This window comes from Thalassomonas sp. RHCl1 (assembly GCF_947387555.1).
In the GTDB taxonomy this organism is placed as follows: domain Bacteria; phylum Pseudomonadota; class Gammaproteobacteria; order Enterobacterales; family Alteromonadaceae; genus Thalassomonas.
The window spans coordinates 114,984-230,326 of record NZ_CANDNZ010000007.1 but is presented as its reverse complement, the minus strand read 5'-3'; the positions used below and the strand labels follow the sequence as shown (position 1 = coordinate 230,326).

At 47.3% G+C, this 115,343-nt stretch carries 84 protein-coding genes, 1 tRNA gene and 2 riboswitches (2 of these 87 cut by a window edge); of the genes, 36 read left to right on the top strand and 49 right to left on the bottom strand.

All coding sequences use genetic code 11. The features are described 5' to 3' along the window. Both QL234_RS20030 and QL234_RS20025 read right to left on the bottom strand, forming a co-directional pair. Positions 1-840 carry the 5' portion of a hypothetical protein gene (locus QL234_RS20030; RefSeq protein ID WP_281559553.1) on the bottom strand. Its footprint begins 396 nt before the window's first position, so the window shows 840 of its 1,236 coding nt (coding positions 1-840); it begins with the start codon at positions 838-840; its stop codon lies off the left edge, out of view. Continuing rightward, entirely contained in the window at positions 830-1,105 is a 276-nt protein-coding gene (locus tag QL234_RS20025) for a hypothetical protein (protein WP_281559552.1), read from the bottom strand. The genes QL234_RS20030 and QL234_RS20025 overlap by 11 nt, the downstream gene beginning before the upstream one ends. 472 nt (positions 1,106-1,577) lie before the next feature. Between QL234_RS20025 and aroQ the strand changes: the two genes are divergently transcribed. From aroQ to QL234_RS20000, 5 genes are all read left to right on the top strand, one after another. Beyond that, positions 1,578-2,039, top strand: a complete 462-nt coding sequence (gene aroQ / locus QL234_RS20020; protein ID WP_281559551.1) for a type II 3-dehydroquinate dehydratase — start codon at positions 1,578-1,580, stop codon at positions 2,037-2,039. Between the two features lie 66 nt (positions 2,040-2,105). Further along, positions 2,106-2,561: an acetyl-CoA carboxylase biotin carboxyl carrier protein gene (gene accB / locus QL234_RS20015; protein WP_281559550.1), complete on the top strand. Its 456-nt coding sequence runs from the start codon at positions 2,106-2,108 to the stop codon at positions 2,559-2,561. Between the two features lie 23 nt (positions 2,562-2,584). After that, complete coding sequence (accC, locus tag QL234_RS20010) at positions 2,585-3,934, top strand: acetyl-CoA carboxylase biotin carboxylase subunit (RefSeq protein WP_281559549.1); 1,350 nt, start codon at positions 2,585-2,587, stop codon at positions 3,932-3,934. Between the two features lie 284 nt (positions 3,935-4,218). Continuing rightward, complete coding sequence (locus QL234_RS20005) at positions 4,219-5,244, top strand: diguanylate cyclase (protein WP_281559548.1); 1,026 nt, start codon at positions 4,219-4,221, stop codon at positions 5,242-5,244. A 100-nt stretch (positions 5,245-5,344) separates the two neighbouring features. Continuing rightward, the gene (locus QL234_RS20000) at positions 5,345-5,521 is read left to right on the top strand and encodes an oxidoreductase-like domain-containing protein (protein ID WP_281559547.1); all 177 of its coding nucleotides are present in this window, start codon (positions 5,345-5,347) and stop codon (positions 5,519-5,521) included. Positions 5,522-5,745: 224 nt separating this feature from the next. Here QL234_RS20000 and QL234_RS19995 read toward each other — a convergent pair whose 3' ends face one another. Next, entirely contained in the window at positions 5,746-6,885 is a 1,140-nt protein-coding gene (locus QL234_RS19995; RefSeq protein WP_281559546.1) for a DUF6607 family protein, read from the bottom strand. A gap of 147 nt (positions 6,886-7,032) precedes the next feature. On the opposite strand from QL234_RS19995, the gene QL234_RS19990 reads away from it, so the two are divergent. Further along, positions 7,033-7,677 (top strand): Crp/Fnr family transcriptional regulator, encoded by a 645-nt coding sequence (locus tag QL234_RS19990; RefSeq protein WP_281559545.1) that lies wholly within the window; start codon positions 7,033-7,035, stop codon positions 7,675-7,677. A gap of 71 nt (positions 7,678-7,748) precedes the next feature. Beyond that, positions 7,749-8,225 carry a GNAT family N-acetyltransferase gene (locus QL234_RS19985; protein WP_281559544.1) on the top strand — a complete coding sequence of 159 codons (477 nt, stop codon included), beginning with the start codon at positions 7,749-7,751 and terminating at the stop codon, positions 8,223-8,225. Positions 8,226-8,311: 86 nt separating this feature from the next. Here QL234_RS19985 and QL234_RS19980 read toward each other — a convergent pair whose 3' ends face one another. Both QL234_RS19980 and QL234_RS19975 read right to left on the bottom strand, forming a co-directional pair. Next, entirely contained in the window at positions 8,312-11,047 is a 2,736-nt protein-coding gene (locus QL234_RS19980) for a hypothetical protein (RefSeq protein ID WP_281559543.1), read from the bottom strand. A 566-nt stretch (positions 11,048-11,613) separates the two neighbouring features. Beyond that, positions 11,614-11,799 (bottom strand): hypothetical protein, encoded by a 186-nt coding sequence (locus QL234_RS19975; RefSeq protein WP_281559542.1) that lies wholly within the window; start codon positions 11,797-11,799, stop codon positions 11,614-11,616. A 138-nt stretch (positions 11,800-11,937) separates the two neighbouring features. After that, a riboswitch (cyclic di-GMP riboswitch) is annotated at positions 11,938-12,019 on the bottom strand. A gap of 234 nt (positions 12,020-12,253) precedes the next feature. On the opposite strand from QL234_RS19975, the gene QL234_RS19970 reads away from it, so the two are divergent. The 5 genes from QL234_RS19970 to QL234_RS19950 all read left to right on the top strand — a co-directional run bounded on the left by QL234_RS19970 (position 12,254) and on the right by QL234_RS19950 (position 15,948). Continuing rightward, positions 12,254-12,340, top strand: a tRNA-Leu gene (locus QL234_RS19970). 726 nt (positions 12,341-13,066) lie between these two features. After that, positions 13,067-13,828 (top strand): zinc-dependent metalloprotease family protein, encoded by a 762-nt coding sequence (locus tag QL234_RS19965; protein ID WP_281559541.1) that lies wholly within the window; start codon positions 13,067-13,069, stop codon positions 13,826-13,828. Positions 13,829-14,016: 188 nt separating this feature from the next. Further along, the gene (locus QL234_RS19960; RefSeq protein WP_281559540.1) at positions 14,017-14,745 is read left to right on the top strand and encodes a hypothetical protein; all 729 of its coding nucleotides are present in this window, start codon (positions 14,017-14,019) and stop codon (positions 14,743-14,745) included. Positions 14,746-14,971: 226 nt separating this feature from the next. Further along, positions 14,972-15,493: a hypothetical protein gene (locus QL234_RS19955; RefSeq protein WP_281559539.1), complete on the top strand. Its 522-nt coding sequence runs from the start codon at positions 14,972-14,974 to the stop codon at positions 15,491-15,493. A gap of 284 nt (positions 15,494-15,777) precedes the next feature. Beyond that, complete coding sequence (locus QL234_RS19950) at positions 15,778-15,948, top strand: hypothetical protein (RefSeq protein WP_281559538.1); 171 nt, start codon at positions 15,778-15,780, stop codon at positions 15,946-15,948. Between the two features lie 233 nt (positions 15,949-16,181). Here QL234_RS19950 and QL234_RS19945 read toward each other — a convergent pair whose 3' ends face one another. Next, positions 16,182-20,288, bottom strand: a complete 4,107-nt coding sequence (locus tag QL234_RS19945) for an RHS repeat-associated core domain-containing protein (RefSeq protein WP_281559537.1) — start codon at positions 20,286-20,288, stop codon at positions 16,182-16,184. Positions 20,289-20,403: 115 nt separating this feature from the next. After that, entirely contained in the window at positions 20,404-21,102 is a 699-nt protein-coding gene (locus QL234_RS19940; RefSeq protein WP_281559536.1) for a Fic family protein, read from the bottom strand. Positions 21,103-22,145: 1,043 nt separating this feature from the next. Here QL234_RS19940 and QL234_RS19935 point away from each other — a divergent pair. Next, complete coding sequence (locus tag QL234_RS19935) at positions 22,146-22,601, top strand: hypothetical protein (RefSeq protein WP_281559535.1); 456 nt, start codon at positions 22,146-22,148, stop codon at positions 22,599-22,601. A gap of 299 nt (positions 22,602-22,900) precedes the next feature. Here QL234_RS19935 and QL234_RS19930 read toward each other — a convergent pair whose 3' ends face one another. Then, complete coding sequence (locus tag QL234_RS19930) at positions 22,901-23,098, bottom strand: hypothetical protein (protein WP_281559534.1); 198 nt, start codon at positions 23,096-23,098, stop codon at positions 22,901-22,903. Between the two features lie 584 nt (positions 23,099-23,682). Between QL234_RS19930 and QL234_RS19925 the strand changes: the two genes are divergently transcribed. Next, a complete protein-coding gene (locus QL234_RS19925) occupies positions 23,683-23,967 on the top strand; it encodes a SymE family type I addiction module toxin (RefSeq protein ID WP_281559533.1) in 285 nt (94 codons plus the stop codon). A 182-nt stretch (positions 23,968-24,149) separates the two neighbouring features. Continuing rightward, positions 24,150-25,037, top strand: a complete 888-nt coding sequence (locus tag QL234_RS19920; RefSeq protein WP_281559532.1) for an integrase core domain-containing protein — start codon at positions 24,150-24,152, stop codon at positions 25,035-25,037. A 479-nt stretch (positions 25,038-25,516) separates the two neighbouring features. Here the strand turns inward: QL234_RS19920 and QL234_RS19915 are convergent, their stop codons facing one another. From QL234_RS19915 to QL234_RS19885, 7 genes are all read right to left on the bottom strand, one after another. Further along, positions 25,517-25,921: a hypothetical protein gene (locus QL234_RS19915; protein ID WP_281559531.1), complete on the bottom strand. Its 405-nt coding sequence runs from the start codon at positions 25,919-25,921 to the stop codon at positions 25,517-25,519. Beyond that, entirely contained in the window at positions 25,922-26,077 is a 156-nt protein-coding gene (locus QL234_RS19910; protein WP_281559530.1) for a hypothetical protein, read from the bottom strand. Positions 26,078-26,151: 74 nt separating this feature from the next. Beyond that, complete coding sequence (locus QL234_RS19905) at positions 26,152-26,553, bottom strand: IS30 family transposase (protein ID WP_281559673.1); 402 nt, start codon at positions 26,551-26,553, stop codon at positions 26,152-26,154. A 221-nt stretch (positions 26,554-26,774) separates the two neighbouring features. Beyond that, entirely contained in the window at positions 26,775-27,683 is a 909-nt protein-coding gene (locus QL234_RS19900) for a transposase (RefSeq protein ID WP_281559529.1), read from the bottom strand. 360 nt (positions 27,684-28,043) lie between these two features. Then, positions 28,044-28,394, bottom strand: coding sequence for a hypothetical protein (locus QL234_RS19895; protein ID WP_281559528.1), 351 nt, complete (start codon positions 28,392-28,394; stop codon positions 28,044-28,046). Between the two features lie 9 nt (positions 28,395-28,403). Then, on the bottom strand, positions 28,404-28,688 hold the full coding sequence (locus tag QL234_RS19890; protein WP_281559527.1) for a hypothetical protein: 285 nt from the start codon (positions 28,686-28,688) through the stop codon (positions 28,404-28,406). Beyond that, on the bottom strand, positions 28,681-28,920 hold the full coding sequence (locus QL234_RS19885) for a hypothetical protein (RefSeq protein WP_281559526.1): 240 nt from the start codon (positions 28,918-28,920) through the stop codon (positions 28,681-28,683). Before QL234_RS19885 ends, QL234_RS19890 begins: the two co-directional genes overlap by 8 nt. On the opposite strand from QL234_RS19885, the gene QL234_RS19880 reads away from it, so the two are divergent. From QL234_RS19880 to QL234_RS19865, 4 genes are all read left to right on the top strand, one after another. Beyond that, positions 28,910-29,197 carry a hypothetical protein gene (locus QL234_RS19880; protein ID WP_281559525.1) on the top strand — a complete coding sequence of 96 codons (288 nt, stop codon included), beginning with the start codon at positions 28,910-28,912 and terminating at the stop codon, positions 29,195-29,197. The genes QL234_RS19885 and QL234_RS19880 overlap by 11 nt on opposite strands. Positions 29,198-29,423: 226 nt before the next feature. After that, entirely contained in the window at positions 29,424-29,708 is a 285-nt protein-coding gene (locus tag QL234_RS19875; protein WP_281559524.1) for a SymE family type I addiction module toxin, read from the top strand. Positions 29,709-29,789: 81 nt separating this feature from the next. Beyond that, positions 29,790-29,951 carry a hypothetical protein gene (locus QL234_RS19870; protein WP_281559523.1) on the top strand — a complete coding sequence of 54 codons (162 nt, stop codon included), beginning with the start codon at positions 29,790-29,792 and terminating at the stop codon, positions 29,949-29,951. Positions 29,952-30,234: 283 nt separating this feature from the next. Further along, positions 30,235-30,738: an integrase core domain-containing protein gene (locus tag QL234_RS19865; protein WP_281559522.1), complete on the top strand. Its 504-nt coding sequence runs from the start codon at positions 30,235-30,237 to the stop codon at positions 30,736-30,738. A 339-nt stretch (positions 30,739-31,077) separates the two neighbouring features. On the opposite strand, the gene QL234_RS19860 is transcribed toward QL234_RS19865, so the two are convergent. The 3 genes from QL234_RS19860 to QL234_RS19850 are packed head-to-tail and all read right to left on the bottom strand — an operon-like array spanning position 31,078 to position 55,352. Continuing rightward, entirely contained in the window at positions 31,078-31,887 is an 810-nt protein-coding gene (locus QL234_RS19860) for an SMI1/KNR4 family protein (RefSeq protein WP_281559521.1), read from the bottom strand. 17 nt (positions 31,888-31,904) lie between these two features. Then, complete coding sequence (locus QL234_RS19855) at positions 31,905-53,597, bottom strand: filamentous hemagglutinin N-terminal domain-containing protein (RefSeq protein ID WP_281559520.1); 21,693 nt, start codon at positions 53,595-53,597, stop codon at positions 31,905-31,907. An 18-nt stretch (positions 53,598-53,615) separates the two neighbouring features. Continuing rightward, positions 53,616-55,352: a ShlB/FhaC/HecB family hemolysin secretion/activation protein gene (locus tag QL234_RS19850; protein ID WP_281559519.1), complete on the bottom strand. Its 1,737-nt coding sequence runs from the start codon at positions 55,350-55,352 to the stop codon at positions 53,616-53,618. A 387-nt stretch (positions 55,353-55,739) separates the two neighbouring features. After that, positions 55,740-55,823, bottom strand: a riboswitch (cyclic di-GMP riboswitch). A gap of 385 nt (positions 55,824-56,208) precedes the next feature. Here QL234_RS19850 and QL234_RS19845 point away from each other — a divergent pair. Then, entirely contained in the window at positions 56,209-60,213 is a 4,005-nt protein-coding gene (locus QL234_RS19845) for a hypothetical protein (protein WP_281559518.1), read from the top strand. Positions 60,214-60,378: 165 nt separating this feature from the next. Further along, entirely contained in the window at positions 60,379-63,336 is a 2,958-nt protein-coding gene (locus QL234_RS19840) for a TonB-dependent receptor (protein ID WP_281559517.1), read from the top strand. A 416-nt stretch (positions 63,337-63,752) separates the two neighbouring features. On the opposite strand, the gene QL234_RS19835 is transcribed toward QL234_RS19840, so the two are convergent. From QL234_RS19835 to QL234_RS19780, 12 genes are all read right to left on the bottom strand, one after another. Continuing rightward, positions 63,753-64,658: an alpha/beta hydrolase gene (locus QL234_RS19835; protein ID WP_281559516.1), complete on the bottom strand. Its 906-nt coding sequence runs from the start codon at positions 64,656-64,658 to the stop codon at positions 63,753-63,755. A gap of 445 nt (positions 64,659-65,103) precedes the next feature. Then, positions 65,104-65,478: a hypothetical protein gene (locus QL234_RS19830; RefSeq protein ID WP_281559515.1), complete on the bottom strand. Its 375-nt coding sequence runs from the start codon at positions 65,476-65,478 to the stop codon at positions 65,104-65,106. Positions 65,479-65,726: 248 nt separating this feature from the next. Continuing rightward, positions 65,727-66,263: a hypothetical protein gene (locus tag QL234_RS19825; RefSeq protein ID WP_281559514.1), complete on the bottom strand. Its 537-nt coding sequence runs from the start codon at positions 66,261-66,263 to the stop codon at positions 65,727-65,729. Between the two features lie 46 nt (positions 66,264-66,309). Continuing rightward, complete coding sequence (locus tag QL234_RS19820) at positions 66,310-66,471, bottom strand: hypothetical protein (protein ID WP_281559513.1); 162 nt, start codon at positions 66,469-66,471, stop codon at positions 66,310-66,312. Between the two features lie 205 nt (positions 66,472-66,676). Next, complete coding sequence (locus tag QL234_RS19815; RefSeq protein ID WP_281559512.1) at positions 66,677-67,249, bottom strand: hypothetical protein; 573 nt, start codon at positions 67,247-67,249, stop codon at positions 66,677-66,679. A gap of 321 nt (positions 67,250-67,570) precedes the next feature. Next, on the bottom strand, positions 67,571-68,449 hold the full coding sequence (locus QL234_RS19810; RefSeq protein ID WP_281559511.1) for a DUF5677 domain-containing protein: 879 nt from the start codon (positions 68,447-68,449) through the stop codon (positions 67,571-67,573). A 91-nt stretch (positions 68,450-68,540) separates the two neighbouring features. After that, positions 68,541-69,065 carry a hypothetical protein gene (locus QL234_RS19805; protein WP_281559510.1) on the bottom strand — a complete coding sequence of 175 codons (525 nt, stop codon included), beginning with the start codon at positions 69,063-69,065 and terminating at the stop codon, positions 68,541-68,543. 311 nt (positions 69,066-69,376) lie between these two features. Further along, the gene (locus QL234_RS19800) at positions 69,377-69,562 is read right to left on the bottom strand and encodes a hypothetical protein (RefSeq protein ID WP_281559509.1); all 186 of its coding nucleotides are present in this window, start codon (positions 69,560-69,562) and stop codon (positions 69,377-69,379) included. Further along, a complete protein-coding gene (locus tag QL234_RS19795; protein ID WP_281559508.1) occupies positions 69,549-69,743 on the bottom strand; it encodes a hypothetical protein in 195 nt (64 codons plus the stop codon). The genes QL234_RS19800 and QL234_RS19795 overlap by 14 nt, the downstream gene beginning before the upstream one ends. 537 nt (positions 69,744-70,280) lie before the next feature. Continuing rightward, a complete protein-coding gene (locus QL234_RS19790; protein WP_281559507.1) occupies positions 70,281-71,771 on the bottom strand; it encodes a beta-mannanase man5E in 1,491 nt (496 codons plus the stop codon). A gap of 27 nt (positions 71,772-71,798) precedes the next feature. After that, the gene (locus tag QL234_RS19785) at positions 71,799-73,085 is read right to left on the bottom strand and encodes an AGE family epimerase/isomerase (RefSeq protein ID WP_281559506.1); all 1,287 of its coding nucleotides are present in this window, start codon (positions 73,083-73,085) and stop codon (positions 71,799-71,801) included. After that, on the bottom strand, positions 73,082-74,266 hold the full coding sequence (locus QL234_RS19780) for a glycosidase (protein ID WP_281559505.1): 1,185 nt from the start codon (positions 74,264-74,266) through the stop codon (positions 73,082-73,084). The genes QL234_RS19785 and QL234_RS19780 overlap by 4 nt, the downstream gene beginning before the upstream one ends. Before the next feature lie 509 nt (positions 74,267-74,775). Here QL234_RS19780 and QL234_RS19775 point away from each other — a divergent pair. The 3 genes from QL234_RS19775 (at position 74,776) to QL234_RS19765 (ending at position 77,762) form a co-directional block, all read left to right on the top strand. Beyond that, positions 74,776-76,146, top strand: coding sequence for a phosphomannomutase (locus QL234_RS19775; RefSeq protein WP_281559504.1), 1,371 nt, complete (start codon positions 74,776-74,778; stop codon positions 76,144-76,146). A 15-nt stretch (positions 76,147-76,161) separates the two neighbouring features. Continuing rightward, entirely contained in the window at positions 76,162-77,250 is a 1,089-nt protein-coding gene (locus QL234_RS19770; RefSeq protein WP_281559503.1) for an electron transporter RnfD, read from the top strand. 251 nt (positions 77,251-77,501) lie between these two features. Beyond that, the gene (locus tag QL234_RS19765; RefSeq protein ID WP_281559502.1) at positions 77,502-77,762 is read left to right on the top strand and encodes a SymE family type I addiction module toxin; all 261 of its coding nucleotides are present in this window, start codon (positions 77,502-77,504) and stop codon (positions 77,760-77,762) included. A 131-nt stretch (positions 77,763-77,893) separates the two neighbouring features. Here the strand turns inward: QL234_RS19765 and QL234_RS19760 are convergent, their stop codons facing one another. From QL234_RS19760 to QL234_RS19745, 4 genes are all read right to left on the bottom strand, one after another. Beyond that, positions 77,894-78,790, bottom strand: a complete 897-nt coding sequence (locus QL234_RS19760; RefSeq protein ID WP_281559501.1) for a sugar phosphate isomerase/epimerase — start codon at positions 78,788-78,790, stop codon at positions 77,894-77,896. 2 nt (positions 78,791-78,792) lie between these two features. Then, positions 78,793-80,529 (bottom strand): GMC family oxidoreductase, encoded by a 1,737-nt coding sequence (locus tag QL234_RS19755; RefSeq protein ID WP_281559500.1) that lies wholly within the window; start codon positions 80,527-80,529, stop codon positions 78,793-78,795. A gap of 73 nt (positions 80,530-80,602) precedes the next feature. After that, positions 80,603-81,238, bottom strand: coding sequence for a gluconate 2-dehydrogenase subunit 3 family protein (locus tag QL234_RS19750; protein ID WP_281559499.1), 636 nt, complete (start codon positions 81,236-81,238; stop codon positions 80,603-80,605). A 41-nt stretch (positions 81,239-81,279) separates the two neighbouring features. Then, a complete protein-coding gene (locus tag QL234_RS19745; protein ID WP_281559498.1) occupies positions 81,280-83,166 on the bottom strand; it encodes a sodium:solute symporter family protein in 1,887 nt (628 codons plus the stop codon). 307 nt (positions 83,167-83,473) lie between these two features. Between QL234_RS19745 and QL234_RS19740 the strand changes: the two genes are divergently transcribed. The 3 genes from QL234_RS19740 (at position 83,474) to pgi (ending at position 87,628) form a co-directional block, all read left to right on the top strand. Next, positions 83,474-84,466 (top strand): LacI family DNA-binding transcriptional regulator, encoded by a 993-nt coding sequence (locus tag QL234_RS19740; protein WP_044831325.1) that lies wholly within the window; start codon positions 83,474-83,476, stop codon positions 84,464-84,466. 259 nt (positions 84,467-84,725) lie between these two features. After that, positions 84,726-85,880 (top strand): AGE family epimerase/isomerase, encoded by a 1,155-nt coding sequence (locus QL234_RS19735; RefSeq protein ID WP_281559497.1) that lies wholly within the window; start codon positions 84,726-84,728, stop codon positions 85,878-85,880. 95 nt (positions 85,881-85,975) lie between these two features. Then, positions 85,976-87,628 carry a glucose-6-phosphate isomerase gene (gene pgi / locus QL234_RS19730; protein ID WP_281559496.1) on the top strand — a complete coding sequence of 551 codons (1,653 nt, stop codon included), beginning with the start codon at positions 85,976-85,978 and terminating at the stop codon, positions 87,626-87,628. 70 nt (positions 87,629-87,698) lie between these two features. Here pgi and QL234_RS19725 read toward each other — a convergent pair whose 3' ends face one another. Further along, on the bottom strand, positions 87,699-88,097 hold the full coding sequence (locus QL234_RS19725) for a VOC family protein (RefSeq protein WP_281559495.1): 399 nt from the start codon (positions 88,095-88,097) through the stop codon (positions 87,699-87,701). A 374-nt stretch (positions 88,098-88,471) separates the two neighbouring features. Between QL234_RS19725 and QL234_RS19720 the strand changes: the two genes are divergently transcribed. Then, a complete protein-coding gene (locus tag QL234_RS19720) occupies positions 88,472-88,969 on the top strand; it encodes a DUF3718 domain-containing protein (RefSeq protein WP_281559494.1) in 498 nt (165 codons plus the stop codon). 159 nt (positions 88,970-89,128) lie between these two features. On the opposite strand, the gene QL234_RS19715 is transcribed toward QL234_RS19720, so the two are convergent. After that, positions 89,129-89,806: a DUF3334 family protein gene (locus QL234_RS19715; RefSeq protein WP_281559493.1), complete on the bottom strand. Its 678-nt coding sequence runs from the start codon at positions 89,804-89,806 to the stop codon at positions 89,129-89,131. 761 nt (positions 89,807-90,567) lie between these two features. Between QL234_RS19715 and QL234_RS19710 the strand changes: the two genes are divergently transcribed. Next, positions 90,568-90,735, top strand: a complete 168-nt coding sequence (locus tag QL234_RS19710) for a hypothetical protein (protein WP_160298236.1) — start codon at positions 90,568-90,570, stop codon at positions 90,733-90,735. Between the two features lie 70 nt (positions 90,736-90,805). Here QL234_RS19710 and elbB read toward each other — a convergent pair whose 3' ends face one another. Continuing rightward, on the bottom strand, positions 90,806-91,459 hold the full coding sequence (gene elbB / locus QL234_RS19705; protein ID WP_281559492.1) for an isoprenoid biosynthesis glyoxalase ElbB: 654 nt from the start codon (positions 91,457-91,459) through the stop codon (positions 90,806-90,808). Between the two features lie 85 nt (positions 91,460-91,544). Beyond that, positions 91,545-92,987, bottom strand: coding sequence for a PLP-dependent aminotransferase family protein (locus QL234_RS19700; protein ID WP_281559491.1), 1,443 nt, complete (start codon positions 92,985-92,987; stop codon positions 91,545-91,547). Positions 92,988-93,136: 149 nt separating this feature from the next. Between QL234_RS19700 and QL234_RS19695 the strand changes: the two genes are divergently transcribed. Together QL234_RS19695 and QL234_RS19690 are read left to right on the top strand one after the other, a co-directional pair. After that, positions 93,137-93,295 carry a hypothetical protein gene (locus QL234_RS19695; RefSeq protein WP_281559490.1) on the top strand — a complete coding sequence of 53 codons (159 nt, stop codon included), beginning with the start codon at positions 93,137-93,139 and terminating at the stop codon, positions 93,293-93,295. Positions 93,296-93,320: 25 nt separating this feature from the next. After that, the gene (locus QL234_RS19690; protein ID WP_281559489.1) at positions 93,321-94,286 is read left to right on the top strand and encodes a DMT family transporter; all 966 of its coding nucleotides are present in this window, start codon (positions 93,321-93,323) and stop codon (positions 94,284-94,286) included. A gap of 138 nt (positions 94,287-94,424) precedes the next feature. Here QL234_RS19690 and QL234_RS19685 read toward each other — a convergent pair whose 3' ends face one another. Further along, the gene (locus QL234_RS19685; protein WP_281559488.1) at positions 94,425-96,839 is read right to left on the bottom strand and encodes a zinc-dependent metalloprotease; all 2,415 of its coding nucleotides are present in this window, start codon (positions 96,837-96,839) and stop codon (positions 94,425-94,427) included. 153 nt (positions 96,840-96,992) lie between these two features. On the opposite strand from QL234_RS19685, the gene QL234_RS19680 reads away from it, so the two are divergent. The 3 genes from QL234_RS19680 to QL234_RS19670 all read left to right on the top strand — a co-directional run bounded on the left by QL234_RS19680 (position 96,993) and on the right by QL234_RS19670 (position 100,110). Beyond that, the gene (locus QL234_RS19680; RefSeq protein ID WP_281559487.1) at positions 96,993-97,961 is read left to right on the top strand and encodes a class 1 fructose-bisphosphatase; all 969 of its coding nucleotides are present in this window, start codon (positions 96,993-96,995) and stop codon (positions 97,959-97,961) included. A gap of 183 nt (positions 97,962-98,144) precedes the next feature. Next, positions 98,145-99,065: a manganese-dependent inorganic pyrophosphatase gene (locus QL234_RS19675; protein ID WP_281559486.1), complete on the top strand. Its 921-nt coding sequence runs from the start codon at positions 98,145-98,147 to the stop codon at positions 99,063-99,065. A gap of 409 nt (positions 99,066-99,474) precedes the next feature. After that, positions 99,475-100,110 carry a PEP-CTERM sorting domain-containing protein gene (locus tag QL234_RS19670; RefSeq protein WP_281559485.1) on the top strand — a complete coding sequence of 212 codons (636 nt, stop codon included), beginning with the start codon at positions 99,475-99,477 and terminating at the stop codon, positions 100,108-100,110. 339 nt (positions 100,111-100,449) lie between these two features. On the opposite strand, the gene fadA is transcribed toward QL234_RS19670, so the two are convergent. The 6 genes from fadA to ppa all read right to left on the bottom strand — a co-directional run bounded on the left by fadA (position 100,450) and on the right by ppa (position 107,084). Next, positions 100,450-101,613: an acetyl-CoA C-acyltransferase FadA gene (gene fadA / locus QL234_RS19665; RefSeq protein WP_281559672.1), complete on the bottom strand. Its 1,164-nt coding sequence runs from the start codon at positions 101,611-101,613 to the stop codon at positions 100,450-100,452. 15 nt (positions 101,614-101,628) lie between these two features. Then, entirely contained in the window at positions 101,629-103,797 is a 2,169-nt protein-coding gene (gene fadB, locus QL234_RS19660; RefSeq protein WP_281559484.1) for a fatty acid oxidation complex subunit alpha FadB, read from the bottom strand. A gap of 552 nt (positions 103,798-104,349) precedes the next feature. Beyond that, complete coding sequence (locus QL234_RS19655) at positions 104,350-104,529, bottom strand: hypothetical protein (protein ID WP_281559483.1); 180 nt, start codon at positions 104,527-104,529, stop codon at positions 104,350-104,352. Between the two features lie 141 nt (positions 104,530-104,670). Then, complete coding sequence (locus tag QL234_RS19650; protein ID WP_281559482.1) at positions 104,671-105,591, bottom strand: histone deacetylase family protein; 921 nt, start codon at positions 105,589-105,591, stop codon at positions 104,671-104,673. 197 nt (positions 105,592-105,788) lie between these two features. Further along, on the bottom strand, positions 105,789-106,016 hold the full coding sequence (locus tag QL234_RS19645; protein WP_281559481.1) for a cold shock domain-containing protein: 228 nt from the start codon (positions 106,014-106,016) through the stop codon (positions 105,789-105,791). Positions 106,017-106,544: 528 nt separating this feature from the next. Continuing rightward, positions 106,545-107,084 carry an inorganic diphosphatase gene (gene ppa / locus QL234_RS19640; RefSeq protein WP_281559480.1) on the bottom strand — a complete coding sequence of 180 codons (540 nt, stop codon included), beginning with the start codon at positions 107,082-107,084 and terminating at the stop codon, positions 106,545-106,547. 174 nt (positions 107,085-107,258) lie between these two features. Here ppa and QL234_RS19635 point away from each other — a divergent pair, with 174 nt between their 5' ends. Next, positions 107,259-108,449 (top strand): MFS transporter, encoded by a 1,191-nt coding sequence (locus QL234_RS19635; protein ID WP_281559479.1) that lies wholly within the window; start codon positions 107,259-107,261, stop codon positions 108,447-108,449. Positions 108,450-108,546: 97 nt separating this feature from the next. Here the strand turns inward: QL234_RS19635 and QL234_RS19630 are convergent, their stop codons facing one another. Further along, positions 108,547-110,772 carry an EAL domain-containing protein gene (locus QL234_RS19630; protein WP_281559478.1) on the bottom strand — a complete coding sequence of 742 codons (2,226 nt, stop codon included), beginning with the start codon at positions 110,770-110,772 and terminating at the stop codon, positions 108,547-108,549. A 356-nt stretch (positions 110,773-111,128) separates the two neighbouring features. Between QL234_RS19630 and QL234_RS19625 the strand changes: the two genes are divergently transcribed. Further along, entirely contained in the window at positions 111,129-112,034 is a 906-nt protein-coding gene (locus tag QL234_RS19625; protein WP_281559477.1) for a TIGR03899 family protein, read from the top strand. 67 nt (positions 112,035-112,101) lie between these two features. Here QL234_RS19625 and QL234_RS19620 read toward each other — a convergent pair whose 3' ends face one another. The 3 genes in view from QL234_RS19620 to QL234_RS19610 are tightly spaced (each overlapping or abutting the next) and all read right to left on the bottom strand, a layout consistent with a single transcriptional unit that may run on beyond the window. After that, the gene (locus tag QL234_RS19620; protein WP_281559476.1) at positions 112,102-112,842 is read right to left on the bottom strand and encodes a phosphoadenylyl-sulfate reductase; all 741 of its coding nucleotides are present in this window, start codon (positions 112,840-112,842) and stop codon (positions 112,102-112,104) included. Further along, on the bottom strand, positions 112,835-114,559 hold the full coding sequence (cysI, locus tag QL234_RS19615; RefSeq protein WP_281559475.1) for an assimilatory sulfite reductase (NADPH) hemoprotein subunit: 1,725 nt from the start codon (positions 114,557-114,559) through the stop codon (positions 112,835-112,837). The genes QL234_RS19620 and cysI overlap by 8 nt, the downstream gene beginning before the upstream one ends. Then, a protein-coding gene (locus QL234_RS19610; RefSeq protein ID WP_281559474.1) for an assimilatory sulfite reductase (NADPH) flavoprotein subunit crosses the window boundary here: on the bottom strand, positions 114,559-115,343 show its 3' portion. Its footprint extends 1,027 nt past the window's final position; only the last 785 of its 1,812 coding nucleotides appear in the window; its start codon lies off the right edge, out of view; it ends in the stop codon at positions 114,559-114,561. The genes cysI and QL234_RS19610 overlap by 1 nt, the downstream gene beginning before the upstream one ends.

Genomic DNA, 115,343 nt, shown 5'->3' with positions numbered 1-115,343 from the left:
TGCACTTAACTCCCAAAACTCTCCCTGATACAAGGCGTTCAGAAAATAACGCTGCAAGACAATATCAGCATCCAGAAAAGCATCCTGCTCGCCGCCATCATAGCTAAAATCGGAATCAAGCAAAGCCAGCCCAAAACGCCACGAGGAATAAAGCGGGCGCCAATATAAACTGGCCTGTATATCATAATCGTGTTTCAACCGGCCACCGGCTAACTTGCTTAAGATAATCTGGGTCTGGGCCTTTGAAATATCGGACGTACCGGCACTGAGGCCAAAGTCAAACTCTCCCAGCTCATCATCGCTGTAACTGACCTTGATATCCAAGCCTTCCCCGCCTTCGGCAATATCGCGAAAGCCGTCAAAATAAATGGACTGGGGTAAAATGATACTGGGCCGTGCCTGGGGCACATCCCGGATATTGGAATAGAGCCAGTGGTTATTTTTAAAACGGCCAAAATAAAAATTCACCAGCCAATTTTCCGTACTATAGGCAGACCAGTCCAGCAACAAATAATCCAGTCTTGCACCTTCATGGTAGCGATTACCGCCGTTAAGATAAACCGCCTGCCCGGTGACCCTGAAATCCCGGCTCAGCTGATAAGAGGCATTAATACCAATTTCCGTTAACCTGGCCGAGATATCACCGTCGTCAGTAACATAGTTACTGTGATCGACATCGATCACCCCCTGGGCAATAAAGCCATGCAGACGCCAGCGGGTATTATAGTTGTCATCGGCAAGCGCCTCTGCACAAAAACACCCCGACAGCAGGGAGAGTGGCAATAGCGCACAGCACAGCAGCCTTTTCAAAGCGCTAAAGAGCAAAATGTTAGTTAACATCAACTTCCCCCCCTGTTTTCGCTTCATCTGCCGCATATCCTATGGCTCCGGGTGTGGCTTTTACCGCTTCGAGCAAGTCTTGCGGGGTTTGCACCACGATCGGCGTTGCTCCCAGCCCGGAAAATGACAGTTTTTGCCAAATATTATCTAACTGATAGGGAAAAATGCCTAATTTTTCTTTACTGAAGCGCTGGTGCAGCGGATGCTGGCTCGGCAAAACAAAAACAGTAATGGCAACACCGTTTTGCCATCTTAATTGCCGCATAGAAAAAATACGCCTAAGCTGACTCGAGGGGATATCTGCCTGGCCCACCGAAGCATGGGTGATGATAGTGACGCTATATGCCCGCGGGCATATAACTAAACCGCACAGCATGATGAGGGTCAGCGTAAGACATTTGATAGTGTTCACCCTTAGTTATTTCATACCTGCCCTTCCCGGCCCTTCACCACGACAAAGCGGGTGATTCAAGAGCTAACCGCCGGGTAAAACACAGAAAAATGACTTGGCTTATTCTTCTTAGCTCATTTTCAGTGTAGTCAAAATTAGTTAAAGCACCAGTTTAGCAGCACCGCCAAGTGATTAGACCAGTATTTTGCTGCTAATTTCTTCGAAAACACTATAATAAGCATCAAATTGTAAAAAGTTGCGCTGTTTTGTTAATCGCATTTCCCAATGTTCAATTTTTATGCGATGATAACAGGACAATTAAATTTTCAAGGTGTTTTTACAACAGATGACTGCCAAGTTTAAAATTTTAGTGCTAAATGGCCCGAATTTAAATATGTTGGGAAAACGTGAACCGCAAATTTACGGTGCACAAACCTTAACAGATATTATCGAAGAACTTAGCAGTAAAGCCCAGGCTTTGGATATCAGCCTCAGCCTCAGCCATGTACAGTCAAATGCCGAGCACACCTTGATTGATGCTATCCACCAGGGATTTGGTGAAATCGACTTTATTATTATCAACCCTGCGGCTTTTACCCATACCAGTGTTGCCCTGCGTGACGCGTTATTATCTGTCGCCATCCCTTTTATCGAAGTGCATTTATCCAATGTCCATGCGAGAGAGAGCTTCAGGCATCATTCCTATTTCTCAGATATCGCCACCGGGGTTATTTGCGGCTTAGGGGCTAAGGGCTATGAGTATGCACTCGATGCGGCTCATCAACATTTAAAAGCCAAGAACAACTAAAGGCCGGCTAATGAAGGTTAACTGGCAATAAATTACTCAATTTCAAATTATTATTAAGGTACACACATGGATATCAGAAAAATAAAAAAACTCATTGAGCTTGTTGAAGAATCAAACATCAATGAATTAGAAATTTCCGAAGGTGAAGAGTCGGTACGTATCAGCTGCGGTAATGCCACTACCGCAACCGTAGTACAGGCAGCTCCAGCCATGATGCCGGCCGCGGCGCCTGCCCCTGTTGCCGCACCTGCAGCAGCACCTGCCGAGCAGGCAGCACCGGCCCTTAGCGGTCATGTCGTACGCTCACCTATGGTAGGTACTTTCTACTCGGCTTCTTCACCGGATGCCCCGGCGTTTGTAGAAGTAGGTCAACATGTCAATGCCGGCGATACCTTATGTATCGTTGAAGCAATGAAAATGATGAACCAGATCGAAGCCGATAAATCAGGTGTAATCAAAGAAATTCTGGCGCAAAACGAAGATGCTATCGAATTCGATCAACCGCTATTCATCATTGAATAAGCCCAGCCTAAAAGGGTAATTCCATGTTAGATAAAGTTGTTATCGCCAACCGTGGCGAAATTGCACTGAGAATATTGCGCGCTTGTAAAGAATTAGGCATCAAAACCGTTGCCATTCATTCTACCGCCGATAAAAATTTAAAGCATGTTTTGCTGGCAGATGAAACCATCTGTATCGGTAAAGCTTCTGCACTTGAAAGCTACCTGAACGTGCCGGCCATCATTACCGCTGCCGAAGTCACCAATGCGGTTGCTATTCACCCCGGCTATGGCTTTTTAGCCGAAAATGCCGATTTTGCCGAGCAGGTGGAAACCTCAGGTTTTACTTTTATCGGCCCGAAAGCAGACAGCATTCGCTTAATGGGTGATAAGGTATCGGCAATCAAGGCAATGAAATCTGCCGGCGTACCTTGTGTACCGGGTTCAGACGGCCCGTTAACCGACGATGAAGAAACCAACCTGGCCCATGCCAAACGCATAGGTTACCCGGTGATCATCAAGGCTTCCGGTGGTGGCGGCGGTCGCGGTATGCGCGTGGTCCGTGAAGAACAAGAGCTGATAGAAGCAATTGCTCTGACCAAATCAGAAGCCAGATCGACCTTTAATAACGATATGGTGTATATGGAAAAATTCCTGGAAAATCCACGTCACGTGGAAATTCAGGTTTTAGCCGACGGCCAGGGCGGCGCCATTCATTTAGGTGAGCGCGACTGCTCCATGCAGCGTCGCCACCAGAAAGTGGTAGAAGAAGCACCGGCCCCGGGTATTACTCCGGAAATGCGTAAGCAAATCGGTGAAAGATGCTGCCGCGCCTGTATCGAAATCAACTACCGCGGCGCCGGTACTTTTGAGTTCTTATATGAGAACGGCGAGTTCTATTTCATCGAAATGAACACCCGTATCCAGGTTGAGCACCCGGTAACCGAAATGATCACCGGCGTCGACCTGATCAAAGAGCAATTACGTATCGCTGCAGGCCAACCGCTATCCTACACCCAGGAAGATATCAAGGTCAGCGGCCACTCAATCGAATGCCGGATCAATGCAGAAGATCCCCGCAGCTTTATCCCTTCACCGGGTAAAATCACCCGCTTCCACCCGCCGGGTGGCTTAGGGGTGCGCTGGGATTCGCATATCTATGCCGACTACTCGGTACCGCCGCATTATGATTCCATGATCGGTAAGTTAATCACCTATGGTGATAACCGGGATGTTGCCATTGCCCGTATGCGCAATGCCTTGAATGAATTGGTGGTTGACGGTATCAAAACCAATATCGCCCTGCACCAGGATATCTTAAACGATCAGGGCTTTGTCAACGGTGGTGCCAATATTCACTACCTTGAAAAGAAACTGGCCGAGTCAGAATCCTGATAAGCGTATAAACAAAACACAGCAAAGCCCTGATATTTTTCAGGGCTTTTTTATTCCTGCCCCCTGTTCATCCTCCCCTGCCGCCGAAAGCATAAAGCAGTAAATTTTTATTTTTTTTCACTTTCCCTGAGGAAAATCAGCAAACTCTCGCCTATCCTGTTTAGGTGATTCAATCATTTTAAATAGGGAAATTTTTAATAATTCACATGAATGCCAAGGAGTTGTATCGGAAAAATACGGACATACCTCACTCACACGAAATGGATTTCGACTACAAGGTGCTTTTGCTTACACGTATCATGTGTATCGCAATCATCTTCAGTATCTTATTTGCCCTGATGTCTTCACTGGGCATTAATCAAATCGGCGAGCAAGCCACCAATATGGACTACGGCTACGCCCTGATCATACTTACCCTGCTCATCATTTTAAAAAAGAATCATAACCACTTTTCCCTGGTGCTGACGACCTTTTTGCTGGTCAGTTTCCTGGTCTGTCTTTCCGCCCTGGTCACGGTTTTCTTCGATGAATTTCGTGCCATCTGGTTTTACCTATTGATCCTGGTAGCCTTTATGCTTGGCGGACAAAAATCCGGGATATTCTTTACCTTATTATCCCTGCTGGCCATTATCGCCACCCATGTTTTCCTGGCACCTTTTGGCACCGCGACTTTAGCCAGCATAGTGGTCGGCCTGGTGGTCATGTCCCTGGTACTGGCCGCTTTTAGCAACCAGGTGAGCCGCTATCTGCAGCATATTGAAAAGCAAAATGCTGAGTTAAACTATTTGGCCAATAAAGACCCGCTGACCGAAGTACTGCACTCGAAAAACTACTGTCAGTTAACCAAAAAATATATTGAACGGGCACAAGAGCTCAATGAAAACCTCTCTATCTTATACGCCGGCCTGGACAACCTCGAACGCCTCAAGGAAAAGTACGGCAGCCAAATCCGTCACCTGGCGCTGCAACACGTCATTACCATCATCAAAGAACACCTCCACCACCAGGAATTGCTGACCCAGGTGGGAGAAGAGAAAATCTGTATCATTTTGCCGGAGCGGGACGCCATCGCCGCCCAGTCTTTAGCCATCAATATCAGAAATGCGGTCCGAGAGCGTTTATTTGACTACGGCAAAGACAAAATTCCCCTGACCCTGAGCATAGGCATTGCCGCCTTAAACGACAGCGACGAAGAAATCCGCTCTATTCAAATAAGGGCAGATAAAGGCTTGATAAAAGCTAAGTTTTGCGGCGGTGACGAAGTGAAAATCTGCCATTTTTTTGAAGAGTTATCCACGGAAAAACTCTAGCCGCTTCTGCAGGACTTTTGTCTATGGTAGGAAAAAGCGCCGTCCTTAGGTATACTGGCGGCCAGTTAGTATCAACCCGTTCAAAACCAAAAATAAGTTTATGTCTTCATTACTTGAAAAACCTATCCCGCCGGCAGACGACGATTGTTGTGGCGGCGGTGCCTGTAACCCCTGTGTCTGGGATCACTATTATGCCGAATTACAGCAATGGCGTATCGCTCAGGCCAAAGCCAATGAAGCTGCAGCCAATGAACAGAAAAAAGCGGATAGCCAATAACATTTTCGCGCTGCCCCCCCTCCCTGCTGGCAAAGCATACATACTATCACCAGGCCAAAACTTCTGTTGGTGATAAAGTCAGGGATAATGCCGTTTAGTCCAAATGGCCAAGCGCTTTTTCGAAAATAACGAGTCATATCCCGCTACAGCATAACCCCCTTGTCAGGGAGCAGCTCCGCAAACCCGGGCTACTCCAAAAACACCAAAGCGAAGCGTTATAACCTTTACCCTTTAATATATGGGCGCATGGCTTCATGAATGACTTTTCTTCTTTTCTCCGGGGCCATGGAAAGGATTTCATCATCTGCCGCCTGCTCAAAATGCATCATAAAGAGGGGCTTATTATTCACGGATTGTTTAACCGCAAATGCCCCTTGATGCTCAATTCCCTTCCATACCGCCCTGACATCCGCCCAATAACCCTTGGTTTTGGCCCAATATTCCAGACCCTGCTCATGTTTAAAATCTTTAATACGCCGGTAACTGTTATGGCCGACTTCCCTGGCCAACATCACCCCCGAAAACTCTCCCGAAGGCGAAAGCCCTCCCTGATGCTTAAAGTTTTTTTGCTCATGGAACCAGGCATGCGGCGTTAATACCAGGGTATCCTTGCCCATCAGGATTTGATAATCATCCCGGACCGAACTCTCCCGCCGGGGCAAAGGCCGCGACATATAATCGGTTTCGAAGGTGGAAAGCGAAGCAAAATGATCCCAGCGCCCTATACCCGAGTACCGGGGAGAATCATCAACCTGATAAACCGACCACACCCATTTCCCCCGGGTTTGTGCGGGATCGAGTTTTTTGCTTTGCCACTGGTTATCCCCCTGATATTCAAGGATGCTCTTGCCTTGCCAGCTCCAGTCGTGACGCCAGTGCTTCATCACATGAGGCCCCTGAACTTCCCCGCTGGCCTGGTCCCGGTAATACATCACCATGATTTGCTGAACCGAGATAAAATCACCGGTATCCTCAATCACCTTAACAAATTCCGTTCCCCATGAGGCATAGGGGGTATCGACTTCTTTATCGGCACCTAGGGTGAAAGTCTCCAGAAATTCGAATTTTGTTTCAAAAACCCCTTCCAGGGCATAAATAGCCCGGCGATCCCTTTCATAAGGGCTCAGTCCTTTGGCTTGCAATTGCTGCCATGAATCAGGAGACTTTTGATCATAAACCACCTTTTGCCCTAGCGATGATCCCCCGCGCGGCGGGGTGGTCAGCTTGCGTGTAAAGGTCCAGTTATAAAGTTTTTCCTCTTCTTTGCCTGCCTCAACAGTCGCTTGCTCATCCAAAAGCTTGGCACTAAAAGCCTGCGGGCAAACAATGCATAAGGTTAATATCAGGGAAATAGCCGTTTTCATCAATTTACGCCTCCATGGCAGAAAACACGGTTAGTATTAAATGGCAATCAATAGCACAGTTGCCCCTTTTCAAAGAAACACAATAACTTATGCCTGCCGTTCTTGTTATGCTCCAACTCCTTGTAAGTAGAGGTAAAGAAATGCAGAATGTCAATCTATGCCCGGTATTTTTTAAGCTTTCCCATACGCTGCACCATTGCCGGGCATAAGCATCATTTCGGGGGCACTATGAAACTTGGCTTTATCGACTTTTTACAGCAACACGGCTTTTCGCAGCAACAAGCCAATATGCTGCACCGGGACACAGAAACCATAGATTTACCTGCACGGACAATTTTCCTGCACCAGGCAGATAAACTTGCATACTTATACTTTGTCAGCGAAGGGTTATGCCAGGCCTGCTATCACACCGCAGACGGAAAGCGATTCAGTAAAGAATTCTACTGGAGCGGTGACTGTATCATTAACTTTCAAAGCCTGCTCAAGCAGCAAGCTTCCCCCTATTCACTGGAAACCTTGTCTGCCAGCTCCCTGGTTCGTTTGCCGATAAACCAGGTGCAAATATGGCGACAGACAAATCATGCCTGCTACCAGCACCTGCTTGAAACCCAGTTGCTTTACAAAGAAAATAAAGAGCGCTTTATGCTGCTGCACACGCCGCAAGAAAGATACCAGCTGTTTTCACAGCAATTCCCTGAGTTGGCATCATCTTTGACCGACTACCAGCTGGCCTCTTATATCGGCATTACCCCGATCAGTTTAAGCCGGATTAAAAAACGCCTGAGAAATTAACAAAGGTTAACGCCATCACGGACATTTCAGGGTAAAGTAAGCGGATATGCTGTTTACCGAAGAGAAAATTAATGAACTGGGAATGCCTGACTTTTTCACAACTTACCACAGAACAACTTTATCAACTGCTCAAACTCAGGGTGGATGTGTTTGTGGTAGAGCAAACCTGTCCTTATCCCGAGCTTGATGATAAAGACAGGGCACAGGACGTCTGCCATTTACTCGGTTATCAGGATGGCGAGCTGATTGCTTATGCCCGCCTGCTGCCCCCGGGCATTTCCTATGACAATGTCAGTTTCGGCCGAGTCGCCATCGCGCAATCTGCGCGGGGACAGGGCTTGGGACAAACCCTGGTTGCCACCATCTTAAGCCACTGCCAACAGCTTTGGCCGAACCGGGATATTGATATCGGCGCCCAGGAATACCTGTTGGACTTTTATCAAAGTTTTGGCTTTACCGCCATTTCGGATGTCTACCTGGAAGATGATATTCCCCACCTGGACATGCGCCTGACGCATGCCCAAAAGCCTGGCCCTGAGCAGCCGTAAACCATACTTTGCCCCCGGCGCCGCGCTTGCCTTTCAGGTGCTTGTTTTCTAGTGACCGTTTTCTGGTGACGGTTTTCTGGTGACAGTTATTGCGACGGCTCCAGCAATACCTGATCCCAGTTATCCGGCAGCTCCATCATAAATACTTCCCGGTGATCTAACATGCCCCCCCAGTTGGAAGACCAGTAGATGCGGTTGCCGGACAGGTTTATCGCCGCCGGGGCTTCATCCCGGTATTCACCGTCATAATGATTATAGGCAGGAGAAATGCGCCAGATTATGGGCTGCTCGGTTTCTGCTTTTAGCTGGATCATCATAAACTGGTTCGCCCCCCACAAGGCATTATCTTGTGAATACGAGTTATAAAATAACCAGCCGGGTTTGCTCAGCGGCATCTTGCCGTAGTGAAAACCCATGTTCCAGCCGAAATCCCCGTGACTGGCGACCATCAGGCGCTGATCATAACCTGAGTTTTCACCGCTGATCTTCACCGCATCCAGTTTATCGGTCCGGTTATTCTGGCTGATGAATGTTTCATTTTGCTGGTTATCAAAAGCCCAGCCGGAATGGCTGGCACAGCAGGAAAGTTTCACCGGCGCCTGGCGGTTAAAGTCGAAATCCAGCGGCCATAAGTGGGGACCGTCAAACCAGGTATCGATATAATGGACCCGGATTTGCTCGGCATCATTATGCTTATGGCTGGAGTGAATCACCAGGCCAGTGCCTAAAGGCGATATTTCCACCATATTGGGCCGCAAGGTAAAACTTGCCCGGTTTTTTTCCCGGTCCAGGTTAGTGCCGGCCAAATCAGCCGGTTTCAGGCTATGCACGGTATCGGTGGAGATCTGGTAATGAACAAAGGCATCCACTAAAAAGGAAGCTGAGCCAAAATCATTTTCACCGTAATGCACCGCCATCCAGGCCCAATGATCGCTGTCATTTGAACTGTCGCCTTCGACATCATTGTAAATTTTAGTGGAATTGGGAAACAAATCGCTAAAATCTTTAATCAACACCCGGCTGCTTGCCTGCTTGGTAATGTCATCGATCATCCAGAATTTCATGCCGCTTACATAATAAATCCGCCTGGGATGACGTCCGGAATTATCCCACCTGACTTCCTGGTTTTCACCTATAGTGCCACCGCTTTCATCCTTAAGCACAGTCACCAGCTCGCCTGTTTTTCGGTTAATCACCCGGCTTGAAATAGAATTATGGCCAAAAACCAGCACATAATCTCCGGTTGAATTTTCCGGAGAATAACGGGAATAAACGATTAAGGCATCCTCGCTATCGGCGATTTCACTGGCATCGGTTAGCCGGGTGATGCTTGCCCCGGTTATCGGATCAACCCTAACTTCCCCCTTATCCGGCGCCGCTAAGCCGTAATCCGCCATGATCACCGCTTTATTTTGGATATAGGCACTCGTGCCCCGGCTGTTATTTTCCTGACTCACCACCACTATGTTATGGCTGCCGCTACTGGCACCGCTATAAGTTACTGTTAATAATACTGTTGCCACCTCAGAGGTATTAAAAATACAGCTGTTGCCGCTAACAGAAGCCTTGCAGGCAGCATTTCCCTCAGCCTGATAGCTATAGGGGCTGTTATCCCCGGCAAGCGCCGGACCTAAAGTGATCGCTAAATCCTGCCCGGTAATGGCATATAAAGTTTGCCGGACATCTGAAGCATTGACGCCGGGTAATAAATCAATCACCTGATAATTTTCATTGATGATCTCTTCATCCGGCTCTTCTTCATCCACCTGATTTTCGCTGACGGTAAAAGTATACACATGGGGAGTTAAACTGATATTGCCGACCAGATCCCGGCACCTGCCAAAGAGCTGATAACGGGTATTTAACGTCGACACCGGCCATAAAGTACTGTGAAACAGACCGTCAGTCGATGCCAGGCTAAAGCGCATATCGGCAAAACTGTCGGAGGGAGAAAGATCATATTTACAGCTGGCTGCTTCATTGGTAAGCAATCTCAGCTCAATCTTATTATCCGTACTGGTAACCTCCTGGTTATAGGGGAAAGATTCAATCACTAAAGGTTCGAGCTCATCGGCTATCGGGACAGCCGTACCGTATGTGATCACCAGCTTGGGACGATAATCAATCTGCGGATAATTGCTGCTGCCGGTTATATTTTGCATGTTGGCATGTGGGTTGGCATGAAATAACGCCCAGCCGTGATTGGGACATAACCTTTGCTGCATGCATAACAGATCGGCGGTCACATCCACCTCATAAGCCGAACCGATAACATCTGTTTTTTGCGGTGTAAAAAAGGGCGATTCACTCAATGCCCTGAGCACGCCCTGAAAATAATCGCCATTAAGATCATCGGGGGAATCCGGATCCGATAACCGCCATTTGACATCAACACTTTCACCGTCATCGCGGGATTCAACATTAGCGCCGGCGCGAAACCCCGAGGCCAACTTCCAGCCATTGGCATAAGAAAGCCCTAAGTTATCCGGATCCAGAATTTGCCTGACATAGATATTTGAGCCGGTATAAAAACCTCCCCCCACCCGATAGAAAATAAGCTTGGCGGACTCAACCTCGGTTTGTTCGATTAAATCCGGCAGGGAAAAATACTCCAGGTTATACATCCTGGCAGTACCGTCATAGCGGAAATAATGCTGCTCCTGGGCATTGTCCTGATTTCTCGAGGAGGAGAATCGTGTTGAACTGGCCCCAAAATAATCATTGAGTCCTTGTTGGTAAGTAAAGGTTTCATTGGCAACAACAGGTAGAGACAGCAGCAAATAGAGAGCAAGCAATAAAACTGCAGCAGGTTTGATCAACATAACACTTCCCCGGTAGAGGTTTTAAGCTCTTAACCGGCATTAAGCTTTTTATTTAATGCCGGTTATCCCCATACAGAGCCAGACAAATTATTCGTTCCTTTTCATTAAAATAGTTATCCATTTGATTTTAAGGCAAATAACAATAAAGCCATAGCAACAGCAACTTTAGTTAACACCTGATGATAGCAAAGAAAATGATTCAAGCATTGAAAGTAAGGGGGAGAAATCCTTAGACAGACCGGTTAACATCAAACCCGGCTGAAAACTTTTTACCTGCCGCTAGCCACTTTTGCCCCGTGCATTTACTTTTTCATTATTCCGGTGCGCTATCTGCAATTAAAAACAGCCCCTCCGACAAAATCAAACTTCTGGAGGTTATTGCTGATAGTTTAACTCTAAGTCTAGTAGACCGGAAACATGACAAGGAGCATTCAAGATAATTCTTCTGCATACAACCACAGCTTCACCTCCATGTGATCGCGCTATATCATTCATCCTGAATATAAAAAAGGCATCCGAAGGTGCCTTAGCTTTAACACAATATCTCTTAGAGACTGTTAACCGGCTTATTCAAGTACCTTGTTGTCACAGTCATCCGGCAATTCCATAATAAAGGCTTCACGGTGATCCAGGTTTCCACCCCAGTTAGACGTCCAGTAGATACGGTTACCGGAAAGGTTTACCGTCGCGGCGGCTTCGTCACGGTAATCGCCGTCAAACTTAGTGTAGCTATGGCCAAGACGCCAGATCACCGGGTTTTCTGCCGACGGTTTGTTTCATCATAAACTGGTTCTGACCCCAGGTTTCATGATTAAGACAAAGCACAGAAAAATAATCGAAGCAAGCCCCCTTCAAAAAATATTGAAAGTGCTTGTAAAGATATGACTAACCTAGGTGGTCCCACTATCTGCCGGATACAGCAGACTGGTGATTTTGCGTCCAGACCTCGCGATCTGTTTGCCTTTATCTTGTTAATAATTAAACAACCATAAGATGATTGCATGTAAAAACTACCAGCATAGCGTTTGAGAAAATAGGGTTAATTTTCAGCAGCGACTTTTACCCGCCCCAAGCACCTTGCTCTTAAATAAAACAGGATGCCGTTATTAAGCAGCCAATTCGTTGCTTATTTGTCCACTTAGTCAAAAAAGTGAATTAATGCGTTGACAAAGCCCTCGGCTATCAGCATTATATGCGTGCTTCGATGCCCAGGTGGTGAAATTGGTAGACACGCTAGCTTCAGGTGCTAGTGCTCGCAAGGGCGTGGCGGTTCAAGTCCGCCCCTGGGTACCATCCAAGCTTATTCTTAAAGATTTTCTCAATAAAAACTTCTCTTACTATCAAACAAAGATAATGTCGGTTGACGGTATTAATTCCGATCCTGTCATGCGTTTTTCGTCAGGGATAAACCCAAACACATAAACCTCTGCTAACAAAAAATTTAAAGAAATTTACCTGCTCCGCTTTCCTTTATTACAAAAACTCTTATCAAGCCGGTCTTTTGTTGTTTATTAACCAAATACATTCATTTTTTACATAACACTTTTTAGTCATAGCAAAAACTCAACGCTGAAGTTTCAAACAGCTCTAGCGCATACCTATCAGTTTTTAACGCTTTCTCCAAAAAGAGAGAATTAACGACAGATAAAACATAAAAAATAAGTAAAACCACCTTTTACCTAAAAAAGCCTTACGTATTAATAAATAAAACCTGACACAAGAGTCAGGTTTTCAATAATGAACGACATTTTTTATCAAAAAAACGACAAGCATATACCATCAAAACAGGTTTTAGCCGGACAAACATGACTTTGCCCACACTTTCAATTTGTGCGAAAAAAAGTCGTAATATTACTAGTTTTGTTTTTCGCTTCTGTTTCTAATTAGTTGCCGGAAAAAACACCGGTATTTCATAAAACATTAATAAAAACATGGTAGGGCCATGAACAGGGAATTTAGGACATGTTCAGGTACCGGCACCATATAAAAACAAAAACAAGAACACCAAGGAGAAGTAGTGTGTTAAAGAAACTAGCAAGTAAAACTTTAATCGGTCTTTCTGTATCAGCAGTATTGTCGGCATCGGCCATGGCTAAAGACGTTGTTGTCGACGTTTATTACACAGCCTCGGCAGCAGCAAGAAGCTTTGATATCAAAACTGAAATCAAAAACATGGTTGCCGCTTCTAACGCCAACTATGCGAAAAACAACTTAGACATTAACCTGGTTTTAGCTTGGGAAGGCGACAACCAGACAAGTACCGATTATGTTGCTTCATGGAACAATATCCAGAGCCTGTATAAAAACAGCCAAATCAGAAACTGGCGCGATGAGTACAAAGCTGACTTCGTAGTTGTGATCGGCTCTGCGCAAAGCACTTGGCAGGGTACCACTTGTGGTATCGCCGGTTCTATCTACGGTATGTCTGACGTATTCCCGGATCACAATGCCTATGACAGCTATGCCTACAACATCACAGCCAACAACTGTGGCGATACTACCCTTACTTTCATGCATGAACTTGGCCACAACATGGGCTTAGGTCACTCAGTAAGACAAGGCGCTGAAGGCGGTGTTTACACTTGGGGCGTAGGTTACGGCGTTGACAATCAGTTCGCCACTATCATGGCTTACCCGCAAGAGTTCAATACCACCAACCAGTTATCTTATTTCTCTAACCCGGGCTTTACCCTAAGCGGTGAGCCGATTGGTGTGAACAATGTAGCCGATGCGCAAAGAGCACTAGAATTAGTGACTGATCAAATCGCTGCATTCCGTTAATATTTAACGGACAGAAATAAACTCAAGCGAAATTGCATCAGCCGTCAGGCCAACCTGGTTGGCGGCTTCACTTTTCGCTTTAAATAAGACTTGGGCCGTTAAGCCCGAGTCTTATTTTTACCGGGAGTAGCCAAAGGGCACAACCGGCATAGAGCAACAGCTAAAAATAAGATAAAGCAGGAAATGTTATGAAAAAAGCACTTATGATTTTAACCGGTTTGGCCGCCGTGGCGGCTATTGCATTCTGGCTAAATTCAACCGGCAGCGATACTCAGGCAAGCAAAGACGAAACAAAAGCTCAAGTAAGTGCCGTAGCCCAGGTAGAGGTCCCGCACAAGCACCTGGTGGCTCATCAGCATGCCCATCCTGTCCAGCCCAAGACTCACTCCCCGGCTGCGCCCAAAAGTAACATTGCCGCAGCGGTACAGCACGACGACTACCCGGCTGATCCTGTCTTTACCCAGTCAGAAACGGCAGAGAAAGTATTAAAAGCATCCGGCAAATTACGGGAAAATTTACGCGGCGAAGTATATCTGGAAATCGACAACAAGCACCTGACCTCGCTGGAAGTTGGCGACACGCTAAAATTAGAAGTGCCCTTCTTCGACATGTACTATGATGCAGAAGTGGCCAGCACCGATCAGGACTCGCACGGTAACAAAACCATTAACGCCTCATTTGCCCTTAATGACGAAACCTATAACACCACCCTGACCATTAATGATCACGCCATATATGCCCATATCAACACACCTTACGGCATCTATTCATTAGCAGGCGACGGACAATATGCCTGGATGGCAGAATCCAGTGATCTGGTGCATGGCGCCATCCCGGATCAAATCGGTCCGACTGCCGATGATATCAGCGACGGCACAGAGATCCCGCAAAAGCCGATTGATATTGCCGGCAAATAATCACAGGTAGAGCAAAAGTAAAGCTCCCTTAACAACTGTCGATAACATCTCCCTGAAAAAAGGCCGACAGCTCCTCCATACCAAGGTTTACTTTGTATGGAGAAGCTGGCGCTCCTTTACCCTATTCCCGCCCCCTTCACCGGCCATTGCCAAAGCCGCGACTTTATTTTCAACCGGCTTTATGCCAAGGTGGCTATGCCTTTAGTCAAAGAAAAGTTCCGCAATAATGCTCACTGTTTTGCAACTGAAAAAAATCTGCAGCACCTTTTGCCAATACTACCAGTTAAGGGAAATGTATGAAGGCCAGTATGATGTTCAGGCGTCGATCATGGCGGCGTCAAATTTCGACAACATGGTACAAAATATCGAAAGCAACTCACCCGCGCAGCTGCTGAACCGGCTCAAAGCCGCCGTGCATACCAGGCAAAGCAAAACCGATAACTTCGACGGCAAACTTGACGGGAAATACGGCGGCGGCAAAGCCAGTTACGGCAGCCTGCTTCGCCAACTGGAAGGGGCCTGTTCATCAGATAACTCCTATGAACAGCAACTGAATGAGTTAAATTTACAAATCAGGGAGCTGGAACAAAAGCAGCAAAGAAAACAAGCGAATTTCATCCTGGCCAGCTACCGCTGGCTGGTATCGGAAATCGATTTTTACCGGTCGGCCTATCCGCGTAGAACCCTGGTATTTACTGTTGCGATTATTTTATTGGTTTTATATCTGGGGTTATTTTCTGCCGATTAATATAAGCTTTTACTTTTTAGGCTTTTCACTTTATCGGTGAAATACAGTTTATAGGCCCTATACAGCCCTTTTTTCCTGCCTGTGTCCTCAGCTAAGTCCATGTCCATTGGTGATACAAAAGCCCAGCTATAAAGCCCTTATAGGAAACATTAAAAGTGTAAGGCAAGCAGGATTAACCTGTTAACTTTATCAGGTCGCTATTGACATACACTTGATTCAAGTTACTGTTTAAACGTGTATAAAAATACACCTTGTGATTTAAAAATAAGAAAAAGGATATAGTAATGAAGTTACAATTAAATAAGAAAAAATTAAAAAACCTCTCTAAAGACAATAAAGCAGTTCCTATGCAGCTTACCCCCCAGGTTGGCGGCGGTGCTGCACGCCTTGCCGGTACGCATTACGATTTTTGTCTGCCCCCGACAGACACTGGCTTAACCATCAAGGAAAATTAACAAAGCTAAAATCTGCCTCTTTCATAATGACACTGTTGTTGATAAGGCCGATAAATTTTTGTCATACCTGATCAAGACACAAATAAACACTCATCCAGAGCAAAAGTTAATCTGGATATCCTGTCATTTTCAGGCAGAGGCAGAGCTTTGAATGCTCTCGGGCAAAAAGCCAGTAGAACCCTTTCTACTGGCTTTAAATATCGACTTAGCGTGTGATACTGCTCCTATTCAGATCAATCTCTGCAAATTGCCGTTTCTGATGTTGAATTGAGGCTGCCATCGGCATTAAAGACACTGGTTTCTGTTATATATCCTTTGCCATCTGCGGTTTTATACATATCAGTCACCCGGTACTGTCCAAGTTCAACCGATGCCGCCAGACCTAATTCTCCTATTGCGATCCCACCGACAACAGATGCCCCTTTTGCGAGATTGGTTGCAGGAAAAAAGACACTCGCTATCGCATAGGCGTGACCGGCACGGGTAATGGCCTCACTGTTTTGCCTATTTATTTGATTAACCTGTTTTTGCGTTAAAGGCTTGCTCTTAAATGAAGCAACCTTCTCTCCTTTATCGGTACAAGAACATGCAGCCAGTCCAAGCGGGTCAATCCTGCTCAAAGGATTCCCCCCGACATAAGCATAGGTATTCAGGCCTCCGGCCAAACCTATTGGATCAGACTGTAAATAGCGTCCTGTTTTTGCATCATAGTCACGGAAAATATTGTACCAGGAGTCTTTTTCAGTATCGTAATACTGGCCGGGGAAACCCAGGTTAAAGCCACCGAGTTGATCATAAACCACAGTGCGATCAAATGATTTCCCCTGCGCCCGCCATTTTACCGAACCATATTTATCTGTGATCACTTCTGCGCGCCCCAAATGATCATTATGAATAAAGTACAGCTGGTCATTATTTATGTAGGCAATCGCTTGCCCTTTATAATAAATATATTGTTTACTGTTTCCTTCGGCGAGCAATACGCCTTTGGCATCATAAATAAAATGCGTGGTGCCGTTACTGTTTGCTTTTACCACCCGCTGACCCAGGGCATTATATTGATAGCTGGTTGCTAAGCTGCCCTTTTGGTGTCGCTTCATCCGGTTCATTTCATTGTAGCTATAGCTGATGCTCTGGCCGTCAAAATCATTTTCAGCAGTAATATTTCCCCGGCTGTCGTAACTAAAACTGCGGCTCTTACTACCGGCAGTGATTTTGCTCAGCCGGTTGCTGCTACTGCTGGTGGTATAATACTGACTTCCCAAACTGGTACCGGTAACCAAGCTACGGTTACCATTGGCATCATAAGAAAAGGTATTTTTACCGTCAGAGGTTAACCGGTTTAAACTATCGTAGGCCAGATTAGCTGTCATCGATGTTTGGATGTTATTAATAATCCGGTAAATACCGCTGCTATTGTAGTTCATGCTCAATGACTGAATTGACGGCGTATTAATAGCTGTTACCCGGTAATTTTGATCGTAAGTTACGCTCCGGGTTTTACCATTGCCAAATCGCCAGGTGCTCACGGGTCCCATCGGCATATGGGTAACATTGTCAATAACGGTTTGGGTCACGCCATTAATCGTTACTGTCATTTTAGCCAGGCGGTCAATGTCATCATATTCATAGTTAACTTTATTGCCACCGGGGTAGGTTAAAGAGTTGACGTGGTTAATATAGTCATAATCCCACAATAGCTGGTAGCTTGAGCTGCCTATTTTTGTCGTTTGTTTTTCCAAATCACCAAATTTATTGTGCGTATAAACCGTTGAACCACTGTTGTCAGTAAAACTTTTTAACCGATCGCGACTGTAGATAAAGGCATGACTTTGACTGCCTGCAACCCGGGTCATGTTTTGCAAACTATCATAAAAATAGTTAGTGACTTGTCCGCTGGCATCCGTTTTACGGTACATTTTCCCGGCGGAGTTATATAAAAACTGAGTACTGCCGGCATCAGGGCTATTAAACTGCATTAAATCACCGAAGGTGGAGCGGTTATAAGTGGTCGTTTTTCCTCTAAAGTCGGTAACGGCACTAAGGTGGCTTCCGGTATAACTGTATCGGGTGGTTTGTTGTTGCGGGTTAGTTTCGGTTTTAATCCGGTTCAAAGCATCATAAGTATAGTAGGTGGTATTGCCGCGACTGTCTTTGCTGGAGAGTACATTGCCTACATTGTCATAGGTGAAACTGGTCTTTAAATAATTGCTGCCTAGTTCTGATAACAACCGGCCTAGTTCATCGTATTGATATATTTTATAAAAGCGGGTTATACCATTGCTGGATATAATAGTTTCCTTGGTGATATTACCCAATTTATCCCGGGTATAAACCAGCTTGTCGCCTGCTTCATTTCTCGTTTCAATCAGGCGATAGGCGCCATCATAGGTATAGGCAGTCTCAACACCATCAGAGCGTATTGAGGTGACAATTTGCCCCAGAGCATTGTAGCTATTCATGGTGATTAAATTCTTAACGCCATCACTGACAGTAACTCGCTTGACCTGGCCGCGGGGGAAATAAGTATAGCTAGTGACCAGGCCGTCTTCATTAATGATTTGTCCAGGCCGGCCCAGCGCATCATAATTATTGTAATAACGCACCGAACCGTCTTTATTAACCACAGAGGTCAGATTTCCTTTGCTGTCGAAATTACGGGTTTCACTCTGATTGGGGGTTACACTCTCTCTGGTAACTTTTTGACGCAGGATATTGTTGCTGTGAAAAGTATAACTATAAGTGGTGGAAAGTGTTTTAACCGGTAAGCCGTCACTACCATCGGTTTTCATGATCTTGCTGGTCATGTACTGCTTATCGTTATAGCTATAAGTAGTCGACCAACCCGGGCCGGTTTCCTTTTCAATCAACTTATACTGTGCATGCCAGGCATAAGTCATGATCTGCTCTTCGGCAGTGCCCTTGGCAATAATTTTTTTCACTAACTGACCATCCTCGTTATAGTCATAGTCAGTGACAATGCCGTTTTCATTTGTGATGGTATCGACAAAACCATCTTTGTGGGTGGTTTTTTTGCTCATTGCCGGACAATAAGTGCTGGCCAGGCTTTGTGTTTCATTTTCCTTACTTTCGTCAACCTTGCCATCATAATGATGGATCACTTCATGTCCTAACGGGTTAGTGACCTTGACATAGTCATAACCATAATAAAACTGATATTGATCTATACCATCGGCATGACGGCTTAAGGTGGCATAACCGGGACGATAATCAGGGCCTTGCGGATTATCCTGCTTATATTCAAACCAGGAATAACGCTTATTGTCATAACTCACACCGGTTAACCGATCTTTAACACTGGTTTCATAGTGATAGCTGGTGGAATGACCGTCGGGGAAACTTACCCCGGATAATACCCGGTTGCTATCATAACTATACAAATAAGCATTGCCTGCGGGATCAACGATTTTAGTAATTAAATCATCTGACCAAGTAAATTTCAGCTGCCGACCACTGCTATGGGTAATGGCATTCAATCGCTTATTGCTGGTATAGGTATAGTTATGGGTGATGCCATTAACAAAGGTCAACTTTTTTAAGGTACCGTCACTGCTATAAGTTTCGGTGACATTGCTTGCCGAAGTGAAGGTATAGGTGCCGTCACTATTTCTGACCAGTTTATTGGGGCTGTCCGGGTTGCGGTCCCAGTGAAAATTTTTATCATCATACGAGACCATCGTCAGGTTATTGCCGTTAGCCCTGTCGATATAAACAATGTCATTGGTATAATTGGGTATTTTAATTTTTAAGTTATAGTTCGAATTCCACCTTCGGCTAAAGGGAGTACGCCCGGTTGCCAAAGTATCTCCCTTACTATCATAATTACGCACCACCGACAAAGGATAGGCCCCGGGTCCTTTATAATCGGTAAAAGTCTCGACCTTATTGCCGCTATGATATTGAATGGGATTACCGGCACAGGCCTTTTCTTCACCAAATTGTCCATCACTTACCTGTTCGCCAAAATCATTAAAGTCCTCTTTGCGAGTATTAAAGATCTGATCGTGGATGTACTCTTGAATCGCCATTTGCTCTGCCGCACCCATGACATATCTTTGCCCGGTAACATCAATATGCTCGATATCGTCTAAGCCGCCACAATCTTCCTGAGCACTATTTTGATCATTCGAGTCAGCCTTACATTCCCCGGCCTGAGCAGCATTAAGCCCCCAATGCCAACCACTGGCAAATTCAGCGGCGACATAGGCAAAGCTATCGTCGTCTTCATAATATTCATCCGATGCCACCTGAGGTGTTGGTGTCACCTGGCTCATCATTAAAGCGACAAATAGTGCCGTTTTGGATTTATTAAATCTCATTACTTCTCCATTTAGTTTTTCTTAGTCTTGTTGCTGGTTATGAAACTTGTTTTTCCCTGGCTTTAAATAAATCGCCTGAGCTATTTTTGTCCCGGCGGCAAACATTTCCGGGCATTCAAAAATAATCGCTCTTACCGGATGTCATAATTTGTGTTGATGTAAAATTCGATATTGAACTAACTCTGCCAATATCTGACACCGCAAAGCTTTTGTGGCGGTCAAAGGGCTTTATCACCCCTGACTCACACATCAAAGTTCGCTGCCAAAGAAAATTAATAAGGGACTTTGCTTTATGGAAAAGTGAAGTTGATGCCAGCTTGGTCATGAACTTATTACAAATATCCGCTAAATATTTATCAGTGAATATGGTTAATTGTTGATCCCTGGTAAAAGCACCTTGCCAGTACGGATGATTGAAGCCCTGACAGCTTTTAATGGCAAATGCGGATATACCGCTTAAAAAATGAGCCGAGTCACTTACTAAATGGAAAAATATGGGGTTAAAAACAAACGAACCTGCCGGTTCAAATGCACTGCCTATCAGGATCCTGAATACGTGACCGTTACCGTCACTAAAACGGTGGATATAAACGAACAGGCAAGCTCCGATAATGACTTTTTGCATAGGATCCTGGCGGGATGAATTGAAAAAAACCAGCCCATAAGCTAAATATTCGGGAACAAATTGCGCCGGAGGGAGGAACCTATTTGCTTTCCACTGCGAGGGAACTATCCAGTTTTGTCTCTGCCGGATCCCTTTTTTATTGTCGCCAAGAATTATCCGGGGCAACCGGATTAATGTTTCAATTGACACGTCCGAGTGCTTAATTGGTAATTTTTCCGCTAGACCCCCTTTACTTTCAACAAAATAAAAGAAATTAAATAAGAGAAAGCCACGCCTGATAACTAACACGATTAACACGGCTTTTTGAAACAATGAGAGCGTTGAGAAACATGCATATTAGTGCTTAGTTCTTGCAAAACAAAATCTAAACATTGGCTTTCTAATAATTAAAAAATCACTTCTGCTTCGCAAGCAACTTGTATAGAACATTCAACATCATCCTGAAATACGGCATCGAATTAATTTCGATTCTTCAATTGATTTATAGAGCTCCAAGTGCCTTAAAATAGATTACGTTTTTCAATTAACCTAAGTCTGTATCAACATCTTGTTTCAAAAAATCAAAACCACGTTAACACAAACGTTAATAATGTAAAGAACTTGTTTACAAGAATTTACAACAAGGTTGTCAAAAGAATAATTTCAGAAAATATTAGCCAGTTAATATTACACAGGTGATTAACGACCAAGTTAGGTATTTCATGCCCTGTCCTTATGGATTTCAATAATAAGAAAAGCAAAATCAATAATAGCAAATGCTCAGTATGCCCCTGGATTCCATCTATATGCCGTCTGAAGGCACTTGTTCTAGCTAATTGGCGATTTTCCCTCTTGAAATGAAAAATATGCCAACGGCATAAGCATTTTCCTTTTTTCCTGTAAGCAAATACCTGACATCCAGACCGCTCACCCCATTATTTCCTTTGATGTTAAAAAGTTAGCGTTTAATCAGTAAATAATCTTTTTTGACGGTAATCTGTTGAGTTCTCAGTGCTTTTAATAAGAAACACTTACTTTTCTATGATTATCAATATCTTGGTTAAATATTCACTTCCCGGTATTTTCAATCCTTGTTGCCTATACTCAACCCGGCTTTGCTCTTGGTATGGAAACCAGGGAGTTTAGTTTCCCCGCCATAAAGTTATCCGGCTAGAAATATTGCCTGCACGTGCTTTTTTGTGCCGCATTTTTCCATGCCAAATATTCTAATTTTCAACGGATAAGGAATGACAATGAAACGTTTATACCATACGGATAAAAAAAACACGGCTATTATGGCAACCGGCCTGCTGGCAATCGCCTTGTGCGGACAAGCAGCGGCAAATAACAGTGCAGTGATCGCCGCCGAAGACCCGACAACCGTTCTGGACCACTTTATGTGTTACGACATAGTGGAGCAGCCAACCCCGATAGACATTAAGGTTGATGTTCGCGATCAATTTCTCGGACAAAATTACCGGGTACTCGAACTAACCAAGTTATGCGCCCCGGCAGAAAAGCATCACGACGGCAAAGTTTTTAAAATCAAATACGAATTTGCCCATATGGCCTGCTATAACGTTGAACCGGAAAAGTTCCATGCCGCTAATGCCCGTGTAAACCTGTATAACCAATTCGGCTCCTATTATGAGCTTTTTGTTTACCAGGTCAGGGAGATATGTGTGCCGACATTTAAAGAACATTTATAACAGCCAGCGGTTAAACTTGATCACCGATACTGAGTGTTATCGGTTATCCCGGGATTAATCACAATATTTATGGCCAGAAGTTATGGCCATATTTAAGCCGCAGAGCAGCGTTAACCCATCGGCCTTAAACTTTATATAACTTTTTCCCTTAAGCAAAAAGCCTCTTACCATCGGTGGGCTTATTTGCTGAGAGTACGGTGAATACCGCTCGCAAAACGGGTGCCGGTAAAGACCTGCCATAAAAAACCTGAGATGGCGAACACCTCAGGTTAATAAAGCCCTTTAATTCCGGTAAAAAATTAAAGCAAGATAGTGATTTTATAGGTACCGCCTTGCCTAGTACACATAGAGCCGTATTCTCTGGCTTCAGAATAGTAATCCGCCAATTCATACCACAGGAAAGAAGTATCGCTATAACACGCGACATGATAGACAACGCTATCAGGATCTTTTAGCGCATTCGCCGGTGCACTCATTAAAGTAGTGGCTAGCATCATACCCGTTGCAACCGTGCTTAACATTAAACTCTTTTTCATCATTATTTTTCCTTGTTAATTGATGACATACGAACAATGCGGCTAATATTTGTTCACCCCGTATTAAGCTAATGTTTCTTTTGATGTTTATCAATCTACTTCACAACAATTTCAGATAAATAAAAAAGTAAAAGATATATAGCAGGGCCCCTCCTGAGTCCAACCCTTTAATTTTCGCCGTTTGGATAGCTGACTTATGCGCAGAATAAAAACTAAAGTAACAAAAGATTTTACTTACCGGCAGTACTAATAATCACGATGAAAATTAGTATGAATGCCTTTTTCTTTGTTAGCTTCAATTATGTTTCATGGGGACTATAAAAACGATGAATACAGCCTCAATTTTCAGCTGTAAAGAGCGCAATCCATTTCCTCAAAACTCCCCACAAAAAAAGACCAAGCCACTGTTGCTTTAACCAGTGAATTGGTCTTTTCTTAATAATGCTTACAGCAAAGGTTGAGCCTCAGTTGTAACACAAGTCGCAACCCCTGAGTGGTGAGACACTCAGAGGTCGCTAACCAAAACGAACTAATTGGAGTCCGTCATGGCTGAATATCATCATACGCCAGAGCCTCGCTCGGCAAAAGAAAAATATCCTACCACCCGCCAGCTCAAAGTGCTGGAGACCACCAGTGGAACTCAGGTAAGACCCAGAGACATAGGCATTAACTATGTGCCGGTCAACCTTGAACCTTGTATCGTTCTGCGGGGAAAATGGCTTAGAGAAGCCGGCTTTATCATAGGAGAAAAGGTCACGATAATCGTTAACAAAGGAGCATTGCTCATAAAACCCAATCAGGCCCCTTCTGGCCCGGCGGGCAAGCAATAACAGGGAAAACAAGCGACTGCGCCCTGCAAGGGCGTAGTCGCTGACCATAAAAACGGTACAAGTGTGCGATAAAATTACCGAACGCTATCCGAACGCCTTACCATCCCTGCCCTTTTCTTGCCTGCCGGGGAAAATACGTTAAACTCCCCCATTTTTCGCCGACGAATCATGGTGTTGATATATTGGCAATATATCTGTGCTTTTTGTTTTTCCTGTTCGAGCGTTTTTTTTGCCGCAAAAAGCGCATAAAATATTGCCTGCGGGCAAAATCCCTGCCCGACAAAAGAACGGCCCCGGCCAGCTATGGAAAAAACCGTAAAAAGCCCCAGTGGGTGGTGGATAAGGTGCTTTACCTTAGCGCTGTTTCAGGGGCAGGTTGCGGCAAAGTGGCAGAGATTTTTAACCAAAGCTACGGGGATAAAACCACAGTTTCAAAAACCTTTGTTTATGAAAAAATCAAAGCCAACCGCTATCGGCTGCAAGTGATAAAGCGCAAGATAAAACAAAAGCCGCCAAGCGCAACTCCCGTCAACCATGCCTGGGGACTAGATCTGACTCAGGTTAAACTTTCAGCCAAACAGGCGACCATTTTAGGCATCATAGAACACGGCTCGCGCTTAAACCTGACGCTGCGGGAAATCCCTACCAAGCATTCGGCGCAGCTGTTGCTGGTTTTATGTCAGACCATACGGCAATTTGGTTTGCCCAAAAACGTACGCACGGATAACGAGCGCTGCTTTACCTCGCTGTTATTTACCACCGCCCTGAAACTGCTTGGCATACGGCATCAAACCACACACCTTGCTTCTCCGTGGGAAAACGGCAGGATTGAGCGCTTCTTCGGTACGCTGAAAAGCAAAATCCGGCAGCTGGATTTATCGGGTTTGCATAGCGTGCAAACCGAGCTTTCAACATTCAGGTGTTGGTATAACCAAATACGGCCCCACCAAAACCTTGCCGGGTATACACCTGTGGAGATATGGCAAAACAAGGCCAACCGGCACGGCAAAAAGGCGATATGGGTGAGCGACTGGCACGGTTTGCTTACTGGGTATTATTTTCCGAGCTGACGGGCAAAGCGCCCGTCACAAAAAAAGCCACGGCAAGCGTTCATACTTGCTGTGGCTGTTGGCGGCTGAAATCTGACTGTTAGCCCTGAAATGGCGCTGTTTTAATAAAGTCAGGGAAATTTATGGGCAAGCTTGCCCATAAATTGCTACAGAATTAAAAATCATTGCTGTTTATTTAAACAAAAAACAGCAAAATTATTACCGAGCACTGTCCGAACGATACGAACGGGACAGCCGTTAAAAACGAAAAAGCCACGGCAAGCGTTTGTACCTGTTGTGGCTTATTCTGGCTTAAATTTGACATGTAACCCGGTTACCGGGCAATTGCTATAAAACATGGGAATTTATTTGCAAGATAGCGAATAAATTACTGAGGCAAACAAAATATTTGCTGTTTATTTAAACAAAAAACAGCAAAATTATTACCGAGCACCGTCCGAACGATACGAACGGGACAGTGTCCCTTTCTGCTCCTATAATCACCACATAATTGGAAAATCTTCAGAGCTAGCAAGTAGTTTTGCAAAACAATCTAATGATAATGCAAACAATAAATTTAATTTCGCTTCAGGCTTTCCTATTTCCTTTACTGTTACCGATAACCTCATTTCATAACTCTTCGGTGAACTCTTAGTGACACAGATATAGAAGTCTTGATCTAAATCACTAAGTTCCGCGAGCTCTATATCTCCGCCATCCAACTCCTTAATTTGTTTTAACCAATTATCCCACACACTGCTTTCTACCCATAAAGAATCATATTCGAAACTCAAAGCACTATATAAGTAATCAATTTTTATCTCACATCTAAATCGCATAGACGGAAACCGTTCACAATATTCAAGCAAATCCAGGCCAATCGATTTATGTAGTTGAATATCCACTTATTCCTCCTTTCTACCTAATTTTCGTGCATGGACGACTGTTGGTAATTGCCCCTCATTAAATGCAGGTCTAATTTCTATTTGCCAACCATTTACAGTCAAACGTTGATGATAAGGCATACCATTTTTTGTTGCTACTTGTATTGCCGACTGCATACTTCTAACCTCTTGTTGAACCATAAGGTTAACAACCGCGAATTCATGTTCCAAGTGCACCAGTAGCTAAGTCTTTAAGTAATAAAGACTTCTTCTGGTGTACGGTAATTTAATATCTTTCTTGGGCGACTATTTATTTTGTTTACAACTTCTTGAAGTTGTTCATTAGTTATAGTTGAAAAATCTGTTTTCTTAGGAATGAACCTTCTAATTAAACCGTTTGTGTTTTCGTTCGTACCTCTTTGCCAGGAACAATATGGATCGGCAAAATAAATAGTCAAATTCAGCGGCTTTTCTAATGCTTTAAAAGCCGCAAATTCTTTCCCATTATCTAATGTGAGCGTCAGCCGTTTATGGTCGGGGATGCGGCTAAATAGCGCTAATGTCGCTTCATTAAATAATGCCGCTTGTTTATTTTCTATTTTTTGGGCAATGAGATATCGAGAGGTACGTTCTACATGAGAACAGAAAAACAGAAAGGGACACCCCTAAAGTTAATTTCAGATTATGCCCTATTACACTTGCATATTAAATTTGGGTAACATACATAATGCTCCCCCATAAGCCATTACTTTGTTTTAAGGCTGCAGCTGAAGGAAAATAGAAGGTTTGAAGCTAGAGTTGGTTTGATGAAACCACGGTTAACAAAAAGATATCGTGAAACAAGAGCTCACGGGCAATTTTACAGGATATATAACTACTCAGTATATAAATGTAACGACTGATGAGTATTGCACCATTTACGCTCGGTTTTTAATGCCCAACGGCTCAGATTTTCCGGGCTACCGGCTGCACTGATAAAGTGACGATTAAAGTCTTTTATCACTTCCAGCCAGTCTTTATCATTAATATTTAGCCGTGCAAATAGCGGCTGGATATCAGGCGGAATAAAGCCGCGTTTATCCTCTCGTACACAACGACCGGTCCACTCCACCAGGCTAAGATAATCAAACAATTTAAAAGGTAAACCTGTGCTGGGCTTACCGTGAGGTTTATAACCAGTGAAAGGGGCAACTGTTATTGGTTGTGCTTGCTGCGTTTTTTTAGCGGTGGCAAGCGCCTTTATACGCTGCTGGATACTGGTAAAGTCTGAGGTTTCCGGTGTAACACATATATCAGCTCGTATTGGGTTCAAATCAACATAAGTCATACAAGCGAGCAACGCGCTATCATCGAGTAGGGCTTGCGACTTAAAACGCCCTTCCCAGAACCGTCCTTTACACTTATCTTCCTTATTGGCCTGTACCGCAATAGATTCATTTAAACAACGCATGAACCAGCCCAGCTCGAATAAGCGTTTACGCCACTTTTCAATCAGCTCAAGCGCTTTATCTTTTTCAGCTTCTGTGATTTTAGTTTTCGTTAAATACCGCTCAACCAAAGAATGCCCTTTAAACAACTGCATCCAGCGTAAAGCAACTTCCCTACTATCCCACTGCTGAGCTTCCTGTGCGTTTACTCTCAACACCAGATGATAGTGGTTACTCATAATGGCATAAGCACATATATCAATAGCAAATACACCTGCAAGCTGCGTGATTTTATCCACCAGCCACTGTTTTCTGTGATCAAAGTTTTGTCCGGTACTTTTATCTTCACCACACAAAAACGCCCTACGCACACAGCGACAAATGCAGTGATAGTAAGGCGTTTCTTCCAGACAAACTTGAAGTTTTCGGGCGCGGGTCATGACTTTAATCTCAGTGTTGATTAGCACTTAAATTAAACCCTAGAGCGTCATTTTCAGTAAATCAAATTTAGGGGTGTCTCTTTCTGTTATTGCTGAAATTTGGCTGTTGGCCCTGAAATGGCGCTGTTTTAATAAAGTCAGGGAAATTTATGGGCAAGCTTGCCCATAAATTGCTGCAGAATTAAAAGTCATTGCCGCTTATTTAAACAAAAAAGCAGTAAATTAATTAACGATCACCGTCCGAACGATGCGAACGGGACACCGGGACAAGCTTATTTATAATGACCTTCCTTCAGCTTTTTTTTGTTTTACCAACCATTGCTCATACTGAGCAGCATCCATCAATGAAAAGTCATCGAGTCCATTAAACCATTCAAATTCAACAAAATCATCCACAAGCCAGTCTTCCTTTTCAAGTGCGTAGGTCACACAACTACTCAAAGGAATTACATTTATAATCAGCAAATATAACGTATCCATATCAGCTGAATCCATATCGATTCTTTTTACAAAAAAATCAACATACGAAGGATTTTTTTTAAGTATTTCATGAATTTCACTAAAATTCGATTCATCGAAACAATCATCAGTCCATAATTTAAATAATTCACTTTCAATGTTATCCACTTTATCCTCCTATTGCTCCCATGTTGGATGTAAAGTTTTAATCATACCCGTATCTAAATCTCGTACAAGCTTCAACTCAACACCTTTATAAGTTCCATAAAGAAATCTATCAGTTGTATTATTGATATTCTTTTGCAAAATACTCTGACCCGCATTTATAACATCATCAGCTGTAAAGCTTTCAGGTAATAAAGTTTTTATACCTTTAACCCTTACTCCATCTATTTTGATACTTGCATTTTCAAATCCATTTTTAGTTGCCCATGCATCTCTGGGAAGCTGAGCTCTACGCACACCACTGGCTGCTAGTCTGCTGATAACCGGCCACCGCCTGGTTATTTTGCGCCACATTCAATGACACACCCGAGCCGACAACAAGTTCACTTCCCGCTGTACCCTGGTTTTGTTCAGCAGCACCGGCTACCGTCTGGTTGTTCACCTGGGCAACACCGCCCACCTGGTTCTGGCTATAGCCGTTATCGGTTAAATCGCTGCTACCGGCAGCACTACCGCTGTTGACCGCCACCTGGTTGCCCAGTTCACCATTGCTGTCAAAGCTTGCCGACTGCTGCGAGCCGCTGGCAAGAGTGGCTTGCTCGCCATTGCTGATGGTTTGCCCGCTGGCCGTGGCACTGCCGGATGTCCGCTCGCTGGTATTGCCGCTGGCGGCGATACTGACCGTGCCGGTATTGGCACTGCTGCTCTGGCTGTTATTGCCGCTGAAGTTTTCCTGCTGGTTTTGCGCGGCAACGCTGACATTAGTGCCACTCAGAAAAGAAAGAGTAAAAGATAAATATCAATAACTTAAAATGATAAAAACAAGGATTTCAAACCGTAAAGAGTACTATCCATATCCTCAAAAACGCCCATAAAAAAAGACCAAGCCACTGTTGCTTTAGCCAGTGAATTGGTCTTTTCTTAATAATGCTTACAGCAAAGGTTGAGCCTCAGTTGTAACACAAGTCGCAACCCCTGAGTGCAGCGAACACTCAAGGGTCGCTAACCAAAACGAACTAAACGGAGTCCGTCATGGCTGAATATCATCATACGCCAGAGCCTCGCTCGGCAAAAGTAAAATATCCAACCACCCGCCAACTCACCGTACTGGAAACCGCCAGCAATTCGGGCGTAAAAACCAGAGGCATTGGCGTGAACTACGCACCGGTAAGCCTCGAACCCTGCCTTGTCCTTAGGGGTAAATGGTTTAAGCAAGCCGGTTTTATTATCGGAGAAAAAGTCACTGTAACCATTAACCAAGAGGAATTAATGATAAAACCAAGTCGGGCATTATCCGGTTTGACCGTTAAACAATAATAGAAAAGTAGGACTGCTTCGCCCTAAAAGGCGTAGCAGTCCAATATAAAATACTTGTACGCGGTTTTCTTCGGTGTAGCTATGGCGGCAGCCGCGATAACATATGCCATTTTTACTATTCCTAAAAATGCTTTTGATTTATTGGCAATGCGTTGCCGCTTTCTGCTATTGGATGCTTTATCGCTTTTTTTACCCGAAAGCCCAATTAGAATTCCAGCTAAAGCCAAATCCCTTGCCCACTAAAAAAACGCCCCCGGCACGCTATGCCTGAAACAGTAAAAAACCGCCGTAGGTAGTCAATAAAGTACTTTACCTTAAAGCCCTTTCTGGTGGCGGCTGCGGCTCGGTTGCAGCCCTTTTTAATCAGCGCTACGGCCATAAAACCACAGTCTCAAAAAGCTTTGTCTACGAGAAAATCAAAAGCAACCAATACCGGCTGCAAGTGATGAAGCGAAAAATCAGGCAAAAACCGGCAAAAAGAGTGCCGGTAAACCATACCTAGGGACTGGATTTAACCCGGGTAAAGTTGTCAAAAAAACAGACCACTATTTTAGGGATTATCGAGCACGGCTCACGGCTGAATTTAACACTGCGCGAACTGCCGACAAAACATTCTGCCCGGCTTTTATTGGCCCTGTGCCAAACCATTCGCCAATTCGGTTTACCAAAAAATATACGTACCGACAATGAAGCTTGTTTTACTTCGCTCTTTTTCACCACCGCCTTAAAGCTACTGGGTATCAGGCATCAAACCACGCACCTTGCCTCGCCCTGGGAAAATGGCAGAATTGAACGATTCTTTGATACGCTGAAAAGCAAAATCAAGCGATTGGATTTAACAAAATTTGACAGCATACAAGATGAATTAGCCGTGTTCAGGTTTTGGTATAACCAGATACGCCCCCATCAAAACCTTGCCGGGTATACGCCCATGGAGGTGTGGCAAAACAAAGCCAACCGGTATGGTAAAAAAGCAATATGGGTAAACGACTGGCACGGTTTATTAACGGGTTATTATTTTCCCAGCTGACAGGCCAGGCGCCGTAAAAACGAAAAAGCCACGGCAAGCGTTTGTACTTGCTGTAGCTTATTGCGGCTTAAATTTGACATGTAACCCGGTTACCGGACAATTGTTATAAAAACATGGGAATTTATTTGCAAAATAGCGAATAAATTACTGAGATATATAAAACATTTGCTTTTTATTCGAACAAAAAGCAGCAAAATTATTACCGATCACCGTCCGAACGATACGAACGGGACACAAATAAAATGTTTGCTGTTTATTTAAACAAAAAACAGCAAAATTATTATCGATCACCGCCCGAACGATACGAACGGGACAGCTTTATCCAACGGGACAGAAAAATTATCCTTCTGAGTCAGAAGGAGGTGAATAGGTCTTACGAACCCATTTAACAATTTCACTTTGAATAAGGCCAAAACGTTGTCTGACTTCTGGTGAATTCGTTTTATCCAAAGCAGCCCTAAGATCTACATCAAAAACAGGGTATTTATCAATTAACTGAATAAGCGCATGTATTAACCTCTCATTGTCCTTAACTAAAGCCAAACAGCCCAATAATCGAGGCACTAAATTCGACACAGTTAAAGAGTCTTGAAAAAACTCAATATTATCCTCTATTGCTTTAATGGCTTTTTCCAAAGCTTCTTCATCCTCCCCCTTATAGGAAAATGATTCAACAACATAATAAGGAGCAAATTTTTTAGAGTGCTCAATGGCTGATAAATATTTTTTACAATGCTTAATCAAAAAACCCGTTAAAGTAAGGTTGCAAGGTTTTATCTCTTCATCATCCCAATCAACATAATAAACCTCAGGGTCATCACTTCCATCACAAATAGCAAACCAGTGTTCTTGTTCCTGAAAGGTTTTAATCAAAAGGCTATTTTCAGGTAATACCAACATTCCCTCATCCTGCGACTCCTGCTGCAACTTTTTCTTTTGACCAAGAATACTGGGATATAAGTAAACTCCCCAATTACTTAGCTCTTTATTCTCATCACTGCCGCAAAGCGTTAAAAACTCTTTGTAAACACCTGGTAGCTTTACTTCTTCGGTTAATTCTATCTCAGCTATTTTATCTTGCCCTATACCGATAAGCTCAGCTTCGGGAATAATTTGGTATAAATATTCCAACAATTGTTTATCTAACATTTCAATATCCTACTTGATTAAGGTCGCGTTAAGCCTGAATAAGCCGGAATGGTGCCAGAAAGCGGTGTTCCGATATCAACTATTATGCCCTCTGATTTCATTACCCTATCAAAGTTTGATAACGCACCTTGACACTGCTGACAGACCTCCCTCTCAGATATAATATTGAGCTTAGGTGTTGTAGCATTTGCGCCCCTATTCAGTAATACTCTAGCAATAGCTTCTAAACCTAAACGCTCAGAATCTTTCGCTCTATTAACTATATTATCAGGATCATGATTATCCCAAAACTGAGGAACCCCCTTCTCATTAACAGTCATATTATCTGTTAATAATCGATCTGTTGCTGGCAACGAATTTTTCTTACTATTCTGTATTGCAAAGGTTAACACTTCATCCCCTAAATCCACTTGAAATATCGCAACATTTTTTCCTTTTTCAATATTATTTGCTGCCTTATAGTCAGCTATAAAAGCATCTACGACTTTCTGGTCACCGCTTGTAAAAAGCTTAGTAAAATCAGAGCTATCAATATCGCTCAGAATATTCTTTTTGATACCTTCATGAACATAATTATCTGCTAAGAAGTCTTCTAAATGAACAACTTTGTTAGGATCAACCGGAGGAAGAGAGCCCACACCGGAACCAATTGGTGCATCTACAACTTCATCAACATTACTTCCATTAAAGTTGATCTCACCAGCATTCTCTTTCACATCTTTAGAAGCCAGGTCTTCAACGTTTCCAACATTATCATTATTCTTGGGCCCCTTGCTTGTACTGCCTGTTGATACCAGATTATCTATACCATTCTTAAGCTTGATAAGTGCAATTGTTGCAGAGTCTTTTAAACTGCTTGCTCCTTCCGCAATTTCTTGTAATACACCCGTAGCCTGCGCAAGGTCAGTAACACCGGCTGCGACCATTTTAATGACCAAGCTGCCAGATGCATACATCTCAAGCGCATCGTATAAGATTTTATTTTCTTGATATCTATCCTTCCAAAGTTTGGCCGTTTCCTGAGCCTCTAATAACGTTTCCTCGTTTTCTACATTTGCAATCGAAGGATCATTAACAATGGTTTCAAAGTTCTCAAGCGCCTCAAAGCCCCGCTCACTGAAGTCATCAATGACTTCACCATAACTGATAGAGACAGTTTCACCCTGGGCATTAACCACGGTAATACTTTCATTTAAATCAACTTCTTGTCCAAATAATTGCGCAGCAATTGCCTGACGCTCTTTCTCTTTTAACTCGACTTGTTTGGTCTGAATTCCATCAAGATCATCTGGCAACAAATTATTAATTTCTGTTTGTAATGCCAATATTTCATCTTCAGACATCCCCGACAAACCCAAGTCAGTAAGAACATCGTCTGAGAACTCAACAACTACATCAATTACCTCTCCAACGGCATCGATCGCTTCACCAACCTGTTCATGATCCACCGTAAGGTCAATATTGCCTTCCTGGCGGTCTACGCTGTACAGCTCTTTATCAACGTTGTCGGTATCGCGGTTGATGTTCATATCTTCCGTTTCTCCTTCGCCTAAAGTTTCCCCGCCCACGGTAACGTTGCCTTCACCTATAGTGGCCAGGGTTTTACCTACTTCGGTACTGCTGGTGTTGCTATAGGTATACTGGCTGGAGTTCACGTCCAGGCTATTACTGCCGGTGTCGCTGTCGCCTGTCGGTGACGTCGCATTCGGGTCATTGACCGTGGCGCCAATACCGACATTGGCATTGATGCCCGCGTTTTGCTGGCTGTTATAGCTGGTATTGGTCAGGTCGGTAAAGGTCAGCGTGCCGGTACTCAGGTTCAGATTGCCGGTATCGTTGCCTTCTTCGTCCCTTGCGGCAATCAGCGCGCCGACAATATTGGTATTGCCGTCCACATTGATATTAACTTCACCGCCGCCAGTGATGCTGCTCAGCACCGTCTCCCGGGTCTGGTAGCGGCCGCTGCTGGCATTTAAGCCGCCGTTGACACTGCCGACACCGCCTGTGGTATCCCCCAGTTCGGTGCTGATGGCAACTTCCCTTGTCGCTCCAAATTCACCACTTGCACCTTCACCTGTGGCAACCTGGGTCATTTCACTGTTTTCTCCGGCATTAAAGCCAAAGCCACCACTGATACCAAAACCTTTGTTGCTGCCGCTGGTGCGGTTTTGCATCGACTCCAGTGTTAAATCACCGCCGACATCCAGATTCAGGTCATTGCTGGCGGCTATGTTGCCGCCCTGGATGTTGGTGTCGCCTGTCGTGGTGATATTGATATCACTGCCGCTTAGCGTGCTGTTATTGTAGGTGGTGCTTCTGTCACGGTTTTCATTGCGGTTATAACTGGCGCTCACCGTCGGTCCGCCTGCCGCGCCCCACAAGGTTTGTGCAACCGTAATATGGCCGTTTTGAGTTTCCGTTGAACGGCTAGAGGTATCGCGCGATGCCTGGATATCCAGCATGCCGGTATCGATATTCAGCTCATTGCCTGCAAACAGGTCGCTGCCCTGAATCAAGGTTGTGCTGGTATTGCCCTGCTCGCTGTCACGGCTGTTCAACCCGGTTACGATATTGATATTGTTACCGCTAATGTTAGAAGCGCGCGAAGTGGTTTCTTCATACTGGCTGTTGGTTTTCGTAGCATCCACATCCAGCTGCACCCCGACATTAAAGCCGTAAGTAGCGGAGCTTGCGCCTGTGGCAGCAATTTGCTGTTTTAAGTTCACTCCTTTCATGGTGGCATCGGCAGTAGCCAGGGCGATTCCGGTTACATACCAGTCTTCATCGCTTTGTACGTCTTCCACCAGTTCACGCAGTTCGATCAGATCGGTATAGGTGACCCCGGGCGTGCCTGCCTCATATTCCGCTTCCAGCTGGACTAAACGGTTTTCCAGGCCGTCACGCTCTTTTTGGTAGGTGCGGTAGTCTTCTTCCGCCTGCTTAACTTTCTCGGTAGCCTCTGCAAAGGCCTCGGCCGACTTCGCCAATTCCACCGCCTGATGCTGCACCACCAGGCTCAGCTCGGCTTCGCCGTGGGTTTCTTCTAACGTTTCCTCATAACTTTCTTCCGCTTCCCTGATGATGACATTGTCACCGGCTATCAGGTTAACGCTGCCTTCGGTGTTGGAGCTGCTGTCGGCATTGCCGTCGGCGTCGCCCCCGTTACCGGCAAGAATATCCGAACCTTCGATCAGGATATCCGCCACCGAATCCAGGGTAATGCTCTCGTTGGCCGCCAAGGTTGAACCGCGCTGGGTATTGCTGGTGCTGCTAAAGTCAACATTGTCATAGGTGGCGTTGCCGATAGAGAATTTCAGCTGGCCGTCTTCCACCTTCACCATATCGGTGGGGTTGCTCAGCCCTTTTAAGGCATCGCCAAAACCGACTTCTATCTTGCGCTCGTGGGAGTAAGTTTCCACCGTTTCCTGGGCCGCCAGTACTTCGATGTCGCCGATATCGGTGGTAATAGCCAGGCTGCCGCCGGCAATCACGTCCGAACCAACCACGGTGCCGCTGCCGACATCCATATTGATATTGCCCTGGGCATCGAGCAAGGAACTGTAGGCAGTGGTGGCGGTTTCGCCGTTCATTTTCTCTTTCGAGGAATAGAAGCTGCCGCCGGAGAGGAAACCGCCTTTTTTGCGCATCTTCTCTACCTGGCTGGTTTCTTCGCCTGCGGTGATTAACAGCTCATCAAAGGCGGCGACATTGATATCATTGCCTGCAAAGAGTTCGCTGCCGCCGATGGTCACATCATCCCCGGAAAGCAGGGTTAAATCCGCGCCTGAGTTAAGCTGGCTGCTGCTCAGTTTCTCGGTCTTCTCGGCATCAAGCTTAGCCTTGGATTTTAAACCGCCGAAGCTTTTCTTGCTCACCGACTTCATTTCATAGTCGGTATAGGTTTGCGCCAGTACGTTAATGTCGTTACCGGCAACTACCATATCCCCGCCGGATTGCAGCGTGGAGCCGACAATATTGACATCACCGCTTTGCTGCACCGACAAGCTGCCATCTTCGTTTTTCAGGGCATTGATCAAGACATCGCCGCCGGCCGCCACTGTGGTGCCAAGCACGGTATCGTGCTGCGACTCTTTAATGGTGATTTTTTTCTTGAAGGTACTTTTCTTGGTCTTCTTCGAGCTGGCCATGTGCGATTCGGTCACCGCCAGCAGGTTCATCTCATTACCCGCTGCCAGCGAAACATCGCCGTTAGCGGCAAACAAGGCCCCTTCCGATTCAAGATTATTACCCGCAGCCACACTCAGGTTGCCGCCCGCCTGCAGGCTGACCACGTCATAGGTGGTGTCGTAATTGATCTTATAACCGCCTTTGAAATATTCTTCCCGGCCGGATTTATTTTCAATCGCGCCGAGTAAAACATCATTACCGGCATACAAACTGATATCGCCGGCGGCACTGAGCTCGCTGCCCTGCAGGTCGATATTGTTACCGGCGTTCATGGCCAAACTGTTGGTTGAGATAATTTCAGAGGCTTCGCCAACACTGGTGTAGGTGACGCTGTCGGTACCGCGTTTGTGCTCGCGCTCCCAGGTGCTTTGCTCAAACTCGGTACGGTTGATGATATCGCCGCCCGCGTTGAGCACCACGTCATTACCGGCAATCAGCGCCTGCTGGTTGATCAGATCGCCGCCGGCATTGATTTGCAACAAGCCATTGGAGAGCAGGCTGTCGTTATTAATCACGTCGCCGCCGCTGGTCAGGCTTAATTCCGTGCCCGCCATCAAGGTAGCGTCATTGGTAAAGTCGCCGCCGATATCCAGTACGATCGCCTGGGCGCTCAGATCCAGGGTATTGATGAAGTCGCCCCCCAGCTCCAGGCCAATCAGGTTGTCGCTGTCGAGGAAGGTTAATTCCGTGGTTTCAAGCTCCCCTTCCGAGCGTAAAATCACGCCATCAACGCCGCCAATGCCCGCTTCCACCGTGATACCGCCGTCAGCGCGGATATCCAAATAGGTACCTGCGCCTATGGTCACACCGTCCGCCAGCAGGTCGTTCTGACCCACCGCCGCATACAGCTGGGTCTGGCCTTCATTGATATAGTCTTCGTTGAAGCCCAGGTCCTGGGTCAGTACCCGCACCTGTTCATCGGTTAAAAAGACGTTTTCCGAGGCCTGCACGCCGCCGCTGCCGTTAACGCTAGTGGCAGCCTCGGCATGCGCTGCCGCCGCAGCTTCCAGCTCTATCAAACTGGTGAGGTAGTCACCGTGGCCGGTAGCTTCGTTGATCAGCGCCTGGGTGGCATGCTGTGCCAGCTCCTGCTGGCTTAACTGGCGCTGTTCGCTCAGGCCTTGGTCATTTTCGATCTGCTCCCTGAGCACTTCATCGGGATCATGGCCTATGGTGTCTAAAAAGCGATCTGAGCCCAGCAGCGCCTGCTCGGTCAGGTATTCTTCGCGGTTTTCCTCGGTGTAGTTGTGCTCCGGGTTTTCTCCGCTGACGTTTAAACTCGGGCCGTTAACGGCAACCTCGTCGCTGCGCTGTGCGCTGGCATCGCTGCTTTGCGCTGCCACTTCTTGTGTCTCTACGCTGCTTAGCCCTTCACTACCCGGGTTGTCTATCACCGGGGTGATATAGTTCATGTCCTGATCTTTAAAGGCGCTGGCATCAAAGGCACTGCCCTGATCGCCGCCGCCGACAAAGCTCACGCCGCCGCTGCTCACCAGGGTCAGGGTGCTGCCTGTCGTAACCGCCTCTTGCGCTGCCAGGTTATCCACCTGGCTTGAATCGGCATCGCTGTCAAAACGGGGATCGTTTGCCGCCACAGCGTCCGTTGGCGTCTCATTGATCGCCAGCTGTTCATGCTCGGCTGAGATCTGCGGGCCATCGGTGAAACCTGCCGCTTGCCGCTGCTGGGCCGTTAAACTGTTGTAACTGCTGCCCTGGCTGACAGCACCGGTACTCTGGCTGCTGGTTTGCTGATAACCAGCCACCGCCTGGTTATTTTGCGCCACATTCAATGGCACACCGGAACCAACAACCAGTACGCTGCCCGCTGTACCCTGGTTTTGCTCAGCGGCCCCGGCTACCGTCTGGTTGTTCACCTGGGCAACAGCGCCCACCTGGTTCTGGCTATAACCGTTATCGGTTAAATCGCTGCTGCCGGCAGCACTGCCGCTGTTTACCGCCACCTGGTTGCCCAGTTCACCATTGCCGTCAAAGCTTGCCGACTGCTGCGACCCGCTGGCAAGGCTAGCTTGCTCGCCATTGCTGATGCTTTGCCCGCTGGCCGTGGCACTGCCGGATGTCCGCTCGCTGGTATTGCCGCTGGCGGCGATACTGACCGTGCCGGTATTGGCACTGCTGCTCTGGCTGTTATTGCCGCTGAAGTTTTCCTGCTGGTTTTGTGCGGCAACGCTGACATTAGTGCTGGCATTGCCGCTGACACCGCTGGCGCTCTGGCTCTGGCCGCTAGTGCTTTGGCTGGTGCCGCTACTGGTGCTGACACTGGCACTCTGGCTGCTGTTACTGCCGGCGCTGCTGCCGCGGGACGCCGAACCGCTGGAGCCGCTGACACTGGTACTGGCGCTGCGACTGCCCGGACCGGTCGGGCTGGCATCGGTGGCTTCAAGCTGGCCGGATAAGTTGCCGCTGATAGAGCCGCCTGCCGCTATGGTACCGTAGGCACCGCCGATAAAGTTCTCTTCTGTGGTGGTGCCTATTTCTTCTTCGCTGTCTAACCTATAAACACCGGGTTCTCCACAACTGCCGTTATCTAAGCCCACCAGACACCTGGCCACCCATTTCTGCCGGATCTCGGTCGTGGTGGAAATACTCTTATTCTGGGCGCTGTTATTGGTTAAGCTGCTGCCGGAAAGGGTGATATTGCCGCCGGCGGAAATCGTACTGTAATTGTTGGTGATATTGCCGCTTAAGCTTAAGTTGTTACCGGCGGCTATGGTACCGGCGCTGCCGCCGACTGTGGCGTTATAAACCGTGGTACTGGTGTTGTACTTGGTCACATAAGTAATTTTATCCCTGGAGCCGCCATAACCGCTAAAACCGGGCTCTCCGGGGCTTCCGCCGCCGGAAGTCGATGCTGTGGTTTCACCTTCGCTAAAGCTGGTGCTGGAACTGCTGCGGTTATTGCTGATGGTACCCGTCAGGCTCAGGTTACGGGCAGCGGCGATCGAACCGGCATTATTGATAATAGTGCCGCCGCGCAAGGTAGCATCGCCGCCGGAATAAATGCTGCTGGTATTGGTAATATTGCCGTCTATGGTCATGTTGGAGCCGGCAAACAGTAAATTGCTGTTGCTGGCATTGCCGTTGATGTCCAAAGTGCCCGCCGCAGCCACCGTGCCGCTGTTGGTGATATTGCCGTTCACCGTCAGGGTGGCGTCGCTGCTTAAGGTACCTGTGTTGCTGATGCTGCTGAAATTAAGCTGGCCGTTGCCGTCAGACTTTATGCTGCCGCTGTTGGTCAGGGTGCTGCCGCTTAAGGTTGCCGTGCCGCTGGCCACTATGCTGCCGCGGTTGGTAATGCTGTTGCCGCTGGTATTTAGCACCAGGTTGCCGCTGGCGCTTAAGGTATCGCCGCTTGCCAGGTTAAAGGCACTGTAGGTGGTCAGGTTAAGATCGCGGCCGTAGATTTTCCCCAGCGCCTGAATGTTGCTGTCCACGGTCACGCCGCCGTCAGATTGCAGCGAGCCGCTGTTGTTTAAACTACCGGCATCAATATTAAGCGAGCTTTTCCCGCTGATGATGCCCGAGTTGGTTAAGGTATTGCTGCTTTGCACATCCGCCGCGCCGTTTCGGCTGGCCAGGGTACCGCTGTTGCTGATGGTCGAAGCGCTGGCGGTCAAGCTAGAAGCCGCAGAAATAATACCGCTGCTAGTTAAACTGGAGCCGCCGCTAAGATCGATACTGCCATTGGCCAGGATCAAACTGCTGCCGCCGTCGTTTTTAACGCTGCCGGCATTGATATCGAGCACGCCGGTGCCAGCTGAGGTGATCTGGCCGTTGCTGTTATCCAAGGCGCCCTGCGTCAAAATCGCCAGGCTGCTGCCGTCATTGGCAATCTTGCCCGAGCTGTTATTGATAGAGCTGGCGCTAAGTGCCGAGTTGCCGTTATTAAAACCGATAACATCGCCGCCGACATTACTAAACCAGCTGCCGGCATCAATATCAAAGTCTGCCGCGGTAATGGCGCCGCCGTCGTTATTGATGCTGCCACCGGCATCCATCAGCAAAGCTCCTGCGGTGGCGATCTGACCGCTGTTTTGCGTGATGCTGCCGCCGGCATTTACCGTTAAGGTGCCGCTGCCGCTATGGCTGATGGTGCCGCCGCCGTTATCTAAACTGCCGCTAGTGGCTTTTACGGTAAAACTGCTGTTGGTGGACTGTATGGTGCCGTTGCTGTTATCCAGGCTGCCGGCAAGGATCTGCCCGCTGCCACTGCCGGTAGAGGTGATGGTACCGCCACTGTTATTGACCGTACCGGCGCGGATATCAACATTATTGCCCTGCATTAAGCCGTTGCTGTTGTTGACCGTACCAGAGGTATTGATACCTAAGGTGCCATCGGCAATCAGCTGGCCACCCTGGTTTTCCACCGCACTGTTGATCTGCAAGTCGCCTTCGGTGTACAGGTTGCTGTTGGTATTTACAAAAGTACCGCTGGTATCTATGCTCAGCGCCCGTTTGGCATAAAGATCGCCGCTGCCACTGAGGTTACCCTGCAAGCTGGCGGTACCCGCGGTAGAAACCTGACCGCCGTCGATATCCAAACTGCCGTTATTGCCCAGCACTAAGGTGCCGGTACCGGCGTGGATCAGCTGGCCGCTGTTGGTCACCGAGCCGCCAAAACTCATACTGCTGCCGCTGTTGTAGATAGTACCGGCATTGGTAAGCTGGCTGACAGCTAAGTTCAGGGCATTGCTGCCGGTGCCGCTGGCCACCAGGACCCCGGAGCCGTTGTTGTTGAACTGGCTACCGCTAAAACTGCCGTTTGCACTTTCGATACGGCCGCTGTTGGTTAAGGTAGAGAAACCGGTGACGCTAAGATCATCCGCCGAGAGCGTGCCCGAGTTGCTGATAGTGCCGGCACTAAGGTCAGCGCTGTTGCCGGCATAGAGCAAATTGCTGTTACTGATGCTGCTGCCGCTGAGATCCAAATTATTGACAGCAGAAATCTGGCCGCTGTTGCTGATGCTCGACGAGCCGCCGTTGACGGTAATATTTTGCGCGGAAATGCGTGCGCTGCTGCCATTGGTTAAACCGCCGCTAAGGCTGAAGCTGCCCGCCGCCTGCAGCTGACCGCTGTTATTGACACTGCTTGCCGAGAGCACCAGGTTGCCATCGGTTGCCGCCGTGCCGCTGTTTTGCATGGTGCCCGACTGGCTCAGGGTAAAGCTGCCGCTGCCCTTATGAATTAAGTTGCCGCCGCTGTTGCTGATGTTGTTTAACGACAGCAACCAATTCAGGGCATAACTGGCCAGGGTGCCGCCGCTGTTGTTGATGGTCCCCAGTCCGGATAAATTCAACGAGTTACTGGCACTGCTGCTCGCCAGTACCGTACCGTTGCTGTTATTTAACGAGCTGCCGCCAAGCATCACAGTGCTGCCGCTTAGGCTGCCGCCGGTGTTGTCTAGTGTGCCGCTGCTGCTGACATTAAGGCTCTGCCCCTGCATCACACCCGAACGGTTGGCCACGCTCGCTGCACTTAGCTGCAACTGACCGTCCGACTGCACTACACCGCCGTTATTGCTGAAACTGCTGCCGCCGTCGATATTTAAACTGCCGTTAGCGGCTAAGGTGCCTGAGGCATTATTGATACTGCTGGCATCAACTGTCGCATTGCTGCCGGAGAAGATCACACCGCTGCTGTTGGTTAAGCTGCCGTCTGCGTCCAGATTTAAGCTGCCGCCTGCTACCACAGAGCCGCTGCTGTTATTGACAGCGCCGCCGATATCCAGGGTTAAATTAGCCGCCGATTCTATCTGGCCGCCGCTGCTTTGTAAGCTGCTGGCAGTTAACACCTGACTGCCACGGGAAGTGATCACCCCGGAATTGTTGCTCAAAGTGCCTGTGGTCAGCACCAAACTGCCCTGGGAGATCAGCGCGCCGCCGCCGTTATCAAAGCTGCCCGCCTGGCTGATAGTCAGGGCGCCATTGCCTTGTAAGCGGATTTGCCCGCCGTTATTGGACAAAGTACCGATATTTCTGAGCTCTAAATTATTGCCGTTTGACTCAATAATACCGCCGCTGTTATTGGTCAAAGCACCTGTGACGGTTAAGTCCAGGCTGTCACCGCTGCTGCTTCGAGAGAGCAACAAACCGCCGCTGTTATCCAGGTTAGTGCTGTTAACGCTCAGGGTATCCGCCTGGATCACGCCGCCGCGGTTAGTCACTTCATTGATGGTTAAACGGACATCCTGCCCGGAAATAACCGCCTGCTGACCATTGACGCTGTCGTTGCTTAAACTGCTTAAGGCCAGTGCAATCACTCCGCCGCTGGCCAGGGTACCGCCGTTATTATTGAGATCGCTGAAACCGGATAACGCCAGGCTGCCGCTGCCCTGATGGATCACTGTGCCTTGCTGGTTGTTAAAGCTCGCGCCGCTGATTTCCATATTGCTGGCGCTACTCGCCAGCACACCGCCGTTGCCGTTGTCTATGGCGCCGCTGGTATTGATACGATAGACACTGCCGCTGCCGGTAATGCTGCCGCCGCTGTTGTTTAAACTGCCGGCATCCAGGGTTAACGAACCGCCGGCAAACATGCCGCCGCCACTGTTGTTGACGGCGCCGCTGTCAATATCAAGCGCCTGTGCCGCCTCTATCGTGCCGCTCTGGTTGCTCAGGCTGCCATCAAGGGTAATGTCGCCCAGGCTCAGCAGCTGCCCCTGGTCATTGATGACATTATTGGCTGTCAGGGTGCCGCCACTTAGCAGCAGGATTTCACCCTGGCTGTTGTCTATGCCATTATTTAACGTCAGGCCCGTGCCCCGGGTCTGGATCACACCGCCGCGGTTGTTGATCTCATTGGCGGTATTGAGGGTTAGGGACTCGCTTAGGCTGGAGCTGGCATACAAAACTCCGGAGTTGCTGATATCAGTTGCCGTCAGGGTCAACAATTCACCGGCCAGGGTGCCGCTGTTAACCAATTGTCCGCTGTTTAGCGCCAGCTGCGCCGCCTGGATCACCCCGGCATTATTGACATTGGCGGCATTGATATCTAAAACACCGACACCGCTGATCTCGCCGCTGCTGTTTAAATTGGCCAACGTCAGGGCAAAGCTGCCAGTCCCCTGCTGCAGCAAGACGCCACTGCCGTTATTTAAGGTATCCGCCGTAAGAGTAAAATCACCGCTTTGGTTATAAACCAGGCCGCTGTTGTTGAGCAGTTCGTCTGCCAGAGTAAGCGCCAGACCTGAGGCAGAAAGCAGCTGACCACCGGTGTTGTCCAGGCTGTTGGCATCTAGCTCAAGTGTGCCTTCGGACAGTAATATCCCGGAAGTATTATTAAGATCATAATCACTGTTAAGGCTTAAATCTCCCGATGCCTGGATCACCCCTGAAGTATTATTTAATGCTTCACCGCCACTCTCACCATCAAGGTTGAGGGTCACATTGCCTAAACCGGCAATAACGCCGCTTTGGTTGTTCAGCGCCTGCGTGCTGCTGATCACAAACTCGCCGCTGCCGGTATGGCGCAGGGTGCCGCCCTGGTTATTGATATTCTGGTTATCCAACATCCAGTTAGTACTGTTGACCTCAAGCTCACCTCCCTGGCTGTTATCGAATAAACCGGAAAGGGCTAAGCTGAAGATTTCACCGCCGGAGAGTACCAGGCCGTTTTGGTTGTTGATATTGGCCAGGGTCAGGGCCATGGAAGTTGAAGATTCAAGTACGCCGCTTTGGTTATCGATATTGCTGCTGTCGATATCAAGATTGGCGGCGCTGATCACGCCATTGCCGTTATTGCTCAGGGCCTGACTGGTAATGGTCAACAAGTTTTCGCTGCGGATCAGGCCACCGTTGCTGCCGATGTTATCGGCAGTCAGGGTAAGCTTATCGCTGGCGGCAATCACGCCGTTGCCGTTAAGGATATCGGTGGCATTGACAGTTAGCAGCTCGACATCGCCGATAATGCTGCCGTTATCGTTGGTCAGGGTTTGGCTTATATCCAGGGCGGCAGTTTCGCCGAAACTGCTGATCTCACCGCCGGTATTATCGAGATTATCCAGGGTTAACTGGCTGTTGCCGCTTACCTGGAGCACACCATTTTGGTTATTGAAATCGCCGCCGCTCAGAGCAAAATCCGCCAACGCATAAACAGCGCCGTCCTGGTTAATCAGCTCCACCAGGCTTAACAAACCGCTACCGGCATGTACTAAAGTGCCCTGGCTGTTGTCCACTACCTGGTTAAACACCAGTTGCTCGCCATGACTTTGTATTTGCCCGCTGTTGGTGGTAGCGCCGCCGGTATTGATGGTTAATGACTGCCCTGAAGTATCGGTTGCCAGGATCAAACCGCTGTTATCAAAACTTGTGCTGTCGATATCGAGCTGCTCCCCCTGGAGCGTGCCGCTGTTATTAAGACTGGTAACATCAAGATCAAGCGAAGCAGCATCGATCACCCCCTGGTTATCCAGGTTGGCGGCAACCAGTTGTAACTGCTGCGCCGAGGTAATTTGTCCCGAGCCGTTGCTGAGATTATTGCTTACCGTCAACTGCAGCTTTTCTGTGTTTTGCTGGCTGATAAGTCCGCCGTCATTACTGAGATCAACAGCATTGATGGCGGCATCGGCTGCCGTGGTCACGATTTGTCCCGCATCATTATCGAGCAAACCGGCGATAGTCATGGCAAAACCGGCATTACCCGCCACTAAGCCCCCGGCATTGGTCAAGCTGTCGGCATTGACACTCAGGTTATCGGCGTGGATCAAACCATCATTGTTATTCACGGTTTCGCTGGTCAGGCTGATATCTGTTGCCAGGATTTGTCCGCCGCTACCATTGGCCAGGCTGTTATCAAGACTTTTGCTGCCCAGCACCAGGTTTTGCGCACCGATCACCCCGCCCTGGTTATTGATAGCATCGCTAATATTTAAGGTCATTAACTCCTGGGCAAACACCAAAAGGTTACCCTGGCTGTTGTTTATATTGTCCAGCGTCAGGGTCATGCCGTTATCTGCCTGCACCAGACCGGAAGTATTGGTTAGGGTGGCGGCCGTTACCGCCAAGCTGCCCTCGGTTAAAATTTCACCCTGGTCATTATTCACTTCACCTGTGGTATTGAGGGTTAGGCTGCCTTCTCCCAGGTGGGCAATTTGTCCCGTCTGGTTATTGATGGCCATATCCGTTAACGAGAGATTTTCACCGTAGCTGATGAGCGCACCAGTATTGGTTAAACTGTCGGTGACCAGTTGCAGGCTTTCACCCGAAGTCCCTCTGGCGATAATGTTGCCGCTGTTGTTTAGCCCAGTGCTGGTCAGCAGCGCCTGCTCGGCCACAATATCGCCGCTGTTGTCCAGGCTCTGGCTGTTGATGCTCAGCTGGGCAGCATCTATCGCGCCCCGGTTATCGATACTGGTGCTGTTAAGGCTTAATTCAGCGGCGCTGAGACTACCTTCGTTGGTAAGGTTTTGGCTATTAACCACTAAATTGCTGTTACCGGCAATGGTGCTGATATTGGTCACAGGATCTGTCTGCGCCAGGCCGTTGTCTAAAGTATCGGTATTGATGGTCAGCATATCCGTACCGCTATGGCTGATGGTGCCGCCGCGGTTATCCAGGCTGGTCGCCGTGATCAGCGCCTGCTCACCGGCGCCGTATATTTGTCCGAGCTGGTTATCCAGGGTATTGGCGACATTAACCGTCAGGCTTTGCCCGCTTTCTCCCAGCGCCAGCACTTGCCCCTGGCTATTATCCAGTTCGTCGGCGTCTAAAGTTAAGGTTTGCGTGCCGATCAAAGCCCCCTGGCGGTTAAGCAGCTGGTCGCTGTCCAGGGTTAAATTGGCGGCAACAATTTCCCCCTGGTCATTGGCCAGGGTATCGGCTTTCAGGGTTAAGCTGCCGTCACTGAGCAATAAACCACCGTTATTATTTAGGGTATCAACCGCCAGGCTATCGAGTACTTCCAGGGTAAAGACCCCCTGGCCATAATGAAGAATTTGCCCGTTATCGTTATTCAGCACCAGATTGCTGAGGCTGAAGTTTTCACCATTGGTGGCAATAATCCCGGTATTATCCAAGGTTTGCAGCGCCAGCAGCAGACTTTGTTCCTGCTCTCCCGCCGCCAGCAGCTGCCCGCTGTTGGTTAAGGCAGCTAAAGTCAACTGCGCCTGCTGAGTTTCAATCACACCGGCATTGTTTAAGGTATTTGCCGCCAGGGTCAGTTGCTGCGCCTGGATATTGCCATCACTGGTAAAGCTATCGCCGCTGAGGGTGAGGTTATCCGCCAGCAGCGCGCCGCTGTTGTTCAAATCTGTGGCACTCACGGATAAAGCGCTGGCAGAAGCGAGAGAGCCGGTTGCCAGGTTATCTAATAAAGCCGTGGTCAGGGTCAGTAAACCATTACCGGCATAGCTGATATCACCGCTGTTGCTGATGCTGGCCGCAGTGATGTTCGCACTGTCGCCGTCCGCATAAATCAAGCCCTCCTGGTTATCCAGGGTGGTGGCTACCGTCAGGTCCAGGCTTAAGCCTGAATCGGCAAAGGCGGCTATTTCCCCGCCTTCATTTAGCAAAGTAGTAGTGGCGATCACCGCCTGATCGGCGTAGATATTGCCCTGGCGGTTGACCAGACCGGTCAGGGTCAGCGCCAACTGACCGTTGCTGTTGATAAGGCCGTTGATGTTATTCAGGTTTGTCGCACTAAGCGTCAGGCTGCTGCTGGCCGCCAAAGTGCCTGAATTGTTGATTTCGCTGCTGCTGACGGTTAGCTCATCGGCGCTGATCAAACCGTTATTGCTGATATTGGTGACATTAATATCAGCCGTGCCGCCGCTGAGTCGGGCGCTGCTTTCCTGGCTCAGGGTTTGCGTTTGCAGCGTTAATGCATTGGCAGCGATGAGGCCGTTACTGGTCAGGGTGTTGGTATCAAGTACCAGCTGCTGCGCCGCGATGATCTCTCCCGACTCACCGTTGTTGATATCGGTCACGGTAAGGCTGGCGTTGTTGGCCAACAGGCTGCCTTGCTGATTGGTGAGCTGATCGGCAGTGATGGTCAGTTCTTGCAGAAACTCCATGCTGCCCTGGCTGTTATCCAGCTGTTTAAGCTGCAACTGATTGTTCAGGGCATTTGAAGCGATCACACCGCCGGTATTGTCTATGTTTTCATTGATATTCATCACCAGCTGATCGCCGCCGGTTACCACCAGCTGACCGCCGCGGTTGTTGACTTGCCCCATGGTGATAGCAACATCTTGAGTCGCCTGAAGCAGGCCGCTGCTGTTATCTAAGCTATCGGCGGTTAAGCTGAGTTCGCCGTCCGCCAGCCATTGCCCCTGGTTATTGACTGTGGTGGCATTCACTGTGGTATCGGCTGCCTGGATCAAACCGCTATTGGTTAACTTATCCAGCGCCAGGGTAAGTTCGGCGGCACTGATACCGGCATCGGTTAAATTCAGCAGCTGGCCAACCGTTAACGCCATATTGCCCTGACTGTAGATCAGACCGTTATTGCTCAGTTCATCCGCCGTTAAAGCAAGCGCGCCGTTGGTGGCAATCTGCCCCTGGCCGTCATTATTGTTGTCACTGGTGATCCGGGTGATATCCAGCGTCAGAGTACCGCTGCCGCTGTGGCTGATGCTGCCGCCGATATTTTCCAGTTCTGCGGCGCTGATCACAGCAGACTCGGAAGCGGCAAAAATACTGCCGTTTTGGTTGCTGATCTTTTCTGTCACCGCCACAGTCAGCGCCTGGCCGGTTTCGTTAAAGGCTTCGATGGCGCCGTTATCGTTGATCAGGCTTTCACTGGTGATCGCCACCTGGCCACCGGCTAAACGACCGCCGCTGTTGTCCAGGGTCTGGGCAATATTCAGGGTTAATAACTGCTCGGCCAAGAGCGCAATTTCACCGTCGAGGTTATTAAGCTCATCTGAGGTGATAACGGCGCTGCCGCCCGCCTGAATAAGGCCCTGCTCGTTATTGACCACGCCTGTGGTTAAGGCAAGCGAGCCTTGTGTGGCGATGATACCGGCGACATTGTTTAATTCATTCTGGACATCCAGGGTTAATACCCCGGCGCCAAAATGGGCCAGGGTACCGCCGGTGTTATCAAACAGCATGTCGCTGAGATCCAGGGATTCGCCGTTGCTGATGATGCTGCCGCTGTTGCCAAGCTGCTCCACCGTAAGGGCCAGGCTGTTGCCGCTAGTGCCGCTGCTGCTTAAGCTACCGTTGTTATTAAGCTGCCTGGCCGCCAGACTTATCTGCTCTGCCAGGATCTCTCCCTGGTTATCCAGGGTGTCGGCGCTGATATCCAGGTTGGCAGCGGCAAGTAACTCACCGCTTTGTGTGAAGGATTGCGTGGTTACCGAGAGCTGATCTGCGCTGATGCTGCCCTGTGTGGTTAATGTCGTGGTATTCAGGGTTAACTGGCCGTTGGCCGCTACCTGTCCTGAGCCCAGGTTATCCAGGGTCGTGGTATTAATTTGTAATTCGCCGTCACCGGCAAGTACGATGGTACCCTCGCTGTTGATTAGTCCGGTTGCGTTGATCTGTGCATTTTGACCGGCAACCAGCAGCTGACCCGAACTATTGTCAAAATTGTTGCTGATATTGATCTCGGCGGCGGCAGGCAGTATCCCATCCTGTACCGCTCCCTGGGCCTGGGAAACCAGAATCTGCCCCTGGGTGTTAGTTAGATTATCCGCGGCTATGCGCAGTTGTCCGCCGCTGATCTCTCCCTGGCTGTTATCGATTTCCGGGCTGCTGATATCAAGCAACGCACCGCTTGCAAGGATACCGGCAGCATTATTGACTTGCCCTGTGGTCAGGGTCATATCGCCGCTGCTTTGTATCAGGCCCTGACTGTTATTGATAGAATCCGAGGTTAAAGCCAGCTGACCATTAGCGATTAATTCGCCGCCGGCATTTTCCAATGTCTGCAGTACCTCCAGGGTAAAGACCCCGGCGCCGGCATGCACTATGCTGCCGTCAGTGTTATCCAGCAACATTTGTGTCAGGGACAGGTTTTCCCCGCCCGAGTAGATCACCCCACTATTACTCAGTGTCGGCGTTGTGATCACTAAGCTTTCCCCGCTCTGGCCCAGTGCCTGGATATAACCCGAGTTAGTCAGCTGATCTGTGGTTAAACTCAGTCCTTCGCCGCTGATGCTGCCTTCGTTGACAAGCTGGTCGGCATCAAGCGTTAATTGCCCTTCACCCGTGATTTGTCCTGAGCCCAGGTTATCCAGCTGCGCGGTTGTGATGGTGCCATCACCGACCAGGTAGATTTCACCGTCGCTGTTATCCAGCCCAGTGACCGTCAGGGTGTTTTCGCTGCCTGCGCTGTAGATCAAGCCGTTGTTATTGTTCAGGTGCGAGTCCGGATTTGCGCTCAGCTCCAGCCTTAGTGCGCCTACCACATCCGACAGAGCCGCCAGCTGGCCGCCGCTATTGTCCAGGTTATCGGTGACTATCGCCAACGAACCGGCCTGGATCTGTCCCTGCTGATTTAACACCTCGGGGGTAGTGATCACTAAACTGCCGGCGCTACTGATTTGTCCCTGGCTATTATCCAGGCTGGCAGCATTCAGGGTGAGTTCTCCCGCCGTAGCGATCACTCCGGACTGGTTATTTAGATCAGCCAGGGTATCAATACTCAGCACACCTGAACCGGCATGCATGATAGTGCCGCCCTGGTTATCCAATACCAGATCGCTCAAGTTGAGGTTTTCACTGTTACTATAAAGGGTGCCGCTGTTGGTTAAACTGGCGAGATCAAGTTCAAGTTCGGCGCCGCTGCTTAACCCCGAAACCTGGATCACACCACTGTTGGTTAAATTGTCACCAGAAATCGCTGCACTTTGTGTTAACAGCTCCCCGGAGTTAGTAATATTGCTGGCGCTGAGCTGCAGTATATCCGAGATGAAGCTGCCACTGTTGTTGAAGGAGCTTACCGTTAGCGAAGCTGAAGCACTGGTAATCACACCGGCATTTTCCAGGGAAAACACTGAAGCGGTTAACGCCCCGTCCGCACTGATGACACCGTCTTCGCCATTGTCTACGTCACCAACTACCAGGTTTAAATTATTGGCAACAAGGGTGCCGCTTTCGTTTATCAGGCTTTGACTGTTTATCAATCCCTGACTGCTGTTAATTTCAATAGTGCCCGACTGGTTATTCAGGGTATTGCTAACGATCAGCTCACTGGAGCTGCCGCCCAGGTTAACAATTTGTCCCTGACGGTTATCGAGCTCTGTGGCATTAATACTGAAATCTTCACTTGACTGGAGCAGCCCCTGCTGGTTATCCAGGATATTAACGGTAATATTCAACGCCTGCCCGGCGGAAATTTCACCGTTAAGGTTATTCAGGGCCGCCTGTGCCAGATCAATTTCTCCCTGGCCATAAATCACGCCGTTTTCATTGTTCAGGGTATTATTACTGTCAAGGCGCAACACACCCGAGCCAAAATGCAGCAACTGACCGCTGTTATCTACGGCGATATCCAGCAGGGTAAAGTTCTGACCATGGCTTTCGATACGGCCACTATTTTCCAGCTGCCCGCCCTGTATAGATAAGGCATCCGCCGCCTCACCGCTGGCCAGTAATAAACCGCTATTTTTCAGGGAAGCCGAGTTTAATGCCAACTGCTGTGCCTGGAGAGTGCTGTTAGCCTCGTTATCTAAACTGCTGGCGGCAATGGTAACGGCATCGGCGCTGATTAATGCCTCTCCCTGGTTGACGACAGTATTGGCAGTCAGGTTCAGCTGCTGAGTTGCCGTCAGAAAGGCATCCTGGTTAAGCAACTCGCCTGTGGTGATTGTCAGGTTTTGTCCGCTGATTTGTCCGCCATTGTTGCTCAGGCTTTCACTGATATTGGCCGTTAAATTGGTACCGGCTTCAATCAGGCCCTGCTGGTTATTCAGCTGCAGCCCGCTCAGGCTGATGGACTGTTCACTGATAAGCTGTCCGCCAAGGTTTTCCAGGGTATCGGCATCAATCGTCAGTGCTTGCTGTGCCTGAATATTACCGAGCTCATTTACCAACTGGCCGGCATTGATGGCAATCAGCTGGCTGACAAGGTTACCGCCGGAATTGCTTAAGCTATTGACGCTCAGCGCCAGTTCATTAGCGGCAGAGATCACCCCGTCACTGTTGGCCAGGTTTCCACTGCTAATATCGGCGTTATTGCCTGTCCAGATCATGCCCTGGTTATTGTCCAGCACTGTGGATTCCAGGCTCAACTGGCCACTACCGCTGTGTACTAACTGCCCCTGCTCGTTGATGATATTGGCGGAGGTTACAGTTAAATTGTTGCTGTGGGCTTCTATGGTGCCGAAGCTGTTGTCCAGGCGTTCACTGATATTAAGCTGTAAACTATTGTCTTGCTGGTCAAAAGCGGCAATAACCCCTCGGGCGTTGCTAAGCTCCCGGGCGCTGAGGGAAACCAGATCTCCCTGGATATTACCGCCGGTATTGACAAGTTGATCGCCTGACAATGCCAGCTGTTTCGCTACTATCAGTCCCTGGCTGTTATCCAGGGTTTGCGTCATATTGAGCGCCAGGACGCCATTGCCCAGGTGGTTGATTTGCCCGCCGTCATTGCTTAAGGCATTGGCGCTAATCGCAATATTTTCACTGCTAAACTGCAGTAAACCGCCGTTATTGTTCAGGGTTTGCGAGATATTCAACTGAGGGCTTTGCGCGTCGGCAAACAATAAATTACCGCTGTTATTCAGGTTATCCAGGGTAAAGCTGCTGCTTGCCTGCACTTCCAAAGTGCCGCTGTTACTGAAATCTCCCGTGGTCAGCTGTAAAGCTCCCTGCGTTAGCCAGTCACCCTGGTTTACCACTTGCTCGCTGGCATTGATATCGGCTGTACCTTCGGTGACCACTAAACCACCATTCACCTGAAAACTTTGCCCATCAAGGTTAAGCGCTCCCTGCTCGCCGTATTGATAGAGCTGGCCCTGCTCGACGCTGAAATCATTGAGACTAATATTGACTTCATTGGCCTGGATATTGCCGTTGTTGACCCCGGTTCCCCCGCTCAGGGTAATGGCTTCACCGCTGATATCACCTGAGTTTGTCAGCTGTGAGGCGTCGATATTGATACTATCCGACTGGAGCAAGGCATTTTCTTCATTGATCAGCTCACCGGCCGAGAGGGCAATTTCAGAAATATTGGCGATACTGCCCGCATTGGTGAGGCTGCCGGACACCTCGATGGATAGAGCGGCATCGGCTTGCAGCTGACCTTCGCCGTCTAAACCGGCATAAATTTCTCCGCTCTGGTGCAGAGCTGCGCTATTGATATCCAGCTTGGTTGCCGCCGCCAGCGTGCCCTGGTTATTAAGACTGCCGCCGGCTGCAACGCTCACCTGCTTGGCATAAGTACTGCCCGAGGTGGTGATATCGCCACTGACCGAGTTCAGTTTGACACTCTCGTTGGCCAGGGTATCTTTTAATCTCAATTCACCGTCGGCGGTTAATTCCAGATCATTAACGGCATTGATCAAACCTTCACTTCGTACCCCTAAACCGGCTTCGGTACCGAGCAAGGTAATGCTGTTGCTGTACATACTGCCCAGGGCACTGGCGTCCAGGGCAAATAACGGCTTAACCCCCAGCGGCTGCTCGGACAACGCTTTGCCTTCCCCGCTCTGGTAATCATAATAATTAGCGCCGGTTAAAATATTGAGCTTGTCGCTGTAAATGGCGGCATTGACATACATGGCCCGGGTTAAAATATCGAACTGGCTGACATTGCCGGCATTCATGCCCAGACCGTCAAAAACCACACTGCCCTGATTGATGTTAAAACCGCGTAATTCGCCGTTAAGTACATCCGGCGCCCCGGTGGCAAAAATCACCCTGGGGGTGTTGATAAAACCACAGCCGTTACAGCTGATACCGTTGGCATTAGCGAGCACAAACTCTGCCGAATCCCCCAAAATTTCGGTATAGCCCAACAATGACGAAGCCGAGCCGCCGTTGACCTCAGCCAGGATAATTTTCGCGGTGCCGCCGGCCAGGCGGCGGTTACCGTCGGTCCAGCCGCCAAGTACGGAGATCTGCGGCGTCAGGCTGTTATTGAGGATCAAGCCACTTTCGGAGACATTAAATTTACTGAACAGGTTATGGGAAACCCCTTTACCGCTGGCCTCGGCAATGTCCACCACGACAGTGCCGTTGGCAGATTCTTTTAATCCCGCCTGGTTGATATTGGCAGCATTGGCATCAACTTCGACCCCGATGGAGGTAGTAAAAGCCGGCAGCTGAAATTGACTTGCGGCAGCAGCCGCTTGCGCACTGGCATTACGGGCGGCGTTGACGGTTAGCACACTGTTATTTGAAGAATTAGTGGTTGACGAGCCGGAGTTTGCCGATAAATTGGCGGCAACCTGAGCTTCAAGCCGGGCACGATTAGACACCAGCAGCTGCTCATTACGCATCTCCTCAGCGATTATCTCCAAGCGATCCATACGTTCGGCAGAGACAACCAAGGGATTGGTTGTCATGATCACTATCAATAAATAACCGATAACAGCTTTTAACTTTGCGCTAAACATCTAAGTGTTAATCCTTGATCAAAAGTTATAGCGAACCGTCAGGTCCAGCTCTTGTTCTTGTGCATTTAAAAAGTCGGGCACACGCAGCGCCCTGGCATACGACAGGCTCAAGCTAACCCCAAACATACTGGCCTGGGCGCCGATAACTGAACCGGCGACCCAGTCGGAGTTGCGATCTTGATATTCGGGCAAGTTGGTGGTGCCGACATCCAGGCCAAAAAAGGCGGTGACCCCGGGTAACCACGCCCACGGGGTTTGCAGCGGCAGATAAAAATCATTTCTCAGGTAACCGCCCCGGTAACCAAACAAAGAATCACCGGAGATGCCGCGTACCGAATAACGGCCACCGACACTCAGCCCTTCCGAAGCTAAAATAACCTCGGGGGAATAAAACCAGTTTAAACGGGAAGAAAACTGCACCGGCTGCTCAGCCACAGTAAAAGAACCGCTAAAGCCCAGTTCCAGCTGATATTTAATAAACTGGAAATCGTCTTCGGCATCCGCCAGCTCGCGTTTGGCATCGAACCAGGGCACGCTTTTATTGATGTGTAGGGCGCCGTTTAAGGTGCCGGTAGAAAAATAGCGGGTGTAATCCGCCGACAGATCCCAGACATAAATGGTGCGGGAAGAGGTATCGAGGAAAACGTCTTCAATATAGTTGCGGCTTTCTTTGCGGTTAAAGGACAAGCCGAGGTTAAGCTTGTCGGCGCTGCCGCGATACAAGGTATTCTGCGCAAGAAAACTACTGTTAAAAGAGGTACCGTGGGTCAGGAAATCAACACTGGCCCCCAGTACCGTTTGTTCGTATTCATAATAATTGTTATTGAGACTAAATAACCAATAACCGTAAGGCACGCTCGCCACCAAAGAGTAACTGCGGGATTTCGATTGCGGTAACTCGTGCTCGCCGATATTGGATGAAAAAGAGCTCACCAGAGAATCGTTGATACCGAACAGGTTTTCATAGATAAAAGAGGCATCAAGCTGATATTCGCCGGTGGCTTCCACCCCGGTATTATTGACACCGACAGAAGCCCGCCAATTGCTTGCCTCCTGGTTGTCGACACGCACCACAGAGCTGCCCTGAACCTGCCCGGGTATTAACGCCGTTTTTGCCTGGTTTTGTCCGAGGCGGTTTAAGCTTTCAAGCCCCTGCTCCAAATCCCTCAGGTTCAATAACTTGCCTGTACGCTTAGGAAAAGCAAGCGCCAGCTGCTTTTCCGTCAACAGAGGCTCTGCGCTAGCTTCTTTACCCGGAGAGAACGCCTGGATAAAACCTTCCAGTACCAGGACATGTAAGGTGCCGTCAGATAAATCCTGCGGCTGGATATAGGCGCGACTGGTAACATAACCGTGGTTAAGATATAAATTCGATATCTCGGAGATCAACTGGTTGATGCGGTTGAGGCCGATACACTGGTGCTCGAAGGAAGAACTGATGCTGTTAATTTCCTGTTCGCTAAAAACGGTCACATTTTCCACTATCACCTGGTTAATATCGAAACAGGCACCGGCATCGTCGGTAAGAAAAGTCTGCTCTTGTTCCCGGTACTGCTCCTGCAAGAAAATATCCTGCTTTTTTAGCAGGGGGTCGAGCTGGTTTCTTATGCGATCCTGGCCCTGTTTTATTTGTTTTTCATGATCAGAAAGCTTCTGCTCCTGGGCATAAAGGCCGGAAGTACAGACAAGCCCCATCAACAACACCAACAGACGAGTGAAAGCACAAATTTTTATTGGCTTTTGATATAAACGCATAAATAAACCGGGTAAAACAGTGAGAAAAATTAATTCAACAACACCCAAAGCAAGCGTAATGTCCGGGATTAATCGCCAGACAACACCTTCAATCAGGAAAAATTAAAACAAACGGCGCTTTAGTTGACAGAAAGAGCCGGCCAGGAGACGGCAAAAAGCGGTACAGGCAAAAGCCTGACAACACAAAGTAATAGCGGAAAACTGGAGTCGGGATAACAGATAATACATAGATTCTATAAATCCTTTTAACTTAAAACTTTATCAAGGAATTTTGATCAGCTCCCATACAAAACGGCATCGCACAGGTTTAAAAAGATATAAACAGAATATTGGACACAGACAGAAATGCAGACCCGGTAATAGTGAATTATTACTCGGAACATTAACTTAGGTAGTCCCACTATCTGCCTATGTTCCAGCAGACTGGTGACTTTGCGTCCAGACCTCGCGATCTGTTTGCCATTATCTCGTTAAATTTTTATTACACAATAATGTAAATTTCGGCGAAATATTAACAGATCGTAACTGGTACGACAATCAAATTAAATAATTTGTGTATTTTTATTCATCAATTTGTTGCTAATAATCAAACAGACAACGAATGGATATTGCACCCTAGAGCAACCGGTTACACAAACAAAAACAATCTCCCCTTAAACCCAACCATCAGAAAGACACAAAATAAAGCGCTTTTAGTAAAGCTTCTTCAAAATTAATTTCAATGAACACAATGTAACCGGTTGCAAGAACACAAGTAACCGGTTACAGTGTCTTCGTGTCTCCAAATATGCAGGCAACTTTTATAACAAGCAGATTTATATGACATCGGCAAAAAAGAGATTGAAGGGTAATGTTTATGAAACAAACTAAGCTCCTGAAAAGGTCCAAAATAAACAATAATATCGATACCAGTATAAGATTTAAAAAGCTCAGCCTAACCACCTTAATCACCCTGGCCTTAACGGCTTGCGGCAGCGACATAGATCAGGCCAGCTCTGATCAGGTAAACTCCTGGTCCAGGTCTCCTGTGCCGGAAACTGCCGGTGACAACTGCCCGTTCGGGGGAGAAAAGGTGGAATCGGGCGCCGATACCAATAAGGATGGTGTCCTTCAGGATAGTGAAATCAACCAGGTAGACTACCTGTGTAACGATAGCGCCAGCACCAGTACTTATGTTAATGATATGTCTGACTTAAGTGATAACTTCTGGCGCAGCTTTAACCTAGCAACAGAAGATAACAGCACCGCAGGGACCGATGATGCCATCTACCGCTTCCAGGGTGATTTGTTCCGCTTCAAACGCAGTGATAATACCGCAGAATACCTTGATTACCTGATCCCCGGCGCCATAGAAAACGCCGTAGTTTCCGCCTATTACTGGGAGGGAGACAGCCCGGAAGTCGCACCTTTTAAAATGTTTGCTTCTAAGGTCGGCGCCAATAACCCGGATGACTGGATTGAACTCACAGTGACCCAGGAAAAAGTCGGTGATTACACCCAAAGAGCCAGCGATGAAGATCAAAACGACGAAGAAAACGATAACTGGATCAAGGTAGATTTTACCGCTGCCGATATCAAAAACCAGGCAGGTGAAGACTATGACTTTATCCGGGTACAGTTTCCCGTTGTTGCCTCCGGCCAGGCCTGGCATCCGCAACTGGGTAACCTGGAAGTTGCTTACAGCAGCGACACCGGCTTAGCCGCCGATAATAATGCCGCTCCCGAACCGGCACAAGACCCCAGCACCATAGTGATCCCGGTAACCCAGACAGACGGCCTGGATAATTTTAACCAGGTATTCTCCCACAGCGATTCGCTGTTTTTTGACAGCAGCGACGGCGACGGCGAAAGCCGTTTTAACGGCGATACCAGCCGGTTAAAACGCGGCACCAACACGGAAGAATATGTCCAGTACCAGGTTTATGGCGAAGTCAAAACCATAGAAGTTGTCGGCTACTATCACGCCTTCGATGAATCAGAGCCTTTCACTATTTTAGTGTCGAAAACCGGCGGCAATGATGAAGCCGAGTGGACCGAGCTCACCACAACACACATTCAGGCAGAAGGCGATGCGGTAGAAGACTGGACCACACATACCTACACCGCCACCACAAGTGAAGAGCAAGCAGACTTTGATTTTGTCCGCGTGGTCTTTCCGATCATTGCTGATGACAGCAAGTCATGGCACCCGCAATTAGGTGATGTCAACATCACTTACCATCAGGATTACAGCCTGGACAGCGACAATGTGTCACGGGACTTATCCGGTGTCGAAATTGCCGGTGGACAGGCACCACTGGCACTCGAACAAAGCATCAAAGATACCATGTTGGCCAATGGCATCAGCACTCAGTTTGACTGGTATATCACCCGGGGCGAAGGCAGCAACGGTATTGGCGACAGCAACAAGTTATACCAGGATGACAGCGGCCAGGAATTCCGTTTTGTTTCCTACAACACCCCTAACCTGGTCATGACCGAAGATCCCATCTGGGATATCACTCCGGTATTTGAACAGGAAGACGGCATCAAAACTATCAAAGATATGGGCGGCAAGGTCACCCGTATCTACACCATGGGCATATATGATGCGTCCAGCCCGGACAAAGTTAAACATATCAGCTGGGATGAAAACGGCGCCCTGGTCTTCAATGAAGATATTTTTGTCGCCATGGATAACCTGTTGGCCATCGCCAATAAACACGGCGTACGGGTGCAGATACCCTTTATCGACCGCAGTTTGTGGTGGGGGGGCATAGCCCATTTTGCCCAGCAATACGGCAAAAGCTCCCCGGAGTTTTTCACCGACCGCACCACCATAGACGCTTTCAAAGAAGTGATCTCCTATGTGCTTAACCGGGTGAATACCGTGACCGGCATCGCCTACAAGGACGATCCCGCGGTCTTTGCCTGGGAAACCGGTAATGAATTACGCTCCGACGACCTTGCCGCCATCGAAAGCTGGACCAGCGAAATAGCCGCCCATATCAAGTCTATCGACAGCAAACATCTGGTGATGGACGGCCGGGAAGCCCGCAGTACCCGCTCTTCCGGTGAATATGAAATGCGCATGTCCAACAGCGCCATGTTCGACAGCAATATCGATGTCTTGTCTAACCATTATTACGGCGACAATTTTTCCGCCCGCATTATGCAGGATCTAGACACTATCTCAGGGGTGAAACCCTTTGTGGTCGGGGAAATCGGTTTTGGCGACCTGGAAATGGCCGACGCCATAGATACGGTGATCAATGAAGGTTCCACCGGCATCTTATTATGGAGCCTGCGCACCCATGATATCAACGGCGGCTTTAAAGATCATGACGACGGTGCGGCCCACTCCTACCACTGGCCAGGTTTTGCCGACAACTTTGTTTATAACGAAGTAAAAATCATGGAAAATGCCTGGGATAAGGCCTACGAAATAGACGGTGAAATGAGGCCGGCACTGCCTGCACCGGCAAAAGCCCCGGTGATGTTAGCCAGCCCTTCAACCCTGGATATCCGCTGGCAAGGGGTTACCAGTGCCCGCTATTATGATATTCAGCGTTCCGATAACGGCACCGACGGCTGGACCCTGGTAGGTGACGACATTGAAATCGGCGCCACCACCGCCAGCAATTATATTTTGGCGGACCGCACGGACTCTTTCGGCACGGTACACCCGGGTGTAAAACACCAAATCCTGTTCCAGGATGCCACCGCCGTCGCCAATGAAACTTACTATTACCGCGCCAAAGCCATTAACGAAAGCGGCGAAAGCGACTGGTCAAATGTTATCGGTACCTCGGCCCAGCTGATTGAAAACGGCATAGTGGAAGACAGCTTAAGCAGCTTAACCTCCGCCACCGCCCTTTCCGATGTTTCAGTGCTCTTTGTCGACAGCGGCAATACCGAGTTCTTTGAAAATGACGATGCCGGACGCATCAAGCGCGGTGGCACCGGGGAAGAGTGGCTGATGTACAGCTTCGGCGGCGACATCAACACCTTCTGGCTGACAACCTACTTCTGGCGCAGCGCCCCGGAAACCGATGTTGCTGACTTTAAAGTACAGCTTTCCACCGACGGCAGCAGCTGGGACGACTTTACCCCGGAATCAAGCAGCGTGGCACAACGTGGCGACTGGGAGCAGATTGACCTGGTTGGCCGGGGCATAACCGGCGGTTACCAGCACCTGCGCGTGGTATTCCCGGTAGCGGCAGCCGCCGATTCTTCATGGGCACAACAGCTGGGCAATGTGAAAATAGGCGTGGGCACGGGTGTGATCAGTGACTTGCCTAATCCTCCGGGCGTGGATGGTTTAGTGGTCGATAACTTTGATGCCTACCCGGACGATGCCAGCATCAAAGCCAACTGGGTGGATCAGGCCTGGACCACCATCACAGTAGATAACAGCGGTGACAGCCAGCAAATGCAGGTGCAATACGATGTTGGCGCCAACGGTTATTCCGGGGTGTTACGCACCTTTGCCACACCGCAGGACTGGACTTCGGGCAACGCCATCCAGTTTAGCCTGAAACACCAGAACGCCGGCAATGTCTTTGTGGTACAAATTGATGAAGACCAGGCGCAATTTAAACCGGACGGCGGCGTGGACTCCTGGGAATGGGCCACGGTATTGGATGACAGCAATATCGACGGCGTGATCACGATAAAATTCGAGGATTTCCTGCCGAACCATAACTTCCCGGCAAACCAGGTGCCTGACGCTACGGTATTCGACCGGGATGCCATCCGCAAGCTCGGCTTCTGGCAAAACCAGGGCTATACGCCTTTTGGCCAGTCGCCGCTACAGCCATTGAATAACAGCACAGGTGAAAACTTGTTGATTGACAACGTCACTATAGTGACCGTGCCTTAAGGCCTGTTTGATAAAACCTGTGTCATAAGCAGCTTTTCATAAGAAAAGCCCCGGCGGATAGCACTTACCCTATCCGCCGTATTAACACGCTTAACAACAGCAAGTTTAAACGTTAATATTGAGCAAATAATACGCCGTTTTAGCGACGTATTTGAGGAAGTAGAAATGAACTCCAAGCAAAGTGTATTTAAAAAATCATTACTCGCCACCAGCATCAGTAGCTGTTTCCTGGCAGCCATGTCAATCAGCGCAGTAGCGCAAGCCGAAGAAAGCGCCGTAGCTGAAAAAAGCGCCGCAGCTAAACAAACCAAAGAAGTTGAGGTCATAGAAGTCGTCGGTACCCGCGCCGCCTGGGCAAAATCCCTGCTGACCAAAAAAGACTCGGATGTGATCATGGAAAGCATCAACGCCACCGATATCGGCAAGATGCCGGACGCCAACGTCGCCGAGTCGCTGCAAAGGTTAACCGGGATCCAAATCAGCCGCAATAACGGCGAAGGCAGCAATATCCAGATCCGCGGCATGTCGAAAAACCTGCTGTTACTCAACGACGAAGTCATGCTCACCGGCCAGGGACAAACCGAAGGCGGCATGGCATCTTTAGAAGAAATTCCTTCCGAATTGATAGGCGAAGTCCAGGTATTTAAAGCCGCACGCGCCGATTTAATCGAAGGCGGCATGGGCGGCACGGTCAATATCATCACCCGCAAGCCCCTGCAGCTGGAAGATTTCACCCTGGCGGGTAACCTCAAATCCGGCTGGGGAGAAAACAGCTCCACAGATATTGAACCCAGCGGCGCCCTGGTGATCGGCAATAACTGGGACGATAAATACGGCTTCCTGCTTTCGGTGTCATCCAGTGAGCGTTATAAAGAATCCGATTACGCCTTAACCGAACGTCAGCCCTATGCCAATATCGCCGGTCAGGCTCCCTGGCGCGTGGACGTATTAGAAGACGGCGCGCGGGTGGATTACCCGGAAATTTATGCCCCGTCCCAGTCTATCGAACAAAGAAAACGTATCGGCTCGGCGCTGGCACTGCAATACCGGCCGATGGAAAACCTGGATTTAAGCTTCGACTGGGTGCATAACGAATTACAAAACGACACCGAATCGGTCAAAGCCCTGTTCCATATGGACAGACCCAGCGAAAACCTGCTCGCCCCCGGGGTAGAACATACCGGACGCGTGATCGACAATGCCCGCTTTACCCTGAAGCGCCAGGAAAACCAGACCAATGTTACCGACCAGACCAATGAAGCGGACAACTTTAAATTCCAGGCAGACTGGGTGGTTAGCGACAATTTCCGCGCGGTATTAAATGTCAGCAAAGCCGATGCCCATGAAAAATCCTTATATGTGTCGGCAGATACCATGTCGACCCAAAACAGCCGCATCGCCCGTAATGCCGAGCAGGCCGCCAACCCGGCCCTGCGTGAACTGCTAAACCCCAACGGCATCGAAAGCTTCGATATGTGGTATTCAGACACAGGTGTCGGCCAGCCGGATATCCGTATCGACCACGACCTGGGCAACGCCGACTACCACTACTTTAAATCCGCCTGGGCCGGCGGCGGTGAGCGGGATTCCGAATCCGACGCCATTAAACTGGATTTCGAATATGATATCGATTTAGGGCCGCTGAGAATGCTTAGCGCCGGGGTACGCGTTGCCAACCGCGATGTAAAATTCCAAGGCTTTGAATATGCAGTAGATTATACCAATCGCGGCGCCACCAGCGGCGATACTTGGGGGCCTTTATACCGTTACCAGGATGCCGGCATCACAGATCCCGGTTTGGGCTATACCATATTAGATCCGGTGCGCTTTGCCGACGATCCTACCCGGGTAACCATCTACAAAGACTTTTACGGTTTAAAAGATCAATATGGCGAGTCTATGGATCTGGCAGCCATCAGCACAGACGGCATGCGTAACCCCCATGCCTGGATGTCGGATTACACCGGCAGCCCGGTACAGCGGGTAAATGATCCGAAAAACAAATGGAGTGTCGACCAGGAGGTAAAATCCATCTACCTGATGGCGGACTTTGAAGCAGACGTATTTGGCGATATGTTCCTCACCGCCAACCTGGGCGCCCGCTATGTGCAGACCAAGATTCTGGTAAAACAGCAAACGTCGCTGCCGGACACCCCGACCCGCGCCAGCTATGACTGGAACGGCGTGCTCGACGAATCGGGTTTTATCGCCACGCCGCTCAAAAATGACTTTAACGACTTCTTGCCCAGCTTCAGCGCTAACCTGGAAATAGCCGACGATATGTTTGTTAAATTTGCCGCCAGCAAAACCATGGCCCGGCAAAACCTGAACGACCTGGCGGCGGCCTTTAACAAAAGCTACTCCAACGAGGTCATTAATAACCCGGACGGCAGCACCACCGAAATCCAGAACTTTATCGGCGGCAGCCGCGGCAACCCGGAATTAAAACCGGACCGCACCACAGCTTATGATCTTAGTTATGAATGGTATTTCGGCGACGAAAGCCTGTTCAGCGCTGCGGTCTTCTATAAAGACATGACCAGCGTGGTTATACAGGAACAAAAAGACGAAGCCCATTTCAACGGCGACGGCGTAACCCTTAATACCGCACCGGTAACTTCTTACTTTAATACCGGCGGCGGTACGGTAGAAGGAGTGGAATTAGGACTGCAGCACGTATTTGACAATGGCTTTGGTTTTAATACCAACTACACCTATTCAAACGGTGAAGCCAAAGATGATGTTGATGAAGACGGCACATCACAACTACCGTTGCAAAACCTGTCTGAGCACAGCGCTAACTTAGGTGTGTTCTATGATAATGACGGCTTACGCGCCAATGTCAGCTATAACTGGCGCTCTGAGTTTATTATCGGTTACACCACCTACCACAGCTCTAACCAGGATCTTGCCCCGAGAACCCCGATATATTCTGACAGCTATGGCCAGGTGGATGCATCAATAGGCTATGAAGTTAACGAGAGCTTCACCATTTTAGCAGAAGTGACCAACCTGTTTGGCGAAGATACCAACCAGTACCTGGGCACAGATGCAAGTGATCAGTTCTGGAACTACTATCAAGGTGAAGCCCGTTATTACCTGGGGGTAGCTTTTAAAATGTAACACTGGCTATCAGGCCCGGTTCCAGCACGTAATGCAGGAGCTGGCACCTGATAGCCAGGGTAAAGCCCGCGATTACCCCGGTATTTAAAATGTACGCTTTCATGAAACAGGTATTGCCTCAGGAATCAATGCTGGAGCAATACCATTAATACCAAGCAAACAGGGATGTTATTGCTTGGCCCCCAAAATCATACTATCCCTTGTTTATTTCTGTTATATCGGTTCATGCTCGATCTTACGTACCTAAAATCAGGATAGCGTTGCATTCATCATTTGAACTCAAGCCACAAAAGAGACATTAGCTATTACAGCTAACTGGAGAGATTATATTTTATATCAATAACACCCTTGGCAGGGGCCGAAAACCAGAGCGAAGCAACGCTTTTGCTCCCTCTGGCAGGCTTTGTTAAACAATTTTACTCAAAGTGAAAACAATTTCTTCTGTAGTCAAACGCTAAATGGCCAGTCTTTACCTTCTTGCCAGTAAAAACAGAATGAAAAAATGACTTTACACTTTCAGTCTTAGTCACAGGATTAATCCACAACCTATGCTTGTCATCAGCCTCATCAAGTCTGCCAAAATTAAAATACTTAATCACTTCGGAATTAAGGTTCTCAAGAGTATTCCCAAGCCTGTCTGGATTAATAATATCTGAAAAATCAAGAACATCATCTGTTTCATTTATCGTAGCCATAACTCTAGAGCTTTCCGAAATTTTGTCAGCCCAAATTTCATGACCTTTACTATCAACATCAGCCTGATGAAGTAGAATATTTTTCAAAAAAGATGTTTGCCCTTCATAGCCCCGCCCGGAAACAAAGGACTCAAGCAGATAATTTCCTAAACTATGAACCACCATTGACTGAATATTCGTTATACTTCCGGTTTCTTCCATATAATCATTAAATTTATCAAAAAAACGCTCCAGTGCGACTGTTGAACGCCTAGCGTTTTGTCTAGCCGCTTTATATTCTTTTAGTTTCCACCACCACTTTTGCGGGCCGGGATTTGACGGCCAAGAAAATGCTATAACATTAACACCATAAGATGCTATTTCTTCACATTTTTTCATATTTTTAGTTAAAGACTGATTAAATCCATGGAGAAAAATACAGCAAGGCTTATCACTTTCTTCCAGTTCATTTATCACTTGCCTAGACGGAAGAATCCCACTCTCATTTTCTTCAAAGAATTTTAATTTTTTCGTTGAGCCTGAAATATATTTCGCCACTCTTATATTTTCATTTCCCTCAGAGTTAAATCCATCTCCCAGCCATGAATTGTTCTTGATAATGTTTCTATTGGAAAAAACGTAAATCATTTTGTAACTCCTTATATTAGTAGGATAACTATCAAATAACACTTACCTCTACATCTATAAACCTGATGAGGCCAGGTCTTACTTTTTACAACACTGCCAATGGCGACACGATTGACAATGGAGTAAGGCCAAAAAACCGTTGCCACCTCACTTATCACTTGTGTCTTTACAAAGGAAAATCTCTCACCAAAGATAATAAAAACAGATAAAGTTAATTAAAAATAACGACAGGAAAACTATTACGGGGCTAGTTTAATTCTATAAAGTCTAAATTGGCCCTAATCATACTTTTATTTAAGCCAAAAAGTGGCACTAAGCGGAAGTTAGTTCCCCCAAGATAAACATGGACAGTCAAAACTACCTAACGCACAACAATACCTTGAAATAAAAAACTTTCTATGTCCGCACTTATAATAGAGCACTCACAAATAGCTCCGCTCTCCTTTCAATCTATCAGTCCTAAAAAATTGAAAAAAACTAACAAAGCACCGCTAAGCCCAGATGCCATCAACAACCAGTAAAAGGTTGCTCCAAGAATTTGATCAAATTTATTTGTGTTTTCAAATAATAAGTCAGACTTTGCATGAAGAAAAGATAGCGGACTTTTTTCTAATTTCCGGCTCCAGCTCCGGGGCATTGCTAATGCTGATGCAACATTCACAATATCCCAGCCGCTCGCATATTCCATGCCTAAGGCTTCTTTTGTTTTTGGATTTTTCCTGAGTTTTCTTACGGTTAATTGACCGAAAAGCACCCAGAGCATTGCTGATAAAATAGAACCAGCAAGGACAAAAGCAAATATTATTTCTTCAAGTGTCATAAGTTTGATATCCATTGCATGATGCCATCATATACACCTTCGCTCTTGTCTTGTGCATAATGGTTCATTCCGATTGATGCTCCCGCAGCGGCACCGACGACAAGAGCACCGCCTATAACTAAACCGACCCAGCCGACCGGAGTTGCCACCATTAATAAGCTAAGCCCATAACCTCCGGCATTCAATATAGCAGTACCTGTCGCTGCACTTGCAACGAAACTACTGGACTCAATGAATAGTTGTCGGTGTCAGTTGCCACCTGCTTTGTGGATATTTTGGATATTGCCCACTCGGCTGGTAAAGTCGATGACAGCCAGGCCGTTACCTAGCAGTTTGGTGTATTTGGCAAATTGAACAAGCTCGCTGGCTTGTGCCTGGCTGGTAACATCAAGTTTAGTGACATTACGGCTGCTTCTGACGATGTTCTTACCTCTATCCAGATTGCTGAGTGCCGTACCGCGTCGAGATTTTACTTGGGCCGTTGCCGATTCCATTTCATAATGAAATTTTGTTTGTAACTCCTTATAAGCATGATTGGCTTTTTGCTCTGCAGCAAGCTTATGGGGGGACTTGGCCTCGATAGCCTCCCGGTATTGCATTAAAGCATCTTGGTATTTTTGTACTGCTTTGAGAAAATCGTTGACTCGGTTACCGTAAGAGCCGGTTGAAGCCCCAATAGTTCCAACACCAAACTCAGATAGCTTTTTTCTTAGTTCAGCCAGAGCTAATAAATCTTCACAGCCAAAAGACAAGGACAGGTTGGCAAGATCCCGGGAAATATACATAGGCGCAAGCTGGTTAAGGGCGCTTAATCCGGCAACGCTTGGTTTACTATTGCCAGGGGGAAGCAGGCTCTAACAGATAAGGGGTATTACCAATAGCAAATTCAGGTGTGCGGCCATGAATATCTTTAAGCTGGTTAAGCTCTATACCGCATTGTTCTTTAAAGGCCTGGCGGCCTAATAGTTGGTTAGTGAGAATAATTTCACTCATGTTAAAATCCTTTTTAAACTGAGTTATCGTTCGCTTGTTGTTCAGTATAGCCGGAGTCGGGTTATTGTCCTTGGCTGTATGCTGGTATCTTTATATTTTTCCTTTGTGTTGCCTGTTTTTTGTTGGGGGTATTACAACATAATTGTTCGATAAAGTTATATTGGCATCAGAGCAGTTTTAATTTGTGGGTGTCCTGCACCGTTAACTATACGTCTCGAAACTCACCAGTTCTTACCTTTCTTCTGATTTCTCGTTCTACAGCCCCTGTAGCATAGCTTTTGTTACCGCCTTCAATTGATGCCACAGTCCGAGAACATTTCTCGCAAATGAATTTTGTGTGTTGTTTCTCTACTGGGTCATAGATTGATCTTCTCATGTAATCGCAAGAACTATCGTCATAAACTAACTCTCCATCACAGCTAGGGCAATAGCACCAAAGATGTTTAATTCGGTTGTTTACCCAATCCCACCTCCACTTAGCACCATGGATAAAGTCACTAACATATAATTCATGCTCAGGGGGGTCATCTTGTCCACGTAAATTAAAATAAATGGTTAATATGCCAATTAACCCAAAGATTGAAATAAGAAGAATCAGATATCCGGGCATTGCGTAATCAGAAATGAACGCATTCCATACCCATTCAATTCCTCTCCATAGCCATGCCAAAAAGCTCAATGCTTTTTCTTTAAACAAAACAAAAATAGCAACACTAGCTGTTGCTATGATTGATGAAATAGCACCATTTCTTATTGAAATTATAGATTTATCAGACATCTTTCCTTATTAGCTTTATTAGCTTACTTCAAACAGACTTAGATCAATAACAGTTTTTTGCTGTCCTGCTTTGCTTATCAACTCAGATGCTTTTTTCAAAAGGAGTTTCAAGACCTTCTATATATCGCGCACAAAACAAGATAATCTCAAGTGCACCTAATGATTTGTTAAGCATCAAATATAGTTGTTCTTACGTCAGTAGCAAAAAGGATTCTATTCATCCCCTCGTTGATACAATTAATCTATTTCAAGCTAAAGCAATGATCATTTTGTACAGTATTGCTGCATCCAGCCCTAAAGTGCGTGTAATTGATAACCTTATTAGCTGTAATTATCCCTAAATGGATTCCCCGTTAACTCATCTAAAGTTTCTAATTCATGGGAGATTATTTTTTCCATTAATTCATTTTCGATTTCATCTATTAAAGCAATAGAAGTACTGTTAATTGATTTTGCTAGAGCAAACAAAATCCAGCAGTAATACTTTAGAGAAAATAACCCCAAATAAACACTAAAAGATAATTTATAACTCTCTACAGAATCAGCCATACTGCCACGTATTTCCGGGGGAGAATTATGAACCATAATTGCATTAATAACATCTTCAGACATTGTATGGATTGAATCTGATGCAGTGGCATACATAGTTCTATAAATTTTCTCACAACCAACAGCTTTAAATCGATCAAAAGCATTAGGCCAATTTAATTCTTTATCCGTAAATAAGTTTGGATTTTCCTTTTTCAAATATTCAACAAAATCAAGGCGTTTTTTCATACCTAGCTGATCGAATAAATCATTGTCTTTTACAGCTCTTCTATTTCCTTTTGCTGCTTTTGATTCCATTCCTGTAATGGCTGCTTTTAAATAACTTCTTGCCCTTGCATTATCTTCATCAGATAAAATATAAAGCAAATTAATACAATGCTCTAAAGAAATACGGAACAACGTTTCAACAGGGGCTGTTTTCTTGGTAGCTAGTGAAAATGTTATACTTCCGTTTAGTTCATTAATACTTCTTATTAATATATAAGACTGAATGCCCTTAACTATCCACAGAGAACTATTAAACATATCTTTTAATAACTCTCCGCCAATTTTATCTAGTTTTTGATATTGCTCCAAAATGAAAGGAATTTCCTTAAGATGGTTCTTATTCCGTTCTGTACAGTCATCTAAATATTGCTTAAATGCTTCCAAGCTAACCTCCTTTGTGGGGAGTCATACCACGTTTCAATAATGGGCCAGAGGCACAGCACGGAAGTCCAGTCGTGAGATGTCATGGTTCTTTTTAATACTGTCCATAGTAAATTTCGTGAGTGTCAGCGATATCTATAACTTTGTACTTTGCCAAACCTTTTAAACACCCTACCCGAGTATGCCCCTCGACCAGGTGATATACCGCATCATTTGGTTTTTGTAAAATATTTCCGTTTATAAACACTGGTGGAGTAACCCAACTTCCATTCTTCTTCCAATGCTTGCGAATATTATCAATGCAAGATATTACATCTTCACCAATGTGCTCAAAGTTCGATGCATCTTCAGCCACTTCATTCATGTACTCTGAGCACGTTGCCTCGTTTGTAAGCTCTAAAAAGTGCTTAGTTTCTACATTTATTAGAGACCATTTGATCATAGTTAGGTCAATATGGCTATACAGCCTTTGAAACCTCTCATCGTCACTATGATCTATATAAAATTGCTCTATTACAGAAGGTGGGGCGGTTAGAGAAAACTCTTCTCGCAATCTTGCTATGGAAGAGGACATATCAATTCTATCTAAGCCAATTCTTGTCAAATCTCCATATTTCATTTGATGCACTCATGTACTTAATAGCTTTATTAGCCCAGAAAAAAAACTGTATTTTCACCAAAGTAATTTCAGACTTAATAGTCTGTAATTTACCAAATCTACATTTTTACTATCACGTCATCAATAGTTTATTTAGATTTATGTATTTGCCCGTTAAAAGACTGAATTTTTCCAGCTTTACGGTGCAAATGCGGATTTATAACCTTTTCTAGCTTTACATGAGAAAATATATGGTAAAAAGTTACGTCCTAATGCCTTCAATGCGCCTTGAGTTCAAATGAAGTTTGAGCCAAAACATTTCAGTGTCGTTACTATACGCCAGGCTCTTTTTCAATTCTGTAAAACTGCGTCAATTCCAATTCCAATTCGGTTAGCAACTGAGCATCTTTTGATTTTGATGCAGACTGCACAATGTCATCATCAGTTTGCCTCCTGACTTTAGCCCAGTCTGTTGTCCCTCTACTACTTTTAACATCTTCTAATTTAATCTTTTTCATTTTCGCCCTTCTTGGGAAACTGCTTAAACTCCTTCAATTCTTTATCTATTAAATTAGGGGAGTCAATGTCAGCTAATATGCCCTCACTAATATCGGTTTCTGTCATATTATCTATAACTGCTTTATCTGTTGTCCCTTTTGACTTTTCAACATCTTCAAGCTTGATTCGTTTAATCGACATTATCAGGGTTCCTTATAAGGTTTTAAAAAACCTAAATCGTAAACGCGCTTTTCACGTTTATTGGCTTTTCTGCCGCTAATCAAGCGTACGACACCGGCATTATCTCTTATGGTATAGACAACCATAAGGATACTAAATTCTGTCATACCTATAGTTTGATATCGCTCCTTCCCACCTAGATATACCAGTTATTTTCGCAGCAATTTCCCAATTGAAGCAGCGCTTAACCGATTATCAGGTAGCTGCTTATATCAGCATTAATCCGATCAGTTTGAGCCGAATAGAAGAACGCCTGGGATATTAACTATCTAGGTAAGTCCCGACTAAATCAGCCAGTTTGATAGGGGAGTGCTATCGGGTGAGATCTGGTAATGAATATAGGCATCCGCCGGATAGACCTTACTACCGGGATAATTTTTTCTGTAATGCAAGATTTGTCCGGTTGGAGGTCAAAACCAAACAATAATGGCAGGGAAACATCTAGCCAGTTAATCAATATCCAATCAACTGGCTAGTTAAAAATTCGAGTAACTAGAACTAATCACTCACAGGAATAACTTGCACCACATTTGACGGCGCCGATTCACCGCTTTCATTACTGGCAATCACGCGGTAAAAGTAGCTTTTTCTCGGCTTACCCCCGGTTTTATCGCTAAATAAAGGTTTTACCTTAGGATCATAACCATTTTCTCCATCGGACACCTGGTTACCGACAATATACCAGGGGCCGTCCGCCGAAGTTGCACGTTCGATACGGTAAAAACGGCCAAGCGGGGAGCCCATCCAGTTAATCCAGTCTTTCGAGTTAATCGGCAATAACAGCGGTGGCTCAGGAACAGGCAGCGGCGGGGCCGCTTTTAGCCCGTCCATTTGCGCCTGGCCCAGCCGGATAGCATCTATCACATACTGCTCTTCATTAAACTCGCCTTCGGGAAAGCCGGGCAGGTGGTAACTGTAGTACTCATAATCCTGGTGCCAGTAAAAACCTCCCTCCTGCCTGTGCCCTCGAAAGCCCCATAACAGGCCGCCCACGGACTTGGCGCCTTTATATTGTGAGTGCACCACCGACTGCATTATCGCGGCAATATCCTTGCCCGGCAATAAGCCGAATTCACCGACAAAATACGCCTTGCGGCCATTAATAAAGGTGAGGTCTTCCAGTACCCGGGCGGCGCAGTCGGTGCAAACATTGGCATAATAATGGTTGGAAATAATATCGACATTAGGATCACTCAGGGCAAATTCCTTGAGTTCGATATAGCTGCCGTCCATCACTAAATGATTGCTATCCTGCTGCTTGATAAAGGCTGAGGTGCGGTTTAAAAAGCTTTTATTGGTTTCAAATATTTCATTGCCGGTTTCCCAGGACATAATGGCCTTTTCATCTTTATACAAGCGGCCGGTCAGGGTATTTTTCCGGTTGATCACCTGCTCAATTATCGATAAATAGGCGGCATAGGTTTTACTGTTGATATCGTAAAAGTCCTGCTCATTTTCATCATAAAAAGCCGCCAGTTGCTTGCGGCCCCCCCACCATTCCCAGTGGTCGATAAAAGGCAAAATCAGGCGTAAGTTATATTTATCCGCCAGGGCGATCATACGGTCGTAATGCACCATAGCGGTTTCATTTAACCTGGGCAAACCGTCTTTTGTTAACGGCGCCTGAATATGGGTCTCCCGGCCGCAGGCAGCATCAAACTCCTGCTCCACCGACAACACATAAGTGCGCATGGCTTTAAAACCGGCATAGCTCAGGGCCTTGATCCAGTTTTCCTGCTCCAGCGCCGTCGGCCATTTAAAGTATTGGCCCCAGCCCCGGGGATCGGCGGCGCACTTGCCCCTGGCATCGTCTTCGATACGATGCAGCTCGGGGGCCTGGATACCGGCGAAACGGAACTCCTGCTGTCCGTCTAATAACCTGTGACCGTCGCGGGTAATAAAATGCTCAAGTGCCATGGCTGACATCATTTGCCCTGATAACAGCAACAAAAACAGGGTACTTTTTGCAGTAAAAGAAAATCTTTTCATAACCTTATAACCTTTACTAAATACTGGTTAAATACTGGCGCCGGCCAATTGCTCACGGCCGGCGGCTTGCTCTTTGGCCGGCATAGCGGCTAATAAACGGCAAATTTCCATCATGGCGCGGCCGTTATGATATGGCGCCTTCCAGAAACCGGCTTTATAGCGGGCTGGTTTACTGGCTTGATCCTCAAGCGCCAGCCAGTGCCACTCGCCGTTTTCCCGGTCCAGGTGCTGCTGCCGGGTAAAGTGCCAGATGCCCTCAAAAGCCTTAATATATTCAGTGTCTTGCGTCAGCTGATAGGCATTTAAGAAACCCACCATGGCTTCCGCCTGTACCCACCAATCGCTACAGGGATCTATTTCTTTCTCTATAAAATCATAAGCTTCCAATACCCGGCCATTACCACTTAACCCTTGGCTTAAGCAGGAGTGCGCCAGCTTGATCACCAGTGGGGTTAAACCGGCCAATAACTCGGGCTCAGCCAATACCAGCAGGGCTTCATATAATAACCAGCTGCCTTCGATATCATGGCCAAAGGAATAATGCCGGGACTTATCCTGCCAGTCCATTTCCATAAACAGGCGTAAATGGCCGTTATCCGGGTTGATAATGTGCTCACTAAAATACCTGATATTGCGTGCCAGCGCTTCTCGGGTGGCAGGCGTCGGATTAGCCGAGTATAACGCGGTATAGGCTTCGAGCACATGCAGATGGGTGTTCATGGTTTTCGGCAAGTTATCATCTTTATTGCTCAAACGCATATCCTGCAAAGGCGACCAGTCGGCGGCGAAGGCTTCGCAATAACCGCCGTTAACCGTGTCCAGCGCCCTGCTTTCCAGCAGTTGAAAATACCCCATGGCCTTGGCCAGCGCCTGTGACTCACGGGTCAACTTGTAATAGGCGCATAAGCCATAAATGGCAAACGCCAGGGCATAGGTCTGTTTTTTACCGTCAAGCAGGTGGCCTTTATAATCGAGCGCCCAAAAAACTCCGCCATGTTGCGGATCGTCAAAGCATTCCAGCAGATAATAAAACGCCCGGCCTGCCAGGGCGGCACACCTATCCTGCTGCACATCATCTTTGAGTTCGTCCCGGAAAAATAACGCCGCTTCGCTGAAAAACCATAATAACCGGGTATTGAGAATAATGCCCTTGTCGGCATTAGCAACCACTTTAGCCAAGTGATCGATTTCTCCGACAAAACCGCCATATTGCTTATCTACGGCATGTTGCTGCCACCAGCTGCTGATATTTTTCAGCTCCCGGTAAAAATCCTGCACCGAGGCCGATGTTATTGGTACTGCCGATGCCGTCATAAACAAAATCCTTTGAGGGCTTGTGCATTGCGGTCAATCAGTTCATTGCGCTTTCGTACCGACAAGGCAGAAAATAAACCATCTTCCGGGGTATTGAGCACATAATCCACCAACTGCTCAACCGTGGAAGTGGCCACGTGCATCCGGGTATCGGAAGAGGCGTAATAAATAAACACCTGGTTATCCTCATTCACTATCCAGCCATTGCTGAACACGACATTGGAAACATCACCGACACGTTCGCTTCCCTGGGGCGCGATCAGGTGCCCCGCCGGTTTATGGCTTACCACCCAGGGGCGCTCCAGCTCGGTCATGAAGGTGTAAAGCACATAACGCAAACCGGCGGCGGTATTGCGCACCCCGTGTGCCAGGTGCAACCAGCCCTGCTCCGTTTTGATCGGCGCAGGCCCCTGGCCATTTTTGATTTCCGTGATGGTGTGGTATTGCTTGGCATCAACAATCACTTCTTCCTTGATTTCGGCATTTTCCATCGACTCGGTTAACCCCCAGCCGATACCGCCGCCAGAGCCGACACTGATAAAGCCGTCCTGGGGCCGGGTAAAGAGCGCATATTTGCCATCGACGAATTCCGGGTGTAACACCACGTTACGCTGCTGGCCGGAATAAGTGATCAGATCGGGCAACCGCTCCCAGTTATCCAGATCTTTAGTGCGGGCGATACCACATTGGGCCACGGCGGCAGACAAGTCATCCGGCTGAGAAAAGTCTTTACGCTCGGTGCAGAACAAGCCGTAGATATAACCGTCTTCATGGGCCACCAAACGCATATCGTAAACATTGGTATCCGGATCATCTGTTTCCGGCATAGTGATAGGTTTATCACGGAAGACAAAGTTATCGACCCCATTGGGACTTTCAGCAATGGCAAAGAAAGACTTACGGTCATCACCTTCAACCCGCACTGCCAAAACATATTTGCCGTTAAACAACATGGCGCCGGCATTAAAGGTGGCATTGATGCCCTGGCGCTCCATCAGAAAAGGATTGCTTTGTTCATTGAAGTCATAACGCCAACTGACCGGGGCATGATCCCGGGTCAGCACCGGATTTTGCCAGCGCTGGTAAATGCCATTACTATCTTGCTTGGCAACATTCGGGGTTGCTAAAAATGCTTGTTGCCGGGTAATTAGTTGTTGTACTTTTTCTTGAAACTTCATCATATTTCTACCAAAAATCTCTGTAACCCGGGTGTCGTAACGCCTTAAGGACATAAGTGTAAAGCTGCCCCTAAGGTCAATAAAAAGACCACCAATAAGCAACCGGTTACATTTTTAAGTTAATAACTGCCATGACAGATATGCCTTGCCATGACTGACATTTAGGAACTTATTCCAGTCAATTGATTAGCACTGATTTTTCCTATTTACTCGAAAAGACTCCTCCCATAAACCATCAAGGTAGAGCTTTCCATACATCACAATGTAACCGGTTACCTCGTTTTGTGCCAGTACTTTTCAAAAAAATGTCAAAGCAGCAAAGTGCCAGCAAACATCTGCCGTCACTAAAGTCTTAAAAATTTATCCAAGGCTATTTCAAATCAAAATGTAACCGGTTACTATCAATTGGTATAAATCAATATTAATTGAGATGTGGGAACAGCCCGTTCATTAACCGGACATCACAGTGCTGTTTTTTTATTTCATCCCAGCTTAAGAATAAGGATCAGCAGATGCAGCCACTAACTTGCTTTAAAGCCTATGACATCAGGGGAAAAGTACCCGATGAACTCAACCCGCAACTGGCCTATAAAATAGGCCGGGCCACGGCTTTATATTTAAATGCCCGCAAAATAGTGGTGGGTCACGATATCCGCTTAAGCAGCCCGATGATCACCGAGGCTCTGATAGACGGCCTTACCGATGGCGGTGCCGATGTCTTTAACATCGGCCAATGCGGCACTGAAGAAGTCTACTTCGCCACCTTCTCCCGGGAATTTTGCGGCGGTATCTGTGTTACCGCCAGCCATAACCCTAAAGCATACAATGGTATGAAGTTTGTCCGTGAAGGGGCGGCTCCTATCAGCGGTGATACCGGCTTAAATGCCATCAAAGAACTGGTACAGACTGAGGCATTTTCTCCCCCGGCCCAAAAAGGGAAAGAGCAAGGGAAGGGGCAAGTGACGCAGCTGGATATCAGCGTGGACTATACCCGGCATTTACTCGGTTATATCGATATCGCCAAGCTGAAAAAACTGAAAATAGTAGTGAATGCCGGCAATGGCGGCGCCGGGGCTATTATCGACCGCCTAGCTCCCCACCTGCCCTTTGAGTTTATCCCCTTAAACCATGAGCCGGACGGCAACTTCCCCAATGGCGTCCCTAACCCGTTATTGCCTGAAAACCGCACGGAAACCGTTGCTGCCATCAAGCAGCATAATGCCGATTTAGGTATCGCCTGGGACGGGGATTTTGACCGCTGCTTCTTCTTTGATGAGCAGGGTGAATTTATTGAAGGCTATTATATCGTTGGTTTACTCGCAGCTATGTTACTTGATGGCAAACAAGATGAAACCGTTATCCATGACCCTCGCCTATACTGGAATACCCTGGATATCGTCCATCAGCAAGGCGGTAGGGCGCTGGCCAGTAAAACAGGCCACGCCTTTATTAAACAAGCCATGCGCGAGCAGGATGCCATTTACGGCGGCGAAATGAGCGCCCATCATTATTTCCGTGATTTCGCCTACTGTGATAATGGCAATATTCCCTGGCTGCTGATCACCGCCTTAATGTCCCGCACCGGCCAATCACTGTCATCCCTGATTAACGAGCGTAAAGCGCTGTATCCCTGTAGCGGGGAAATCAACAGCCAGGTGAAAGATCCTCAGCAAGTGATCCGGGCCATAGCTGAAAAATATCAGGCACAGGCAAAAACCAGCGATGATACCGACGGTCTGAGCATGAGTTTTCAGGACTGGCGCTTTAACCTGCGCATGTCAAATACCGAGCCGGTATTAAGGCTAAATGTCGAAGCCAAACACGATCAGCTGTTAATGCAGGAAAAAACCAATGAATTACTCGCCCTTATCAAGAGCAGTTAACACCGGGAACAAGCCATGAACAGATTAAAACAACTACCGATTTTATTTCTGCTGGTAATAACAGTTATGAGCCTCCAGGTTAGTGCAAAACCCCACACGATATTCGCCGATAACGAATTACTGCAATATACCGGCCGCATAGATTTCAGCGCCCCGAAAGCGCCAAAAATTTCCTGGCCCGGCACCTATATCAAGGCCAGGTTCACCGGCGATAAACTGTCGGTATTACTCGACGATGAATTTGGCCACAATTATTTCAATGTTTTTATCGACGAAGACTGGGACAACCCTGTGGTGATCCGGTGCAGCAAAGGGCTTGCTACCTATGTGATCTCAGAAAAACTTACCCAAGGCCCCCATTCCCTGATGATCAGCAAACGCACCGAAGGGGAGGAAGGCAACACCGTATTTAAAGGATTAGTCCTGGCCGGGAACGGTAAACTCTTGCCCCCTGCCCCGCGTCCTTCGCGCCGTATTGAGTTTATCGGCGATTCGGTGACCAGCGGCATGGGCAATGAGGCCCCCCAGGATCAGGACGACGACAAGCTGGCAGAGAAAAATAACTTCCTGGCCTATGGCGCCATGACCGCACGTAACCTGGATGCCGAATATGTCAGCACCTCCCAGAGTGGTATCGGCATCATGGTAAGCTGGTTTGACTTTACCATGCCAAAATTTTTCCTGCAGTTAAACGCCACCGGTTTAAATAACTCCCGCTGGGACTTTAACCAGTGGGCCCCGGATGTGGCCGTTATTAACCTGTTTCAAAATGACCACGCCCTGGCCGATATCCGGCTAACCCCGGTTCCCGATGATGAAGCGCGCATACAAGCCTATTACCGGTTCCTTAAAACGGTCCGGGGTAAATATCCCGAGACCTTGATTATCGCCACCCTTGGCAGTATGGATGCGGTAAAGCCGGGGTCGAAATGGCCGGGTTATATTCAGCAGGCAATCACCCGGATAAAAGCAGAAACCGGCGATAAACAGCTCATGACTATGATGTTTCCCTATACGGGTTATGACAAACATCCCAGGGTACAACATCACAGAGAAAATGCCGCGCTGCTGACAAAGTTTATCAGACAGCAAATGAGCTGGTAACTTTTACTGGCACATTTCCAATGTTATCAACCCATTACAAGGCAAAACCCTAACTGTAAAGGCTGTAGTCCATATCCTCAAAATCCTCCACAAAAAAAGACAAAGCCACTGTTGCTTTAACCAGTGACTTGGTCTTTTCTTAATAATGCTTACAGCAAAGCTTGAGCCTAAGTTGTAACACAAGTCGCAACCCCTGAGTGGTCAGACACTCAGAGGTCGCTAACCAAAACGAACTGCACTAGGAGTCCGTCATGGCTGAATATCATCATACGCCAGAGCCTCGCTCGGCAAAAGCAAAATATCCCACCACCCGCCAGCTCACCATACTGGAAACCGCCAGCAATTCAGGTCTAAAAACCGGGAGCCTGGGTATCAACTATGTGCCGGTAAACCTTGAACCTTGCCTTGTCCTTAGGGGCAAATGGTTTAAGCAAGCCGGATTTATTATCGGAGAAAAGGTCACAGTAACGGTTAACAAGGGGGAATTAGTGATAAAACCAAGCCAGACATAGTCCGGTTTGGCTGCTCAGCAATAACAGGAAATCAGGTTACTGCGTCCTAATGGGCGCAGTAACTTTAAGTGATAAAATCAGCTACCGCAGATGAAACCGTCCGGGCCGTGCTGATTTACGCAGGAAAAGCATTAATTTGCCTCAGCAATTACCTTTTCAAAACCTTTTAATGAAGCAGCCACACTCTGCATTACGGAAAGTCCTTGCGGGTATTCTTCCTGCTCGACGATAAACCATAAGGTGCCGCCCACCGCCAGATTGGCTTTTAATAATTTGTCCCAAGGGATCACATCCTGGCCGATTAACGGTAATTTGCCTTGGGTGCCTTTTGGCAGTTTCGCCTTGTAATGTGTGGTTAGCGTGCGTCCCGGATATTTATGTACATAGGCCACAGGATCTTTACCGGCATAAGTGGTCCAGCCGACATCCTGTTGCAGGATCACTTCAGGATGCGTGGTTTTGGCTAAGATATCCCAGTAAGTGGTGTTATCAAAGTCCTGCAATTCTTCGGCATGGTTATGATAACCTACTTTTAACCCGGCACTTTTAAGGCGTCCGGCGACATAAGATAACTCCTTGGCTACCTGATAAACCCCTTCTGGGTCAAAAGCTCTTTCGTCCCAGGGCACAATCAGGAAACGACAGTCCAAAGCCTTGTAGAAAGCTATAGTCTGGTCAATTTTATCGTCACTTAGCTGGTCAAAACCTAAATGGGCACCGGCAGCTTTTAAGCCTAATTTGTCCAGCAACTTTTTCAGCCCTTGGGGATTATCGCCATAAGGGCCAAAATCTCCGGCAAATTCAACACCGTTAAAGCCCATTTCCGCCAACCGGGTCAGTGTACCGACAAAGTCATTTTTAAGTTCGTCTTTTACCGACCATAACTGGATGCCAACATTGACCTGGTTATTTATTTTACTTTCGGCATGTACCGCTTGTGTTACCAGCAAGCCAGCTAACATCAGTGCGATAAAGCCGTTGATCACTTTGTTTAAATTCATCTTATTTTCACTTCTTGTTAAGCTCATAATTAAATCCTGCCCGCCTTCATTTCTTTGACCGCAAAGTCACAAGCCCTGACCGTCAACGCCATATAGGTCAGTGACGGATTTTGCCAGGCAGAAGAGGCCATACAGGCGCCGTCGGTGACAAATAAATTAGGGATATCATGGGCCTGGTTAAAGCCGTTTAAAATAGAGGTTTTCGGATCTTTACCCATGCGCGCCGTGCCCATTTCATGGATGGCGATGCCCATAGGTCTGTCGTTAGTATATTTGTGAACGTTTTTCAGCCCTATGGCCTCAAACATTTCTGCGGCGGTATCGGCGGCGCTTTGCATCATTTTCTTTTCATTGTCGCTATAGCTGCAATCAAAGTGCAGCTGCGGTATGCCCCATTTATCTTTTTTAGTGGCGTGCAGCGATACCTGGTTTTCATACCTGGGCAGCATTTCCCCCGAGGCATGTAAGCCAAATTTCCAACCGCCGGCTTGCTGGATCGCTTTTTTATAATCAACGCCAAAGCCTTTTTTACCGCCAAACTCCCACCAGGCTTCACGGTAAGCCTGGCCGGAAAAAGCGTATCCGCGCAGGAAGTCGGGATTTTTATCCACCAGGTTCTGGAACCTTGGCATATAGACGCCTGTGGGACGGCGGCCGGAATAAAACTCGTCTTCAAAACCTGGAATGTCGGCATAGGCCCCGGCGTTATAGCAGTGATCCATCAGATAATGTCCCAATACCCCTGAGCTATTGGCGATACCATTAGGGAAAGTTTCACTGACAGAATTTAACATGATCTGGGTGGTGCCCAGGGTTGAGGCACACAGGAACACGACTTTGCCATAGTATTCCCGGGTCTCCATGGTTTCACTGTCGATGATACGTACCCCGGTTGCCCGGTTGCTGTTGGCATCATAAATCACGCTATGTACTATCGAGTTGGTTGCTACGCTTAGGTTGCCGGTTTTTTGCGCCGCCGGTAAGGTAGAGCTTTGCGTGGAGAAATAAGCGCCGAATGAACAGCCTTTCTGGCATTCATTCCTGGCCATGCAGGGACCACGTCCCTGTTCCAGATGATGCTGCGCCGGTTTACTCAAATGGGCACAACGCCCCATAATGAGTTTACGATCACTGTAATGCTGCTCAATTTTCGCTTTCAGGCGCTTTTCTACGGTATTAAATTCAAACGGCGGTAAAAACTTGCTGTCCGGCAGCTGGGGAATGTTTTCCACACTGCCGCTGATGCCGACATGGTGCTCGACATAATCATACCAATCCTGAATATCTTTATAGCGGATGGGCCAGTCGGTGCCGTAGCCGTCTTTGGCATTGGCGCTAAAGTCAAAATCACTCCAGCGGTAAGACTGCCGGTGCCAGAGCAGAGACTTGCCCCCCAACTGATTGCCGCGGATCCAGCTAAAAGCCTTGTCTTTTTCGGTGCTGTAGGGGTAGTCATGATCATTGCCGAAGAAATGCTTGGTGGCATCATTAAAGGCATAACATTGCGCCTGGATCGGATACTGCTTTTCCACCAGAGCCTTCTCTACCTGGCCGCGAAACGGCATTTCCCAGGTTTTCACCCCTTCGCCGATATAATCTTTTTTATGCTCTACCGGCCGGCCCCGCTCCACCAACAGGGTTTTCAGGCCTTTTTCGCAAAACTCTTTTGCCGCCCAACCGCCGGTAATGCCCGAACCCACTACTATGGCGTCATACACTTGGGGCTGAGTTTTAATGTGTATGCTTTTGTTTGTCGTTTTAGTCATATCGTCATTCTGCTTCATGTGCGCTATTGATGATTTTTTCCTGGCTTTTGATCAGCTATTTATTAACTCTTTATTAGTTAAGCGCCCAGGCCTTGCCTACTTCGGCAAAGGGCACATCGCCCCGGTAGCCGCCCGGAATAGGCAGATAAGCCAATTCCCGGGTAGCCCCCACTTCCGAGGTGTAATACCCCAGTAAGGTCAGTGATTTAGTGCGGTAAAAGAAATCTTTATCCTGGTTATCAAAATCGCCGCTGGCATCTTCCAGGTTATTAAGCAAATCAACTTGCTGCGCCTGATGGCATTTGGCAAAAGCTTGTCCCAGTTGTTTAACGGCAGTGCTTTCCAGTTTTTCCAGTCCGCGGATAAAGGCCAGCTGCTCTTCTTTGCTAAAGCAAAAAGCCAGCTGGTTATCGATAAAACCATGGACATCGACATCGGATGCCGAGGGTGTCTCTGTCGCCGGAATAATCAGCCCCACTAAAATACGCAGCAGGTTTAACTGCTGTTGATTAAGTATTTTCCCGGTCCGGCCCGGGATATCTTTTTGCGCTTGATACCCCTGTACCGCCAGTGAAATCGAACTCATGGAAAGCGCACCGCCAAACAGGGCCGTTAGCTGTTTCATGGCCCGGCGGCGGGATGTATCCACCTGACTAAGCGTTTCGGTTGCTGTTAACTTATCTGTTACCTGATCCGAAGAATTGTCCATCACTTTTTCCTTCATCATTAGCCCTTGTTGTTACTCGGTATTCAGCTTGTGGCCTTAGCCTGCTTGATGCCCTGCATCGAGCCCTGTGTTAACTCCTGGTTTTCCTCTTCTGCCATATCACTGGGATAGTCCCGCATCTTGTCCCACCAGTTTATTTTTAAATACCAGGAGGTTACGGCAATAGTTACCAGGGCATAACCGAAATATTGCCATTGCTGGATCACCATAAATATCGGTGCTGCCGTCAGGGCCGAGTGCCAGATAATGCCTATGATCACATTTGACATATCCCGCTTAAATTCCCGGTTCGGCTGTACTTCCGGATGAGTTTTGCGGATCTCATCCAGCACCGGCTGCCAAAAACCCCAAGGACGGGTTTTCAGATAAAAACGTTTCAGCACTTCCATATCATCCGCCTTAGTCAATAAGGTACCGGCTATGCTGCCCGCCAGGCACATAGCAAACAGCACAGGGAAACCATATAAAGGCGATAACGTGGTAAACATCATCAAAAATGCGCCAACAATACCGGTTAACATGCCGTAGAAATAACCGAAACCATTAAAGCGCCACCAGTACCATTTCAGCATATTTGCCGCGGTATAACCGCCGTAAAGCGCCGACACTATCCATAAAATAGCCTCGTTTAATGACGGTACAAATAAACCTATGCAGGTACCCGCCACTACAAAAAAGATGGACACGATATAACTGAGGTAAACATAAGTTTTATCCGCGGCATTGGGGTTAATATATTTTTTATAGATATCATTGACCACATAGGCCGGGGCGGCATTGGTGGTGGCGGCGAAGGTCGACATAAAGGTGGCCAGCAAGCCGGCGATCATTAATCCCAACAAGCCGGAAGGCACATAGTTCAACAGGGCAAACGGTAGAATTTGTTCAAAGTCGACATCACTGCCCATGGCCCTGAGATCCCCCATAAAGAACACCAGGGCAAGCATGGCCAGGCCGGTGATCATCATATAGCGGGGAAATAACAGCACCAGGTTCACTATCCAGCTCATTTTCGCGGCATCTGTGGGGCTTTTTGCCGACAGCACCCTTTGCATATCAAAGTTTGGCGCAGGCCCTGCCAGGCTTTGCAGGAAACCTTTAAACAGCACCAGCATAAAGAACACGGAAAACAGCGACCAGCCGTCTTCGATAATTTTATCATTGGCGGACGCCAGTATGCCGGACCAATCGAGATCTAAGGTCCAGGAGAATAATATGCTGTCCCAGCCATCGGGAGTCACCTTAGCCAGCATTTCGGGAGAAACCTGCATCATGGCAATCACGCCTATGGCGATACTGGCCAGGGTCATGATCACAAACTGCACCACTTCGGTAATAACGACACTGAACATGCCCCCCTTGACCACATAGATAGTGGTAATAAAGGTAATGATCAGGCCATAGAAAATTTCATTGGTATGGGGATCCGCCGATAACTGCCAGGGTAAAAAGGCTACCGCAAACTTACCGGCGCCGACAAAGCCATAGGCCAGGAATCCCAGCACGCCCAACAGTGCAAACACCACCACGATAATATGACTGAGCCTGGCCCCCAGGTTTTCACCAAAGCGGAAGGTGATCCATTCGGCGCCCGTCATCACCCCGGAGCGGCGCAGCCAGATAGATAAAAACACCATCAGGAAAATCTGGTTAAAGGCCGGCCATAACCAGGGGATGAAAATACTTTTTAAACCGTAGATAAAGAGCAGGTATACCATCCACATGGTGCCGCTGATATCAAACATGCCGGAGGCATTCGATAACCCCAGGTAATACCAGGGGAGTTCGTTGCCGCCGAGGAAATACCCTTTGATATTTTTAGACGCCCGGCTGGAAATCCAGAAACCTATACCGAGAGAAACTAATATGTATAAGGCGATGATGCCTATATCTAAGGGTGACAAATTCATAGCTTTCACTTCTTATAATTATTAACCGGGCTTTATGCTGCTGCAAAATGGCACCAGGCATATTCAACATACAATCACCTTAACCCGTTCAGGCAATGCAAACAAGCACTTTTTGTAACCGGTTACAAATGTTGTTTTAGCTTTTGCCAAGTGACTGAACTTAAGGATAATTATCAAAGCCAAGTAAAATAAGCGGGCAAAATAGCGAAAAACAGCACTAAGTACTTGAAAGAATTCGCGCATCTATGGTACATCTGTAACCGGTAACCCTTTATCTATCATCACCTAGCATAAGACCGGACTCCCCATGTCAACAATAAGAGATGTTGCAAAAGAAGTAGGATGCTCTACTGCAACGGTTTCCAGGGCGCTGAGTAACCCTGAGAAAGTATCAAAAGCCAGCCTGAAGCGTATTCATGCCGCCATAGAGAAATTACAATACCGGCCCAATATGCTGTCGCAGCAGTTTCGCAACAAGCAGGCCAATACCATAGTGATCCTGGTACCGGATATCGCCAACTTGTTTTTTTCCACTGTGATCAGCGGCATCGAAAATGTCGCCCAAAGCAAAGGGTTTAACGTATTACTGGGGGATACCCGGGATTCTTCCGAGCGGGAAAAAAGCTTCATTAACCTGGTAGAAACCAAACAGGCAGACGGTGTTATTCAGCTACGCCCCTACAGCAAAAACAGCATGTTGCCGAAAAAGTTTGTCACCGCGGTCAATGCCTGTGGTTGTGAAGACACCCCCTACCCGGCGGTGCGCATTGACAATGCCGATGCCGCCCGCCAGGTAACCGAACACCTGATTTCCCTGGGACATAAAAAAATCGGCCTGATTTCCGGCCTGACGGACAATCCTCATACGATAGACAGGTTGAAGGGCTATAAGCAGGCACTGGCGCAGGCGGGGATCGAATTTGACCCAGCCTTAGTGGCGGAGGGAGATTTCACCTTATGGTCCGGGCTTAACGCCAGCGAACATTTTATCCGCATGACCGACAGGCCGACCGCCATTTTCAGCATGAATGACGAAATGGCCATAGGGGCGATGAAAGGCCTGAAAGCAAAGGGCTTGAAAATACCGGAAGATATCTCCATTGCCGGCTTCGACGATCTGGAGTTTTCCAAATACAGTGATCCACCGCTGACCACGGTTGCCCAGCCCGCCGAGAAGCTCGGCGAAAAATCGGCGGAATTGCTGTTCCAGCTGATCGATGGCGAAACCAGTTCGCAAAATGAATATGTGTTGCCGGTGGAATTTATCATACGCCAGAGCACGGCGCCGCCACGCAGCTAACTTTTGGCAATAAAGCAAAGGCAGGTAGTGTCAGCTACCAGCCTTTGCCTGAGATAACTTTCTACCTGAAATAACTTTCCCGCTCACATCTCCCCTATCCCCAACAGCTGAAAGCAATAGTTCAAGCCAGTAGCTCAACCAGATACAAGTACACTTTTTATTTTGCAGGTATTGCAAACAAAAATGTAACGGGTTACATTTGGTTTTATCTTATCATTTTAGACATTGCGGCGCTCATCCCGCCGGGATTAAAAACCCTATGACAATATCAAACAGATTAGTCGACGCCAGTAAAAAACTTGAACTCTGGATGCAGCAACAGGCACTGCCGTTATGGTCTACCCGGGGCATCAACCCGAATAACGGTGCAGTATTCGAGCGCTTGTTACCCGATGGCCAGCCTGACTTAAGCGCCAATAACAGAACCCGGGTGCAGGCCAGGCAAATCTATGTTTTTTCAGTTGCTGCCCAGCAGGGCTGGTTCGAGCAGGGGTTACCCGTAATAGCCGATATCGTGAACTACCTGGATAACAGCGCCCGGCTGGAGCAATATCAGGCGGGTTACGCCCATTTATTGTCCAGTAAGGGCGAGATTCTGGATGATAAACTCGATGCCTATGATTTTGCCTTTTTTATTCTTGCCTGCGCCTATCGCTACCAGGCCTTTGGCGATTTGCATGCCCTGCACCAGCTTAACCAGTTGCTAGCCCTGGTGGATCTGGAGTTTAAAAAAGACCCCGGGGGCTGGATGGAAGGCAATTATGCCAGCGACAAGCGGCGGCAGAATCCCCATATGCACCTGTTTGAAGCCTTTATCGCCTGTTATAAAGCCACTGGGGAAGGCAAATGGCTGGCCCGCGCCGGGGAAATATTCACCCTGTTTGAAACGGTCTTTTACGATGGTAAAAACCAGGTAATTTTAGAATACTTCCACCATGACTGGCAGCCCTTTAGCCAAGCGCAAGGCCAGGTGGTAGAGCCGGGACATATGTTTGAATGGATCTGGCTATTACGTGAATATCATGCCCTGACCGGCACCCCGGTAAGCCACTACTGCGATGCCCTGTATCAAAAAGCTCTCAGCTTTGGCAGGGAACCGGGCTCAGGGTTGATCTTTGATGAAATCGGCCAACACGGGGAAATACTAAGTGCGACTAAACGCTGCTGGCCGGTCACGGAATTTATCAAGGCCAGCCTGGCGCAGGCCAAAGCCGGTGATAAACAGGCGGAAGTCCTGGCAGCAGAAGCAATAGAATTATTATTTGAATTTTATTTGTCAAAAAATGTAACCGGTTCCTATATTGACCAACTGGACGCAAACAACCGTCCCATGGCAGAGCACGCCCCCGCCAGCACCCTGTACCATATTATGTGCGCTACGGTAGAGGCCGTGAACTATTGCCGAGAGCATTAACCTTCACAGCACCAAAAAGTGCTGACTCCCGGTTATGCCGGGAGTCGGTAAACCCTATTCAGCCAGAATCACTTTATATTTAACCGGGGATCCCCATGACAGCCAGAACCTCGCTTGCCAGCTGGCAGGCTTTATCCGACCATGCCGGGCAAATGAAACAAGCCCATATGAATGACTTGTTTAACCAGGACAAACAACGCTTTAACAAGTTCTCTATCCAGCTGCCTGCCCTGCTGCTGGATTATTCGAAAAACCTGGTAACTGAGCATACCATGGAAAAACTGTTCGCCCTGGCAAAGGACTGTGATGTCAGCGGCTGGCGGGAGAAAATGTTCGCCGGAGAAGCCATTAACCGCACCGAAAACAGGGCGGTTTTACACACGGCATTACGTAATCGCAACCAGACCCCGGTTTATGTTAACGGTGAAAACATCAGCGCCCAGGTGGAGCAAACCCTGGAAAAAATAAAAACTTTCACCAAAAAAGTCCGCCAGGGACACTGGCTGGGATATTCAGGAAAACGCATCACAGATGTGGTGAATATCGGTGTCGGCGGCTCCAACCTGGGACCGCAAACCGTCACCGAAGCACTGAAACAATACAGTGATAACAGCATCAAGGTGCATTATGTTTCCAACGTTGACGGCGCACAAATCGCCGAGGTATTAAGGCCGTTAAACCCGGAAAAGGTGTTGTTTATTGTTTCCAGCAAAACCTTTACCACCACAGAAACCATGACCAATGCCAGCACCGCAGTGAAATGGCTGGTGTCTTCTTCATTTGATGAACAGGCCATCGCCAAACATTTTGTCGCGGTAACCGCCAATAAAAGCAATGCCAGGGAATTTGGCATAGAGCAAGACAATATTTTTGATATGTGGGACTGGGTCGGCGGCCGGTTTTCCCTGTGGTCAGCCATAGGCTTGCCTGTTGCCCTGGATCTGGGGTTTGCAAAGTTTGTTGAGCTGCTTGAAGGGGCTTATGAGATGGATGAACATTTCAGGCAAGCGCCGTTGGCAGAAAATGCCCCGGTGATCCTGGCGCTGCTCAGTGTCTGGAACTGTACCTTTTTGGGGGCGCAATCGCAGGCGATCTTACCTTATGATCAATCATTGCATATGCTCAGTGCCTACCTGCAACAGGCGGAAATGGAAAGTAACGGCAAATCGGTTAGCTGGCACGGGGAGCCGGTAGATTATCCCACAGTACCGTCAATTTGGGGAGAGTTGGGCATTAACGGTCAACACGCCTTTTACCAATACCTGCACCAAAGCAACAACGTGGTACCGGCAGATTTTATCGGCTCAGTAGAAAGCGTAACACCGGTGAAAGGACACCATGAAACCCTGATGGCCAACTTCTTTGCCCAAACCCAGGCATTGATGTGCGGGGTAGACGAAGCCCAGGTACGGGCAGACTTAAAAGCCAGTGGCCGCCAGGAAGATTATATCGACAAGGTTGCCCCCCATAAGGTGCATAAAGGCAACCGCCCCACCAATACCATTTTGATGAAACGTATTACCCCAAAAACGCTGGGTTCATTGATCGCCCTCTATGAGCATAAAATCTTTGTCCAGGGGATCATTTTGCAAATCTGCTCTTTTGACCAGTGGGGGGTTGAGCTGGGCAAGGGCCTGGCCAATAAGATACAACAGGAGCTGACCGAGGGTGGCTTAAAGGGTGATCATGACAGCTCTACCGCAGAGCTGATCAGCTTTTATAAAAGCATAAAAGCCGCTTCGAGTTAATATCCGGTAAATCTGAAAGGCCGGTTTTCGGCCTTTCTATAATTTTCCCCCAGAAAAACCAGGAAACCAGCTATCCAGCTTTACGCTGGATCAGATCCCATAAGTTCCCGTAAAGATCGGCAAATACCGCCACAGTGCCGTACTCCTGCTCCACCGGCTCGCGGACAAATTCAATACCTCGCTCTGTCATCTGATTATAATCACGCCAGAAATCATCGGTATTAAGAAACAAGAATACCCGGCCCCCTGTCTGGTTACCGACACTGGCCTGCTGCTCAGGATTGGAAGCCTTGGCCAATAATAAAGATACGCCATTTGAACCCGGCGGTGCGATCAGCACCCAACGCTTGTCCTGCTCCGGCTGGTAGCTATCTTCAAGCAGTTCAAAATTAAGTTTTTTTGTATAGAAGGCTATCGCTTCATCGTAGTCATGAACGACCAGGGTTATATGGCCAATGGATTGTTTCACGCTTTTCTCCTTAATTACAGCCGCAGATGGATAACTCATATAAGATTTACCAGCATTAAAAGCCGGTAAATGGCTAATTTTATCCGAAGATCTTAGCCCGATACAGAATTAACACCGGTATTTTCCCAAAACAAAAAAAATAAATAAAAAAAATCTTTCACATGAATTGATGGCAACAACTTGTATATACAAAGGTTTTTATTTGTTCAAAAAACAATCGACGAAAACTTTGATTTCGATCGCTTGCTTCTTGGAAAAAATACTATATCATGCGCCGCAACTAAAGCGTGAAACACCTGTTTAACTGCCCTGCAGCCCAGTGTTAATGCGCTTTTAAAAATATTTCTATTCATGCTAATGATGTAGGTAAGCTAATGAAAAATGTTATTATTGTTGCACTATCCTTTCTTTTCTTTGCACACAATGCCGCTGCAAAACAACTTCAATTTGTGACGAAAAACGCCAGCAGTGAATCTCAATTATGCATGGAAGCAGCTACCGGGGTATTAAGCTTAAAAGAAATCGCCGAAATGTCGGGTATCAGCCAAAAGACGTTGGATAAGCAAATCAAATGTAACGGCCAGGATATCTCTAAGTTTGCAAGTAAATTCACCAACAAAACAGTAAAAGAAAACGCTGTTGTTACCGAAAACAACTTTGCTTTAACTGCCGGCCATGCCAACAAAGACGCGCAATTATGTGTTATTGCCGCCTCAGGTGACCTGGCTAAATTAAAGCGTGCAGTACGTGCACAAGGTATGAGCGTTAAGCGTTTTGCCCAGTTCAGCAGCTGTAACCAGCAATCGGTTGATGACTTTGTTCGTCAGTACGGCAGCGAGCAAGCCGCCAACCAGCTACAAAAATATATCTAATTACTGCTAGTTAAGCTTTCAAATAAAACAATAATAACAGCTACAGCACCTTAAATAGGAAACCGCCAGAATAGCAATATTCTGGCGGTTTTTTGTTGGTAAGCACTTTAAAAATGTCCTGGTGCAAACAGACGCCTTCATCCAAGAAAGCACATGACTTTATAACCCCAGTTCGGCGAGGAAATCATCATCCGCTTCATCTGAATCACCTCCGCCGGTATCTTCCTGCGTTTCTGCCAGTGACTCTTCCATGACTTTATCCGGGTCTATGCTGTCGGCACTTTCAAATTCATGCAGTTGAATGAATTCTGTCCTGTCCATAGCAAACTCAAGATAAAAAATATTGTGATTTTTTGTGGTAAAAGTCACCCGGCGCATTTGCGGCCTGTCCATCGCGGTATCGACGGATATCTGCACCAGTTTGCTGATCGCCATCATTTTCGGCTGACTTTGGGTGATAGAAGTTTGTAAACGCTCCCTTACCTTAAAGGTAAAGTCACCTACTATCTGGTTCATCAGCTCCCCCATGACATTGGCGACATCATCCGCCAAATGCGACTGGGAGATTTCTTCCTCCGGCATACCCATGTTGCGCATATAATCCTGATATATTTCCAGCGCCGCAATAGAGGTTAAATTAATAACCACAATGCCGTTGAAACCACCGTCAAATAATACAAAACTGCCGATATCGGGACGTAAACAAGTACAAGTTATTTTTTGTACCATAGCGGAATAGGTAATTTTATTGCCGCTGGCCTTGGATAAGACTTCGGTAACCGATTGACATAAATTAATAAGAACATCATCGGTGGTGATCGATTTATTTTTTTTCACTCCGTTGATTTCCTGCGTTTATCTAACCTCATGTAACTATAGCAGAACGGGAGCAACTCAAGGTTTAATCAACCAATATTTCCTGTTCCCCGAAGCGAAAGCCTTGTACGGAAGTCAGATCTTGCAAAAATAGATAACGGTCAGTGGCCATAACCAGCAGCTCAGCTCTATCAAAGACAACAAAAAACAAACAACAAATAAACAGAAAACAAACAATAATTCAACAAACACATTGAAACACTTTATTTCATGTGCAATATTTAACCGGCAAGTTAACTTGCACAGACCTTTAGGACAATAACTGTTGTCCAAGTATTCTGGACATATTAAGGAAGAACTATGAGAAAAAAAATAATAGTAGCACTCGCCTCTATCGGCATGGGTTTAGGACTGGCAACATCGGTTAATGCAGTGGCAGGCAACAGTTTCTGTGACATGTACCCTGATGAATGCTATTGCACATATGTACTGGAAAATTATGTTTGCACTCCCTATTAGCAACATACTCTTTATAACCAGATAGTTAGGGGGGAGTATCCCCCCTTTTTTGACAAACTCTTATCAATACAAACCCACCCCGCCTGAAGATCTACCAGCACAAACAAAACATTAAAGCTAAAAAAACAAACAAGTAACAAATAAATAACAAATCCATTGAAACATTTTGTTACCTGTGTAATATTATTTCGGCAAGTTCGCTTGCAGAGATAATTAAAATAATAACTAAAGCCCGGATTTAAGGGCAAAATTAAGGAAGATCTATGAAAAAGAAAATAGTACTGGCATTAGCCGCTATGGGTATGGGTGTTAGCCTGGCATCATTTGCTTATGTATCACCAGGTCAATGGGAACAAAGATACTGCGCAGAAAACCCACATGAATGTTACTGTGAATATCGCAGTGGTCGTAAGTACTGCTTTATTCTATAACGGATACACTTATTAACCGCCTCCCTAAAAGCCGGTAGTATAAAGGGGGAAGCTATCCCCCTTATACAGGCTAAGCCATCGCCAGCACTTCTTTTACCAGCAGGTTAATTCCCGATGCCGCTTCTACCATATTATTGGCCAGCATATATGCCGGGGTAGAAACCAGCTTGTGCTCTTTATCGATAACAATATCATCAACCGGGCAATCAAGGTGCTCTGCTCCCATTGCTGAAACAGCCGCCGCGGTTTCAGTGTCCGTGCCTATGGTCATTTTAACCCCTTTGCCATATACCAGAGGGATCATTGCCGGAGCGATACAAATATAACCCGCCGCTTTATTCGCTTTAGCAAAGGCCTGACAGGCAGTTAACACATCAGCGTGCAGCTGACACTTATCACCGTTAAAGGCAAAATCCGACAAATTCTTCGCCGCACCAAAACCGCCGGGTAAAATCAGGGCATCGAAGTCATCAACTTTCAGGGTATTAATATCCGCCACTTCACCGCGGGCGATACGCGCCGATTCCACCAGTACATTGCGGGTTTCATCCTGACTGACTTCACCGGTTAAATGGTTGATCACATGATGCTGATTAACATTAGGGGCAAAGCAAGTATATTGTGCCCCCTGTTGATTTATCGCTAACAGTGTGAGTACGGCTTCATGTATTTCACTGCCGTCGAAAACACCACAACCACTTAAGATCACTGCAATTTTTTTCATTGTTATTCCCTATATCACATATTTTGCTCTGGACGGAATTTTAGCCCAGTTAAGTACAAGTTTCATGTAAATTCATGCGCCGGTTTTACTTGGCCGCGTCGTGTATCAGCTCCCCTAAAACCGTTATCGCCTGTTCGATGCGCTCACACCACTGCACCCCGTAACTGATACGCATATAATTATGGTATTTACCCGAAGGGGAGAAGATGCTGCCGGGGGCAAAGCTTACCCCCCGGGCGATAGCCTGGCGGAAAAAATCTTCGGTATTGACATAAGAGCGGCATCTGACCCAAAGCACACTGCCCCCCTGGGGCTTGGATATACAGATATCATTGGGGAAATGGGCGGCAATCAGGGCCCGCATACGCTCACAGTTATAGCTGAGTTTTTTCCTGAGCACGGTTAAATGTCGGTCGTATTCGCCGCTCATCAGGTACTCGTTTAATGTCCATTGCTGCAGCATAGGGGTCGAGCAGGATTGCGCCCGCTTGATCCTTTTCGCCTGCTCGGCAAATTTGCCCGGCACCAACCAGCCGATGCGGTAGCCCGGGGCAGCGGTTTTCGAAAAAGAAGAGCAAGTGATCACCAGGCCCTTTTCCGAATATAACTGCGCCGGTTTCGGCCTTTGCTCGCCAAAATAGAGTTCGCTGTAGACATCATCTTCGATCAGGGGGATGTCCTGCTGCTCCAGCAAATTCACTATCGCCTGGCGGCGCTCATCCGGCATAAAAGAGCCTAAAGGGTTATTGATGGCGGTAGAAAACAAACAGGCCTTGACCGGATACTGCTTGATCACCCTGGCCAGTTCATCGGGACAAATACCCTGTTCGGTGCAGGTGTATACCTCCAGTGCTTTCATACCTAAGCTTTCGATCAGCTCGATCATGCCAAAAAAACAGGGAGACTCTATGGCGATGACATCGCCTTTTTCCGCCACACACTGCAAGGCAATGGCCAGGGCCTCCTGGGCGCCGTTGGTGATCACGATATCTTCATGATTAACATCCACGCCAAGATCCTGGTAGCGAAAGCCCAGCTGCATCCGCAACTTGGGATCGCCGTTGATCGGGCCGTAGCTGACGGCTTTTTCCGCCACTTTACTGATCACCGCACGCATTAACCTCGCCAGGGCTTTATCCGGCGGATGGCTGTTCACCGGGTTGGAAATACCCAACGCCACGGTATCGGGTAAATGAATGGCTTCATGCACCTGTTCAATCAGGCTGCGGCATTCTATTTCCACCGGATCGCAGCAGGCCCATTTCGCCCGCATCGGCATCAGTTTACGCGCCTGTTGTGCCTGCAGGTAATAACCGGACTGGGGTCTGGCACATATACTGCCCTGGCGCTCAAGTTCAACATAGGCCTGTTTCACCGTCGGCACACTGATTTCCAGCTGACTGCTGAGTTTTCGCAAACTTGGCAGCTTGTCTCCCGGGCGTAATATCCCTGACTCTTGCTGCTTTTCGATAAAGTCGATCACTTGCTGGTATAAAAATTCCGATGAGGATCTGTTCAGTAAACGCATAACTGTATAGGTTACATTTTCAATTTTCTGTATATGTTATTAAAACAAAACATCGGTAAACTGTCTATCCACCAGCAACACCTTGGCTGGAAATTGCTTAACCCGGGACAGATACCTGGCCCGCCCCGCTAAACCTAAAACAGGAGATCATGATGAATATTGTTACTGCTATCAAAAAAACCGCCGCGCTTGCCTTTGAATTGCTCATTAAAACCGCCCTGTTCAATGGTTTGGCGGCTCAAGAAACCCAGTCCCTGCAAATTACAGCGAAACCGGAGCAGCAAGCCTGCTGCTCCCCTTGTTGCTAGAAAACTGTGAGAAAAGGTGATGATAATGAATAATACAGTTTTATATATGTTAACTGTGCTGATCTGGGGTTCCACCTGGATCGCCATCAACTACCAGTTAGGGGAAGTTGCCCCGGAAGCCTCCCTGGTCTACCGCTTCGGTCTGGCAGCACTGGTACTGTTTTTGTTTTGCCGGCTAAAGAATTTATCTTTGGCTTTTAAGTTGCGCCATCATGCCCAGCTAATGATCTTTGGCCTTTGTCTGTTTGGCGTCAACTATTACTTTTTATATCTGGCCCAGCAGCATATTAACTCGGCGCTGACCTGCATCGGTTTTTCCACCATGATGATCATCAATATCCTCAACGCCAGGTTATGGTATAAAACCAAGATCACCAAACAGGTCTATTATGGTGCCGCCCTCGGCCTGTTCGGCATAATCACCCTATTCTGGCCGCAGATTAACGACATTGATATCGGCGCCGACACTTTACTGGGTCTATCCCTGTGTCTGATCGGTACTGTGTTCGCTTCCAGCGGTAATATGCTGTCGATAAAAAATCAGCAAATGAAGTTGCCGGTAATGCAAACCAATGCCTGGGGCATGGCCTACGGTACTGCGTTTATGGCGGTGCTGGCCTTAGTGCGCGGGGTTGAATTTAACTTTTCCCTGACTTTGCCTTATGTCAGTTCGCTGCTTTATTTGTCCATTTTTGGCTCGGTGATCGCCTTTGGCTGTTACCTGACCTTGCTTGGACGCATCGGCGCCCACAAGGCCTCCTATGCTACCGTGATGTTTCCCGCGGTTGCCGTTGTGATCTCAACCTTTGTTGAAGGTTTTGTCTGGGATCTGACCACAGTCACAGGTTTTATCTGCATTATGCTGGGAAATCTCGTGGTATTGTCGCCTTCCAAACAAGACGCAAAAGATAAAGCCGACAGCAAAAGCCATCAGCAGCAAATATCACCGGAGGAAATAACAGAAGAAGAAATGACACCGGCTAAAGCTTAGCCGGCAGAGGAAAAAACTTTGCAGTTAAGCTTTTAATTAACGCTTTCTGGTTCAATAATTATTTGAGTGCTCGCTGCACCACGGCATGGGATTTCCTTCCCCCCCATGCCGTTTTTTATTATTGGCTATCGCGCCAACCTAGTTTCCTATCGGTGACCCCGGCGCCATTTTGATCTCGGAAGGCATCACCACTTGCTTGCCTTTACTTAAACCAAAGTCAATTTGTTGTGCCAATAACTGATAATGGCCGGCAAGCGGTTTATCCATCCCGCCTTTCACCTTAGCATTGAGCCAGCCCTGCAACTTCAGCAGAGCGGCGTAGATATCAGCACGCACTTCAGGTACCAGCTCTTTTTTAAGCCAAAGCAGCAGCAGTTGATCGACCACCTGTTGGTTTACCCTTTGCTGCACCAGTTTAGCCAAGCCGGGTTTTACCTGTGCCCCTAAGGTACTGGCCACCAGCTGCTTTATCACAGCGCTTACCCCGGGAATATCACTATCCAATGCCGCTTGCTGTTGCAATCTGGCCAGACGCTCGGCATTTAACAGCAAACCGATGCTGTGTTTGGCGCTGGCTTGTGCAGCACTGACCGCATCAAAAGTTAATCCGGTATTGGCACTGAAGCTTTCACGGTTCCTTTTATAGCCGTAGGCTTTGGGCGGGATCAACGCCAAAATATCTTCCGGCAAAGTTAAAAAGTCGCTGCTGAGGGTGGACAACAGCGCCGTTAATGCCGCCTGTTGCTGCTTGCCGCTGATATTCGATACTCCTTTTATGGCGTCATCATCCCGGGTTTCATAGAAATAATCGACACCGGCAATGAGTTTCACCACGGCTTCAAGCTGATACCTGTGATAATTATAAATTGGCACCAAAACCTGCTCCAACTCGGAAAGCGGACGGTCATAGGCCAGAGAATTGATACCAAAATCTGCCAGGGCTTTTTTCCTGACCTTTACTACCTGGTCAAAACCGCTGACGGCATCTTTACCGTTATCCCATAAATGGCCAGCAAGCTGCCCGCCGGATACCGGCCTGGCATCGGGATCTGAGCTGTATTTCAGCCCGCGATTCTGCACTTGTTTAATCAGCTGTTGCCGCTGCTGGCTAGTTTGATCGCCATAACCATAGGCAATCACATATTTATCCCATTCGCCGATATCGGTGGCGTAAGCCTGACTTAAATCGACTTTACCCCCTTTAAGCTTGATATCCGGGTGCGGGTAATCCATCACCGAGGCCCGGTTATTGGTGCTGGCGGCAAAGTTATGGGCGATACCGAGTGTGTGGCCAACTTCATGGGCGGACAGCTGACGAATGCGGGCCAGCGCCATTTCTTTCATTTTAGTGGTATCGGCACTACGGCTTTTATAGGGAGAAGTTAACCCGGTAGCAATCAGGTAATCCTGCCTGACCCGCAACGAGCCCAAAGTCACATGCCCTTTCAGGATCTCACCGGTACGGGGGTCGATAACGCTTGAGCCATAAGACCAGCCGCGGGTCGCCCTGTGCACCCACTGGATCACGTTGTAACGTACATCCATGGGATCGGCATCTTCAGGTAAGATTTTTATCTGAAAAGCATTTTTATAACCTAAAGCGCTAAAGGCCTGATCCCACCATAAAGCGCCGTCGATTAACGCCGAGCGTACCGGCTCCGGCACCCCGGGATCCAGGTAGTAAACAATAGGCTCAACCGCTTCACTGACTTTGGCATTCGGATTTTTCTTCTTGAGGCGGTGGCGGGGGATAACCCGCTTAAGCAGAGGCTCATCTATAGCACTGGCATAATCGGCATATTCGATGGACCAATAGCCGCTATAAGGGTGAAATTCCCGGGTCTGATAATTCGTGTCTGGCAATTGGATCAAGGAGTGGTGCATATGCACGCTGACGATATTGGCATCCGGAGTCACCGAGCGCAGATAATCACCGGCTTTACTGCCTTTAAAGGTAACTATGGCTTCAAACTCGGTATTTTCTGGAAAGGCTTTGCTACGTTTTTGATATAAACCGCTGCGGCTGCCATCAATTTTAAAGCTGCCCTGCTTGCTTTTATCCAGGCTAGTTGCCAGGTTATGGATATCTGATAATAAAAACGGCGTGTAATCAATGAAAACACTGCTTTGCTGCTTTTGATCGTCCAGCTTTACCAGTTCAAACCCCCAGAGGATGGAAGTGGCGAAAGCTTCATCCACCGCCTGCCTTTCCAGGGCATTGTCAGAATCGGCGCGGTAGTAGGTATTTAGCTGGCGTAAAAACACCTTGTTGCCGGAGCGCTCAAAGCGCACCAGCCGGGTATCGCCAAGCTGACCGCGGTCCAGGCCGATATCGTTGGAACCTATGCCGTGAGGCAGGCTGCTTTGAAATAAGAACTCCTGATTGAAATCCTTTATTTCCAGGTAAACCTTGCCCTGGCTTTGGTCATGGTAAAACGAATAGAACCCCGGGTGATAGCTTTTATCCTTGATAAAATCGCTAAAGTTGGTCCCGGCATAGGCAGAGTGGATACTGCATAAAAACAGCAGTATTAAAGGTCGGAAAAAATTCATCAATTGTCCTTATTATTTGCTGAAAAACAGCACACTATTGTTATAATTGGCGAAATAGATACGTTATTAATTTTCACAAGCTAACGTATTATACATAATTCACTGACATCGTCAGAATATACAATATACACTTTAAGGCAATTAGGTAACCCTATGCAACGACTAGCGCCCGCTTTACGTCAAGATAATGTTCCGTTAGATCTTATTTCCCTGATCAAAACCGTCCTCGCCGCCACCAAAGAAATTTCATTTCGGGTGAGCCAGGCCCACTTAGGTGGCCTGATGGGATCAACTTTGGATGAAAACATCCAGGGTGAGGTACAAAAACAGCTGGACGTGGTCGCCAACCAGCTGATCAAGGATGTGTTACTCGAGTCCGGTTTTGTTAAAGCCATCTCTTCAGAGGAAGAAGATACCTCGGTGCCCGGCGATGAAAACGGTCACTTTATTGTCTCTTTCGACCCGCTCGACGGCAGCTCTAATATCGACATCAACTCCCTGATCGGCACGATTTTCTCTATCCATGAAGCCCCGAAAGACATGGCCGCCGATGATCCGGATATATTCAAACAAGCAGGCAACAAGCAGGTCTGTGCCGGTTATGTGCTTTACGGCCCGTCAACCATGCTGGTAATGACCACAGGCAGCGGCACCCATTTTTATGTGCTTGACCGTACCCACGGCGGTTATTTGCTGGTTGAACGCAATGTACAAATACCGGAAGAAACCCAGGAATTTGCCATTAATATGTCCAACCAGAGGTTCTGGCAGGCACCGATGCAGGATTATATTGCTGATCTGCTCAAGGGCGATCAGGGCCCGCGTGGTAAAAACTTTAATATGCGCTGGATTGCCGCTATGGTCGGCGACGTCCACCGGGTATTAACCCGCGGCGGCATCTTTACCTACCCTGCCGATAACCGTAACGCCGAAAAACCCTATAAGTTACGCCTGATGTATGAAGCCAACCCGATGAGCTTTTTGATTGAACAGGCCGGCGGTTTAAGCATGACCAGTGAAGGCCGCATTATGGATATCGAGCCCACCAGCATACACCAGCGGGTAGAAGTGATTTTAGGCTCGAAAAAAGAAGTTGAAGCCTGCCTGGGCTATTACAAATAGCGATAACCAGACATTTCTATTATTTAGCCCGGTGTTAGCTAACAGCTGACATCCGGGCATATTTCCTATTCCCTCCCCTTGGTTCAGCGTTGCAGATAAAATAGCCAATTTATTTCATTCCTACTATGGCATGGCAGTTATTTTTTGCTAGAATGTGCGCCAATTAAAGGAGAGCTCTGTTTTATGCCAGATTATGTAGTGGGACATAAGATCCCTGATTCTGATTCAATTTGTTCTGCGATAGCTTTATCGTACCTGCAAACCACCTTAGGTAAAGAAACCGTGCCGGCACGTTTAGGCGAGCTGTCACCTGAAACTAACTTTATCCTGGATAAATTTGGTTTTGAAGCTCCTATGCTGAAAACCAGCTATGCCGGAGAAAGCCTGTACATTGTTGATCACTCCGATCGCGTTCAGGGCCCGGATGATATCGATGACGCTACCATTTTAGGCATTATCGATCACCATAAACTCGGCGATATCACCACTTCTACCCCGTTAGAGTGCTGGATCCGCCCGGTAGGCTGTACCAATACCATTATCAAGATGATGTATGATTTCCACGGTGTAGAAATCCCGAAAAACATCGCCGGCGCCATGATGTGTGCCATTTTAAGCGATACCGTGATTTTTAAATCACCGACCTGCACCACAGCCGATATCAAATGTGTTGAAGCCCTGGCAGAAATCGCCGGTATCGAAGACTACAAAGCACTTGGCATGGAAATGTTTAAAGTGAAATCGGCCGTTGACGGTACCCCGGTACGCGACCTGGTATTACGCGACTTTAAAGATTTCAATATGAACGGCAACCTGGTAGGCATAGGCCAGCTGGAAGTCATCGACCTGAGTGTTTTTGACGAAATGAAAGCCGAGCTTGAAGCGGATATCGCGGCATTAAAAGCCGAAGGCGAGCGCCACAGCGTTATTTTACTGCTGACCGACATCATGAAAGAAGGCTCAGAACTTCTCGTGGTCAGCGATGATGAGACGTTAACCGAGCGTGCTTACGGCAAAGCCACGATAGACGGTAAAGTCTGGATTGACGGCTTCTTAAGCCGTAAAAAGCAGGTCGTTCCGCCGCTACAGGAAACTTTCGCTTAATCAAAACCTTGATTAACAAGTAGCTGAACAACACCCTGCTTATTATAATTGCCCGGCCTAAGTGTCGGGCTTTTTATTTGCTTAAATAATCAGTCTTTAATTTACAACCAACTCGCCAGTTTAATACCAGTCAAGGGTATTAGAGTTTGCCTTAACTGCCCAGGATTCTCGGCATATCACGGTAAAAATGTAGTTCAATATTGGCACTCTTTCCCTGAGTCAGTCCCAGAAACTCCGGGAGATAGTTCTTCATTACAAAATAATTAAATATTTTAAACACCTCCCAATACGAAGCGGTAAGTCATCCCAGGCATAATTGTTGTAGATCTGTTTGCTAATACTTTGGCATAAGCATTGCTAACAAGAATAAAACAATAAATTTACCCCATAACAACAAGAAGGATAAGTTATGCGCTTATTTAAAAACATTGCCCTTGTCACCACATTAGCATTAACCTCTTTAACGGCCCATGCAGGTATTATCACTTCTGACTGGCAAACAGCAGGAGATAACAAAGTTTCTATTGATACATCCACAGGACTGGAATGGTTAAAAATTACCGAAACCCGAAGCTATACTTTCGATTCAATACAAGGAGAGTTAGGACAAGGCGGGATTTTTGAAGGATGGCGCTTGCCAACGGAGCAAGAAATAACCAACCTTTGGAGAAGCTTTTTCCCCGACGCTCCTTCCACCTATTACCACTATACCGATATGGATACCATAGACGGGGTTGGCTCGGCTGCCGCATTGGCCTGGACCGACGCCCTGGGATATGGTTATTGGGGGACAACCGGGTTCCGCTATTCCTACGGATTATTTTTAGATGATAACAACCAATCTAAGGCATACGGCTTTATCATCAATAACAATGCCTATGGCCATATGACACCCGGCCTGGCGCAAGGCAGCCATAACTACAACGGACTCTTTTTGGTCGCCGGGGATAGCCAGCCAAGTTCGGTACCAGTGCCCGGCAGCGCCATATTAATGTTACTGGGTTTATCCGGATTGGCTTTCGCCCGCAAACGCAAGGCTAAGTAAGATTTACAACGCAAGACCTGGACTCCCGGTAATAAAAATCAACTGAGCCGATAAATCTTTGCTGCAAGGAAGCAGCCCTTTAACTGCCCTGCCATTTTCCTCTCCATACCGACAGATTATTTTTCCGTTGCACTTTCACCCACGACTGCCGACCGAGACAATCACTTGTCATTAACTTTCCTAGTTTCTCACCTGAACGGCAATCTTTAACCACTTAACCGGCAAAGCTCTTAGGAAATGTGGCATAAACTTGCCGATACCGGCATTTGCATAAATTCTTTTTCCGACTCAAAAAAAAGCCCGGCGGTGCCGGGCTTTAACATGGTTATTTCCGGAAAGTTAAACCCGTTCGAATACCGTAGCAATACCCTGACCTAAGCCGATACACATAGTGGCTAAGCCGATATTGACATCTTGACCTTCCATCAGGTTAATCAAGGTACCCGAGATACGTGAACCGGAACAACCTAACGGGTGACCAAGGGCGATGGCGCCCCCGTTTAAGTTGATCATATCATCCATCTTGCTCTCCAGATCCAGTGCTCTGACACAAGATAAAGCCTGGGCAGCAAAAGCTTCGTTAAACTCGGCTAACTCGATATCATCAATAGTCAAACCGGCACGTTTCAAGGCTTTTTTAGTCGCTGGAACCGGGCCGTAACCCATAGTAGAAGGATCGCAACCGGCTACGCCCATACCGCGGATTTTAACGCGGGCAGTTAAACCTAACTCTTTCGCTTTATCTGCCGACATTACCAGCATGGCAGATGCGCCGTCAGATAAGGCTGATGAAGTACCCGCAGTCACGGTACCGTTTACCGGGTCAAAGACCGGACGCAGGCCGGATAAGGTATCTACCGTGGTTTCCGGGCGGATAACTTCATCGTGCTCAACCATGATCAGGGCACCGTTTTCATCATGTCCTAAGGTAGGCACAATTTCATTGTCCCAACGGCCGGCCAGTGTGGCTTCATGGGCACGCTGATGAGAGCGGGCACCGAAGGCATCCTGCATTTCACGGCTGATGCCGTGCTGACGGCCAAGCAATTCGGCGGTTAAACCCATGTTGCCGGAGGCGCGGGAAATATACTTGCTCAGTGCCGGATCAAAATCGACATCATACATCATAGGCACATGACCCATGTGCTCAACACCACCGATCAGGAAGACATCGCCCTGTCCGGACATAATGCTGGTGCTGGCATCGTGCAGCGCCTGCATCGAAGAACCACATAAACGGTTCACCGTTACGCCGCCAATGCTTTTTGGCAGGCCGGCAAGTAAAGAGGCATTACGGGCAATATTAAAACCCTGCTCTTTAGTTTGCTTAACACAACCCCAGATCACGTCTTCAATCTCGGCGGGATCCAATGCCGGGTTGCGTTTTAGAATTTGCTCCATCAGATGTGCAGATAGAGCTTCTGCACGCATATTACGAAATACACCGGCCTTGGAACGTCCCATAGGAGTCCGTATGCAATCGACAATTACGACTTCTTTCATCATATTCTCCTGGGATTAAGCTTTTTTAACGTCAGTGGAAAAGTAAGATTGACCTGATTTGGCCATTTCACGCAGGCCATCGGTTACCTGATAAATTTCACCTAAGTGGGCATATTTATCCGCCATGGCAATGAAGTTATCCAGACCAAGCGTTTCCAGGTAACGGATAGGACCGCCCCTGAACGGAGGGAAACCTAAACCGTATAATAAGCCCATATCGGCTTCGGCAGCGCTGGCAACCACACCTTCTTCCAAGCAGCGAACTACTTCATTGACCAGAGGGATCATCAACCGGGCGATAATTTCATCGGCGGCAAAGTCTTTTTTATCGCCGCAGCTTGCAGCAAATAACTCAAAGGCAGTCTCAGCCGGTACTTTGGTCGGCTTACCGCGCTTGTCTGTGCCATAGTCATAGAAACCTTTACCGTTTTTCTGACCGTATCTTTCGTTGCTATATAAAGTGCTGACCGGATCATTTTCCAATTTAGCCATACGGGTCGGGAAGCCGGCAGACATAACACCGGTACAGTGATCGGCAGTATCGATACCGACAACGTCAAGCAGGTAAGCAGGACCCATAGGCCAGCCAAATTGCTTCTCCATGACCTTATCAACCGCAGTAAAATCAGCACCTTCCAGTACTAAGTGGCTGAAACCGGCAAAATACGGGAATAATACCCGGTTAACATAGAAACCAGGACAGTCGTTAACGACGATAGGTGATTTACCCATTTTCGCTGCATAGGCAACCACGGCCGCCACGGTTTCATCTGAAGTGTCTTTACCGCGGATAACTTCAACCAATGGCATTTTATGCACAGGGTTAAAGAAATGCATACCACAGAAATTTTCCGGACGTTTAAGATCTTTAGCCAGCAAATCAATGGAGATGGTAGAGGTATTAGAAGTCACGATGGCATCATCAGCCACAATATCTTCAACTTCCGCCAGTACCGCGGTTTTCACTTTTGGATTCTCGACCACGGCTTCAACAACCACATCAACATCTTTAACGCTGTCATAACTTAAGCTCGGGGTGATGTTGTTGAGTACTTTAGCCATTTTCTTGGCATCCATACGACCGCGTTCTACTTGCTTGGTTAAAATACCAGCGGCCGTGGTTAAGCCAAGGTCAAGCGCCTGGTCATTGATGTCTTTCATGATAATAGGCGTGCCCTTATAGGCCGACTGGTAGGCGATACCGCCGCCCATGATACCTGCACCTAATACCGCCGCTTTATTCACGGCCTTTTTCGCCTGCTTGCCGGCTTTTTTCGCTTTACCTTTAATGACCTGATCCGCCATAAAGATACCAATTTGCGCCGTGGCCGCTTCGGTTTTCGCCAGCTTGGCAAAACCGGCATTTTCCATCGCCATGGCACCGGCGCGATCTAAACCTGCCGCCGCTTCAATAGTGTTTACGGTAACCATAGGCGCCGGGTAATGCTTACCCGCTTTCGCCGCAATCATGCCTTTACAGGTATTAAAGGTCATCATATGTTCGATTTTGCTAAGCTTTAACGGCTCAAGTTTTGGTTGACGCTTGGCGCGCCAGTCCAGCTTGCCGTCGATAGCGGCTTTAAGCATGCTAAGAGCAGCATCACGCAAGGCTTCCGGTTTTACAACCGCATCTAAAACACCTACCGCTAATGCTTGTTCGGCCTTATGAGCCTTGCCGGTAGACATCCACTCAACGGCATTGTCGGCGCCGATAAGGCGAGGTAAACGTACCGTGCCGCCAAAGCCCGGCATCAGGCCTAATTTCACTTCTGGAAGACCTATGCTGACCGTAGTATCGGCAACCCGGTAATCACAGGCCAAGGTCATTTCACAACCGCCGCCCAGGGCAAAGCCATTGATGGCAGCGATAGTAGGTAATTGAATATCTTCAAACGAATCGAAAACATCAGAAGCAGCTTTGACCCAAGGGACCAGCTGATCTTCCGGTTGTTTAAAGGTTTCTAAAAATTCCGTGATGTCGGCACCGACGATAAATGCCGGCTTGCCAGAGGTAACCATAACGCCCTTGGCGTCTGCACAGTTATTAATGGCGTCTACTGCAGCCCTGAAATCTTCAAATGTTGCCTGATCAAATTTATTAACCGATCCCTGCGCATCGTATTTAAGTTCAACGATGCCATCGTCTAATAATTGGGCAGAAAGGCTGTTGCCTTGAAATATCATGCCTATACTCCTTCACCATTTCCTGGTGTCGATTATTGATGATTTACTGATAAATAATTAGTTTAAAATATTAGCTGTCTGAGTGTGCCCTGAAAAAAAGCTGAAAGCAAATACTTTTAAACAAGTGTTTAAATTGAATGTATCAATCTTGATTTATACGACTGTCAGCATCATATAAATATCCTGCCTGACAAATGTTTTTAATTCATTTACTCCTTCCCGCACAATAATCCACTTTTAAAACTAAAGAATAAAGAAGGCAACTAACGGATATCATTTCAAATGAATAGACGTTTTTAAACCGTTGAGATCATAGCTAAGTTGAAAATAACCTTGTTGAGGGCATTAAAGAGCTAATTGCTTTTATTTTATGCTTACCCCAAAAGAAGCAGATAACCTTCAAGCTCCCGTCACCTGAACAAAATAAAAGCTGAACAAACGACTTGAACTTCACTACCGGCAATTTAATTTTATTCCCGCACTCACAAACCCTATAAAAAGGAAAAAGCGCACCAGGCGCTTTTACTGAGTCTTCATAAAGCATCAGCCCGGTTAACAAACCCCTGTAGGGCCACACCATTGATTTACGGTCAAACAGGCTTTATAAGTAGGAAGACAGGTATCCGTCGCATAATCTCCCCCACCACCAACTCTCGGTGTCATATCTGCCGGCAATATTTTTTTGTCTTGTGAAAGCTTTTTTAGATGTGTCTTTTTTAATTTTATTTTCATGGCTCTTCCTTAACTGAAAATGATTGGGTGTTTTTTGTACAACCTTAGATACTACAGAAAAAAACCAATAAAGAAAGGGTGTGAAACGATAAATAAAATAGACATTATCTAGTGTTAAATTAAATGCCTCTTCAACCAGACTTATTCTGTCAAGGCTTTAAGGTGTTGCACCACAGAGCGAGATAAGGCTTGAAGCTGATAGCCGCCTTCAAGCAAAGAGACAACACGCCCTCCGGCACCTCCCGTGGCAAGATCTGTGATTAACTGACTGATGTATAAAAAATCTCCGTCATGCAAATTAAGGCCTCCCAGGGGATCATCACGGTGGGCATCAAAGCCCGCGGAAATAAAAATCATTTCCGGCTGGTGCTGACGTAGCGCCTGAGTCCAGTCCGGCTCTACCGCCTTGCGAAAATCCTCACCGTCACTCCCGGCACTTAAGGGAGTCAGACAAATATTAGGGCGGATTACATCATCAAAACGCCCCGGATAAAACGGATACTGAAAACTGGAGCACACCAGCACCTCGGGACGGTCCTGAAATATTTCCACCGTACCGTTACCGTGATGAACATCAAAATCTAAAATAGCGACCCGTGACATACCCGATGCCAATGCCCGCTCAGCCGCCAGGGCAACACTGTTAAACAAACAAAAGCCCATGGCAATTGCCGACTCGGCATGGTGTCCCGGCGGACGCACCGCACAAAAGGCATTTTTGGCCCGCCCCGCGATCACTTCATCTGTAGCATGCAAGGCCGCTCCTACCGCATAGAGCGCTGCGTCCAGGCTATAGGGATTTAACCGGGTATCGCCGTCAATGTCAGCAAAGCCGTGTTGCGGCACAAGCTCCATCAGGGCTTGGATATGGTGTTTGGGATGGATGTTACTGAGGCAATTTAAATCAATTTTCGGAGCATCGACAAAAGTCAGTTTGCCCTGCCAGTCGGTTGCCCGCACCAGCTGGTCAATGGCCTGCAAGCGCAGTGGCGACTCGGGATGTCCTTGCCCCATATCATGACGCTGGCAAGTTTTATGACTCAAAAATAAAGTCGTTGGCATCGGCATAATATTCCCTCTTAATCATTTGATCACGGATTAAATAATCAAGTGATGTTATAGACGAGAGCTTCTGAATTAAGCAATATATCCATTAACTTTAGCCGCAAAAACTCTGCCTGCTAAAGTTAATGAATTGTCAGCGTCTCATTGCCTGACGCTTTTTAAATGCTTCGGGTAGCGCTTGTGCCCGATATCAATTAGGCTTGAGGAGGTGCGGGAATAATATTTTTCGCATGGAAGCCCGTGGGTGTTTCTTCGACATTAAAGGTCACGGATTGCCCCGCCTTTAAGGTTAAATACCCTTCCATCTGAATAGATGAATAATGTGCAAAAATATCACCGGCTAAGCTTTCAGTATTAATAAAACCAAATCCTTTAGTATTATTAAACCATTTTACAATGCCTTGAAGATTTTCTACTGCCATTTTTAAATTCCTTTTAAATAAACCAACGGCCAACTATAGATAAAACCAGGTTTCACCTGCTTGTTCTGCCGTTAACTATTAAGTTAATGCTATTAAAACAAATAAGTTGCTCTTTAATTTTTATTTTTGACAGGATAAAAACTGAAAACACCGAGTAAAGACTCTGTTAAACAGTGCTTTACCGGATATATTACAGAAAGAGGAATTGCCGCTAAGGTAACAATGATGGTCGTACTTTGAAGACACTACTAAATTACAACTAAGCCAGTCGATTTCCATTCATCCATGGTCAAATTTAAACCAAGGGAATGGCGGAGCGCATAAAAACATTCCATTTACATTTATTCATTCCCTTTAACAGACATTTTACTATTAAACCGGGAGCGAAAGCCATACTCAAATGACAGGAATTTCAACAAGCACAGGGATTAGATTGCAACAAAGGTTTACCGCGTGACGGGAAAGCAACCTGATTAAGCACCTTGCCTGGCTTTGAATCGCTTTCCCGGTGGCAAATAACCGCTTTTCTCACCCCTTAGTTGTGTCTTCAAAGCGTTTCACGCTGGCTAATATTTCTGCCCTGGCGGCAGCAGCATTACCCCAGCCGGAAATTTTAACCCACTTGCCCGGTTCAAGATCTTTGTAACGTTCAAAAAAATGACTGATTTGGTTGAGCAGCAACGGCGGCAGCTCACTCGCCTCGGTAATATTGCTGTATATCGGGGTTAATTTATCCAGCGGTAATGCCAGCACCTTGGCATCCTGACCGGCTTCATCCGACATATTCAGCACCCCCACCGGGCGACAGCGGATCACCGCGCCGGGGATCAAAGGAAAAGGAGTCGGCACCAGTACATCTACCGGGTCGCCATCCTCTGAAAGCGTATGGTTGATATAGCCATAATTACAGGGATAAAACATACAGCTCGACATAAAACGGTCAACAAAAATTGCCCCGGTATCCTTATCTACCTCATATTTTATCGGTGAAGCACAAGCGGGGATTTCAATGATCACATTAATATCTTCCGGAATACTTTTACCTGCCGGTACCTGATTTAAACTCATAGCTACTCCCGGTTTTACTGAGAAAATAACGGTAACTATTATTACTCTAGTCGTTATTTCAGCAGCAATCGGTAATTTTTTGTCTGAATTTCCCACCATTAATGTTATAACCGGCGAATTCACGTACAATTCCCCAGCCAATACTCAAGTACAGTCAACAAGGAAACCTTTTCGATGAAACTCGTCAGCAGATTTAACCAGCCTGAACATTTACTCCTGGCAATGGCGTTTATTATGCCGCTGGTCTTTTCTGTGTGGATGGTATTGCTCAATAACTTTGTCGTGGAAAAAGCAGCCTTTACCGGTACCGAGATAGGCATATTGCAGAGCCTGCGGGAAATCCCCGGTTTTCTTGCTTTTACCGTGGTCTATGTACTGCTTTTTATCAAAGAGCAACGCCTGGCAATCGCCGCCCTGGCCCTGACCAGCTTAGGGGTAGCGCTGACAGGTTACTTTCCTTATGCCGCCGGGTTGTATTTCACTACGGTATTGATGTCTGTTGGTTTTCACTATTTTGAAACCGTCAATCAATCATTGACTTTACAGTGGATCAAAAAAGAGAAAACAGCGCATTTTATGGGGAAAATGTTATCGGCTAAATCCGCCGCCTCCTTAATGGCCTTTAGCGGCGTATGGCTGCTGATGGAGCATTTCACCTGGTCCTATCAAGCCACCTATTTATTATTCGGCGCGCTGGCGCTGGTTTTTACCTGCTTTATCGCCCTGTCTTTTAAACAATTTACACCCCATACCGAGCAAAGCAAAAAACTCGTTTTAAGAAAACGTTACTGGCTGTTCTACGCCTTAACTTTTTTCAGCGGCGCCCGCAGACAGATTTTTGTGGTATTTGCCGGCTTTTTAATGGTTGAGAAATTTCATTACAGCGTTGCTGAAATCAGCAGCTTGTTCCTGATCAACTATGTCTTTAACTGGCTCTTTGCCGCCAAGATAGGAAAACTTATCGGCAAGCTCGGAGAGCGCAAAATACTCAAATTTGAATATATAGGTTTGATCGTCGTTTTTATTGCCTATGGCCTGGTAGACAATGCCACGGTTGCTGCGGTGCTTTACGTGGTCGACCATTTATTTTTTGCCCTGGCCATCGCCATCAAGACTTATTTTCAGAAAATCGCCGCTCCCGAAGACATAGCTTCCACTGCCGGCGTCAGCTTCTCCATTAACCACATTGCCGCCGTCGTTATTCCGGCCTTGCTGGGCATGTTATGGGTGATCAACAGCTCCTGGGTATTTTATATCGGGGCCGGGTTTGCTGCTTGCTCTTTACTGTTATCTTTATTGATCCCTGTAGCACCTAAATCAGGTATTGAGCTACGTTATCAGGAAAAGCGGCTGGCAATCAGATAATTCAGCGTACAAAGCAACAAACACTACCACTTAGCTGCTCAGCGGCTAAGTGGTGCAATAAGGTTTTATTTATTAAAAGAATAGACAGAAAGGGCAGTTATTTATTTTTTTGCAAAAAAGCTAAGAAGTCTTGTTCCGGCATAGGCTTGGCATAATAGTAACCCTGCACTTCATGACATCCCTGCTCTTTCAGGTGCGCCTCTTGGGCGAGATCTTCAACCCCTTCGGCAATCACCTTAAGGTTCATTTGCTTGCCTAAATTAATAATAGTATCGGCAATTAGAGACTGTCCCGGCTGGGTAATGTCGTTGACAAAAGAGCGATCCACTTTCAAGCGATCAAAAGGCAGTTTTTGCAGGTAACTCAAAGAAGAGTAACCGGTACCAAAATCATCCAGGGCAATACTGATCCCCTGCTCTTTCAGCTTTAATAAAGAATCAATGACCACCTGAGGTTCATCCATCAGGATATTTTCAGTGATTTCCAGCTCTAACTTACTTGCTTGTACTTGATGGGCCTTAGTAGTCTCGATAATATTATCGACGAAATTACTGCGTCTGAACTGAGGAATGGAGACATTAACGGAGATACTGACCTGGTCAAAGCCCTGCTCTTCCAGGGTCGTGATTTGTAAACAGGCCTGATTGATGACCCAGTCGCCGATTTCGATGATCAAGCCGGAATATTCCGCCAGCGGGATAAAGATTTCCGGAGAAATAAAAGCGCCGTCGGCGGTGCGCCAGCGCAATAAGGCTTCGGCTCCTATCACTTTTCCCGTTTCCAAACTCAGCTGCGGCTGATACCAAAGTTCCAGGCGATTTTCGGAAAAATCAGTTCTTAACTGACGTATCATACCCAGGCGCCACAGGGTCTTGTCTTCCATTTCCTGCATATAGTACATGCAGTGTTGTTCACGATTTTTCTTGGCCAAATTCAGGGCGATGTTAATTTGGTTTAATACTTTAACTCCCGGCAGGCGGGCATATTCTTTGGTGCAAAAACCAATACAAGCATTAATAGGCAACTTCTGCTCGCCGGCATCAAAAGGCTGGTAGAACAAAGCACTGAGGTGATCGGGATTGATAAACTCACTCGGCCCTATCACACCAAAAACATCGGCGCCGACACGGGCAATCTGACACTCCTCACTTAATCCGGACAAACGCCTTGCCACAGCCGCTAGCAAGAGATTACCGACATCTTGTCCTAAACCGTCATTGATATCACTGAAATGATTGATATCCACCAGGGCCGCGACCAGGTCCTGATTATCGCTGTTGGAAAACTGATCTAATAAATTAACAAATTCCAGCCGGTTGGGCAGTTCGGTTAACCAGTCTTTATAGGCAGCATTACGTAATTTCTGGAATAAATGTACATTCTCATAACCAATAGCGATATTGGTAAGAAAAACCTCGATCAGCTGCTGCTGGGTTTCCGTTAACTCATTGGCTAACTCTAAATAAATAACGGCACGATAACCGCCGCTGGCCAGATATAAGCTGACATTTTTATCATCGAAATTATGCTGCTTTTGCCCGAAACAAGAAGCGACCTGCGAGCTGATCTGCTCATTTTTCAGGGTATCGAGTTTTTGGTTAACAATAACTGCGGAGTGCCCCTGCTGGCCTAAAATATAAAAACTTAAATCATCGGCGCTGCTGATAATGCCCTGACCGCGGGCGCAGAACAAACCACAGACGTCATCGCCCAGCAAGCGGTTAAGTTGTTGTAAGACTCCCTGCCCGAATGCCTGCACCGAATGCAGTTCGAGTAAGTCGGCAGCGGCTTCAATAATTTTTTCCAGCCCGATACGGTTTTGGCTGACGGTAGAAATTTGCTGGTAGGAGCGGATAGCCGCATAAACTGTGGTCACCAGTTTACGGCGGGTCAATTCGGTTTTAGTTTTATAGTCATTAATATCATAATCTTTAATGACACTTTCTTCCGGAGCATAACCGGGTTGCCCGGTGCGCAATACTATGCGTATATCTTCGCGGCATAATTCTTCACGGATATGCTTAACAACATTCAAACCGGCATCATCCGTTTCCATAACCACATCGAGCAATACCAGCACTATGTCATCATGTTCTTCAATAAGTTCGCAGGCATCTTTGCCGGAATAGGCGTGTAAATATTCGAGGCGGCGCCCCAATACCACAAGGTCAGATAAGGCTAATTGAGTAACAGAATGAATTTCCGGATCATCATCAACGATCAACACTTTCCAAGCATCACCATTTAGTTCATCGATAATGTCATCTTCGTCGCTATCATCAATAAACAAAAAATCGTCGTTAGTGTTTTCTGTAGCCTGCATACTGTCCTCAAATAACTAGTAAAAACTTCAACTAGTTAAGTCTGCTTCTCGTTGGATTATTATCACTGTAACTTGAAACTATTTTTATATAACATTCTACTACATAATAAAAGTCAGATTCTAAATATTCAACAAATCAATGTAATAAAATACAATCTTTCAATGCTTTGTTCTAAGTATATTAAAAAATGAAAGGTAAACAAGACACTTATATAGGAATCGCCGTTAAATATGATTACACTGGAGCAGGCAAAAATCCCCCGATTTTGTCCGGAATTTGCGATGAATATTCCCTTTATTTACCGCTGTTAATCACATTGACCGCATAAGCACAGGTTTGAGTTTAAGGTAGCAAGATGAAGATAACGAAACCCGCAACGAACACTCCGGCAGTGGTACCGGCAAGTAGCACCAAACTTGAAGCTACCCCGGCTAAAGTTCCCGCCAAAGAGAGCGGTCATCAGACATCGGTTTCCGGCGCCAGTTCACAAATGCAACTACTCAATCTGGCCAAACAATTTGTCTTAGACGGCGGCCTGGTGTCACCCGATAAGCAGATGCCATTAGAAGACAGATCCCGCAAACGCGAACGACTGCTCAGTTTACGCAAACAGCAGAATATGGAAAGCATCATCCAAAAAGCCCTGGCCTACTGCTCTGAAAGTGAAATCACCGACAAGGCAGATCAAGACTGGTTTAACCGCTTTATTTCCCTGGCGGAAGAAGTCAGCAATAAAACCATGCAGGAGTTATGGGCGAAAATCCTCTCGGGTGAAATTTCCCAGCCCGGGACCTTTTCATTAAAGGCTTTGAAAATATTCCGTAATATGAGTATCAATGACGCCAAGCTGCTGGCCAAGGCCTGCTCGCTGGCGGTTAAAGATCAGGGCAAGAAAAACATCCGGATCATCTCCGGCAGCTATATACAACCCGGCCTGTTTAATTTTTTCGATAAGAACCGCGAGCAAAACCTCAATTTAAGCCACCACGGTTTAAGTTATGCCGACCTGTTGACCTTATCGGACAATAACTTGCTGTTCATCCAGGAAACCGAGTCCAGCTCTCTGGCCAAAGGAGAGCAACTGCACTTCCTTTATAATGGTTCGCCGCTGGATTTAACGGCTAAAGGGGCAAATACCGTGATCCGCTTTTATAAGTTCACACCTGTGGGTACAGAGTTAGCCTCTTTAATCGGCGATAATGCCGAGACTAAATACCTGGATGAATTAAAGCTCAAACTCGGCCATCATTTCCAGTTATAGCATGCCTTTCTATTATTAGCCCTGCGCTAAAAAGCCGGTTCCAGCCCCCGATAAACAGGCAGAGGGGCTAAATACCGTCACCATCCGTATGCAGACCACATTCGCGCTGCATCCCGGCAAAACGGGTATCGCTTTCATCCATGCCTAAGGTTAACGGCCTGGTGCTATGCACATCCCCCACGGAAACATAACCTTGATCCCATAAAGGATGATAAGGCAGACCATGTTTAGTCAGGTACTGGTGAATATCTTTATTACTCCAGTCGATGATCGGGTGTACTTTAAAGCGCCCCCGTAAAATGCTGACCACAGACAAACCTTTCCTGTGCTCCGTCTGCTGGCGGCGCACCCCGGAAAACCAGGTACCGGCATTTAACTCGGACAAGCCACGCTCAAGCGGTTCCACCTTGTTAAGACGGTTATATTTTTTCAGCGCATCACTGCCCTGCTCCCACGCCTTGCCATATTTGGCCAGCTGCCAGGAGGCACTTTCTTTGGCGCTGTATACCTGCAGGTTTAAGTTAAAACGCTCGGTCAGTTCATCGATGAAACGATAGGTTTCCGGAAACAAATGCCCGGTATCGGTCACCAGCACCGGAATATCAGGGTCGATTTGCGTCATCATATGCAACATCACCGCCGACTGGATACCAAAACTGGATGACAGCACGAAATGGCCGGGCAAGTTTTCCATTGCCCATTCCACCCGCTCCATCGGAGACTGCTGTTCCAGCAATTCATTCCACTGGTTTAACCAGGGCTCCGGCAAAGATGCCGGAAACCTGTTATTAATTGCCGCTTTAGTCATGAAAGTCCCTTACGCTGACGATGACTTCGGCCACTACCCCGACACGGATAACAAAATCGCCAAAATCTTCGTTTTCATTGCGCTCACGTCCCCAACGGCCAATCAGCTGATCCAGCTCCGCCAATATCGCCTGTTCGTCGAGGTTCTCTTTAAATAACTTAGGAATACGGGTACCGTTCTTATTGCCCCCCAGATAAACATTATATTTACCCGGTCCTTTACCCACTAAGCCGATTTCCGCCAGCATTGCCCGGCCACAGCCGTTAGGGCAACCGACGATACGGAAAATAATATGCTCATCCGTTAATTCATGCTTGGCCAGCAAACCTTCAACATGGCCGATCATCGTCGGCAGGTAACGTTCGGCTTCTGCCATGGCTAACGGACAAGTCGGCAATGACACACAGGCCATGGAGTTTTCCCGCTGCACGGTATTATTGTCATCAATCAGGCCGTGGGCTCGGGCAATTTCTTCAATTTTTGCCTTATCCTGCTCGGCAACACCGGCAATGATCAGGTTCTGGTTGGCGGTCATGCGAAAATCCCCTTTATGGATTTTTGCGATTTCCGCAACACCTGATTTAAGGGGCTTATCCGGATAGTCCAGTAAACGGCCGCTTTGAATAAACAGGGTTAAGTGATGTTTATTATCTATGCCTTCAACCCAGCCGATACGATCGCCACGACCGGTAAATTCATAAGGACGGCTGTCGCTGAATTTAACGCCGGCTCTTTGCTCGACTTCCGCCTTAAAGACGTCAACGCCGATACGGTCTAAAGTGTATTTGGTTTTGGCATTTTTCCGGTTAACCCGGTTACCATAATCCCGCTGGGTGGTGACCACAGCTGCGGCAACGTCCAGGGTATTTTCCAGCGGCACAAAACCAAAGTCTTCCGCTTTACGCGGGTAAGTACTCTTATCGCCATGGGTCATGGCCAGACCGCCGCCGACCAGGACGTTAAAACCAACCAGCTTGCCGTTTTCGGCAATGGCGACAAAGTTGAGATCATTGGCATGCACATCCACATCGTTTTGCGGCGGGATCACAACCGTGGTTTTAAATTTACGGGGCAGATAATTACTGCCTAAAATAGGCTCTTCTTCAACCTTACCGCCCTGCACTTTTTCGCCGTCTAGCCAGATTTCGGCATAGGCCTTGGTCTTAGGCAATAAATGCTCACTGATTTTTTTGGCCCATTCATAGGCTTCCTGGTGCAGCTCAGACTCCACCGGGTTAGAAGTACAAAGTACGTTACGGTTCACGTCCCCTGCCGTGGCGATAGAGTCTATGCCGTAGTCGTTCAGGGTTTGGTGCATCAGCTTAATGTTCGGCTTTAATACCCCGTGAAACTGGAAAGTCTGGCGGGTAGTAATACGGATACTGCCGTAACTGGTTTTTTCCTGGGAAAACTTATCGATCGCCAACCATTGCTTCGGGGTAATAATACCGCCGGGCATACGGGCACGTAACATCACGTTATGCAAAGGCTCCAGTTTTTGCTTCTGGCGCTCGGCGCGAATATCCCGGTCATCCTGCTGGTACATGCCGTGGAAGCGGATCAGCTGGAAGTTATCGGCGGTAAAACCACCTGTCATCTGATCGCCTAAATCCTGGGTAATAGTGCCGCGCAACAAGTCGCTCTGGCCTTTTAAACGTTCGTTGTCTGCCAGCTTGCCGTCAACAACTAAATCCGGATTAATTTCTGTGGTGCTCATTAGTACACATCCTTCTGGTAACGTTTACTTACCCGTAACGTTTTTAAATAATCTTCTGCCTGCTCTGTAGATAAACCGCCTTGTTCGGCAATGATCTCAAGCAGCGTATTGTGAACATCTTTGGCCATACGATTGGCATCACCACAGACATACAGATGAGCACCGCGCTCTAACCAGGCAAAAACTTCTTTTGCCTGCTCTTTTAACCTGTCCTGAACATAGATTTTCTCTGCCTGATCCCGGGAGAAGGCAACATTCATCTTAGTCAGCAGGCCGGATTTCAGGTAATTTTGCCATTCCACCTGGTAGAGAAAGTCCTGGGTAAAGGTTTGATCGCCGAAGAACATCCAGTTATCACCACCGGCATCCCGGGCTTCACGCTCTTGCATAAAGGCCCTGAACGGTGCAACACCTGTGCCCGGCCCGATCATGATCACCGGGGTATCATCACTTTCCGGCAAGCGGAAGTTATCATTATGCTCAACAAAAACTTTTACCTTAGCGCCTTCTTCAAGACGCTGGGCCAGATAGCCGGATGCGCCGCCAAGGCGGGTTTTGCCATCTCGCTCATAACTCACCAGGCCTACGGTTAAATGAACTTCTTCATCTACCTCTGCCTGGCTCGAAGCAATAGAATACAGACGTGGCGTCATTTTACGTAAGGTGTCAATCAGTTCCTGAGGCGTTACTTGTGCCGGAGCTAATTTCAGGATATCCACCAGCTGATGATTAGCGGCAAACTCCCTTAAAGCATTTTTATCTTCCGCCAGAGTCAATAGCTCGG

Excerpts from the sequence above, each read along its gene's own strand:
- QL234_RS20025 (WP_281559552.1), bottom strand. The coding sequence starts at position 1,105 with ATGCGGCAATTAAGATGGCAAAACGGTGTTGCCATTACTGTTTTTGTT.
- aroQ (WP_281559551.1), top strand. The coding sequence starts at position 1,578 with ATGACTGCCAAGTTTAAAATTTTAGTGCTAAATGGCCCGAATTTAAAT.
- accB (WP_281559550.1), top strand. The coding sequence starts at position 2,106 with ATGGATATCAGAAAAATAAAAAAACTCATTGAGCTTGTTGAAGAATCA.
- accC (WP_281559549.1), top strand. The coding sequence starts at position 2,585 with ATGTTAGATAAAGTTGTTATCGCCAACCGTGGCGAAATTGCACTGAGA.
- QL234_RS20000 (WP_281559547.1), top strand. The coding sequence starts at position 5,345 with ATGTCTTCATTACTTGAAAAACCTATCCCGCCGGCAGACGACGATTGT.
- QL234_RS19995 (WP_281559546.1), bottom strand. The coding sequence starts at position 6,885 with ATGAAAACGGCTATTTCCCTGATATTAACCTTATGCATTGTTTGCCCG.
- QL234_RS19990 (WP_281559545.1), top strand. The coding sequence starts at position 7,033 with ATGTCAATCTATGCCCGGTATTTTTTAAGCTTTCCCATACGCTGCACC.
- QL234_RS19985 (WP_281559544.1), top strand. The coding sequence starts at position 7,749 with ATGAACTGGGAATGCCTGACTTTTTCACAACTTACCACAGAACAACTT.
- QL234_RS19980 (WP_281559543.1), bottom strand. The coding sequence starts at position 11,047 with ATGTTGATCAAACCTGCTGCAGTTTTATTGCTTGCTCTCTATTTGCTG.
- QL234_RS19960 (WP_281559540.1), top strand. The coding sequence starts at position 14,017 with ATGAAAAAAGCACTTATGATTTTAACCGGTTTGGCCGCCGTGGCGGCT.
- QL234_RS19955 (WP_281559539.1), top strand. The coding sequence starts at position 14,972 with ATGCTCACTGTTTTGCAACTGAAAAAAATCTGCAGCACCTTTTGCCAA.
- QL234_RS19950 (WP_281559538.1), top strand. The coding sequence starts at position 15,778 with ATGAAGTTACAATTAAATAAGAAAAAATTAAAAAACCTCTCTAAAGAC.
- QL234_RS19945 (WP_281559537.1), bottom strand. The coding sequence starts at position 20,288 with ATGAGATTTAATAAATCCAAAACGGCACTATTTGTCGCTTTAATGATG.
- QL234_RS19935 (WP_281559535.1), top strand. The coding sequence starts at position 22,146 with ATGAAACGTTTATACCATACGGATAAAAAAAACACGGCTATTATGGCA.
- QL234_RS19930 (WP_281559534.1), bottom strand. The coding sequence starts at position 23,098 with ATGATGCTAGCCACTACTTTAATGAGTGCACCGGCGAATGCGCTAAAA.
- QL234_RS19925 (WP_281559533.1), top strand. The coding sequence starts at position 23,683 with ATGGCTGAATATCATCATACGCCAGAGCCTCGCTCGGCAAAAGAAAAA.
- QL234_RS19910 (WP_281559530.1), bottom strand. The coding sequence starts at position 26,077 with ATGCAGTCGGCAATACAAGTAGCAACAAAAAATGGTATGCCTTATCAT.
- QL234_RS19875 (WP_281559524.1), top strand. The coding sequence starts at position 29,424 with ATGGCTGAATATCATCATACGCCAGAGCCTCGCTCGGCAAAAGTAAAA.
- QL234_RS19870 (WP_281559523.1), top strand. The coding sequence starts at position 29,790 with ATGGCGGCAGCCGCGATAACATATGCCATTTTTACTATTCCTAAAAAT.
- QL234_RS19860 (WP_281559521.1), bottom strand. The coding sequence starts at position 31,887 with ATGTTAGATAAACAATTGTTGGAATATTTATACCAAATTATTCCCGAA.
- QL234_RS19855 (WP_281559520.1), bottom strand. The coding sequence starts at position 53,597 with ATGTTTAGCGCAAAGTTAAAAGCTGTTATCGGTTATTTATTGATAGTG.
- QL234_RS19850 (WP_281559519.1), bottom strand. The coding sequence starts at position 55,352 with ATGCGTTTATATCAAAAGCCAATAAAAATTTGTGCTTTCACTCGTCTG.
- QL234_RS19845 (WP_281559518.1), top strand. The coding sequence starts at position 56,209 with ATGAAACAAACTAAGCTCCTGAAAAGGTCCAAAATAAACAATAATATC.
- QL234_RS19840 (WP_281559517.1), top strand. The coding sequence starts at position 60,379 with ATGAACTCCAAGCAAAGTGTATTTAAAAAATCATTACTCGCCACCAGC.
- QL234_RS19835 (WP_281559516.1), bottom strand. The coding sequence starts at position 64,658 with ATGATTTACGTTTTTTCCAATAGAAACATTATCAAGAACAATTCATGG.
- QL234_RS19830 (WP_281559515.1), bottom strand. The coding sequence starts at position 65,478 with ATGACACTTGAAGAAATAATATTTGCTTTTGTCCTTGCTGGTTCTATT.
- QL234_RS19825 (WP_281559514.1), bottom strand. The coding sequence starts at position 66,263 with ATGTATATTTCCCGGGATCTTGCCAACCTGTCCTTGTCTTTTGGCTGT.
- QL234_RS19820 (WP_281559513.1), bottom strand. The coding sequence starts at position 66,471 with ATGAGTGAAATTATTCTCACTAACCAACTATTAGGCCGCCAGGCCTTT.
- QL234_RS19815 (WP_281559512.1), bottom strand. The coding sequence starts at position 67,249 with ATGTCTGATAAATCTATAATTTCAATAAGAAATGGTGCTATTTCATCA.
- QL234_RS19805 (WP_281559510.1), bottom strand. The coding sequence starts at position 69,065 with ATGAAATATGGAGATTTGACAAGAATTGGCTTAGATAGAATTGATATG.
- QL234_RS19800 (WP_281559509.1), bottom strand. The coding sequence starts at position 69,562 with ATGAAAAAGATTAAATTAGAAGATGTTAAAAGTAGTAGAGGGACAACA.
- QL234_RS19795 (WP_281559508.1), bottom strand. The coding sequence starts at position 69,743 with ATGTCGATTAAACGAATCAAGCTTGAAGATGTTGAAAAGTCAAAAGGG.
- QL234_RS19790 (WP_281559507.1), bottom strand. The coding sequence starts at position 71,771 with ATGAAAAGATTTTCTTTTACTGCAAAAAGTACCCTGTTTTTGTTGCTG.
- QL234_RS19785 (WP_281559506.1), bottom strand. The coding sequence starts at position 73,085 with ATGACGGCATCGGCAGTACCAATAACATCGGCCTCGGTGCAGGATTTT.
- QL234_RS19780 (WP_281559505.1), bottom strand. The coding sequence starts at position 74,266 with ATGATGAAGTTTCAAGAAAAAGTACAACAACTAATTACCCGGCAACAA.
- QL234_RS19775 (WP_281559504.1), top strand. The coding sequence starts at position 74,776 with ATGCAGCCACTAACTTGCTTTAAAGCCTATGACATCAGGGGAAAAGTA.
- QL234_RS19770 (WP_281559503.1), top strand. The coding sequence starts at position 76,162 with ATGAACAGATTAAAACAACTACCGATTTTATTTCTGCTGGTAATAACA.
- QL234_RS19765 (WP_281559502.1), top strand. The coding sequence starts at position 77,502 with ATGGCTGAATATCATCATACGCCAGAGCCTCGCTCGGCAAAAGCAAAA.
- QL234_RS19760 (WP_281559501.1), bottom strand. The coding sequence starts at position 78,790 with ATGAGCTTAACAAGAAGTGAAAATAAGATGAATTTAAACAAAGTGATC.
- QL234_RS19755 (WP_281559500.1), bottom strand. The coding sequence starts at position 80,529 with ATGACTAAAACGACAAACAAAAGCATACACATTAAAACTCAGCCCCAA.
- QL234_RS19750 (WP_281559499.1), bottom strand. The coding sequence starts at position 81,238 with ATGGACAATTCTTCGGATCAGGTAACAGATAAGTTAACAGCAACCGAA.
- QL234_RS19745 (WP_281559498.1), bottom strand. The coding sequence starts at position 83,166 with ATGAATTTGTCACCCTTAGATATAGGCATCATCGCCTTATACATATTA.
- QL234_RS19740 (WP_044831325.1), top strand. The coding sequence starts at position 83,474 with ATGTCAACAATAAGAGATGTTGCAAAAGAAGTAGGATGCTCTACTGCA.
- QL234_RS19735 (WP_281559497.1), top strand. The coding sequence starts at position 84,726 with ATGACAATATCAAACAGATTAGTCGACGCCAGTAAAAAACTTGAACTC.
- pgi (WP_281559496.1), top strand. The coding sequence starts at position 85,976 with ATGACAGCCAGAACCTCGCTTGCCAGCTGGCAGGCTTTATCCGACCAT.
- QL234_RS19720 (WP_281559494.1), top strand. The coding sequence starts at position 88,472 with ATGAAAAATGTTATTATTGTTGCACTATCCTTTCTTTTCTTTGCACAC.
- QL234_RS19710 (WP_160298236.1), top strand. The coding sequence starts at position 90,568 with ATGAAAAAGAAAATAGTACTGGCATTAGCCGCTATGGGTATGGGTGTT.
- elbB (WP_281559492.1), bottom strand. The coding sequence starts at position 91,459 with ATGAAAAAAATTGCAGTGATCTTAAGTGGTTGTGGTGTTTTCGACGGC.
- QL234_RS19700 (WP_281559491.1), bottom strand. The coding sequence starts at position 92,987 with ATGCGTTTACTGAACAGATCCTCATCGGAATTTTTATACCAGCAAGTG.
- QL234_RS19695 (WP_281559490.1), top strand. The coding sequence starts at position 93,137 with ATGATGAATATTGTTACTGCTATCAAAAAAACCGCCGCGCTTGCCTTT.
- QL234_RS19690 (WP_281559489.1), top strand. The coding sequence starts at position 93,321 with ATGAATAATACAGTTTTATATATGTTAACTGTGCTGATCTGGGGTTCC.
- QL234_RS19685 (WP_281559488.1), bottom strand. The coding sequence starts at position 96,839 with ATGAATTTTTTCCGACCTTTAATACTGCTGTTTTTATGCAGTATCCAC.
- QL234_RS19680 (WP_281559487.1), top strand. The coding sequence starts at position 96,993 with ATGCAACGACTAGCGCCCGCTTTACGTCAAGATAATGTTCCGTTAGAT.
- QL234_RS19675 (WP_281559486.1), top strand. The coding sequence starts at position 98,145 with ATGCCAGATTATGTAGTGGGACATAAGATCCCTGATTCTGATTCAATT.
- QL234_RS19670 (WP_281559485.1), top strand. The coding sequence starts at position 99,475 with ATGCGCTTATTTAAAAACATTGCCCTTGTCACCACATTAGCATTAACC.
- fadA (WP_281559672.1), bottom strand. The coding sequence starts at position 101,613 with ATGAAAGAAGTCGTAATTGTCGATTGCATACGGACTCCTATGGGACGT.
- fadB (WP_281559484.1), bottom strand. The coding sequence starts at position 103,797 with ATGATATTTCAAGGCAACAGCCTTTCTGCCCAATTATTAGACGATGGC.
- QL234_RS19655 (WP_281559483.1), bottom strand. The coding sequence starts at position 104,529 with ATGAAAATAAAATTAAAAAAGACACATCTAAAAAAGCTTTCACAAGAC.
- QL234_RS19650 (WP_281559482.1), bottom strand. The coding sequence starts at position 105,591 with ATGCCAACGACTTTATTTTTGAGTCATAAAACTTGCCAGCGTCATGAT.
- QL234_RS19645 (WP_281559481.1), bottom strand. The coding sequence starts at position 106,016 with ATGGCAGTAGAAAATCTTCAAGGCATTGTAAAATGGTTTAATAATACT.
- ppa (WP_281559480.1), bottom strand. The coding sequence starts at position 107,084 with ATGAGTTTAAATCAGGTACCGGCAGGTAAAAGTATTCCGGAAGATATT.
- QL234_RS19635 (WP_281559479.1), top strand. The coding sequence starts at position 107,259 with ATGAAACTCGTCAGCAGATTTAACCAGCCTGAACATTTACTCCTGGCA.
- QL234_RS19630 (WP_281559478.1), bottom strand. The coding sequence starts at position 110,772 with ATGCAGGCTACAGAAAACACTAACGACGATTTTTTGTTTATTGATGAT.
- QL234_RS19625 (WP_281559477.1), top strand. The coding sequence starts at position 111,129 with ATGAAGATAACGAAACCCGCAACGAACACTCCGGCAGTGGTACCGGCA.
- QL234_RS19620 (WP_281559476.1), bottom strand. The coding sequence starts at position 112,842 with ATGACTAAAGCGGCAATTAATAACAGGTTTCCGGCATCTTTGCCGGAG.
- cysI (WP_281559475.1), bottom strand. The coding sequence starts at position 114,559 with ATGAGCACCACAGAAATTAATCCGGATTTAGTTGTTGACGGCAAGCTG.